99 protein-coding genes, 5 tRNA genes and 1 pseudogene (1 of these 105 cut by a window edge) are annotated in these 115,343 nt (G+C 46.7%); 35 read left to right on the top strand and 70 right to left on the bottom strand.

Features of this window, described 5'->3' with window-relative positions; genetic code table 11:
- From MJO46_RS17825 to recA, 10 genes are all read right to left on the bottom strand, one after another.
- Nucleotides 1-2, bottom strand: a tRNA-Arg gene (locus MJO46_RS17825); it reaches 75 nt to the left of the window's first position.
- Nucleotides 3-45: 43 nt separating this feature from the next.
- Nucleotides 46-122, bottom strand: a tRNA-Arg gene (locus MJO46_RS17820).
- An 86-nt stretch (nucleotides 123-208) separates the two neighbouring features.
- A tRNA-Arg gene (locus tag MJO46_RS17815) sits at nucleotides 209-285 on the bottom strand.
- Nucleotides 286-315: 30 nt separating this feature from the next.
- Nucleotides 316-392 (bottom strand) — tRNA-Arg (locus MJO46_RS17810).
- A gap of 22 nt (nucleotides 393-414) precedes the next feature.
- Nucleotides 415-506 (bottom strand) — tRNA-Ser (locus MJO46_RS17805).
- A gap of 205 nt (nucleotides 507-711) precedes the next feature.
- The gene (gene csrA / locus MJO46_RS17800; RefSeq protein ID WP_007649794.1) at nucleotides 712-909 is read right to left on the bottom strand and encodes a carbon storage regulator CsrA; all 198 of its coding nucleotides are present in this window, start codon (nucleotides 907-909) and stop codon (nucleotides 712-714) included.
- A gap of 118 nt (nucleotides 910-1,027) precedes the next feature.
- Nucleotides 1,028-2,284, bottom strand: a complete 1,257-nt coding sequence (locus MJO46_RS17795; RefSeq protein ID WP_253990472.1) for an aspartate kinase — start codon at nucleotides 2,282-2,284, stop codon at nucleotides 1,028-1,030.
- 9 nt (nucleotides 2,285-2,293) lie between these two features.
- Nucleotides 2,294-4,918, bottom strand: coding sequence for an alanine--tRNA ligase (alaS, locus tag MJO46_RS17790; protein WP_253990471.1), 2,625 nt, complete (start codon nucleotides 4,916-4,918; stop codon nucleotides 2,294-2,296).
- A 304-nt stretch (nucleotides 4,919-5,222) separates the two neighbouring features.
- Nucleotides 5,223-5,633 carry a regulatory protein RecX gene (locus MJO46_RS17785; RefSeq protein ID WP_253990487.1) on the bottom strand — a complete coding sequence of 137 codons (411 nt, stop codon included), beginning with the start codon at nucleotides 5,631-5,633 and terminating at the stop codon, nucleotides 5,223-5,225.
- A gap of 74 nt (nucleotides 5,634-5,707) precedes the next feature.
- Complete coding sequence (gene recA, locus MJO46_RS17780) at nucleotides 5,708-6,781, bottom strand: recombinase RecA (protein WP_198780686.1); 1,074 nt, start codon at nucleotides 6,779-6,781, stop codon at nucleotides 5,708-5,710.
- Nucleotides 6,782-7,159: 378 nt separating this feature from the next.
- On the opposite strand from recA, the gene mutS reads away from it, so the two are divergent.
- Entirely contained in the window at nucleotides 7,160-9,730 is a 2,571-nt protein-coding gene (gene mutS, locus MJO46_RS17775) for a DNA mismatch repair protein MutS (RefSeq protein WP_253990486.1), read from the top strand.
- A gap of 94 nt (nucleotides 9,731-9,824) precedes the next feature.
- Here the strand turns inward: mutS and rpoS are convergent, their stop codons facing one another.
- The 11 genes from rpoS to mazG form a co-directional block, all read right to left on the bottom strand.
- Nucleotides 9,825-10,805, bottom strand: coding sequence for an RNA polymerase sigma factor RpoS (rpoS, locus tag MJO46_RS17770; RefSeq protein ID WP_253990470.1), 981 nt, complete (start codon nucleotides 10,803-10,805; stop codon nucleotides 9,825-9,827).
- Between the two features lie 79 nt (nucleotides 10,806-10,884).
- Nucleotides 10,885-11,781 (bottom strand): peptidoglycan DD-metalloendopeptidase family protein, encoded by an 897-nt coding sequence (locus MJO46_RS17765; protein ID WP_253990469.1) that lies wholly within the window; start codon nucleotides 11,779-11,781, stop codon nucleotides 10,885-10,887.
- Between the two features lie 89 nt (nucleotides 11,782-11,870).
- Nucleotides 11,871-12,506, bottom strand: a complete 636-nt coding sequence (locus tag MJO46_RS17760) for a protein-L-isoaspartate(D-aspartate) O-methyltransferase (protein WP_253990468.1) — start codon at nucleotides 12,504-12,506, stop codon at nucleotides 11,871-11,873.
- A complete protein-coding gene (gene surE / locus MJO46_RS17755) occupies nucleotides 12,503-13,252 on the bottom strand; it encodes a 5'/3'-nucleotidase SurE (protein WP_253990467.1) in 750 nt (249 codons plus the stop codon). The genes MJO46_RS17760 and surE overlap by 4 nt, the downstream gene beginning before the upstream one ends.
- Nucleotides 13,249-14,331, bottom strand: a complete 1,083-nt coding sequence (gene truD / locus MJO46_RS17750; protein WP_253990466.1) for a tRNA pseudouridine(13) synthase TruD — start codon at nucleotides 14,329-14,331, stop codon at nucleotides 13,249-13,251. Before truD ends, surE begins: the two co-directional genes overlap by 4 nt.
- Before the next feature lie 21 nt (nucleotides 14,332-14,352).
- Nucleotides 14,353-14,838: a 2-C-methyl-D-erythritol 2,4-cyclodiphosphate synthase gene (gene ispF / locus MJO46_RS17745; RefSeq protein WP_253990465.1), complete on the bottom strand. Its 486-nt coding sequence runs from the start codon at nucleotides 14,836-14,838 to the stop codon at nucleotides 14,353-14,355.
- Nucleotides 14,839-14,879: 41 nt separating this feature from the next.
- A complete protein-coding gene (gene ispD / locus MJO46_RS17740) occupies nucleotides 14,880-15,587 on the bottom strand; it encodes a 2-C-methyl-D-erythritol 4-phosphate cytidylyltransferase (protein WP_253990485.1) in 708 nt (235 codons plus the stop codon).
- A 62-nt stretch (nucleotides 15,588-15,649) separates the two neighbouring features.
- Complete coding sequence (gene ftsB, locus MJO46_RS17735) at nucleotides 15,650-15,949, bottom strand: cell division protein FtsB (RefSeq protein WP_198780693.1); 300 nt, start codon at nucleotides 15,947-15,949, stop codon at nucleotides 15,650-15,652.
- Between the two features lie 98 nt (nucleotides 15,950-16,047).
- The gene (eno, locus tag MJO46_RS17730) at nucleotides 16,048-17,343 is read right to left on the bottom strand and encodes a phosphopyruvate hydratase (protein ID WP_253990464.1); all 1,296 of its coding nucleotides are present in this window, start codon (nucleotides 17,341-17,343) and stop codon (nucleotides 16,048-16,050) included.
- Between the two features lie 215 nt (nucleotides 17,344-17,558).
- Nucleotides 17,559-19,196: a CTP synthase gene (locus MJO46_RS17725; protein WP_253990463.1), complete on the bottom strand. Its 1,638-nt coding sequence runs from the start codon at nucleotides 19,194-19,196 to the stop codon at nucleotides 17,559-17,561.
- 116 nt (nucleotides 19,197-19,312) lie between these two features.
- On the bottom strand, nucleotides 19,313-20,209 hold the full coding sequence (gene mazG, locus MJO46_RS17720) for a nucleoside triphosphate pyrophosphohydrolase (protein WP_253990462.1): 897 nt from the start codon (nucleotides 20,207-20,209) through the stop codon (nucleotides 19,313-19,315).
- A 435-nt stretch (nucleotides 20,210-20,644) separates the two neighbouring features.
- On the opposite strand from mazG, the gene aguA reads away from it, so the two are divergent.
- Both aguA and MJO46_RS17710 read left to right on the top strand, forming a co-directional pair.
- Complete coding sequence (gene aguA, locus MJO46_RS17715; RefSeq protein WP_253990461.1) at nucleotides 20,645-21,757, top strand: agmatine deiminase; 1,113 nt, start codon at nucleotides 20,645-20,647, stop codon at nucleotides 21,755-21,757.
- 73 nt (nucleotides 21,758-21,830) lie between these two features.
- A complete protein-coding gene (locus MJO46_RS17710; RefSeq protein ID WP_253990460.1) occupies nucleotides 21,831-23,537 on the top strand; it encodes an amidase in 1,707 nt (568 codons plus the stop codon).
- 671 nt (nucleotides 23,538-24,208) lie between these two features.
- Here the strand turns inward: MJO46_RS17710 and MJO46_RS17705 are convergent.
- The 3 genes from MJO46_RS17705 to rlmD all read right to left on the bottom strand — a co-directional run bounded on the left by MJO46_RS17705 (nucleotide 24,209) and on the right by rlmD (nucleotide 29,081).
- The gene (locus MJO46_RS17705; RefSeq protein WP_253990459.1) at nucleotides 24,209-25,132 is read right to left on the bottom strand and encodes a transporter; all 924 of its coding nucleotides are present in this window, start codon (nucleotides 25,130-25,132) and stop codon (nucleotides 24,209-24,211) included.
- 236 nt (nucleotides 25,133-25,368) lie between these two features.
- Nucleotides 25,369-27,576, bottom strand: a complete 2,208-nt coding sequence (gene relA, locus MJO46_RS17700) for a GTP diphosphokinase (protein WP_253990458.1) — start codon at nucleotides 27,574-27,576, stop codon at nucleotides 25,369-25,371.
- A 152-nt stretch (nucleotides 27,577-27,728) separates the two neighbouring features.
- Complete coding sequence (rlmD, locus tag MJO46_RS17695) at nucleotides 27,729-29,081, bottom strand: 23S rRNA (uracil(1939)-C(5))-methyltransferase RlmD (protein WP_253990457.1); 1,353 nt, start codon at nucleotides 29,079-29,081, stop codon at nucleotides 27,729-27,731.
- Nucleotides 29,082-29,180: 99 nt separating this feature from the next.
- Here rlmD and barA point away from each other — a divergent pair, with 99 nt between their 5' ends.
- Both barA and MJO46_RS17685 read left to right on the top strand, forming a co-directional pair.
- Nucleotides 29,181-31,982, top strand: a complete 2,802-nt coding sequence (gene barA, locus MJO46_RS17690) for a two-component sensor histidine kinase BarA (RefSeq protein ID WP_253990456.1) — start codon at nucleotides 29,181-29,183, stop codon at nucleotides 31,980-31,982.
- Nucleotides 31,957-32,556 (top strand): YjaG family protein, encoded by a 600-nt coding sequence (locus tag MJO46_RS17685; RefSeq protein ID WP_253990455.1) that lies wholly within the window; start codon nucleotides 31,957-31,959, stop codon nucleotides 32,554-32,556. The genes barA and MJO46_RS17685 overlap by 26 nt, the downstream gene beginning before the upstream one ends.
- A 67-nt stretch (nucleotides 32,557-32,623) precedes the next feature.
- Here the strand turns inward: MJO46_RS17685 and lldR are convergent, their stop codons facing one another.
- The gene (gene lldR, locus MJO46_RS17680; RefSeq protein ID WP_198780703.1) at nucleotides 32,624-33,523 is read right to left on the bottom strand and encodes a LysR family transcriptional regulator LldR; all 900 of its coding nucleotides are present in this window, start codon (nucleotides 33,521-33,523) and stop codon (nucleotides 32,624-32,626) included.
- A gap of 191 nt (nucleotides 33,524-33,714) precedes the next feature.
- On the opposite strand from lldR, the gene MJO46_RS17675 reads away from it, so the two are divergent.
- From MJO46_RS17675 to MJO46_RS17665, 3 genes are all read left to right on the top strand, one after another.
- A complete protein-coding gene (locus MJO46_RS17675; RefSeq protein WP_253990454.1) occupies nucleotides 33,715-34,677 on the top strand; it encodes an AEC family transporter in 963 nt (320 codons plus the stop codon).
- Between the two features lie 128 nt (nucleotides 34,678-34,805).
- Nucleotides 34,806-36,467, top strand: a complete 1,662-nt coding sequence (recN, locus tag MJO46_RS17670; RefSeq protein ID WP_253990453.1) for a DNA repair protein RecN — start codon at nucleotides 34,806-34,808, stop codon at nucleotides 36,465-36,467.
- A 305-nt stretch (nucleotides 36,468-36,772) separates the two neighbouring features.
- Complete coding sequence (locus tag MJO46_RS17665; protein WP_253990452.1) at nucleotides 36,773-37,651, top strand: universal stress protein; 879 nt, start codon at nucleotides 36,773-36,775, stop codon at nucleotides 37,649-37,651.
- A 99-nt stretch (nucleotides 37,652-37,750) separates the two neighbouring features.
- Here MJO46_RS17665 and MJO46_RS17660 read toward each other — a convergent pair whose 3' ends face one another.
- The 9 genes from MJO46_RS17660 to glyA form a co-directional block, all read right to left on the bottom strand.
- On the bottom strand, nucleotides 37,751-38,245 hold the full coding sequence (locus tag MJO46_RS17660) for a phosphatidylglycerophosphatase A (RefSeq protein ID WP_253990451.1): 495 nt from the start codon (nucleotides 38,243-38,245) through the stop codon (nucleotides 37,751-37,753).
- Complete coding sequence (gene thiL, locus MJO46_RS17655; protein WP_253990450.1) at nucleotides 38,245-39,201, bottom strand: thiamine-phosphate kinase; 957 nt, start codon at nucleotides 39,199-39,201, stop codon at nucleotides 38,245-38,247. Before thiL ends, MJO46_RS17660 begins: the two co-directional genes overlap by 1 nt.
- 78 nt (nucleotides 39,202-39,279) lie before the next feature.
- A complete protein-coding gene (gene nusB, locus MJO46_RS17650; RefSeq protein ID WP_007646165.1) occupies nucleotides 39,280-39,684 on the bottom strand; it encodes a transcription antitermination factor NusB in 405 nt (134 codons plus the stop codon).
- Between the two features lie 14 nt (nucleotides 39,685-39,698).
- Entirely contained in the window at nucleotides 39,699-40,175 is a 477-nt protein-coding gene (gene ribE, locus MJO46_RS17645; RefSeq protein WP_198780709.1) for a 6,7-dimethyl-8-ribityllumazine synthase, read from the bottom strand.
- A 146-nt stretch (nucleotides 40,176-40,321) separates the two neighbouring features.
- Nucleotides 40,322-41,425: a bifunctional 3,4-dihydroxy-2-butanone-4-phosphate synthase/GTP cyclohydrolase II gene (gene ribBA / locus MJO46_RS17640; protein ID WP_253990449.1), complete on the bottom strand. Its 1,104-nt coding sequence runs from the start codon at nucleotides 41,423-41,425 to the stop codon at nucleotides 40,322-40,324.
- Nucleotides 41,426-41,492: 67 nt separating this feature from the next.
- On the bottom strand, nucleotides 41,493-42,149 hold the full coding sequence (locus MJO46_RS17635) for a riboflavin synthase (RefSeq protein ID WP_253990448.1): 657 nt from the start codon (nucleotides 42,147-42,149) through the stop codon (nucleotides 41,493-41,495).
- Between the two features lie 7 nt (nucleotides 42,150-42,156).
- Entirely contained in the window at nucleotides 42,157-43,314 is a 1,158-nt protein-coding gene (gene ribD, locus MJO46_RS17630; protein WP_253990447.1) for a bifunctional diaminohydroxyphosphoribosylaminopyrimidine deaminase/5-amino-6-(5-phosphoribosylamino)uracil reductase RibD, read from the bottom strand.
- A gap of 85 nt (nucleotides 43,315-43,399) precedes the next feature.
- Nucleotides 43,400-43,849 (bottom strand): transcriptional regulator NrdR, encoded by a 450-nt coding sequence (gene nrdR / locus MJO46_RS17625; RefSeq protein WP_253990446.1) that lies wholly within the window; start codon nucleotides 43,847-43,849, stop codon nucleotides 43,400-43,402.
- Between the two features lie 200 nt (nucleotides 43,850-44,049).
- Entirely contained in the window at nucleotides 44,050-45,303 is a 1,254-nt protein-coding gene (gene glyA, locus MJO46_RS17620) for a serine hydroxymethyltransferase (RefSeq protein WP_253990445.1), read from the bottom strand.
- 189 nt (nucleotides 45,304-45,492) lie between these two features.
- On the opposite strand from glyA, the gene ettA reads away from it, so the two are divergent.
- The gene (ettA, locus tag MJO46_RS17615; protein WP_253990444.1) at nucleotides 45,493-47,160 is read left to right on the top strand and encodes an energy-dependent translational throttle protein EttA; all 1,668 of its coding nucleotides are present in this window, start codon (nucleotides 45,493-45,495) and stop codon (nucleotides 47,158-47,160) included.
- Between the two features lie 131 nt (nucleotides 47,161-47,291).
- Here the strand turns inward: ettA and MJO46_RS17610 are convergent, their stop codons facing one another.
- Nucleotides 47,292-48,263 carry a LysR family transcriptional regulator gene (locus MJO46_RS17610; protein ID WP_253990443.1) on the bottom strand — a complete coding sequence of 324 codons (972 nt, stop codon included), beginning with the start codon at nucleotides 48,261-48,263 and terminating at the stop codon, nucleotides 47,292-47,294.
- Nucleotides 48,264-48,502: 239 nt separating this feature from the next.
- Here MJO46_RS17610 and MJO46_RS17605 point away from each other — a divergent pair, with 239 nt between their 5' ends.
- The 4 genes from MJO46_RS17605 to MJO46_RS17590 all read left to right on the top strand — a co-directional run bounded on the left by MJO46_RS17605 (nucleotide 48,503) and on the right by MJO46_RS17590 (nucleotide 54,895).
- A complete protein-coding gene (locus MJO46_RS17605; RefSeq protein WP_253990442.1) occupies nucleotides 48,503-49,426 on the top strand; it encodes an MBL fold metallo-hydrolase in 924 nt (307 codons plus the stop codon).
- Nucleotides 49,427-49,543: 117 nt separating this feature from the next.
- A complete protein-coding gene (locus MJO46_RS17600; protein WP_253990484.1) occupies nucleotides 49,544-50,218 on the top strand; it encodes a DsbA family protein in 675 nt (224 codons plus the stop codon).
- Nucleotides 50,219-50,642: 424 nt separating this feature from the next.
- Nucleotides 50,643-51,755, top strand: coding sequence for an efflux RND transporter periplasmic adaptor subunit (locus MJO46_RS17595; protein ID WP_253990441.1), 1,113 nt, complete (start codon nucleotides 50,643-50,645; stop codon nucleotides 51,753-51,755).
- Nucleotides 51,755-54,895 (top strand): multidrug efflux RND transporter permease subunit, encoded by a 3,141-nt coding sequence (locus MJO46_RS17590; RefSeq protein WP_253990440.1) that lies wholly within the window; start codon nucleotides 51,755-51,757, stop codon nucleotides 54,893-54,895. Before MJO46_RS17595 ends, MJO46_RS17590 begins: the two co-directional genes overlap by 1 nt.
- A 250-nt stretch (nucleotides 54,896-55,145) precedes the next feature.
- Here the strand turns inward: MJO46_RS17590 and MJO46_RS17585 are convergent, their stop codons facing one another.
- The 5 genes and pseudogenes from MJO46_RS17585 to MJO46_RS17565 all read right to left on the bottom strand — a co-directional run bounded on the left by MJO46_RS17585 (nucleotide 55,146) and on the right by MJO46_RS17565 (nucleotide 59,862).
- Nucleotides 55,146-55,793 carry a CatB-related O-acetyltransferase gene (locus MJO46_RS17585; protein WP_253990439.1) on the bottom strand — a complete coding sequence of 216 codons (648 nt, stop codon included), beginning with the start codon at nucleotides 55,791-55,793 and terminating at the stop codon, nucleotides 55,146-55,148.
- 179 nt (nucleotides 55,794-55,972) lie between these two features.
- Nucleotides 55,973-56,488 (bottom strand): RidA family protein, encoded by a 516-nt coding sequence (locus MJO46_RS17580; protein ID WP_253990438.1) that lies wholly within the window; start codon nucleotides 56,486-56,488, stop codon nucleotides 55,973-55,975.
- A gap of 70 nt (nucleotides 56,489-56,558) precedes the next feature.
- Nucleotides 56,559-57,281, bottom strand: a pseudogene (gene blaOXA / locus MJO46_RS17575) (class D beta-lactamase); the annotation flags it as partial.
- A 139-nt stretch (nucleotides 57,282-57,420) separates the two neighbouring features.
- Nucleotides 57,421-58,305 carry a class A beta-lactamase gene (gene bla, locus MJO46_RS17570; protein WP_253990437.1) on the bottom strand — a complete coding sequence of 295 codons (885 nt, stop codon included), beginning with the start codon at nucleotides 58,303-58,305 and terminating at the stop codon, nucleotides 57,421-57,423.
- Between the two features lie 393 nt (nucleotides 58,306-58,698).
- Complete coding sequence (locus MJO46_RS17565) at nucleotides 58,699-59,862, bottom strand: multidrug effflux MFS transporter (protein ID WP_253990436.1); 1,164 nt, start codon at nucleotides 59,860-59,862, stop codon at nucleotides 58,699-58,701.
- A 142-nt stretch (nucleotides 59,863-60,004) separates the two neighbouring features.
- Between MJO46_RS17565 and MJO46_RS17560 the strand changes: the two genes are divergently transcribed.
- Nucleotides 60,005-60,784, top strand: coding sequence for a helix-turn-helix domain-containing protein (locus tag MJO46_RS17560; RefSeq protein WP_253990435.1), 780 nt, complete (start codon nucleotides 60,005-60,007; stop codon nucleotides 60,782-60,784).
- A gap of 144 nt (nucleotides 60,785-60,928) precedes the next feature.
- Nucleotides 60,929-61,402, top strand: coding sequence for an NYN domain-containing protein (locus MJO46_RS17555; RefSeq protein WP_253990434.1), 474 nt, complete (start codon nucleotides 60,929-60,931; stop codon nucleotides 61,400-61,402).
- Nucleotides 61,403-61,494: 92 nt separating this feature from the next.
- Here the strand turns inward: MJO46_RS17555 and MJO46_RS17550 are convergent, their stop codons facing one another.
- Together MJO46_RS17550 and MJO46_RS17545 are read right to left on the bottom strand one after the other, a co-directional pair.
- Entirely contained in the window at nucleotides 61,495-64,686 is a 3,192-nt protein-coding gene (locus tag MJO46_RS17550; RefSeq protein ID WP_301542031.1) for an efflux RND transporter permease subunit, read from the bottom strand.
- A gap of 13 nt (nucleotides 64,687-64,699) precedes the next feature.
- A complete protein-coding gene (locus MJO46_RS17545) occupies nucleotides 64,700-65,938 on the bottom strand; it encodes an efflux RND transporter periplasmic adaptor subunit (protein WP_253990433.1) in 1,239 nt (412 codons plus the stop codon).
- A gap of 279 nt (nucleotides 65,939-66,217) precedes the next feature.
- Between MJO46_RS17545 and MJO46_RS17540 the strand changes: the two genes are divergently transcribed.
- Together MJO46_RS17540 and MJO46_RS17535 are read left to right on the top strand one after the other, a co-directional pair.
- Nucleotides 66,218-66,835, top strand: coding sequence for a TetR/AcrR family transcriptional regulator (locus MJO46_RS17540; RefSeq protein ID WP_253990432.1), 618 nt, complete (start codon nucleotides 66,218-66,220; stop codon nucleotides 66,833-66,835).
- Nucleotides 66,836-67,217: 382 nt separating this feature from the next.
- Nucleotides 67,218-68,042: an ABC transporter substrate-binding protein gene (locus tag MJO46_RS17535; protein ID WP_253990431.1), complete on the top strand. Its 825-nt coding sequence runs from the start codon at nucleotides 67,218-67,220 to the stop codon at nucleotides 68,040-68,042.
- Nucleotides 68,043-68,046: 4 nt separating this feature from the next.
- Here the strand turns inward: MJO46_RS17535 and MJO46_RS17530 are convergent, their stop codons facing one another.
- Complete coding sequence (locus MJO46_RS17530; protein WP_253990430.1) at nucleotides 68,047-68,940, bottom strand: LysR family transcriptional regulator; 894 nt, start codon at nucleotides 68,938-68,940, stop codon at nucleotides 68,047-68,049.
- 141 nt (nucleotides 68,941-69,081) lie between these two features.
- Between MJO46_RS17530 and MJO46_RS17525 the strand changes: the two genes are divergently transcribed.
- Nucleotides 69,082-70,338 (top strand): adenylosuccinate synthase, encoded by a 1,257-nt coding sequence (locus MJO46_RS17525; RefSeq protein WP_253990429.1) that lies wholly within the window; start codon nucleotides 69,082-69,084, stop codon nucleotides 70,336-70,338.
- 126 nt (nucleotides 70,339-70,464) lie between these two features.
- Nucleotides 70,465-70,890, top strand: coding sequence for a thioesterase family protein (locus MJO46_RS17520; protein WP_253990428.1), 426 nt, complete (start codon nucleotides 70,465-70,467; stop codon nucleotides 70,888-70,890).
- A gap of 14 nt (nucleotides 70,891-70,904) precedes the next feature.
- On the opposite strand, the gene MJO46_RS17515 is transcribed toward MJO46_RS17520, so the two are convergent.
- Both MJO46_RS17515 and MJO46_RS17510 read right to left on the bottom strand, forming a co-directional pair.
- A complete protein-coding gene (locus MJO46_RS17515; protein WP_253990427.1) occupies nucleotides 70,905-72,401 on the bottom strand; it encodes a bifunctional diguanylate cyclase/phosphodiesterase in 1,497 nt (498 codons plus the stop codon).
- 91 nt (nucleotides 72,402-72,492) lie between these two features.
- The gene (locus tag MJO46_RS17510; protein WP_253990426.1) at nucleotides 72,493-73,335 is read right to left on the bottom strand and encodes an HDOD domain-containing protein; all 843 of its coding nucleotides are present in this window, start codon (nucleotides 73,333-73,335) and stop codon (nucleotides 72,493-72,495) included.
- A gap of 294 nt (nucleotides 73,336-73,629) precedes the next feature.
- Here MJO46_RS17510 and yegQ point away from each other — a divergent pair, with 294 nt between their 5' ends.
- Together yegQ and MJO46_RS17500 are read left to right on the top strand one after the other, a co-directional pair.
- Nucleotides 73,630-74,997, top strand: a complete 1,368-nt coding sequence (yegQ, locus tag MJO46_RS17505; RefSeq protein ID WP_253990425.1) for a tRNA 5-hydroxyuridine modification protein YegQ — start codon at nucleotides 73,630-73,632, stop codon at nucleotides 74,995-74,997.
- A gap of 3 nt (nucleotides 74,998-75,000) precedes the next feature.
- Complete coding sequence (locus tag MJO46_RS17500; RefSeq protein WP_253990424.1) at nucleotides 75,001-75,255, top strand: YfhL family 4Fe-4S dicluster ferredoxin; 255 nt, start codon at nucleotides 75,001-75,003, stop codon at nucleotides 75,253-75,255.
- 107 nt (nucleotides 75,256-75,362) lie between these two features.
- Here MJO46_RS17500 and MJO46_RS17495 read toward each other — a convergent pair whose 3' ends face one another.
- Entirely contained in the window at nucleotides 75,363-75,899 is a 537-nt protein-coding gene (locus MJO46_RS17495; protein ID WP_198780739.1) for an SCP2 domain-containing protein, read from the bottom strand.
- Nucleotides 75,900-76,036: 137 nt separating this feature from the next.
- Here MJO46_RS17495 and MJO46_RS17490 point away from each other — a divergent pair, with 137 nt between their 5' ends.
- Entirely contained in the window at nucleotides 76,037-77,038 is a 1,002-nt protein-coding gene (locus MJO46_RS17490) for a peptidase U32 family protein (protein WP_253990423.1), read from the top strand.
- 41 nt (nucleotides 77,039-77,079) lie between these two features.
- A complete protein-coding gene (locus tag MJO46_RS17485; RefSeq protein WP_253990422.1) occupies nucleotides 77,080-77,952 on the top strand; it encodes a U32 family peptidase in 873 nt (290 codons plus the stop codon).
- Here the strand turns inward: MJO46_RS17485 and MJO46_RS17480 are convergent.
- Nucleotides 77,945-78,667, bottom strand: a complete 723-nt coding sequence (locus MJO46_RS17480; RefSeq protein ID WP_253990421.1) for a hypothetical protein — start codon at nucleotides 78,665-78,667, stop codon at nucleotides 77,945-77,947. The two genes, MJO46_RS17485 and MJO46_RS17480, sit on opposite strands and share 8 nt — an antisense overlap.
- A 526-nt stretch (nucleotides 78,668-79,193) precedes the next feature.
- On the opposite strand from MJO46_RS17480, the gene MJO46_RS17475 reads away from it, so the two are divergent.
- The 3 genes from MJO46_RS17475 to MJO46_RS17465 all read left to right on the top strand — a co-directional run bounded on the left by MJO46_RS17475 (nucleotide 79,194) and on the right by MJO46_RS17465 (nucleotide 83,135).
- Complete coding sequence (locus MJO46_RS17475; RefSeq protein WP_253990420.1) at nucleotides 79,194-80,552, top strand: YjiH family protein; 1,359 nt, start codon at nucleotides 79,194-79,196, stop codon at nucleotides 80,550-80,552.
- 610 nt (nucleotides 80,553-81,162) lie between these two features.
- Nucleotides 81,163-82,053: a site-specific integrase gene (locus MJO46_RS17470; protein WP_253990419.1), complete on the top strand. Its 891-nt coding sequence runs from the start codon at nucleotides 81,163-81,165 to the stop codon at nucleotides 82,051-82,053.
- The gene (locus MJO46_RS17465) at nucleotides 82,050-83,135 is read left to right on the top strand and encodes an IS91 family transposase (protein ID WP_069453528.1); all 1,086 of its coding nucleotides are present in this window, start codon (nucleotides 82,050-82,052) and stop codon (nucleotides 83,133-83,135) included. The genes MJO46_RS17470 and MJO46_RS17465 overlap by 4 nt, the downstream gene beginning before the upstream one ends.
- A 253-nt stretch (nucleotides 83,136-83,388) precedes the next feature.
- On the opposite strand, the gene MJO46_RS17460 is transcribed toward MJO46_RS17465, so the two are convergent.
- The 15 genes from MJO46_RS17460 to MJO46_RS17390 form a co-directional block, all read right to left on the bottom strand.
- The gene (locus tag MJO46_RS17460) at nucleotides 83,389-83,811 is read right to left on the bottom strand and encodes a hypothetical protein (protein WP_253990418.1); all 423 of its coding nucleotides are present in this window, start codon (nucleotides 83,809-83,811) and stop codon (nucleotides 83,389-83,391) included.
- 401 nt (nucleotides 83,812-84,212) lie between these two features.
- Complete coding sequence (locus MJO46_RS17455; protein WP_253990417.1) at nucleotides 84,213-84,914, bottom strand: hypothetical protein; 702 nt, start codon at nucleotides 84,912-84,914, stop codon at nucleotides 84,213-84,215.
- Nucleotides 84,915-85,001: 87 nt separating this feature from the next.
- Entirely contained in the window at nucleotides 85,002-85,733 is a 732-nt protein-coding gene (locus MJO46_RS17450; RefSeq protein WP_253990416.1) for a hypothetical protein, read from the bottom strand.
- A gap of 823 nt (nucleotides 85,734-86,556) precedes the next feature.
- Nucleotides 86,557-87,108: a hypothetical protein gene (locus tag MJO46_RS17445; RefSeq protein WP_253990415.1), complete on the bottom strand. Its 552-nt coding sequence runs from the start codon at nucleotides 87,106-87,108 to the stop codon at nucleotides 86,557-86,559.
- Nucleotides 87,109-87,382: 274 nt separating this feature from the next.
- Nucleotides 87,383-87,745: a Mor transcription activator family protein gene (locus MJO46_RS17440; RefSeq protein ID WP_253990414.1), complete on the bottom strand. Its 363-nt coding sequence runs from the start codon at nucleotides 87,743-87,745 to the stop codon at nucleotides 87,383-87,385.
- A 117-nt stretch (nucleotides 87,746-87,862) separates the two neighbouring features.
- On the bottom strand, nucleotides 87,863-88,957 hold the full coding sequence (locus MJO46_RS17435; protein WP_253990413.1) for a DUF4238 domain-containing protein: 1,095 nt from the start codon (nucleotides 88,955-88,957) through the stop codon (nucleotides 87,863-87,865).
- Nucleotides 88,958-88,995: 38 nt separating this feature from the next.
- Nucleotides 88,996-89,430 carry a hypothetical protein gene (locus MJO46_RS17430; RefSeq protein WP_253990412.1) on the bottom strand — a complete coding sequence of 145 codons (435 nt, stop codon included), beginning with the start codon at nucleotides 89,428-89,430 and terminating at the stop codon, nucleotides 88,996-88,998.
- Between the two features lie 185 nt (nucleotides 89,431-89,615).
- Nucleotides 89,616-89,858, bottom strand: coding sequence for a hypothetical protein (locus tag MJO46_RS17425; RefSeq protein ID WP_253990411.1), 243 nt, complete (start codon nucleotides 89,856-89,858; stop codon nucleotides 89,616-89,618).
- A 3-nt stretch (nucleotides 89,859-89,861) separates the two neighbouring features.
- Complete coding sequence (locus tag MJO46_RS17420) at nucleotides 89,862-90,974, bottom strand: ExeA family protein (RefSeq protein WP_253990410.1); 1,113 nt, start codon at nucleotides 90,972-90,974, stop codon at nucleotides 89,862-89,864.
- Complete coding sequence (locus tag MJO46_RS17415; RefSeq protein WP_253990409.1) at nucleotides 90,943-92,703, bottom strand: hypothetical protein; 1,761 nt, start codon at nucleotides 92,701-92,703, stop codon at nucleotides 90,943-90,945. The genes MJO46_RS17420 and MJO46_RS17415 overlap by 32 nt, the downstream gene beginning before the upstream one ends.
- Nucleotides 92,700-93,680, bottom strand: coding sequence for a hypothetical protein (locus MJO46_RS17410; protein WP_253990408.1), 981 nt, complete (start codon nucleotides 93,678-93,680; stop codon nucleotides 92,700-92,702). The genes MJO46_RS17415 and MJO46_RS17410 overlap by 4 nt, the downstream gene beginning before the upstream one ends.
- Nucleotides 93,677-94,321: a helix-turn-helix domain-containing protein gene (locus tag MJO46_RS17405; protein WP_253990407.1), complete on the bottom strand. Its 645-nt coding sequence runs from the start codon at nucleotides 94,319-94,321 to the stop codon at nucleotides 93,677-93,679. Before MJO46_RS17405 ends, MJO46_RS17410 begins: the two co-directional genes overlap by 4 nt.
- A complete protein-coding gene (locus MJO46_RS17400) occupies nucleotides 94,318-94,653 on the bottom strand; it encodes a hypothetical protein (RefSeq protein WP_253990406.1) in 336 nt (111 codons plus the stop codon). Before MJO46_RS17400 ends, MJO46_RS17405 begins: the two co-directional genes overlap by 4 nt.
- Nucleotides 94,646-95,131, bottom strand: a complete 486-nt coding sequence (locus MJO46_RS17395; RefSeq protein ID WP_253990405.1) for a hypothetical protein — start codon at nucleotides 95,129-95,131, stop codon at nucleotides 94,646-94,648. Before MJO46_RS17395 ends, MJO46_RS17400 begins: the two co-directional genes overlap by 8 nt.
- 98 nt (nucleotides 95,132-95,229) lie before the next feature.
- Complete coding sequence (locus MJO46_RS17390; RefSeq protein WP_253990404.1) at nucleotides 95,230-95,454, bottom strand: hypothetical protein; 225 nt, start codon at nucleotides 95,452-95,454, stop codon at nucleotides 95,230-95,232.
- A gap of 87 nt (nucleotides 95,455-95,541) precedes the next feature.
- On the opposite strand from MJO46_RS17390, the gene MJO46_RS17385 reads away from it, so the two are divergent.
- The 6 genes from MJO46_RS17385 (at nucleotide 95,542) to MJO46_RS17360 (ending at nucleotide 101,299) form a co-directional block, all read left to right on the top strand.
- Entirely contained in the window at nucleotides 95,542-95,970 is a 429-nt protein-coding gene (locus tag MJO46_RS17385) for a helix-turn-helix domain-containing protein (RefSeq protein ID WP_253990403.1), read from the top strand.
- 15 nt (nucleotides 95,971-95,985) lie between these two features.
- On the top strand, nucleotides 95,986-96,792 hold the full coding sequence (locus MJO46_RS17380; RefSeq protein WP_253990402.1) for a hypothetical protein: 807 nt from the start codon (nucleotides 95,986-95,988) through the stop codon (nucleotides 96,790-96,792).
- Nucleotides 96,773-97,210, top strand: coding sequence for a hypothetical protein (locus MJO46_RS17375; RefSeq protein ID WP_253990401.1), 438 nt, complete (start codon nucleotides 96,773-96,775; stop codon nucleotides 97,208-97,210). Before MJO46_RS17380 ends, MJO46_RS17375 begins: the two co-directional genes overlap by 20 nt.
- Nucleotides 97,211-97,728: 518 nt before the next feature.
- Nucleotides 97,729-98,826: a UDP-2,3-diacylglucosamine diphosphatase gene (locus MJO46_RS17370; protein WP_253990400.1), complete on the top strand. Its 1,098-nt coding sequence runs from the start codon at nucleotides 97,729-97,731 to the stop codon at nucleotides 98,824-98,826.
- A 4-nt stretch (nucleotides 98,827-98,830) separates the two neighbouring features.
- On the top strand, nucleotides 98,831-100,726 hold the full coding sequence (locus MJO46_RS17365) for a GNAT family N-acyltransferase (RefSeq protein WP_253990399.1): 1,896 nt from the start codon (nucleotides 98,831-98,833) through the stop codon (nucleotides 100,724-100,726).
- Nucleotides 100,727-100,867: 141 nt separating this feature from the next.
- The gene (locus MJO46_RS17360; protein ID WP_253990398.1) at nucleotides 100,868-101,299 is read left to right on the top strand and encodes a CBS domain-containing protein; all 432 of its coding nucleotides are present in this window, start codon (nucleotides 100,868-100,870) and stop codon (nucleotides 101,297-101,299) included.
- A gap of 45 nt (nucleotides 101,300-101,344) precedes the next feature.
- Here MJO46_RS17360 and MJO46_RS17355 read toward each other — a convergent pair whose 3' ends face one another.
- Nucleotides 101,345-102,697 carry an NCS2 family permease gene (locus MJO46_RS17355; RefSeq protein ID WP_253990397.1) on the bottom strand — a complete coding sequence of 451 codons (1,353 nt, stop codon included), beginning with the start codon at nucleotides 102,695-102,697 and terminating at the stop codon, nucleotides 101,345-101,347.
- Nucleotides 102,698-103,148: 451 nt separating this feature from the next.
- On the opposite strand from MJO46_RS17355, the gene MJO46_RS17350 reads away from it, so the two are divergent.
- Nucleotides 103,149-103,520, top strand: coding sequence for a PilZ domain-containing protein (locus MJO46_RS17350; RefSeq protein WP_253990396.1), 372 nt, complete (start codon nucleotides 103,149-103,151; stop codon nucleotides 103,518-103,520).
- A 109-nt stretch (nucleotides 103,521-103,629) separates the two neighbouring features.
- On the opposite strand, the gene radA is transcribed toward MJO46_RS17350, so the two are convergent.
- On the bottom strand, nucleotides 103,630-104,994 hold the full coding sequence (gene radA, locus MJO46_RS17345; RefSeq protein ID WP_253990395.1) for a DNA repair protein RadA: 1,365 nt from the start codon (nucleotides 104,992-104,994) through the stop codon (nucleotides 103,630-103,632).
- Between the two features lie 113 nt (nucleotides 104,995-105,107).
- Between radA and MJO46_RS17340 the strand changes: the two genes are divergently transcribed.
- The gene (locus tag MJO46_RS17340) at nucleotides 105,108-107,489 is read left to right on the top strand and encodes a PilZ domain-containing protein (RefSeq protein WP_253990394.1); all 2,382 of its coding nucleotides are present in this window, start codon (nucleotides 105,108-105,110) and stop codon (nucleotides 107,487-107,489) included.
- Between the two features lie 26 nt (nucleotides 107,490-107,515).
- On the opposite strand, the gene MJO46_RS17335 is transcribed toward MJO46_RS17340, so the two are convergent.
- Nucleotides 107,516-108,487 (bottom strand): alpha/beta fold hydrolase, encoded by a 972-nt coding sequence (locus MJO46_RS17335; RefSeq protein WP_253990393.1) that lies wholly within the window; start codon nucleotides 108,485-108,487, stop codon nucleotides 107,516-107,518.
- A gap of 115 nt (nucleotides 108,488-108,602) precedes the next feature.
- Nucleotides 108,603-109,598: a phosphoserine phosphatase SerB gene (gene serB / locus MJO46_RS17330; RefSeq protein ID WP_253990392.1), complete on the bottom strand. Its 996-nt coding sequence runs from the start codon at nucleotides 109,596-109,598 to the stop codon at nucleotides 108,603-108,605.
- A gap of 64 nt (nucleotides 109,599-109,662) precedes the next feature.
- On the opposite strand from serB, the gene MJO46_RS17325 reads away from it, so the two are divergent.
- On the top strand, nucleotides 109,663-110,643 hold the full coding sequence (locus MJO46_RS17325; RefSeq protein WP_253990391.1) for a YtjB family periplasmic protein: 981 nt from the start codon (nucleotides 109,663-109,665) through the stop codon (nucleotides 110,641-110,643).
- Nucleotides 110,644-110,740: 97 nt separating this feature from the next.
- On the opposite strand, the gene deoD is transcribed toward MJO46_RS17325, so the two are convergent.
- The 4 genes from deoD to deoC form a co-directional block, all read right to left on the bottom strand.
- Entirely contained in the window at nucleotides 110,741-111,451 is a 711-nt protein-coding gene (gene deoD, locus MJO46_RS17320; protein ID WP_198780753.1) for a purine-nucleoside phosphorylase, read from the bottom strand.
- Nucleotides 111,452-111,542: 91 nt separating this feature from the next.
- Nucleotides 111,543-112,757 (bottom strand): phosphopentomutase, encoded by a 1,215-nt coding sequence (locus tag MJO46_RS17315; RefSeq protein ID WP_253990390.1) that lies wholly within the window; start codon nucleotides 112,755-112,757, stop codon nucleotides 111,543-111,545.
- Between the two features lie 9 nt (nucleotides 112,758-112,766).
- Complete coding sequence (gene deoA / locus MJO46_RS17310) at nucleotides 112,767-114,098, bottom strand: thymidine phosphorylase (RefSeq protein WP_253990389.1); 1,332 nt, start codon at nucleotides 114,096-114,098, stop codon at nucleotides 112,767-112,769.
- A 172-nt stretch (nucleotides 114,099-114,270) separates the two neighbouring features.
- Nucleotides 114,271-115,041 carry a deoxyribose-phosphate aldolase gene (deoC, locus tag MJO46_RS17305; protein ID WP_253990388.1) on the bottom strand — a complete coding sequence of 257 codons (771 nt, stop codon included), beginning with the start codon at nucleotides 115,039-115,041 and terminating at the stop codon, nucleotides 114,271-114,273.
- Nucleotides 115,042-115,343 lie beyond the last annotated feature (302 nt).

Below are 115,343 nucleotides of genomic sequence, written 5' to 3'. Positions count from 1 at the left end.
GCATTTTTAACTTTTTATCACAACACAACAGTATTGAGATTGAATTGGTGCGCGTGGAAGGAGTCGAACCTCCGACCGCCTGGTTCGTAGCCAGGTACTCTATCCAGCTGAGCTACACGCGCATTTTTACTGCTTACTAGAAGCAACTAGCTACAAAATTTCAAACTGAAATTCAAACCTGATGAGTTAACAATAACTAATGCAGAGATGGTGCGCATGGAAGGAGTCGAACCTCCGACCGCCTGGTTCGTAGCCAGGTACTCTATCCAGCTGAGCTACATGCGCGACTTGTATCTTTTTTGCTTCAATAAAAAATGGTGCGCATGGAAGGAGTCGAACCTCCGACCGCCTGGTTCGTAGCCAGGTACTCTATCCAGCTGAGCTACATGCGCACTGTTTTCTATCGGTAAGAAATGGCGGAGAAGGAGGGATTCGAACCCTCGATGGGAGTTAAAGCCCATACTCCCTTAGCAGGGGAGCGCCTTCGGCCACTCGGCCACCTCTCCGTTTTCTTGGCGCACATATTACTGTTTGACGAAAATAAGTCAAACCCTTTTTCTGAAACAGATTCCATTTGGACTGTTTTTAATCACATTGCTGTTATATCAAGCCAATGCGTTGATTTGCGCCAATCTTTCACTCAAAAAAATAAAAAAGCCAGTTAAAAAACTGACTCTTCTGCGTCCATAATACTCACGTCGAAACGCAGTATTAAAAGTTACCACCTTCTGATGGCGAACCAGATTTTTCAGATTGAATGCGTTGATAGATTTCTTCACGGTGAACAGAAACCTCTTTCGGTGCATTCACACCAATACGCACTTGATTGCCTTTTACCCCTAGCACTGTAACTGTGACTTCATCACCAATCATCAGTGTTTCGCCAACACGACGAGTCAAAATCAGCATTCGATAGCTCCTTTATTTCCTAATTCAGCTTACACACGGCACTCATCCGGTAGATGGGCTTATTATAAGGTCAGCTTAGTACAAATTAATAGTATTCAATACTCAAACGGTTATTTAATTACACCTTATTTAGCTCGAAAGCGTGATGTAACGCCCGAACCGCCTTGTGTAAGTCCCTTTCATCGATCACGGTTGACAACTTACTCCCCGACGTCGAGAGTAACTTAGCATGGATTGTTTCATTACCCAAGACCTCTAACATCTTAGTCAATAATCCAATTTTTTCCTGTAAACCTTTGCCAACTAAAGATACTTTTGCACGTTGACGCTCAACAATCAATTGGCCTAGATCAAGGCTAGCGCTTAAAGCTTTTAGTTCCTGCAAAAGAATATCCACTTTTGCTTCCGCCAGCATAAAACTCACGCTGTCTGAGGGGCTATCCTCATTTAGCCTCAAAGGCGTTATAAACTCGACATCGATCTCAAGGCGCGATAAACAAGCTAAAAGAGCCTGATAACGTTCACTCGTAGTGAATAATCCATCTATGGTCAAAGTTGCTAAAGCTTTATTAACGGCAATACCCTGAACTAAAGAGGCTATCGCGACTTCAGATTCATCACCAAATTGAATTAATGTTCCTTGTCCAGCCTCAAAACTCGATAGCACCCGTAAAGGCACCCTAAACCGCTCTGCATATTCAACGGAATCAGGATGCAATACCTTAGCGCCAAGCTTAGCCATTTCGAGCATAACATCGAAACCAATCACATCGAGACGACGGGCGCTGCTATCGATATTAGGATCTGTGGTAAACACCCCAGCCACATCGGTGAAAATCTGGCACTCATCGGCTCGCAATGCTGCGGCTAAGGCAACCGCAGTGGTATCCGAACCACCACGCCCTAAGGTCGTTACATCCCCATGGGGATCAATACCTTGAAATCCCGCCACAATGGGCACTATGCCATCGGCGAGCAAGGACTCGAGATAAGCCGTATCGACATGCTCAATACTCGCCCGACCAAACTGACTATTAGTATGGATTTGAACCTGATCTCCCGTGAGCGACTTAGCCTTAATCCCACGGCGCTGAAGAGCTATTGCCATCAAGGCAATACTGATTTGCTCCCCCGTCGAAACAAGCATATCGAGTTCCCGCGCACTGGCACGGGGATCGATTTGCGCCGCTAGCGCAAAAAGGCGATTGGTTTCACCTGCCATGGCCGATAAAACCAGCACCTGCTGCTCACCACTGTGGGCGGACTTTGCAATCTGTTCGGCAACCACTTCGATACGTTCGATAGAACCCACCGAAGTGCCGCCAAACTTTTTCACAAAAAGCTTGCTACCACTAAGCTTTCGTTTTTCGAGCACAGCGACCTCTTAAGCTAAACGCTCAGTAATCCAAGGTAATACTTGAGACAGTGCCGCATCCAGATTTTCTGGTTGACTACCGCCCGCTTGCGCCATATCAGGGCGACCACCGCCCTTACCACCTACTTGCGCAGCAACCATAGCAACCAGCTCACCCGCCTTCACTTTGCCGACTAAGTCGTTACTCACGCCGGCGATCAGGTTAACTTTCCCATCCTGCGCCGTACCAAGTACGATAATGGCCGATTTCAATTTCTGCTTTAACTCATCTTGCAGGCCGCGAAGTGCACTGGCTTCAACGCCGTCAAGCTTCTTAATCAGCACGTTAACGCCATTAACAACAACTGCATCACCCGCTAAATCCGCACTCGCTGCCGCCGCTAACTTATCTTTTAACTGCGACATTTCTTTCTCGAGCTGCTTCATTTTATCGAGCTGTGCCTTCAGCTTAGCCACAACTGAATGGGTATCGCCCTTGAGCAATGCCGCGGCTTCTTCAAGCTCAGCCTGTTGCTGTGCCACATAGGCCATAGCTTCAGCACCGGTTACCGCTTCAATACGACGAACACCCGCAGCAATACCACCTTCGGAGGTGATCTTAAATAGACCAATGTCACCGGTACGGCCAACGTGGGTACCGCCACACAATTCGATAGAGAAATCCCCCATGGTAACCACGCGCACTTCTGCATCGTATTTTTCACCAAAGAGTGCCATAGCGCCCTTCGCTTTAGCTTCATCAATTGCCATCTCAGCGGTTTTCAGCTCGTGGTTACGGCGAATTTGGGTATTGACTAATTCTTCGACTTGCTTTAATTCCGCAGGTTTGACTGCTTCGAAATGAGAAAAGTCAAAACGTAAACGCTCAGGATCAACCAAAGAACCTTTTTGCGAGACGTGAGTGCCGAGCACTTGACGTAGTGCGGCATGCAATAAATGCGTCACAGAGTGGTTTAACTGAGTGCGGTGGCGCAGTTTCTTATCCACTTTTGCCTCAAGCACTTGACCAACACTTAAGCTGCCAGCCGTTAATGTGCCTTTATGGCCTGAGGCTTGGCCAAACTTTTGCGTATCGTTAACAACGAACTCAATGCCCTGGGCCACTAATACGCCCTTATCACCTACCTGGCCGCCCGATTCAGCATAAAAAGGCGTTACATCGAGCACCACTACGGCATCATCACCCGCATTGATCGCTGAAACAGACTCGCCGTTCAGGTATAGCGCGGTGACTTTAGCATTACCAGTAAGTTCTGAGTAACCACAGAATGCGGTTTCAGCATCGATCTTAAGTGCTGCGTTGTAATCGGCGCCGAAGTTACCCGCCGCTTGGGCGCGGCTACGTTGCTCGGCCATCGCGGCTTCGAAGCCTGCCTCATCGACAATAATATTGCGCTCACGGCATACGTCAGCGGTTAAATCCACTGGGAAGCCGTAGGTATCGTATAACTTAAAGACGGTTTCACCGTCTAAGGTATCGCCCTGTAATTCATTTAACGCAGTGTCTAGAATACCTAAACCGCGTTCTAAAGTACGGGCAAACTGTTCTTCTTCCGCTTTAAGCGCTTTTTCAACGATAACTTGTGTTTCCGCTAAGCCTTTGGCCGCATCGCCCATCACATCAATCAGCGTCGGCACTAACTTGTAGAAGAAGGCTTCGTTAGCACCTAACTTGTTACCATGACGTACAGCACGGCGAATAATACGGCGCAGTACATAACCACGACCTTCGTTCGATGGCATCACACCATCGGCAACCAAGAAGGCGCATGAACGGATATGGTCGGCAATCACGCGCAGTGACTTATTAGATAAATCGGTTACACCAATAATTTCGGCGGCTTTTACGATAAGAGCACGGAAGATATCGATTTCATAGTTTGAGTGAACGCCCTGCATAATTGCGGCAATACGTTCGATGCCCATACCTGTATCGACGGACGGTTTCGGCAGCGGCAACATTTCGCCAGAGGCTTGGCGATTGTACTGCATGAAAACGATGTTCCAGATCTCGATAAAGCGATCGCCATCTTCTTCTGGGCTACCGGGACGTCCGCCCCAAATATGATCGCCATGGTCGTAGAAAATTTCGGTACAAGGGCCACAAGGGCCTGTATCACCCATTTGCCAGAAGTTATCTGAAGCGTATGGAGCACCCTTATTATCGCCGATACGAATGATATTTTCGGCGGCGACACCAATCTTTTTATTCCAGATTTCAAAGGCTTCATCGTCTGTTTGATAAACGGTTACGCACAGACGTTCCTTCGGCAGCTTTAAGGTTTCGGTTAGAAATGACCAACCAAAACGGATCGCTTCTTCTTTGAAGTAGTCACCGAAACTGAAGTTACCCAGCATTTCGAAAAAGGTGTGATGACGGGCGGTATAACCGACGTTATCTAAATCGTTATGTTTACCACCGGCGCGCACGCAACGTTGAGCAGTGGTCGCACGTGTATAGCTACGCTTGTCCATGCCAAGAAATACGTCCTTAAACTGGTTCATACCGGCGTTGGTAAATAACAGTGTTGGATCGTTGCCGGGTACAAGAGAACTACTGTCCACAACTTGGTGACCATGGCTGCGGAAAAATTCGAGGAAAGCACTTCTAAGCTCTGCTGTCGTTTGATACATGAAATCGTCCTGAATTGGGTAAGCATGACCAGCTACACCAAAGGTAGCCGCATTTCTAATTTGCCCAGCATTATAAGCAGACTGAGGAAGGACGACCAGCCTTGATTGCGGATATACCCATCAGGAATTTAATATTTTAAGCAAGATCCCCAACGGTGGATGGGTTATCACAAATTGAAGCCTAAAATAAGGCTCCCACGCCGATGAAACAAAGCGAGCATTCGTCTAGTTGCTGTTATGACGTTGAGTGAAGTTAGCGGCTAATATTTAGGGCTATCGAGGTTCAAAACAAGATGGGATAACATCAGTTATCGAAGTCGTCACTGGGATCGTAATCGAGTGCATAGGTGACTTGTTCATAACTGAAACCTTGCCCGAGTAAAAAGCGTACCCGCTTAGCCTTTTCCTTAGTTAACAGTTCCAATGCTTTAGAGCCTTTGACTTCTGTGACCTTAGGATTGCCGTACTTTTTGATCGCTTTATCTTTGGCTAATTCAAACCAATCACAACCGCTGTTTACAATGGCGGTTTCAATGCATTCTTTGGATAAGCCTTTGAGTGCAACAGCTTGGCGTATACGAATAGCACCGTGCCCACGACTAATATGGCTACGAACAAGCAATTCAGCATAATGGCTGTCGTTGATAAATCCCGCAGACTCACAATCATTTAGCGCGGTTTCAACCTCGGCTAATTCGAAGCCTTTTTCGAGCAGTTTAGTGCAAACTTCTTGGCGGGAGTAATCGCGGCGCGCGAGTAGCGCGACCGCGACTTGACGGGCTGACTGGCTCAGAAAACTTCGCCTGTCTCTAAGTCAATATTCCCCTCAGTGTTGTCATCATCGGATGCAGATGATGCCAGTGCGCTAGGGTTACTCAACAATAGCTCACGCAATGTCTTATCGATTTCAGCGGCTACTGCTGGATTTTCAGTTAAATATTTACCCGCGTTGGCACGGCCTTGACCAATTTTATCGCCCTTGTAACTGTACCAAGCACCGGCTTTTTCAATCAGTTTATGGGCTACGCCTAAGTCAACTAACTCACCAGTACGGTTGATACCTTGACCATACAGGATTTGGAATTCTGCTTGTTTAAAGGGAGCTGCGACTTTGTTTTTCACCACTTTAACGCGGGTTTCGTTACCGATCACTTCATCGCCGTCTTTAATCGCACCTGTGCGACGAATATCTAAGCGGACAGAAGCATAGAACTTCAGCGCGTTACCACCGGTAGTGGTTTCAGGGTTACCGAACATCACACCAATCTTCATCCGGATTTGGTTGATGAAGATAAGTAAGGTGTTAGATTGCTTTAAGTTACCCGCAAGTTTACGCATGGCTTGGCTCATCATACGCGCCGCTAAGCCCATGTGAGAGTCACCAATTTCGCCTTCGATTTCAGCTTTGGGCGTTAACGCCGCCACAGAGTCAACGATGATCACATCCACCGCACCTGAACGAGTTAGCGCATCACAAATTTCTAGGGCTTGCTCGCCAGTATCAGGCTGAGAACAAAGCAGATTATCAATATCTACCCCTAATTTTTTAGCGTAGATAGGATCTAAAGCATGCTCGGCGTCAATAAAGGCACAGGTTTTACCTTCACGTTGTGCTGCGGCAATGACTTCCAGTGTTAAAGTCGTTTTACCTGAAGATTCAGGGCCGTAGATCTCAACGATACGTCCCATAGGTAAACCACCAGCCCCCAAGGCGACGTCCAGAGATAGCGAACCGGTAGAGATGGTTTCAACATCCATGGAGCGATCTTCGCCCAGCTTCATGATGGAGCCTTTACCAAATTGCTTTTCAATTTGGCTCAATACCGCAGCAAGTGCTTTCTCTTTGTTTGGATCGACCTTCATTCCTGTTCCCTCATCTAGACAGCATCTAGGCTGTCAAAAGTGATATTCAATTTAATAACGCGGGCAATTCAAAAAGCGAGGCTTTCTGTCTTAATCTGCTGACTAGTATACTGTACAATCATACAGTATCAAGACCTGTGGCTGAATTATTTTTCGGTCAACGGATTTGCCTAAATTAACCCGCTTTTAGATGACTCTAAGTCAGATAAGTCACTATATAAACGAATATCCACAGTTTAGGGCTCAATTCTCAGCAAATTATTGCTAAGATTGGCGCAACTTTTTTGCGCACGAGTGACCAAAATCCCTGATGGGTTAGCCACTACCCGCGCAATTGATATCGCCTTTAGGGCAGTCACAACGGACGATAACGATTTAATGAATGTAATTGATACCGATGATTTAGAAAAACATACTCCTATGATGCGTCAATATTTGACCATGAAAGCAGAGCATCACGATATGTTACTGTTTTATCGTATGGGTGACTTCTATGAACTCTTCTACGACGATGCCAAACGCGCTTCCGAATTATTGAGCATCTCGCTGACCGCACGCGGCAAGAGTGGCGGCGATCCTATTCCTATGGCAGGTATTCCCTACCATGCAGTTGAAGGCTATTTAGCTAAGTTAGTTCAAATTGGTCAATCGGTTGCCATTTGTGAGCAAATTGGCGATCCCGCGACCTCTAAAGGTCCGGTTGAGCGTAAAGTAGTGCGCATAGTGACTCCAGGCACCTTAACCGATGAAGCCCTCTTACAGGAGCGCCAAGACAATCTGTTAGCTGCGGTTTATCAAGGGAAAGTTGGCTTTGGCTATGCTACCCTCGATGTCTCTTCCGGTCGATTTGTGATTGCAGAGCTTGAGACTCGAGAATCCTTAGAGGCCGAATTACAACGGACCAATCCCGTTGAAATTCTCTACAGTGAAGATTTTGGCGCACTAGAATTATTACAACATTTCAAAGGCAAACGTCGCCGCCCCGAGTGGGAATTTGATTACGATACCAGCATTAAGCTGCTGCTGGCACAATTTGGTACTAAAGACCTACATGGTTTTGGTATTAGCGATGCGCGCTTATCTCTGCAAGCGGCGGGCTGCTTGATGCAGTATGTTAAAGATACCCAGCGCACCGCACTGCCCCATATTAATGCCATAACCCGTTTCAATCAGACCGATACCATAGTGCTCGATGCGGCTACTCGCCGTAATTTAGAGTTGACTCAAAATCTCAGCGGCGGACGGGATAACACCCTCGCAGCCGTGCTCGATAATACAGCCACAGCCATGGGCAGCCGTATGTTGCAACGCTGGATCCATCAACCACTAAGGGATCATGCGCAAATTTTTGCTCGCCAGACGGCTGTCAATGAATTGCTTGAAACCGCTGTACATGAGTCATTGCATGAGCAGCTTAAAGCGCTCGGAGATATCGAGCGCATCATGGCAAGACTTGCTCTACGTACCGCTCGGCCTAGGGACTTTGCCCGATTGCGTCAAGCATTGAGTTTATTGCCTGATTTACAAAAAAGTTTAAGTACACTGAGCGCACCGCACACCATTCAGTTGCGTCAACATTTAGGTGAATTCCCCGCAGAGCAAGCCTTGCTTGAGCACGCCATTGTCGATAATCCTCCCATGCTGATCCGCGACGGCGGCGTTATCCGTGAAGGCTACAATGCTGAATTAGATGAGTGGCGTGGATTGAGCGAAGGTGCCAGCGATTATCTGGTCCAACTCGAAGCGCGGGAAAAAGAACGTACAGGCATAGCGACACTGAAGGTCGGCTACAACCGAGTACATGGCTATTACATTGAGGTCAGCCGCTTACAATCAAGCCAAGTACCGCTAAATTATCAGCGCCGTCAAACCCTTAAGAATATGGAGCGCTATATCACGCCCGAACTTAAGGAATATGAAGAGAAAGTCCTCTCCAGCCAAGGTAAAGCCCTAGCCCTCGAAAAACAGCTATGGGAACAACTATTCGATCTTATTCTGCCTAAATTACATGAATTACAAGCCTTTGCTAGAGCCGCTGCCGAACTCGATGTATTGAGTAATTTTGCCGAACGTGCCGAAACCTTAGGTTATACCTGCCCAGAACTGAGCACGGAAATTGGGGTAAAAATTGATGCGGGTCGCCACCCTGTGGTTGAACGTGTTAGTCAAACGCCGTTTATCGCTAACCCGGTCACCTTGCATAATCAAAGGCGCATGTTGATTGTGACTGGCCCCAACATGGGGGGTAAATCGACCTATATGCGCCAAGTCGCCTTGATAACCCTAATGGCTCACATCGGTTGTTTTGTACCGGCAGAGCGGGCTGTCATAGGGCCTATTGATCGAATATTTACCCGTATTGGTGCATCGGACGATCTGGCTTCTGGTCGCTCAACCTTTATGGTCGAAATGACAGAAACCGCCAACATCCTCCATAATGCAACCGCTCAAAGTCTAGTGTTAATGGATGAAATCGGCCGTGGAACATCGACCTACGATGGTTTATCACTAGCTTGGTCAGCTGCGGAATATCTTGCCCAGCAAGTCGGCGCTATGACGTTGTTTGCCACCCACTATTTCGAGCTAACTCAGCTACCTGAGCTAATATCTGGCGTCTATAACGTCCATTTAGATGCGATAGAACATGAGGACACCATCGCCTTTATGCATGCAGTGCAGGAGGGTGCAGCCAGCAAGAGTTATGGTTTACAGGTTGCGGCACTCGCGGGCGTGCCAGCAAAAGTCATTAAGGCGGCGAAACACAAATTGCAGCAATTAGAAAGTCGCGATCATCAACTTGAGAGCACAAAAACGCCCATTCAAACCCTACTCGCTCTACCTGAGCCGGCTGAGAATCCCGCTCTCACTAAACTGCAGGCACTCAATCCCGATAATTTAACGCCGAAGCAAGCACTTGATTTACTGTATGAGCTAAAACGTTTAAGTTAAACGATTGAATTTTAGATAACAAAACGCCCACTTCTGTGGGCGTTTATATATAAACTACTCTCGGTAAGGCTAAAATTAAGTCTCCCCAAAGACATTAACTTCTAAACAAGGCTTCTACTGATAACCCCTGTGATCCAAGCAGATCACGTAGACGTTTTAGTGCTTCAACCTGAATTTGACGTACACGCTCACGGGTTAAACCTATCTCAGCCCCCACATCTTCTAAAGTGGATGGCTCATAACCCAATAAGCCAAATCGACGGGCTAACACTTCTCTTTGTTTGGTATTGAGTTCGTTTAACCATTTGACGACAGAGTTAGAAATATCTTCATCCTGCACTTTATAGTCAGGGCCTACATTATCATCATCGGCCAGCACATCTAACAGAGCTTTGTCATTATCGCCCCCCAAAGGCGTATCGACAGAGGTGATTTTCTCATTCAACTTCAGCATACGACTCACATCGGCACTGGAAACCTGCAGTTTTTCAGCAATTTCTTCCGCTGTGGGTTCATGGTCAAGCTTTTGTGCTAACTCCCGCGCTGTACGTAAATACACATTCAATTCTTTGACAACATGGATAGGCAGACGAATCGTACGGGTTTGATTCATAATCGCCCGTTCAATTGTTTGTCTAATCCACCACGTCGCATAGGTAGAGAAACGGAAACCTCTTTCGGGGTCGAATTTCTCTACTGCGCGGATCAATCCTAGGTTACCTTCTTCGATTAAATCTAACAGGGCAAGGCCACGATTGTTGTAACGACGGGCAATCTTCACGACGAGCCTTAAATTGCTCTCGATCATGCGGTTACGGGATTTTTCGCAGCCTTTTAAGGCCTTACGGGAAAAATAAACTTCTTCTTCTGCGCTAAGCAGTGGGGAAAACCCTATTTCACCTAAATAGAGTTGAGTGGCATCAAGATTTTTTTGCAGGTCATCTTGAACCTGTTGTTCTAGTCCAAGCTCTTGAACTAAATCGGCGACTGTATCCTCTTTTTCGAGATCAAACTCTGCGGTTTCTACGGAAAAATCTACTAGTTCTTCTGCGGCAGTGCTATTTATACGGCTCATGATCAAATCTCCCAAACCTAATTTAACTGCTTGAATTACTGCAATTCTATTTCCTCCATGCCAACAAGGCCCTAAACAATCATTGCTTAGGTAGATAGTTAAGTGGGTTTACAGATTGACCATGATAACGAATTTCAAATCGCAACATTACCTGGTTAGTGCCTGTGTTACCCATTTTCGCAACTGTCTGTCCCGCAAGGACATGTTGCTTCTCTGTGACTAAGATCTGATCTGCGTGAGCATAAGCACTAAGGTAATCGTCACTATGTTTAATGATGACTAAATTACCATATCCCCTCAGCGCACTACCTGCATATACCACCCGCCCATCTGCAGCAGCTTTGATGATATCTCCACGTCTTCCTGCGATCTTAATGCCTTTATTCCCCTGCTCATTAGCAGAGTAAGTCCCAATCAGTTTACCTCTTACTGGCCATTGCCACTGACTCACACTGCCGGGCAGTGTCGAGGTGGGGGCAACTATTGAAGGGTTAACATTTTGTTGAGCACTTGTTGCAGAATACGCAGGCTTCGCTTTCTGATCAAGTGTTTTTTTCTGAGGATCATTTGATTGATTTTTTGCGCTGGAATTATCACTAGAAGATTGTTTTGTCGAGGAATTAACCTCACTCAGCCCTTTAGCTGTCGGGTTATTTCCACCTAAAGACGTCGATTTTGATCTAGATACTGACGGGATTTCAGTGAGATATAAAATCTGTCCAGGGTAGATAGTGTACGATTTATCTAATTGATTAATTTTGGCTATTTCAGCGAAATCCTTGCCTGCCGCCCATGAAATTGAATAGAGCGTATCGCCTTTTTTAACTTTATATGAATTTGATTTAATGTGGCCTTTATTATGTTTTGAATAACTGTGGGAAAGACTTTCGACGGGTGCGGGACGACTCGCCTGGAAGCTACAGCCTACAAGCATAAACAACAAACCAAGGTTTAAAAGTAAACCCGCATTCAACAATAAAAACTCCTTTCCTAAGTTGTATCACTGTTTGCTATGGGAGAAATAATGTCTCACAACAATTTTGCCTTAGACAAGGGCTGCAAATGTTAAGCGAGTTCACCATTGACTAGAGGGACAAACTTCACCGTTTCCACGATCTCGGAACTGTATCGATCGGCATGACGGGTGATCCGCATTAATTGCTGGGTTTCTTCCCCAACGGGGATCACTAGCACACCACCATCGGCTAACTGGGATAATAAGGCCTCCGGCACAGTTGAGGCCGCAGCCGTCACCATAATACCGTTAAAGGGACTCCGATTTTGCCAACCTTGCCAGCCATCGCCATATTTAAAGGAAACATTATGTAGATCGAGTCGCTTCAATCGCTGCCGAGCTTGGATCTGCAGTCCTTTAATCCGCTCTATGGTATAAAGCTCAGGCACTAATTGCGCCAAAATCGCCGCTTGATATCCAGAGCCAGTTCCCACCTCAAGCACCTTTTGCGGCTGGTTTTGTAGTATGAGCTCTGTCATACGAGCCACGATATAGGGCTGAGAAATGGTTTGACCTTGCCCTATCGGCAAAGCGGTATTTTCATAGGCTTTGTGGGCTAATGCATTATCGAGGAACAATTCCCGCGGCGTTTGAGAAATTACCTTCAACAGGGCTTGATGACGGATCCCCGTATCATGGAGCTTTTTCGCTAAATTCACCGCCGATGTTGAGGCAATTCGAGTCATATTTTATCTACCCAATTTTGCAATGCCGATAATTGTCTATATGCAGTGAGATCTACCGTTAAAGGCGTGATGGAAACATAACCATTAGCGATAGCATGAAAATCCGTGCCCTCGGTCGCATCTTGCTCAAGGCCTGGAGGGCCTAACCAAAAGATTTCCTTTCCTGCGGGATCTTGGGTTCGCACTATCCCTTCGGCTTTATGCCTCGCACCAAGCCGTGTCACTCGGATCCCTTTAATTTCTTCTAGGGGTAAATCTGGCACATTGATATTTAAAATCTGGTCGCTTGCCAAGGGATGAACTAACAATCCTTGTACAATACGGCGAGCATAAACGGCCGCCGAATGATAATGCTTGCCCTCTCGACCATTGAGCGAAATCGCCACCGCAGGGAAGCCTAAAAACCGCCCCTCCATCGCCGCCGCAACAGTGCCCGAATATAAAGTGTCATCCCCCATATTCGCGCCCGCATTAATGCCTGAAACCACCATATCGGGCTCACCATCGCAAAGCTCACGAATGGCTAAGTGCACACAATCGGTGGGAGTGCCATGCACTGAAATATAGCCATTATCTAACCTATTAATTCTTAATGGATTAGTCAAGGTTAAAGAGTTACTTGCCCCAGAACAATTACGGTCAGGTGCGACTGTCATCACATGGGCGATTTCAGCGAGTGCTTCGGTTAGGGCGCGGATCCCAGGTGCATTGACGCCATCATCGTTACTGACAAGAATGCGGATCATGATGCGGTTTCACCACTGCCGTTAGTCGTTTGCACCTCAGGGGAGAGCGTTGCCTGCCATTGCTGCTCTTTTACATCTTGATAATTGACTAACTCTCTGAGTAAGGAAGTCGCAAAACTCCCCGCGGGCAAAATAAACTCCAACACGAGACCATCTGCCGTTTGTTCGTATTTAAGCCCTTGTGGTTCTAAAAGTAATGGCCGGCGCTCCTGCTCCAATCCCGCATGTTCTAAGCCATAACAATCGTCCGTTAATTCCGCCATTGCGGCGGTTTCCATCGCGGCGGCTTCACCTTGAGGTAACATCATGCCGCGGCCCCACAAGGGTGCAGAGAGTTGAATGTCTTTTTCAATCAGACGCTTCAACACCACCAGATCCCATTCAGGCGTGACGAAGAAGCTTTTACTCCCCGCCAACATCACACAATCCCCCGCTAATGGCTTAGTGCCATGGTTTGCTAATCGGTAGGACACAACAGTATTAAACAGATGCGAACGCACGGCAGATAAATACATGCTGCGCTTATTTCTGTCTTTGACCTTCTTGCCGGCCAACATTTGCCGTCCCAAAATTAAGTTTTTACCATCGTGGCCAAAGCGTTGCTCACCAAAATAATTGGGCACGCCAATTTGACTTACTTTTTCGATACGGCCGATAATATCTTCAACTTGGGTGACATTACGTAAGGTCAGGATAAATCTATTACCCAGCAGTGCGCCGATGCGTAATTTTTTGCTATGACGGCTGCTGGAGAGAAGCATCAATCGTTCGCTGTTAAGTTCTGCCCAAGCGGGGGTTTCTTTACCCGGAATGCGTACACCAAACCATTGTTCCGTGATGGCATTTTTATCTTTTTGTCCCGCGTAAGTCACTTCCTTTGGATGTACTTTTGCGAACTTGGCTATCATTTCAGCCACTTGAACCGTATTCAGCCCATCCTTACGGATATGCAGCAGATGATGTTCGCCTTCACCAGTCGGGCTAAAAGGCAAAATCTCTTTCACGATAAAATCGCTGTTATGAGTACGTAAATCTGCGCTGCCAAGTGGCTTGCCGTATAGGTAATGGAGTTCACTCATGGGACTTATTTATCTCGTTAATTAATCTTGTATACGTTTCATCAAGACAACTGCTTCTACCGCTATGCCTTCTTTACGCCCTGTAAAACCTAACTTTTCAGTTGTAGTGGCTTTGACATTAATATCATCAATTTCCGCGGTTAAATCGTCAGCTAATATCTGGCGCATTGCCTCTATATGGGGCGCCATTTTAGGTGCTTGGGCAATGATAGTGACATCTAAATTGCCTAGCTCGAACCCTTTCGAGATCGCTAACCCATAACAATGGCGCAGCAATACACGACTATCGGCGCCTTTATAAGCGGCATCCGTATCGGGGAAATGTTTACCTATATCCCCTAGCGCCAGTGCGCCAAGTATGGCATCGGAAATCGCATGCAAAACCACATCACCATCCGAGTGGGCAACGAGTCCAGTCTCATAGGGTACTTCCACACCACATAAAATTAATGGTCGCGCTTCGCCAAATTTATGAACATCAAAACCATGGCCGATACGGATCTTCATTTATCCACCCTAACAAATTGATTATTTTTTAATTTTATAAACTACTTAGTGGCTCGCATCAAAAAAAGCTCTGCCAAGCCTAAATCATCGGGATGAGTCACTTTTATATTGTCAGCACGGCCAGAAACGAGTCCGGGTGAGATCCCCGCCCATTCCATAGCCGAGGCTTCATCCGTTACCACAGCGCCCGCAGCAAGGGCACCCTGCAGATACAATTTCAGCAGGGATGTGGGAAATAATTGCGGTGTCAACGCATGCCATAAATGATCGCGACAGACGGTTGCGCAGATCTCCCCCCTTGCATCGGCGCGTTTCATGGTATCGCGTACTGGCATAGCCAAAATCGCCCCTTGGGGAAAGCGCGTTCTCGAGGCCAGCAACTTATCGATATCCCCTTCGGTTAAACATGGCCTTGCCGCATCATGTACTAAGGCCCAGCTGTGCTCTGGTGCAATTTGCAATGCCGCCAACACCGAATCGGCGCGTTCACCACCGCCTAACACTGTGACTAACTTCGGATGCTTAGCCTGGGGTAAGGCCACAAAAAAAGTGTCTTCTGGATGCAGGGCGACAATAACTTGGGTGATCTGCTGATGGGATAACAACCTATCTAAGGTGTGGGCCAGTATGCTTTGCCCTAATAATTCTAAATATTGCTTTGGCTTCCCCGCCCCCATCCGGGCGCCGATCCCCGCGGCTGGCACTATCGCCACAACCGAGTGAAGCAGATGGGCGGTGATATCGGCCATTTGGGTTTGGCTTTCTGAATGCTTATCCGCTTCTAATGCGATATCCATACGCATTTGCTCCATCACTGTGAAGGACTCGATACTGCACGGTCACCGCCTACCACGCGATAGAAAGTCTCTCCTTCTTTGACCATGCCAAGCTCGTTACGGGCACGTTCTTCAATCGCTTCGGTGCCACTTTTAAGGTCGATGATCTCTTCCTTAAGCACTTGATTACGCTCGTTGAGTTTAGCGTTGCCTTCCTGCTGCGCCGCAATCTGTTTTTGCAGGACAAAGTATTCGGGCAGGCTGTTATCTCCCGACCACAGCCGGTATTGCAGCAAACCGAGTAGCACTATGAGTGCAATGACAAAAAATTTCATGGAGGAATTAGCGTCAGTATCTTGGATTAAAAAATATATTGCAGATAGTACAACAAAAAAGGCCACCAAGTGGTGGCCTTTTTACATCGGACGTTAAATTACGCCTGACCTTTGATCTCTTTCAAACCACGGTACGGGGCTTTTTCACCTAATTGCTCTTCGATGCGCAGCAATTGGTTGTACTTAGCGACACGGTCAGAACGACACAGTGAACCGGTTTTGATTTGGCCAGCCGCTGTACCTACGGCTAAGTCAGCAATGGTTGAATCTTCAGTTTCACCGCTACGGTGTGAAATCACCGCTGTGTAGCCAGCTTCTTTCGCCATGCGAATGGCAGCTAAAGTCTCAGTCAATGAACCGATTTGGTTGAACTTGATCAGGATTGAGTTAGCGATGCCGTTTTCGATACCACGGGTTAAGATTTTAGTGTTGGTTACGAATAAATCGTCGCCCACTAATTGGATCTTGTCGCCCATGATCTTAGTTTGGTATGCCCAACCATCCCAATCTGACTCGTCCAGACCGTCTTCAATAGATACGATTGGATATTGCTCCGCCAATGATTTTAGGAAATCAGAGAAGCCATTTGAGTCAAACACTTTACCTTCGCCCGCTAAATCGTATTTGCCATCTTTGTAGAACTCAGAGGCGGCGCAATCGAGTGCCAGAGTCACATCAGTACCTAACTTGTAGCCCGCCAGTTCAACGGCTTCTTTAATTACCGCTAGGGCATCGGCGTTTGAGGCTAAGTTAGGCGCAAAACCACCTTCATCACCAACAGAAGTGGTTAAACCTTTGTTGTGTAGCACTTTTTTCAGCGTATGGAAAATTTCGGCACCCATGCGCAGTGCTTCACGGAAAGTTTTCGCGCCAACAGGTTGCACCATGAATTCTTGGATATCCACGTTGTTATCCGCGTGCTCGCCACCGTTTAAGATGTTCATCATAGGCACTGGCATAGCATATTGGCCTGGGGTGCCATTTAATTCGGCGATGTGCGCGTATAAAGGAATCCCTTTAGATGCAGCGGCAGCTTTAGCAGCGGCTAAAGACACAGCCAGAATCGCGTTTGCGCCTAACTTGTCTTTGTTTTCAGTGCCATCTAAGTCGATCATGATTTGATCCACTTGGGCCTGTGCAGTGGCATCTTTGCCTAATAATGCAGCGCGGATAACGCCGTTTACGTTGGCAACAGCCGTTAATACCCCTTTGCCTAAATAACGGCTCTTGTCGCCATCACGTAATTCTAACGCTTCGCGGCTACCGGTTGATGCACCAGAAGGCGCCGCAGCCATACCCACAAAACCGCCTTCTAAATGCACTTCGGCTTCAACTGTTGGGTTACCACGAGAATCCATAATCTCGCGGCCAATCACGTTAATAATCTTAGCCATATTACCCTCGATTTAAGTTTAAAAATAAAAGAAAAAACCAATACCTATGGGAATAAACAGATGTAAAGCACGACTAAAATCTTTAAATTCCGTTTACTATTTCCGTCTATACGCAAGTCGTTTATGCACATGGGTACGAGTTCTCACTCAGGTTTAAGCGGCTTGAGTGTAGCAAAAGGCCGGCCCCACTGTCGCGGGTCCGGCCTCAAATATTCTTACTTCAGATCACGTTTTTGATGTGCACTTGCCGCAGCAATAAAGCCTTCGAACAATGGGTGACCATCCCGTGGCGTTGAGGTGAACTCAGGGTGGAATTGACCCGCAACAAACCATGGGTGATCTTTTAATTCGATCATTTCCACTAGCTTACGATCGGAGGACAAACCACTGAACACCATGCCCGCTTGCTCTAAGCGTTCTCTGTATTTATTGTTCACTTCGTAACGGTGACGATGGCGTTCAATACAAGTGTTGCCTTTATAGGCCTGAGCAGCTTTAGAGCCATCCAGTAGATGACATAACTGGGCGCCTAGACGCATAGTGCCACCTAAGTCAGACGCTTCATGACGCTGCTCTAGGTTACCTTCTTCGTCAACCCATTCGGTGATCAAACCCACCACTGGGAACGGCGTTTCTTTATTGAATTCAGTTGAATGTGCATCAGACATACCTGCGACATTACGGGCAAATTCAATCAGCGCAACTTGCATACCTAAACAAATACCAAAATAAGGTAGTTTGTTTTCACGGGCAAATTTTGCCGCCAGTATCTTACCTTCGACACCACGCTCGCCGAAGCCGCCTGGTACTAAGATACCGTCTAAACCCTGTAGGACTTCATCGCCTTTGGCTTCTACGGTTTGTGAATCAATATACTTGATGGTCACTGATACGCGGTTTTTAAGGCCTGCGTGCTTTAACGCTTCGTTGACTGACTTATAGGCATCTGGCAGTTCAATGTATTTACCCACCATACCAATAACGACTTCGCCGTTTGGATTAGATTCTTGATAAATCACATTTTCCCACTCAGATAAGTCAGCTTCACGGCATTCTAAACCGAAACGCTTAACCACTAAGTCATCCAAACCCTGTGAGCGCAGCAGTGCTGGGATTTTATAAATGCTATCAACATCTTTTAATGAAATAACCGCACGTTCTTCAACGTTACAGAATAGCGAAATCTTAGCGCGCTCGTTTGCTGGTATCGCGCGATCGCCACGGCAAATCAACACATCGGGTGCAATACCAATAGAACGCAGTTCTTTCACTGAGTGTTGAGTTGGCTTAGTTTTTACTTCACCCGCAGCGCCTAAGAAAGGCACTAAGGTTAAATGCATAAACAGAGTACGGTCGCGGCCCAGTTCAACACCGAGCTGACGGATAGACTCTAGGAATGGCAAAGATTCGATATCACCCACAGTACCGCCGATTTCGACGATAGCCACATCATGGCCTTCGCCACCTGCCAACACTTTTTCTTTAATCGCGTTAGTGATATGTGGGATAACCTGAATGGTTGCGCCCAAATAATCGCCACGACGTTCTTTACGTAATACTTCTTCGTAAATACGACCGGTAGTGAAGTTGTTACGACGATTCATCTTAGTACGGATAAAACGCTCGTAGTGACCCAAGTCGAGATCTGTTTCTGCACCGTCCTCAGTCACAAATACTTCGCCATGTTGGGTTGGGCTCATGGTACCCGGATCAACGTTAATGTATGGGTCCAGTTTCATGATGGTTACATTGAGACCGCGGGCCTCTAAAATTGCGGCTAATGATGCAGCTGCAATGCCTTTACCTAGTGATGAAACCACGCCACCAGTAACGAAGATATACCTTGTAGTCATGCTGAACCTGAGAAAATGAGTTTGAAAATACGTGCTTGTAAGAAAGCACTAGGACGGGGCAGTAGTATACCAAAGGCGGCGCGATTCGACAAACACCAATCGGGATAATTTGCCGTTTATCTCGATTCCGTCGCTTTTACGCTATCCCAGTAAGCATCGAGTTCGGCTAAGGTATGTGCTTCTAAGCCCTTACCATTTTCGGCGGCTAACTGCTCGACACCGCGAAAACGGCGTTCAAATTTAAGGTTCGCTTGGCGTAGCGCTTGTTCTGGATCGACCTTAAGATGGCGAGCTAAATTCACCACGGCAAACAGCAAGTCACCCATTTCAGACTGCACTTTAGCTTGGTCTTGTTCGCTTTGATTCACTTCATGCAAGACTTCATCGATTTCTTCATGGATTTTAGCGACCACAGGCTCAAGCTCGGCCCAATCGAAGCCAACCCGTGCCACCCTTTGCTGAATTTTGATTGAACGTGACAGCGCAGGTTGTGAGCGAGGAATATTATCCAATACAGAAACCTGCACATCAGCTTGGGTTTCACCTGCCTCTTGCTGCGCTTTTTGCTCACGTTCACTCGCTTTAATCGCCTCCCAATTGGCCTTCATCGCTTGGGTGCTATCGCCAATTTGCCCATTTTGCTCACCAAACACATGGGGATGACGACGGGTTAGCTTGTCGCTGATTTTCTCTATCACGCTCGTAAAATCAAACTTGCCCTGCTCTTTACCGAGCTGACAATAGAATACGATTTGAAATAATAAATCCCCCAGTTCATCGGGTAACTCATCCCAGGCTAAACGCTCTATGGTATCGGCAACTTCATAGGCTTCCTCTAAGGTAAAGGGCACTATGGTTTGAAAAGTTTGCGCTTTATCCCACGGGCATCCTGTTTGCGGGTCGCGCAGTTTTTCCATAATCTTAAGTAGCGGCTCAACATCTGTTGTAGAAAGTTCAGTTGTTGAACGCTCAGTAGTTGGAAATGAGCTTAATGGCGCCGTGCGGGAAATCATGCTGATATCCTTTAAAAATAAATACTGAAACGAGCGAATACCGAGGAAGAGCAAAAGAATACGCCCCAGCAGTGCTTTTTAGCGAAGACCATAATAAAGCGATGATAAGCTAGCTAACATAAAAGTGCTATGCGATGGTCACCATGGCGCAAAGGGACGGCTTACCTTTACCTACAAATTCTCATCTATGCGTTGCATATCACTATTCAGCACAGGCCGCCTTAAATGATAAGATACGCAGCAATATTTCAACGACGCTAAAACTCACCTTGTGGATATGCGGTAATTGCGGCCTAACCATACATGAGTGAAAGCTGCGAGATGAATGCAGTCATTCGATTTATTCATTTGATTATGTTAGGTGTTTTCTATTCTATCGCCCTATGTTTAGGGCGAGCACCCCTATAGATTTCAGCATTAATGGAGACAAAATTCATGACAAACGTGACAGTGGATGCCACGCCGTTAACGACTAAGCCATCACAAGATGGTTTTTATATGCCAGCCGAATGGGCTGCGCAGCAAGCTGTGTGGATGATTTGGCCCTATCGTCCCGATAACTGGCGCGCTGCGGGTGCGTATGCTCAGGCGACTTTCGCTAAGGTGGCCGATGCGATTGGCGCGGCAACGCCAGTGTATATGGGTGTCCCTAAAGCGTTTTTAGCACAAGCCAAAACGGTTATGCCATCCCATGTTACCTTGGTTGAAATGGACAGTAACGATTGCTGGGCTCGTGACACTGGGCCAACTGTCGTTGTAAATGATAATGGTGAATGCCGTGGCGTTGACTGGTGCTTTAATGCTTGGGGCGGCCATAACGGTGGTTTGTACTTCCCATGGGATAAGGACGAGCAAGTCGCGCAGCAAATGCTTGCACAACATGACTTTGCCCGTTACAGCGCGCCGCTGATCCTCGAAGGTGGCTCCATCCATGTCGATGGTGAAGGCACCTGTATGACGAGTGCCGAATGTTTACTCAACGCCAACCGTAACCCTGAACTGACAAAAGAACAGATTGAAGGCTTACTGCGTGACTATTTGAATGTTAAGCAGTTTATCTGGTTACAAGACGGCGTTTATATGGATGAGACCGATGGCCATATCGACAACATGTGCTGTTTTGCCCGTCCGGGTGAAGTCATTCTGCACTGGACTGATGATGAATCGGATCCACAATATCCACGTTCAAAAGCCGCGCTCGAAGTGCTGCAAAATACCGTGGATGCCAAAGGCCGTAAGTTAAAAATTCACCTGCTGCCACAACCGGGGCCGCTGTATTGCACCGAAGAAGAATCAAAAGGCGTGACTGAAGGCACTGGCGTGCCACGCACTGCGGGTGAGCGTTTAGCGGGTTCATATGTGAACTTTTTAATCACCAATAATCGTATCGTGTTCCCACTGATTGACCCAGCAACCGATGATATCGCAGCCCAAAAGCTGCAAGAAATTTTCCCTGAGCATGAGATTGTGGGTGTGCCTGCACGGGAGATTTTATTAGGTGGCGGTAATATCCATTGTATTACTCAGCAAATCCCTGCAGGAAAGTAACCCAAGGAGAACAGCATGACGATTGATGTCACTGTTAATACACCACAATTGGCTTTCAGCGGGAGGGCATAAGATGTTTGAAGTCACTGAAGTTTCCATTGCCGAGCTGCGTGCAGCGCTCGAATCTGGCCGCACGACTGCAGTGGAGTTGGTTAAGTCGTATCTCGCGCGGGTTGAGGCCTATGACGGCCCTGCGACAAAAACTAAGCTCAATGCGTTAGTGGTACACAATCCTGAGGCGCTCAAAGAAGCCGAAGCCTCAGATGCGCGCCGTGCCAGTGGTGAAACCTTAAGCCCGCTTGATGGTATTCCTTACACCGCTAAGGATAGCTATTTGGTGAAGGGACTGACGGCGGCGTCTGGCAGCCCAGCATTTAAAGATTTAGTGGCCCAGTACGATGCCTTTGCCGTCGAGCGCCTACGCGCCGCGGGTGCCATTTGCCTTGGCAAAACCAATATGCCACCTATGGCCAATGGCGGCATGCAGCGTGGTCACTATGGCCGCGCCGAAAGCCCCTACAATGCGAACTATCTTACTGCACCTTTCGCCTCAGGTTCTTCCAACGGAGCGGGCACGGGCACAGCGGCGAGCTACTCGGCGTTCGGTCTTGCCGAAGAGACATGGTCGAGTGGTCGTGGCCCTGCGTCCAATAATGGTTTGTGTGCCTATACACCGTCTCGCGGTGTGATTTCGGTGCGCGGCAACTGGCCATTAACCCCGACCATGGATGTGGTCGTGCCCTATACCCGCACAATGGCGGATATGCTCGAAGTGCTTGATGTGATTGTGGCCGATGATCCTATCACCCGTGGCGACCTCTGGCGTCTGCAACCTTGGGTTCAAATCCCTAAAGCTTCTAGCGTTCGCCCAGAATCCTATCTGGCGCTAGCCGCTAACGCAGACACCCTTAAGGGGAAGCGTTTTGGGGTGCCGCGTATGTACATCAATAAAGATGAATTGGCAGGCACCAGCGAAAATCCGGGCATTGGCGGCCCAACGGGCCAACGGATTCATACCCGCCAATCGGTTATCGATCTGTGGGAAGCGGCGCGTAAAGCCCTAGAAGCTGTCGGCGCCGAAGTGCTTGAAGTGGACTTTCCGTTGGTTTCAAATTGTGAAGGCGACCGCCCGGGTGCGCCGACCGTGTTTAACCGTGGCATAGTCACGCCTCAGTTCCTCCACGATGAATTATGGGAACTCTCGGGTTGGGCGTTCGATGAATTCCTGCGGGCTAACAATGACCCTAAACTCAACAAGCTTGAAGATGTTAACGGCTATCTGATTTTCCCACACGATTTAGGCACTTTGCCAAACCGTGAAGGTGACTTAGCGGCAGGCATGGAAGAGTATGTCAACATGGCTAAGCGTGGCCTTAAATCCTATGACCAGATCGACAGCATTCCAGATGGTCTGCGTGGCTTAGAGAAGACGCGTAAGTTGGATCTCGAAGACTGGATGGACGGACTTAAGCTTGATGCTGTGCTGTTCCCAACCGTGGCCGATGTTGGCCCTGCCGATGCCCATGTGAATCCGGCTTCAGCCGATATTGCTTGGAGCAACGGGGTTTGGGTCGCTAATGGTAACCTAGCAATTCGCCACTTAGGGGTACCTACTGTAACTGTGCCTATGGGTGTGATGGCCGATATTGGTATGCCAGTCGGTTTAACCTTCGCAGGCCGCGCCTATGACGATAATAACCTGCTTAAATTTGCCGGTGCATTTGAGTCGACAGGCGACAGGCGCATTATTCCGCCACGCACACCAAAGCTTGGTGAATAAGCGCTAAGACAATGCATAAACCTAAGCACTAAATGTATGAGCTTAGAAATGAAAACGGGATTGGCATCTATTTGCCAATCCCGTTTTTTAACGCCAACGAAAAGTCAGAAGTAAGACTTTACCGTTTGCTGTGATAGCAATTCAGCCACTTTTATCAGTCTCGTTAAGACAACTCTAGTCAATGCCGCTTGAAGGCAAACCGTGCAACAACTCAGGCAACTGAGCGAATGAGCAAGTTGGCACAGATTCAGTGTGATAAGAATGTGTTGGTTTGTGAGAATGAGCGGTTGAAAATATCAACAACCATCACTTAGTTGTCGTGAAAATAGATAAAAAGCCAATTATAAAAAAGTGGGAACACCCATAACACTTTTATTGTAAGACATCGAATGGATGTAGGCTGCCAATCAAAAAATTAAGAAATTAAGAAATTAACGAGACGATCGCCCATGGACGGGGCAGCCTTTCATCCACGGGATAAGTTTTTTTTGTGTGACGAGGATAAACTCACTGGTCGCAGTGATGGGCATAGACGCGGCTTAATTGTCAATAAAACCAAATCCTACCCGGCCATTTTTTGTATCGCTGTGCCTATGCACTCTCAGTGAAATAGACAGGGGGAAACCACTATCATTCAATGATTACAATTGATCTTGGTTCGGTTTTAATCATTAAAAAGCATACTGCCAAAGAACGCCGAAAGTATCAAAATCGTTACCAATTCGGGTGATCACTCCTTTACTGGCATAGAGTTTAATGCTCTGACTTTGGGATAAGGAAAACGAATACGTTAACCCAAAGCGAGAATTACTCTGTTCATCCTTAGACCAAACGCCATTCTTCTTGGTTTCGCCACCGTAGAAATAGTTGCCACTTAAAGACACCCATTGTCCTTGGGCGACGGTATATATCAAGTGTGCCTGCATACTGTATTGCGGCGCCTGCTCAACATATACCTGATTAAAGTAGGCATCATTGTCACCGTATAATCGCACCGCGGCGATAAGGTTATAGTGCCAATCTCCGAGATGCTGCGACATGCCGATACTGGGCCTGAATATCCATTGATTCGCGCCCGCATTCAACAATTTAGTTTCATCATAAGTGCCAACGGGCACACTGACTTGTAAGCTTGTGCCAATCACCACTCTGGGATCATATTGAGCAAACTCAGTACGTTTTAGGGCTGGTGCACCGTAAAAATTCCACGTGAGCCGCACTTGCGGATCGGTATAGCCGCAGCGCCCACCTTCGACCATAGTGTCATTCACTTCGGCGCGGCCGTGTATACACAAACGGGCACCCACCACATCTAATTTAGAAGAACTGCCCGCTATCGCGAATGTTTGCGCATAGCCAAAAACACCTGCGTTGGAGATTAATGTCGCATTTTGGACTGGAATCGAAGGTGAAGGCGAAAAGTCGCCTTCTGAATGCACTGCGCCGAGAACTAAAAAATGCATACCCGTGGGAATATTAGCAAAACTGCGTGGCTCTAAATCTTGCGCATTTGCACTTGGCAACAATAACACACTCAACAAGCTCCCAATGGCGAGCTTTAACTTAGGCGTTAATTGTTCTGCACGATATGGCATAAGGGCTTTAATCACAATGAAGAAAATGTACTAGGTAAATGCTAGGTGAATAATGTAAAGAGGTAAAGTTAATACTTTTAGATAGCTTTGATAAATGAGGAGAAACTACAAAAAAACATGCTCGAATTTTCGGTGACTCACAGCCCCCAGATCGTTATATACCATAAACAATCAGCTAAATAAAAAGCGGCACGGCGAAATTCACCCTACCGCCCTCTTCTTGCACCGAATGACATTTACAGCCGTCTTGCCTCGATCACGCTATCTACCTGAGATAATTTAGATAACACCCGCGATAAACCATCGAGATTATAAAGCTCTAATTCCAATTCAATAGCCGCTGTCTGATTCTTAATATCCGATGAGGAGCTCATGGCGAGCACATTGGATTTTTCGGCAGCCAGCACTGAGGTTAAGTCACGCAATAAACCGCTGCGATCGTGGGCCAATACCCGCAAACGCATCCGATAACCGCCGGAGTAATTTTCGCCCCAGACCACATCGACGCCGCGCTCGGGATGAACCCGCATCAGCTCTTTAACTTGTTCGCAATCCGCGCGATGCACAGAAATACCACGGCCCTTAGTGATAAAACCTAAGATTTCATCACCGGGAACTGGCTGACAACAACGGGCGATATGGTTAAGCAAGTTACCCACACCATTGACTTCAACCTGACCACGGCCACTGGAGGTCGGTTTATGTTGGCCTTTCTTAACTAACTCTTCGACGGCGTCTTCTTCCGACACTTCGTCGAGTCGCAGACGGCTCTGAATATGGTTAACCACTTGATGCAGACGCACATCGCCGCCGCCAATCGCCGCCAGTAAGTCATCCATGCTCGCCATATTAAAGCGCTCGACCGCGATGGCGGCGTCTTTAATTTTAAGGCTCACCCGCGCGAGTTCGGATTCGAGCATTTCTTTGCCGGCGACAATATTCTTGTCTCTGTCCTGCTGCTTGAACCAATGCTGGATTTTCGAACGCGCCCGCGCCGTACGGATATACCCTAAGTTAGGGTTAAGCCAGTCGCGCTTAGGATTGGGCTGCTTCGAGGTGATGATCTCGATTCGCTCGCCCGTTTCAACCTGATAGGTGAACGGCACAATACGGCCATCGACCTTAGCGCCAATACATTTATGCCCTACTTGGGAATGAATGTAATAGGCAAAGTCGAGCACGGTTGAGCCCAGTGGCAAGTCGACAACTTCACCGCTTGGGGTGAACACATAGACTCTGTCTTCAAACACTTGGCTGCGGACTTCTTCGACCAAGTTGCCACTTTCGACCACGTCTTCCTGCCATTGCAGAATTTTACGCAGCCAGTTAATTTTTTCTTCGTAGCCGCTTTGCTTACCGGAATGATTGCCTTCTTTGTATTTCCAATGCGCGGCCACACCCAGCTCTGCATCTTCATGCATATCCTGAGTACGAATTTGAATTTCAACGGTTTTGCCCTCAGGCCCCACCACCACGGTATGGATCGATTGATAACCGTTAGGTTTAGGGTTAGCGACATAGTCGTCAAATTCCCGTGGAATATGGTGCCAAAGCGTATGCACTACACCTAAGGCGCCATAGCAATCCTGCAAACGCTCAGTCACAATACGCACGGCGCGCACGTCAAACAACTCATCAAATTTGAGGTGCTTGCCCTTCATCTTGCGCCAAATACTGTAGATGTGTTTCGGCCGGCCGTAGACCTTAGCGCGGATATGATCTTCATCTAATCTTTGCTGCAACTGGCTGACAAATTTTTCAATAAAAACTTCACGATCAAGTCGTTTGCCATCTAGCTGCTTAGCGATGTCTTTATAGGTATCTGGATGCAGGTAGCGAAACGAAATATCTTCCAGCTCCCACTTCAATTGGCCAATCCCTAAACGGTTGGCAAGCGGCGCATAAATATCGGCAATTTCGCGGGCCAGCAGCACGCGAGTTTCTTCATCGGCATTTTTTACCGCCCGCAGCAAACACACACGTTCGGCCAGTTTGATCACCACGGCGCGCACATCTTCAACCATAGCCAATAACATGCGGCGGATATTATCGATTTGTGGCTCGGTGGAGCGGCTGTTGGGATTGATTTTCAAGGCGCCGATGGCGTTCATGGTCACGACACTCGCCACTAAACGCGCCAGCGGCTCACCAAATTTTTCTTTGATGGCATCTTCGGTCAAGAGTCCGGCATCGAACACCACAAACAGAATCGCCGCCTGCAGGGTTTCGATATCCATGTTCAGCGGCGCGAGGATTTCGATCATCTCGCGGGCACGTTCGAGCAGTTCTCTTTTCGCAGCAGGACTCTTGGCGGGTAAGGCGTCAATCTGCCCTATCAAAGAGAGCAGCATCTGCGCTTCATCGGCATTGCCGACATAGCGAGCCACCCAATCTTCTAAGTGAAAATCGGGATCATTAAAGTGCGCTTCGCGAACAGAGACCATCTAATTTATTTCCTTATCCGTGCTCAGAGAGAAAGTGGGCACCACTTCAGCTCTCCTATCTTCAGCATTGGCGCGAACTTGTCAAACCCAACCGACGTAATAATCACATTTTTTACGTTATTCAAACGCTTTGCTCACTTTGCCAGCGCAACTTACTTGGTTAATTCAAACAGTGCCATAGCTTCAATATGGTGTGTTTGTGGGAACATGTCGATAAGTCCCAGTCGCTGTAATCGGTAACCGCGCTCTAACAGCACAGCGCTATCGCGGGCCAAGCTCGCAGGATTACAAGAAACATACACCACTTTGCGCGGCTTCATTTTCTTCAGCCACTGTAAACTTTCAAAGGCACCCGCACGGGCGGGATCGAGCAGTAATTTATCAATTTTACCCATCCAAGGCTCGAGGGATAAATCCGCACTCAAGTCGCCGTGGTAAAAGGTCAGTTTATCAAGGTTGTTAGCTTTAGCGTTCACCCGTGCCTGAGTCACCATCTCGGCAACCCCTTCGACGCCAATCACATCCGCGCCCATTTTCGCTAAGGGCAAACTGAAATTCCCCATGCCGCAGAACAAATCTAAAATGCGCTCGCCTGGCGCGGGCGCTAACCAATCCATCGCTTGAGCGACCATGGCCTTGTTAATCTGTCCGTTGACTTGCACAAAGTTACCTGGGGTGAAGCTTAAACTCACCGCATCCAACTGCGCATTTGCATCTAACAGCTGATAAACGGGTAACACTAACTCGGCGCCAACGCCTTGAAATTGACCTTCGTTGTCCTGCAGACAAATATGGATTTGATGCTGCTCGGCAAAGGCGGACAACTTAGCAAGATCTTTATCGTTTAACGCTTTAGTGATACGCAGCACGGCAAAGTGACCATTATCGGCGGCAATCAACTCAAGATGGCCTAAGCTGGCTTTAGCCGACAATTGATTCAGCAACTTAGCAAAGGGGACGATCAAGTCCGATAACGGCTTAGCTAACACCTGACACTGACTGATAGGCACCACATTGCTGCTACTGGCCGCGCGGAAACCTAAACTTAACTGTTTGGTATTTTTATCGAATAAAGTTGCAAGACGGGCACGGCGGCGATAATGCCAGCCTTCCCCCGTTAATGCGGGCGATAAAGCGCCGCCTTCGGTGCCAGCAAACTTCGCCATAATATCCAGCAGCGCGGCTTCTTTATGCTCACGTTGGCCCGCTAAGGACATATGCTGTAAGTCGCAGCCGCCGCAGGTGTGATAGTGTGGACACTCGGGCGTAACGCGCTCAGGGCTCGGGGTATCGACTTTAATCAACTTGGCGCGGGCATAATTTTTCTTTTGCTCCGTCAGCTGTACCTGCACGTTTTCATTAGGCAGCGCACCTGGGATAAACACGACTTTTCCCTGATGTTGTGCTATACCTGCCCCTAAGTGATCGAGCTGGTTGACCGTCAGCGACAATTTAGCCGACAACTGTTTGGAACTATTTGGTTTTGCTTTAAAAAATTGTGCCATTTCGGCCTCTAAATCAATAAAAAACTGGCAAAGACAGGCCTTTTTCTGGCAGTCTTATAAAACGATTATGTCTCTGTTTCAGGAATTACCACCGCTGCTATGAACCCTGTCAACAACATGACCAAATACAGCCTACGTTCTTGGGTTCTGGTACTGGCACTTGCGCCAACGATCTTGGTCGGTATTCTTCTGGGCAGCTACTTTACCATAAACCGTTTTTATGAGCTCGAAGATACGCTCATCGAGCAGGGCAGTAATATTATTGAGCCCCTCGCCATCGCCAGTGAAGGGGGATTAGTCAGCAACGATCGTGAGGCCACCAAACGCCTACTCGCCGCGGCGCAGCTCAATAAATCCACCTTAGTGAAATCCATCGCCATTTTTGATATTCACAACCAGCTGTTTGTCACTTCCCATTACCATAAAGACTTTGAGATCATGCGCTATAAAGAGGCGCTCGGCAATTTACAGCAGACAGAAATCGAACATGTCGGCGATAGCCTGATATTACGCACCCCCATTTTTGCCACTGCGCCCACCGCAGCTCCCGCCGATATGGACACTCACACAGAGAATGGCGAGCTGTTGGGGTATATTTCTGTCATTATCAATAAGGAGCGCGCCTTACTCGAGCAGCACAGGGCCGCCGTTGCCGCTTTTATTATTGTGTTGATCGGGGTGCAATTAAACCTGCTATTCACTTTCCGTTTAGTGAAAAACGTCACCCAGCCTATTACCGAAATGGTGCGTGTGGTCGCCAAAATACGTGAGGGCAAATTAGATGCGCGTTTAGATGGCAATCTGATTGGAGAGCTGGACCTACTCAAACGCGGTATCAATGCCATGGCAGGGTCGCTATCGGAATACCACGATGAGATGCAGCAAAATATCGACCAAGCCACGTCGGATCTGCGGGAAACCTTAGAGCAGATTGAAATCCAAAACGTCGAGCTAGACTTAGCCAAGAAACGCGCCTTAGAAGCCAGCCGAATTAAATCTGAATTCTTAGCCAATATGTCCCACGAGTTGCGCACGCCGCTCAATGGGGTCATCGGCTTTGCTCGCCAACTGGTAAAAACCCCTTTGCATTCGAGCCAAGTCGATTACATCAATACCATTGAGCGCAGTGCTACCAATCTACTGGCAATCATTAACGATATCCTCGACTTTTCCAAACTTGAAGCCGGTAAAATGGTGTTGGAAAACATGCCCTTCGGTTTGCGGGAAACGATAGGCGATACTATGACCTTGATCTCGGGCAGCGCCCAAGCAAAGGGCCTAGAACTGGTCGTCGATATCGCCCCCAATGTGCCCGACAGTGTCAATGGCGATGCCATGCGTGTATGTCAAATTATCAATAACTTGGTCGGCAATGCGATCAAGTTTACCGACTCGGGTAGTGTATTGGTCAAACTCGAATTACAGAGTCAATCGGACGAACAGGTCGTACTACGTTGTGATGTCATAGACACGGGTATTGGTATCGATGAAAGCCAGCAGGACTTTTTATTCCAAGCCTTTGGCCAAGCCGATTCATCAATATCACGCCGCTTCGGTGGCACTGGGCTCGGTCTAGTCATCACTAAACGTTTAGTCAATCAAATGGGCGGCCAAATTGGTTTTACCTCCTCCGTCGATAAGGGCTCAAATTTCTGGTTTACCCTGCCATTAGGGCTTGGCCAATTCCAGCTTGGCGACTCGCTGCCGCTTGAGAAACTCAAGCATAAAACCATACTCTTTTATGAGCCTAGGGTACTGACACACTCAGTCCTCAGCCGTCAATTGCAACTCTGGGAGACCAAAGTCACCCACCATCAGCATATTCCAAGTTTACTCATCACCCTCAGCACCACCGAGGGCAACTTCGATTATATTCTGTTGAGTTGCCACGGTTTTAGTGATGCAGGCCAACTGGTTAATACCTTAAATCTAGCCAAAACAAAAACCGATTGTTTAATTGTGCTGTACGATTGCCAAGAGCAAGATGCACTCAGTCAATTTATCCGCCCCAATGCCGATGTTGTACTTTCACTGCCTGTCAGTGAACATCAACTCGCTCGCAATATGCTTTATCCACCCATGGAATACGACATAGTCGCGCCCATTGCCATTGCAGCCCCTGCCGCCCGTCAATCCTTAACGGTGCTGGCAGTGGATGATAATTTTGCCAATTTAAAACTGATAGAAACCTTACTCAACGAGCTAGTGACGACGGTAATCGCCGTTAACAGCGGTGAAGAAGCCGTAAAACAAGCGAAGAGCCGTACCTTCGATCTGATTTTTATGGATATCCAAATGCCAGGAACCGATGGGATTAGCGCCACTAAACAAATTCGCCAGGGTTCAATGAACCGCAACACTCCGATTATTGCGGTAACGGCCCACGCGATAGCCGAAGAGCGCGAACTAATTTTAGGCAGCGGTATGGATGGCTACTTACCTAAACCCATAGATGAAGCAGCGCTTAAGGTAGTGATCAACCGCTGGATCACGCGGCCCAAGTTTACCCATTTTGATCTGCACACCTTAAATTGGGATCTGTGTTTAACCCAGGCCAATCATAAGTCGGACTTAGCCCTAGATATGCTAAGGATGCTCTTAGACTCACTCCCCAAAACCGTGGAGACAATTCAAACCTCTCTGAATCAAAATGATCAAGCCACTATGCTCAGTACCATACATAAATTACATGGCGCGAGTTGCTACTGCGGGGTGCCGACGACACAGCGTTTATGCCAAGAGATTGAATCGGCATTAAAACGTGAAACCCCAGTGGCAGATCTCGAACCGGAAATACTAGAGTTACTTGATGAGTTAACTAAGGTAGAATCGGCGGCAAAACAAGTGCTATCACAGCTATCAGCGGAAATAACAGATGACCAAAAAAACGGGCTTCTTTAAGCGTCTAAAGGCGCTAGAACTACCACAAAAACAACTCTTTGCTATTGCGCTCTGTCAACGCATGTTGCCCAACTACCAACTGTTTTCAGAAGTCTGCGAATTTGGCGATCCGGCTGTATTAAGCACTGTCCTAGAGTTGCTGTGGCAATCCCAATACGACAATAAACTCAAGTTTAATATCGATGTTCATCTGCAACGATTAGAAGATAACACACCGGATCCCGCTGACTTTGAGGCCTATGGCGTTTATCCCGCTATGGATGCCGTCGTTGCCCTATCGACATTATTAGGCGCCATTCAAGGCAAGATTGAAGAAGATATAGTGAATATCAGTAAGTTATCCTCAAGCACTGTCGCTAACTACATTGAGGCTATCAGCGACGTCGATCTCGTCGATGACGCACTGGATGATTTCATCTTCGCCCATGAAGTGATGGAAGAAGAAAAAACCTTACAAAATACTCTGCTCGAAATTATTGAAGAAAACCCCAAGATCACCGCAGAACTGGTGAAAGGTTTACGCAAAGATATTATCGAGGCAGGTGTATCTAATATCGGCATCAGCGTCGCTTAATCGATACGGTGCTTGGGGCGACTCAAGCACCCTTCATGCTCCTAAAAAATCAGCCGATTTAACCCAATCACTGCATTGAAAACAGTTCTGCCGCCTTTGACTGCATAAACTCAATAAACACCCTAACCTTGAGCGGTTGTTGGCTACGTTGATGATACAAAATAGAAATCCGCCGCTGCTCGCCTATCCACTCAGGGAGTAGCACTTGTAGTCGCCCCGCTTTAATCTGCTGTTTAACAAATAATTCCGGACCATACAAAATCCCACCGTGATCTAATGTTGCCTCAATCGCACCGTGCAAATCCGTTAAGGTCAACTTAGTCGGGCCATTAAAGTAGAATGACTCGCCATTGGGATGCTTTAAATGCCAGTTAAATAAGGGCCACACTTTTATTAGCTGATGGTCAGCTAAATCGTCAGGGTGCGTTAATTGGGGGGCATTGGCTAAATATTCCGGTGTTGCGAACAAGCAATAATCCAATTCACCTAAGGTACTCGAAACCCACGAAGAATCGGGCTGAGCGCCACCCACAATCGCCACATCAATCCCCTTATCAATCAAATCGACCAATTCATTGCTTTGGGAAATATGCAGCCGAATATCGGGATAGAGACGACCAAACTCATTCAGTGCGCGGATAAAGATGATGGAGATAATCGAAATCGGGGCGGCAATGCGTAACGTACCTTCGGGTTTATCACTTCCCACGCCACTCAGTTCATCAAATTGAGCAATAACACTCTGGTAGCGCTGAAATAATGCTAACCCTTCCTCCGTCAATCGCAATTTACGGGTGCTGCGCATAAAAAGTTGCTTATCGAGCTTTTCTTCAAGCTTAGCTAACTTGCGGCTCACAGTAGCGATGGGCATATCGAGCGCCTTCGCTGCCTGTGAAAAACTCCCCGCATTCACTAAGTGCACAAACAGGTAAATAAGCTGTAATTCACCGCCTAAATCATCACTCATCTTAGTTCCTAATGTCCCTTTGCGCAGGTTTTACAAGCAACCTTAACGCTAAGTAACTGTGTTTTAAACATTGAATTATTCATTTATACGACCATAGCGCAATAGCCTTACCAGTAAATGGTATGCTAATTTGCGGACAGTTTTACTGCGCTAGTTCGAATATTACTAAATCAAAAGGATGAGTGAGGGACATGACTATCTTAACCCCTCTGTTTGCCGTCTTCGGGATCATGTTACTGGGTACTGTAGTACAAAAACTGCGGCTTCTTCCCGTGGAAACGGACCAAGTGCTGAATCAATATGTGTACTATATTGCCTTCCCAGCGATCTTACTGATTGCCCTCGCACAGCAACCGATTGGCGAGATTTTGCAATGGGGATTTATTGCGGGCTACAGTGCAGCTATGGTTATTATTTATCTGATCTGCCTAGGTATATCCCTTATCGCACACCCCAAAAAACATGCCATAGCCGCGATTCGAGCCCTCAATGCAACCTTTGGCAATACCGCATTTATTGGGATCCCACTACTGATCATTCTCTTTCCGCAGCAACAAAGTGCCTTAGTTGCTGCGGCGATTGCGAGCCTTTTATCCGTATTGATGTTTGCCGTTGCCTTAGTCTCTTTGGAACTGGCCACCAATACGCAGCGGCAGCAGCATGCCGCCATCATAATGCTTATGGCCGTAGGTAAAAACCCCATCGTAATCGGCTGTTTGATTGGCGTTGGCATCTCGGCATCCGGCATTCAACTGCCCTCTGGGCTGGCTATGATGATCCAACAAATAGGCAATACTTCTAGTCCCTGTGCTCTCTTTGCCGTGGGCATGGTATTAGCAAAAGCGATGCGATATCAAAAGGACAGTTCCCTTTTTAGCGTGGCCAATTTTATCGAACTCAGCGTAATAAACCTCTTCAAACTCGCAGTACAACCTGCTCTCGCCTTTGTCATGTTGAAATGCTTTGGTGTCAGCGGTGACTATCTGGTGATGGGGGTTATTCTCAGTGCATTACCGACGGCGGCGAGTGTGTATTTGCTTGCCCAGCGCTATAATACTCAGGCTTCAACCAGTGCCCAGGGCATTCTATTTGGCACCTTAGTCACTTTCTTTAGTTTGCCTGTCTTAGAAAGCTTAGTAAGAACCCACGCATAATCAGCTAATTAAAAATATTGACTGCCCATAATGCCGATTATTTGCCCAAGCCACTTTACTGTATATAAAATCAGTATATACTGTTTATCAATACAGTGGTTTGGTATATTTTTCGACAGGAATTCACTATGCTTTGCCAACTCAGCATTAATAACTTCGCTATCGTACGTTTTCTTGAGCTAGATTTTCGCCCCGGCATGACCAGCATTACCGGTGAAACCGGGGCGGGCAAATCGATTGCCATCGATGCCCTTGGGCTCTGCCTGGGTAATCGTGCCGATGCCAGCAGCGTTCGCCCTGGCGCCAATAAAACCGAGGTCAGCGCCCGCTTTTCCTTGGATGATATTCCACTGGCAAAACGTTGGTTAGAAGATAACGATCTTGAACTCGATGATGAGTGCATCCTACGCCGCACTATTGGTAGCGATGGCCGTTCGCGCGCCTATATCAATGGCAATCCTGTTCCTTTGACTCAGTTAAAATTGCTGGGGCAATTGCTTGTTGGTATCCATGGCCAACACGCCCACCATGCAATGTTAAAGAGTGAACATCAACTGAGCCTGCTCGACAGTTATGCCAACCACAGATTACTTATCGATACGGTTGCCGCCAGTTTTCAACGCTGCAAGCAAATTGAGGCCGATCTAAAGCAACTCGAAGCCTCCCAGCATGAACGTATTGCCCGCAAGCAATTAGTGCAGTATCAAGTAGAAGAACTCGATGAGTTTGCTCTTAAAGTCGATGAGTTCGATGAAATTGAGCAAGAGCACAAACTTCTGGCCAATGGTACTGAGTTGATTGATACCTGTCAGGCGAGCTTAGAGTTACTCACCGAGGGTGAAGATAACAACATAGAGTCGCTGCTCAACCGAGTCGTTTCCCTCGCAGAAGATCTACAAAGCTACGATCCTGCATTAAGCAATATCAACATTATGTTGAATGATGCCTTAATCCAAGTACAAGAAAGTGCGGGTGAATTACAGCACTATTTAAGTAAGCTTGAACTCGATCCGACCCATTTCGCCTATTTAGAAGAACGGCTATCAAAAGCCATGCAACTGGCGCGTAAGCACCATGTCAGCCCGAATAAACTGGCCGAACATCATTTAGCATTAAAAGCAGAGCTGAGCACCTTAGACAGTGACGAAAGCAAGCTCGAAGAAATTCAATTGCAGGTCGATGCCAGTAGAGCCGCTTACCTTAACAATGCACAAAAACTCAGCCAAAGCCGTGCTCGCTATGCTAAAGAGCTAGATAAACTCGTAACTCAGTCTATCCACGAACTGAATATGCCTAAGGGGAAATTCACAATTGATGTCAGTTTTAACCCAGAGTTAATGTCTCCCAACGGCAGTGATCATATCGAATTTATGGTAACCACTAACCCAGGGCAGCCTTTACAACCTATTTCTAAGGTAGCATCGGGGGGAGAATTGTCGCGAATTGGCCTTGGTATACAAGTGATTACCGCTAAAAAGGTGGCAACACCCACACTAATTTTCGATGAGGTCGATGTAGGTATTTCAGGACCGACTGCCGCCGTTGTTGGCCGAATGCTGCGCAGCTTAGGTGAGTCAACCCAAGTGCTGTGTGTAACCCACTTGCCGCAGGTCGCTGGAAATGGCCATCAGCATATGTTCGTTAACAAGCATAATAAAGCGGGGAGTACAGAGACCACAATGACTGCATTAGACAAAGAGCAGCGTATTCAAGAGCTTGCTCGATTACTCGGCGGCGATATTATCACGACTAATACCTTGGCGAATGCGCGGGAGTTATTACAGGCATAGTAGTTACCTATATAAGTGCCTGAATGACAAAAATCTATTTAATACTCAGCAGTTTATTGTGGATCAAAACTTTGATCTGGGGCTGATTAAGATTGTTGAATACGAATAAATTCGTATATTAAACATAATTTTAGGTATAAAGGATAAATAACGGGTTTTCACTACTAAGTAATATTTTGAATTTAAAAGCGTTAATTTACATAGATTATTATTACCTAAATTGCAAATTTGATAGCGATATTTAATATTACTCTATTATTGGGCTTCTCCTAGACTTAATAACCCAAAGGAAGTAGGAGAAGAACATGTCCTTTCAACATATTCTCGCCGCGATTGATGATGTAGTCTCACCTGCGGCTGTACTCAAAAAAGCCGTTATTTTAGCCCAAAAAAGTCATGCCTCCTTAACCGTTCTAAAGGTCAAACGAACCCATAACTTCAACTTGAGTCTGCTGTTTCATCAAGATGACTATATTGAAAATAAAGAGAAAAAACGAAAGCCTCTACAAACCTACCCAGATAAAGAGCATCCTATTGTCATAAAGGAATGCCAGTCTCATTCTATCCACAACGCCGTCGTCAACGAATGTAAACAACTACCCTATGATCTTATTGTTGTAAGTCACAAATTCTATCCACCCTTTTTCAGTGAATTTTTAATTGCAGATGAATGGCTATTACTGCGCATGCCAGATATTCCGGTGATGTTTGTCAACCTTGATGATTGGCATGAAAATGGACATATTTTAACGGCGCTCGAACTAGACAATGAGAACGTCTCACATATGATTTTTAATGAAACTCTCATAGAAGAAAGCAAACATGTAGCGAATATTCTCGCTAATGATCTCCATTTAATTAATAGCTACTTACCCGATCCATTCTATATGAACTTTAATGCACCAGACACTAGACTACTGATGTCTGAGCGGGATAAATACCAAGAAAAACTAACCAATGTTGCTCGGTATTATAATCTCGACACCGATAATCTTCATGTGGTCGAGGGATTACCTGAGGATACTATTTCCATGGAAGCTCAAAGGCTTAATGTAAATATGCTTGTCATGGGGAGCGCTGAACACAAAGGATTGTTGAGTCTATTGAAAGGCAATGCTTCTCGAAATATTATCAATCAATTGAAAACCGATCTCTATATCGTAAAGCCGAAACTACAACATTGAGCAAGACAAAAATTGAGCGAAATAATAAAAAATGCCTTTATCAACATTATGTTATAAAGGCATTTTTTGTAGATATGATTTGTTGGCGCTCTATGTCCGCTATAAGAAGAGCATAGCTAAAATTTGTAGACCGATAAAAGCAAAAACGCCCGCCAGCACATCATCGATCATGATCCCAAAACCACCTTCGACTTTGGCATCGAGCCAGCGGATTGGCCAAGGTTTGATAATGTCAAAAAAGCGAAATAAACCAAAACCAATCAATAACCAAACCCAACCCGCAGGTGCCGCTATCATAGTGATAAGTAACCCAGCCACTTCATCCCAAACAATAGCCCCATGGTCATGCACCCCCATATCCTTCGCGGCTTTATCGCAAATATAAATACCAGCCAACACGCTAAGAAGGGTTAACCCTAGATACCAAGCCCAAGGCAACGGCGCCATCAGCAAATATAAAGGAATGGCCGCGAGTGTACCGAAAGTGCCGGGGGCCTTGGCCGCAAGTCCACTGCCAAAGCCGAGCGCTAAAAAGTGAACCGGATTTTTTAATGACAGGCGAGTCAGGGCCTGATCCGTTGAAAACCAATTCATTAAAAATGCTCAAAACCGTGGTAAGGCGGTGTAAAGGGGGCGCCATTGAGTTGCAGCTTAAGCTTAGTACCTGCGCTGATTTGTCCAACTCGAACAAATTTAGTCCCCGCATGGCTTAAAGCCGTTTCTAAAGCCCCTTTTTGTGCCTCGGGGACAGTAAACAGTAGTTCGTAATCTTCTCCCCCTGTCAGCGCATACCCTAAGGCGTGCTCTTCACTCACTGTATCTTTCATCGCACGGGACAAGGGAATATTCGCCACATCGACAATGGCACCAACCTGTGATGCCTTAAGGATATGCCCAATATCTGAGATAAAACCATCGGAAAGATCGATAGCACTCGACGCCAATGAACGCAGAGATTGCCCTGCCAATACCCTAGGCGTAGGACGATAATGGCGGTTGATCAGAAACTCTTTATGCTCTGCTCGCGCGTGTTGATCGCCTCGAATAATATCCAAACCTAAGGCAGAATCTCCAAGCGTACCAGTTACATAGATCCAATCCCCAGCCTTAGCACCGTGGCGAGTGAGTGCTTTACCCTGGGGAACTTGGCCGTGTACTGTGATATTAATGGCCCGTGGACCACGGGTGGTATCGCCGCCAATTAAGGCGATGCCATAGTAATCGGCCGCCTCAAACAAGCCTTCGCTAAAACCACTGAGCCAAGTTTCATCCACTTCCGGTAGCGTTAAGGCGAGCGTCATCCACGCAGGCTCGGCGCCCATAGCTGCCAGATCGGATAAATTTACCGCTAAGGCTTTGTAACCTAAGGCTGCGGGAGGAATATCGGGGAAGAAGTGGACATTTTCGACTAAAGTGTCACAGGAGATAGCGATCGATTTATTTTCTGCGGGTTGCACTAAGGCGCAATCGTCGCCGATACCCAGCTTCACATCACGGCGAGTAGGACCGCGATTATTAAAATAACATTCAATTAATTGGAATTCTTTCACTGTACAGTTTGGCTCGACTTACATCGGCCACCTTTGTTAGCAATGAAAAACGGTATCCTAGGATACCGTTTGTCTTTATTACTTACGTGCAACCAGTTTGTCGAGTAATCCATTAACAAACTTATGACTGTCATCCGCACCGAAAGCTTTAGCCAACTCGATTGCCTCGTTAATGGCAACCTTGAAGGGCACATCTTTACGGAAGGTCAGTTCATAGCTCGCTAGGCGAACTATGGCCTTTTCCACTGGCGACACCTCATCAATTGGGCGGTCCAGAAACGGGATAATCAGTTCATCCAGTTGGGCTTTCTTAGTTGCAACGCCTGCAAATAGCTCACGAAAATAAGCTACATCAACACCGTCGAGACTCTGCTCAGTTAAAAACTCATGCTCGACATCGGCAATATTATTCCCGCTTAGTTGCCATGAATAAATGGCTTGAACGGCTAAACGGCGGGCCTTGCGGCGCTCAGAAGGCTTCATTATTTTTCCTACTATTACAACTGTTGTTCAAGTTCTTGCAGAACATTGACCATTTCAAGCAAGCTTAGGGCAGCTTCGCCGCCTTTATTACCCGCTTTAGTACCTGAACGCTCAATCGCTTGTTCAATGGTATCGGTGGTCAATACACCGAAGGCAACAGGCAGATCAAACTCAAGGGCAACTTGGGCTAGACCTTTGTTACATTCGCCTGCAACAAAATCAAAATGGGGAGTACCACCACGGATCACCGCGCCTAAGGCGATAATACCGTCGAACTTACCACTGGCAGCCACACGACGGGCAGCTAGCGGTAACTCAACCGCACCGGGTACACGGACAACAGTGATATTGTCATCGCTGACTTGGCCAAAACGCTTCAGCGTGTCAAGTGCACCTTCTAGCAGGCTCTCAACTAAAAAGCTGTTGAAACGCGAAATTACAATCGCAACTTTGGCATTTTTCGCTTCGATATTACCTTGAACTACGTTCATTATCTTACCTAAATTTTGCTAAAGCACCCAGCTCGGGGCGAAAAGTGGCGATATGATATCACAGCCATTTGCCCAGAGCCCTATGCAAATTATCAGAAATGGTTAATTTTACCTGACGACAACTTCATCCCAACTTAACGAGTGACTCAGTCGGCCACATACTCGGTCACTTCGAGGCCAAAGCCAGAAAGTGAATGATAACGCTTAGGTGAGCTGAGCAGGCGCATTTTAGTCACGCCTAGACTGGCGAGAATTTGCGACCCTACACCGACGCGGCGCGACGTTCCCTGCCATTTTGCAGAAGCAGGCGCTTGGCCTTGATCTTCGGCTTCGAAGGCCTTCACCTTAGAAAGGATTTCACAGGGATGTTCTTGATTACCCAGTAACACCAATACGCCACCCTCTGCAGAAATACGCTCCATGGCTTTTTCCAGTGGCCAGCTACGTTGTTGATCGCGCTCAGAGTGGAGTAAATCATTGAAAGTATTTTGCAGATGCACGCGCACTAAACAATCCTCTTTCACTTCACCTTTTACCAAGGCGAAGTGCAGTTGATTGTCGATGGTGTCCCTAAAGGTCACCATATCGAACTCGCCGAAACGGGTTGGTAGTTTACATTTTGCTTCGCGCACAACCGTGGTTTCTTTGGTATTGCGGTATTCAATCAGCGCCGCGATAGTACCAATTTTAACGCCATGTAATTCAGAGAAAATCTCTAAATCGGGGCGACGGGCCATAGTGCCGTCTTCATTTAAAATCTCAACGATGACCGCCGATGGCTCAAGTCCCGCGAGGCGTGCTAAATCGCAGCCCGCTTCAGTGTGGCCCGCGCGGGTTAATACGCCGCCGTCCTGCGCCATCAAGGGGAAAATATGCCCTGGTTGCACTAAATCAGAGGCTTTAGCCTCTTTAGCTACTGCAGCTTTTACAGTAACAGCACGATCGTGGGCTGAAATCCCCGTAGTCACGCCTTCCGCCGCTTCAATCGATACCGTAAAGTTAGTCGAGAACTGGGCGTTGTTATTGGTGACCATCAAGGGCAGATTTAACTGCTGGCAACGGGCCTTGGTCATGGTTTGGCAGATTAACCCGCGGCCGTATTTCGCCATAAAGTTGATCGCTTCTGGCGTGACCATTTCGGCCGCCATAATTAAATCACCTTCGTTTTCTCTGTCTTCGTCATCCATCAAAATGACCATTTTGCCTTGACGAATATCCTCGATGATCTCTTCTATACTGTGCAGCGCCATTGTAGGACCTTTATGATTTTACTGTTGTTATGAAATTCTATACCTAAGTGGGCTAAGTGCCAGTGCCCTAACGCACAAAGCCAGCACGGGCTAACATTTCCATGGTCACCCCACCACCTTGGGTTTCTTTAGTATCAAAGCGCATTAAACGCTCTAAATAGCGGGCGATTAAATCCACTTCAATATTCACCTTATCGCCGGCTTTCAAATCCACCAGCGTGGTTTCACCTGCGGTATGGGGCACTATGGTTAATCGAAAACGGTGTCCATCGACCTCGTTTACCGTGAGGCTCACACCATCGATGGTGATGGAACCTTTGTGGGCAATATAACGCCCAAGCTCTGCGGGCGCGGCTAACCAAAATTCAATCGCTTGGCCCCGCGCTAAACGCTGCTCAACGGTGGCAATGCCATCCACATGGCCGCTGACCATATGCCCACCTAAACGTGTGGTTGGAGTAACGGCCTTTTCAAGGTTCACCTTAGTGCCCACTTTATAGTTGGCAAAACCTGTGAGGCTTACGGTTTCGGCTGAAACATCGGCCACATAACCATCGGCTAACTGTTGTACCACAGTTAAGCACACCCCATTGGTGGCAATACTGTCGCCTAAGCGCACATCGCTTAAATCCAGTTTGCCGCTCGCCACCGTTAAGCGAATATCATCGCCCTTGCGTTCAAGCTTTCGCAGTGTGCCAACGGCCTCAATAATCCCAGTAAACATGGTTAACTCACTTATTCGATAAAGATAGTTTCGGCTTAAGCCTTAATGTTAAACGGGTATCCGCACCCACTTTGCGCTCATCGGCGAGTCTCAGTGCAGGGATATCGGCCATCACCTGATAATCGGGTAGCTCAAGTAAATTACGCCCCTGAGCGCCAAGGATTTTCATCGCCTGATAAAGCACCAACTCATTAGCCAATCCCGCGCCGATAAAGGCACCCGCTAAGGTTGCTCCCGCTTCGATAAGCACCTGATTACAGCTTTTGCCTAAATAGCTTAATAGTGCGGGCAAGGAGATTCGACCTTCGATGGCCGGTAATTGGAGACAAGTCACATGGAGAGGTAACTGCGCCATAAAGTCTGGCGAATAAGGCTCTGTCGAGACTAATAAAATAGGGGATTCAATCGCAAATAGTGCAGCCCTAATAGGCATGCGGCAACGACTATCTAAAATCACCCGCAGTGGTTGTAAGACCTGCGCTTCACTCAATTGCGCAGTTAAACTGCCAAGCTCTGAATATCGCACATTCAGTGAAGGGTCGTCTGCCAGTACTGTTTCAATACCAGTGACCAGCGCGCAGGAACGTAATCGTAAGCGCTGCACATCGCGGCGAGCTTCAGGGCCAGTTATCCACTTAGACGCGCCGTTTGATAGTGCGGTTTTACCATCGAGACTCGCGGCAAGCTTTACCGTCACCCAAGGCCGGCCCGACTCCATACGCTGCATAAAACCTAGATTTAAAGCGTAAGCTTCGTCGCGGTGCAAGCCAACATCCACTTCAATGCCCGCATCGCGCAGCATTTGAATACCACGCCCGCCTACCTGCGGATTGGGATCTTCAACCGCTACCACCACACGTTTAACACCAATATTGATCAGCGCTAAGGCGCAGGGCGGCGTACGGCCATAATGGCTGCAGGGTTCTAAGGTAACATAGGCAGTCGCGCCGCGGGCAGAATCGCCTGCCATGCGCAGCGCATGCACTTCGGCGTGGGGCTCTCCGGCTTTTTGATGATAACCTTCACCGACAATTTGATTATCGTTAACGATAACGCAGCCGACGCTAGGGTTGGGTCTAGTGGTATAAAAACCTTTTCGCGCCAATTGGATAGCACGGCTCATCATTTTAATGTCGAGTACGGACCAACTTATGTTCAAGCTCATGTTCAACCCTGTTGTTAAAGGTTTTAGCCTTGAGGGAGGATGCAAGGCATGTCGCCTCTCACTTCAATTGCCCTATACAAGGTGATTATTTTTGTAATTTCGCAATCGCCTCACCAAATTCAGACACATCTTCAAAGGCGCGATACACAGAGGCGAAACGAATATAGGCAACCTTATCGAGGTTCATTAACTGTTCCATCATCAAATTACCAATCATCTCCGATGGCACTTCCCGTTCGCCCGTAGCACGCAGAGTGGATTTGATTTTGCTGAGCGCCTGTTCAATTTCATCCATAGACACGGGGCGTTTCTCAACGGCGCGCAACATGCCACTTTGGAGTTTTTCTTCATCGAAGGGTTGGCGTGAACCATCGCGCTTAATCACCCGTGGCATCACTAACTCGGCGCCTTCGAAGGTGGTAAATCTTTCATGGCATTCGGTGCATTCTCGGCGACGGCGCACTTGATGGCCTTCCGCCACTAATCGAGAATCGATCACTTTAGTATCTGTCGCGCTGCAAAATGGACAATGCATTGAGCCTCCTGCCAGTGAATGGCGTAAAGCCGTTGGCTTTACGATGTTATCTAAGGTTAACCTGTTTGGTTTAAGTCTAAGATTTTAGCAATAAAAATGGCCGCTTAATGCGGCCATGGGATTTTATCCTATTTATGGGCTGAGGTTAACCACCTGATGCTTGTTAGGCTCAGCACCACAAAAAGGAAGCTATTTACAGATTAACCGTAAACAGGGAAACGTGCGCACAGCGCCAATACTTGGCCCTTCACTCGCTCAATTACCGCTGGATTGTGGGCATCGTCAAGGATGTCACAGATCCAGCCAGTTAACTCCTTCGCTTCAGCTTCTTTAAAGCCACGGCGAGTGATCGCTGGCGTACCGATACGAACACCCGAAGTCACAAAGGGTGAACGTGGGTCATTTGGCACTGAGTTTTTGTTCACGGTAATGTTAGCGCTACCTAAGGCGGCATCGGCTTCTTTACCGGTTAAATCGCGACCGATTAAGTCCACCAGCATTAAGTGGTTGCTGGTTCCGCCAGAGACGATTTTGTAACCGCGTTCAAGGAAGACTTCAACCATAGCTTTAGCGTTATTAACCACTTGCTGTTGGTACACTTTAAATTCTGGCTCTAGGGCTTCTTTGAAGGCTACCGCTTTACCAGCGATAACATGCATCAATGGACCACCTTGACCGCCTGGGAATACCGCAGAGTTGAGCTTTTTGTATAACTCTTCATCATCGGCAGCAGACAGAATGATACCGCCACGGGGGCCGGCTAAGGTCTTGTGAGTGGTTGAGGTCACAACGTGAGCGTGTGGTACTGGGTTTGGATACACGCCAGCGGCGATAAGACCGGCCACGTGCGCCATGTCGACAAACAGGTAAGCACCGATTTTGTCTGCAATTTCACGCATTCTTGCCCAATCAACGATACCTGAATAAGCAGAGAAACCACCGATCATCATCTTAGGCTTGTGTTCTACGGCCAGACGTTCCATTTCGTCGTAGTCGATTTTGCCTGATTCATCGATGCCGTAAGGAATAATGTTGTACAGTCTACCGGAGAAGTTTACAGGTGAACCATGGGTCAAGTGACCACCATGAGCGAGGTTCATACCTAAAACGGTATCGCCTGGTTTTAACAATGCCATGTAAACGGCGCTGTTTGCCTGTGAACCTGAGTGAGGTTGTACGTTTGCGTAAGTCGCACCAAACAGTTGTTTTGCACGCTCAATCGCTAAGGTTTCAACTACGTCCACATACTCACAACCACCGTAGTAACGCTTGCCTGGATAGCCTTCGGCGTACTTATTGGTTAACTGTGAACCTTGCGCTTCCATCACGCGTGGACTGGTGTAGTTTTCAGAAGCAATCAGCTCAATATGCTCTTCTTGACGCAGAGTTTCGTTCTGAATTGCGTTGAACAGTTCCGGATCATAATCTGCGATATTCATATCTTTTTTCAGCATTGCTTACTCCAGCTGCCAATTCTTATAGGTAGGGTTGCGCGGTATTCTACTCGGAACGCGACCACAATCCCAGTATTTGAGACATGAAATTCCTAGAGGTTGTACTTGAACTTGGCTCATTGCCGAGTTGAGTTCGGCGCGTAATCGAGTAGAATTAGCCGCATCATTAGTCACTTAAGATAGAGAAAAATGGCTCAGTTTGTTTATAGCATGCTGCGGGTGGGTAAGGTTGTTCCGCCTAAGAAGCAGATCCTTAAAGACATTTCTTTAAGCTTTTTCCCCGGCGCCAAAATTGGCGTGCTAGGCCTCAACGGTTCAGGTAAATCCACCCTACTGCGCATTATGGCGGGTATCGATACTGAGATTGAGGGTGAAGCTCGCCCAATGCCGGGACTGAAGATTGGTTACCTGCCACAGGAGCCTAAGCTCGATCCGACCCAAACCGTGCGTGAAGCGATTGAAGAAGCGGTCTCTGAGGCAAAAAATGCTTTAACACGCTTAGACGAAGTTTATGCTGCCTACGCCGAGCCGGATGCCGATTTCGATGCCCTTGCCAAAGAGCAAGGTGAACTCGAAGCCATAATCCAAGCCCAAGATGCCCATAACTTAGATCATATCCTTGAGCGCGCCGCCAACGCCCTGCGTCTGCCGGATTGGGATGAGAAAATCGAAGTGTTATCGGGTGGTGAGCGTCGCCGCGTGGCGATTTGTCGCTTGCTGCTTGAAAAGCCCGAAATGCTACTGCTCGATGAACCCACCAACCACTTGGATGCGGAATCCGTGGCTTGGCTTGAGCACTTCCTACAGGAATATGCCGGTACTGTGGTCGCGATTACCCACGACCGTTACTTCCTCGACAATGCTGCTGGCTGGATTTTAGAGCTTGACCGTGGTGAGGGTATCCCATGGGAAGGTAACTATTCTTCATGGCTTGAGCAAAAAGATGCGCGCTTAAAGCAAGAATCTGCCGCCGAAAGTGCCCGCCAAAAAACCATTGCCAAGGAATTGGAATGGGTACGTCAAGGCGCCAAAGGCCGCCAGTCTAAGGGCAAGGCTCGTATGGCGCGCTTTGAAGAACTGAACACTAACGATTACCAAAAACGTAACGAAACCAACGAGCTGTTTATTCCACCAGGACCACGTTTAGGCGACAAGGTTATTGAAGTGAATAACCTGACCAAATCCTACGGTGACCGCGTACTCATCGACAACCTGTCGTTCTCTGTGCCTAAGGGCGCTATCGTCGGCATTATCGGTGCCAACGGCGCGGGTAAATCGACCCTATTCCGCATGTTATCCGGCGCAGAAACGCCAGACAGCGGCACCATTGAATTAGGTGAAACCGTACAACTGGCATCGGTTGAGCAGTTCCGCGATTCGATGAATGATAAAAACACCATCTGGCAAGAAATTTCCGGTGGCCAAGACATCATGCGCATCAACAATATGGAAATCCCAAGCCGCGCCTATGTGGGCCGCTTTAACTTCCGTGGTGCGGATCAGCAAAAAGTTATCGGCACCCTATCGGGCGGTGAGCGTAACCGAGTGCATTTAGCCAAACTGCTGCAAGCGGGCGGTAACGTGTTATTACTCGACGAACCGACCAACGACTTAGACGTTGAAACCCTGCGCGCACTGGAAGAAGCGATCCTCGAATTCCCAGGTTGCGCTATGGTGATTTCGCACGACCGTTGGTTCTTAGACCGTATCGCGACCCACATTCTGGATTATCGCGACGAAGGCCAAGTGAACTTCTACGAAGGTAACTACACCGAATATTCGGCATGGTTGAAGAACACCTATGGCGCCGATGTGGTTGAGCCACACCGCCTGAAATACAAGCGCATGACGAAATAGATCGAGAATCTAGAATCTAGAATCTAGAATCTAGTCAAGCGTCTATCTGAGGAGTTTAGCTCGAAAGGGTTAAGCTCCTTTTTATTCCATTCAATTTAGGGTGTGAATTTTATCGCTATTTCTAGCTGGCACTATTTCAAACTGGCAAAGTAGGCCACCAGCATATCCATCATTACTCTTAAGGCGGGCTGCATATGTTTGCGGGATTGATACACGCCATATACGCCCAGTGACTGCGGCTTAAATTCAGTTAATAAAGGCACTAATTGACCCGAATCTAAATAGGGTTTCGCCGCCCAAACGGGCTGCATGGCAATCCCCTCACCCGCCAGCGTGGCACTCAGCACTACCATAGAATCATTGGCGCTAAAATTCCCATTCACTGGCACATTAAACGCCTGGCCTTGGTTTGACTGACCTTGGTTTAACTGGCCTTGGTTTAACTTAGACTCGGAGTTCAGCGATTGAAGCTGTTTCGCCCCCACATCGGTTTGATAAAAGCGCCACATCACATCGCCAAAATAGGAATAGGTTAAACAGTTATGCTGGGTCAAATCCTCTGGGTGAGTAATGGCTGCGCGCGCGGCAAGATAGCTTGGTGCGGCGCACACCACAGATTCACATTCCCCCAAGCGCCTCGCGATAAGATTAGGATCGAGTTCATTGGTGATGCGAATCGCCAGATCAATCCGCTCGGCGACCAGATCGACGGTTTGGCTACTCACGTGAAAATTCACGCTCGCCTGCGGATAACTGGCTAAATATTGCCGCACCACGGGCGCTAAAATCTGATGTGCCATAAATTGTGAGCAGCTAATACGCAGCAATCCCCGCGGGATCGCCACACCAGCATGACTGACCGCCGGCACTTCGTTAGCCAGTTCGAGCAACCTGTGGCAATAATCCAGCACTTGCTCACCCGCTGGCGTTAAACTGAGGCTACGTGTCGAGCGATGCAATAGCCGAGCGCCAGACCAGTCTTCCATTTCACTCAGGTAACGGGTCACCATAGAACGTGACATATCTAAGGCATTGGCGGCGCTGATCATGCTGCCACGCTCAACAATCGCCACAAACACCTTAGCCGCTTCGAGTCTGTCCATCACTTATCTCCACTCACGTTCAATCGCTCACTTTCAAGCACTCGCTTTTAGTCACTCAAGGGCACACTGACTCAAATGCTCATTTATAGGTTCAAGCGCAAGCCGCAATTAAACCGATTTATGCAACAAACCCGGGCATTTTAACGCATTTATCTAGTGATTTTTGCAACTTATACTTTACTCACTTTTGCAACAACTGCAAATCAACGACTTAAATCTTGAATATAAGTGAGCCCCAAATGAACACATCGACCTATGCAATACGTAACATACTGAAAGCTAACTTTAAATCTTCGTCTAACATCGGCCTAGCTGCCACGTTATTTCTTGCGGGGATAAGTGCCGTCAATGCTGCGCCATTACAAGTGAGCCATTTTAATCCCGGTGAAAACAGCATCTTTGCGGTGTCATCGAGCTTTATCAGCGGCGAGCACGAGATAATGCTTGTCGATGCGCAGTTTCAAAATAACGATGCCCAAACCTTAGTCGACACCATCAAGGCCAGCGGTAAAAAACTGACTCAGGTGTATATCAGTCATAGCGATCCCGACTTTTATTTCGGCTTAGCCGTGATTAAAAAGCATTTCCCCGATGCACAAATCGTCGCGACTCAAACTACAGTCGATGCGATTAAAGCCTCAATGGAAGGCAAGCTCACCTACTGGGGGCCGATTTTAAAGGACAATGCGCCAAGGGAATTAGTGTTACCTAAGGCGATTCACAGTGACACTTTTACCATCGACGGTGAGCAAGTGATTATTAAAGGTTTTAATGATAAACACCCTAAACACACTTTTCTGTGGGTGCCCTCGGCAAAAACCATTACGGGTGGCGTAGAAGTCTTTGATAACACGCATGTTTGGATGGCAGACACTCAAACCGCCACTGAGCGTCAAGAATGGTTAGCCCATTTAGATGCAATGGAAAAACTGCGTCCGACTGCCGTAATCCCTGGGCATTACTTAGGCAAAACACAGTTTGATACTAGCGCCATCGGTTTTACCCGTGAATATGTAAAAGCCTTTGAAGTCGCGGCAAAAGCCTCGAAAAATTCAGCCGAATTAATCCAGAAGATGTTGGCGCTATACCCAAAAATGCCAGTCGATGCTGGGCTTGAGATCAGCGCCAAAGTCATCATGGGCGAAATGAGCTGGCCGATGTAAGCCCTTTGAGCTTGCCTAATCCATTGTCGATACAATCGCTTAAATCCAAAAGGTGTCACTATGTCCAATACCTCAGTTCATTCAGCTAACAGAGCAATAAACCCATCAACTCCCCAAATGCCCATACTGCATGCCATTATCGACCCTTTATGCGGTTGGTGTTATGCGGCGGCGCCACTGCTCGATGCCGCCGCAAAAGCAGGCTTTAGCATTAAGCTCCACGGCGGCGGTATGCTCACAGGCTCTAGACGCAAACAAATCGATGCTAACTGGCGCGACTATGTGATGCCCCATGATCTGCGTATTAGCGAACTAACCGGCCAACCCTTTGGGGAAAACTACTTTAATGGTCTGCTGCGCGATACCCGAGTTGTACTCGACTCGGCGCCTCCCATTAAAGCCATGCTCGCAGTCGATGCTTTGGGTGGTGACAGTTTGGCCTATCTACACTCAGTACAACTCGCCCACTACCGCGATGGCCACAGCGCCAGTGATGAAGGCAATCTCACAAGATTAGCCACAGCGCAGGGATTTAGCTCCAACGACTTCGCAGCACAATATGCGCAAGCTGAAGACAAACTCGATGAGCACATAATCGAATCACGGGCGCTACTCAACCAGATCGGTGCCCAAGGTTTTCCTTCGATGGCGATAGAGGCTGATAATGGCACAATAATCGCCATCAATATCAACCGCTTTTATGGCCAGCCCGAGCAGTGGTTAAGTTACCTTAAAGAGCTGATGCCGTTACAACCAAGCACAGGTGAGAAAATCGCAGAAGTGTACGACTGAAAGTCGCAGCCTTAATTACAAAAGCCTTAGGAACAAGGTAAATCAAAGCTAATCCCATAGGCTAGAGAGCAACTAAAGTGACGCTTAAATCAGTGTGAATACCAGATCACTCAAGCAGATAACGTCTTGGCCATGTGTGGTAACACTGGCCATGATGTTATGTAAAAAGGGGAAGTTTTCAGCGTTAAGACTATCCATCTTTAGTAATGACATCAATATATTGCATTTAATCCTAAACATCCTACTGCAAAAAATACCCCCATCGATAAAATAATTGCATTAATTGAGCAAAAAAACACAATTTCTTTCACTTTCGTGAGCTCAACTTTACAAACTTTTACCCACTAAGCGTACGTTATTCACTAGAATAGCCATCATAGTGCTATCGACCTCTTAACAGCCTTTGTGCGAGATAATCATTCCAATGAAAAAAACCATTATTGCCATTGCCTTAATTGCGGTGATTGCCACAGCCGTAAGCTTTAGTGATGTCCTTCAAGCGGCTAAACCCGAAAATGCCCCGCACCTGATGCGCACCGTTCCCGTGGTCACAGGGACTGTGGTCGAACATCCACTGACGCAATCTATTTCCTTAATTGGCAAACTCGCGGCCGAACGCGCCGTGGTAATTGCCCCGCAGGTCACGGGTAAAATCAAACAAATCGCAGTGACCTCCAACCAAGCGGTTAAAAAAGGTCAATTGCTTATTGAACTCGATGATATGAAGGCCCAGGCCGCCGTTGCCGAGGCCAATGCCTTTTTAAACGATGAAAGACGTAAACTAAAAGAGTTTGAAAAACTGATCAGCCGTAACGCTATCACCCAAACCGAAATTGACGCCCAAAAAGCCAGTGTCGATATCGCTCAGGCGCGCTTAGCTTCTGCCCAGGCGGAATTGCATTACCATTCACTCATCGCCCCCTTTGCAGGTAAGACTGGGTTAATCAATTTTAGTGAAGGTAAAATGGTCAGCATGGGGACAGAGCTAATGACCTTGGATGATTTGTCCAGTATGAGGCTGGACCTTCAAGTACCCGAGCATTATCTGTCACAACTGAGTATCGGCATGCCAGTGTCCGCCAGCAGCCGCGCTTGGCCGGGGGAGCTTTTTACCGGTAAAGTGGTCGCTATCGATCCCCGTGTAAACGAAGAAACCCTAAACCTTAAGATCCGGGTTCAGTTTGAGAATCCTAAAAACCGCTTAAAACCGGGGATGATGATGTCATCCACTATCACCTTCCCGCCGATTATTGCGCCGATTGTGCCAGTACAGGCCCTCGAATATTCAGGTACTAAACGCTATGTCTATGTGGTCAGCCCAGATCATATCGCCCAGCGTACCGAAGTGATCCTAGGCGCTCGCGTGGGTGATCAAGTGCTTATCGATCGTGGTTTAAAGATTGGCGATAAAGTCGTCGTGCAGGGATTAGTGAATATGCGCGATGGTTTAAAAATCAATGAAGTGTCCCTCGATACTAAGCAAACGGGCACAAGCTCCGCCGATGCTACTGATACGAAAACGACGGAGACCAAATAATGTGGTTATCGGATGTTTCAGTTAAACGCCCCGTCGTTGCTATCGTTCTAAGCTTATTGCTGTGCGTCTTTGGTTTAGTGTCTTTTACTAAACTCTCGGTCAGGGAAATGCCCGATGTCGAGAGCCCTGTGGTGACTGTAAGTACGAGCTATTCCGGTGCCTCGGCCGCGATTATGGAAAGCCAAATCACTAAAACCCTCGAAGATGAGCTCACGGGGATCAGTGGTATCGATGAGATCACCTCCACCACCCGTAACGGAAGCTCGCGCATCACGGTTAAATTTCTCCTCGGCTGGGACTTAACCGAAGGGGTCAGTGATGTGCGCGACGCCGTCGCCCGTGGTCAACGCCGTTTACCCGAAGATGCGGACGATCCTGTCGTTTCTAAGGATAATGGTTCGGGCGAGCCTTCGGTCTATGTCAATTTAAGCTCAACCGTGATGGACCGAACTCAACTCACAGATTATGCCCAGCGGGTATTAGAGGACAGATTTAGTCTTATCAGTGGCGTGAGTTCCATCAGTATCTCAGGCGGCCTATATAAGGTGATGTACGTCAAGCTTAGGCCAGAGCAGATGGCGGGACGTAACGTCACAGTCACGGATATCACCAATGCATTGCGTAAGGAAAACGTCGAAACCCCCGGCGGCCAAGTGCGCAACGATACGACCGTCATGTCGGTACGAACCAAACGGCTTTACTACACACCACAGGATTTTGACTACTTAGTGGTACGCACCGCCAGCGATGGCACCCCCATCTATTTAAAAGATGTGGCCGATGTGGCTGTTGGCGCACAAAACGAAAACTCTACCTTTAAGAGTGACGGCATTGTTAACTTAAGTTTAGGGGTGATCACCCAATCCGATGCCAACCCCTTAGTAGTCGCGCAGGAAGTACATAAAGAGGTCGATCGCATTCAAAACTTCCTGCCAGAAGGCACTAGCCTTGTGGTCGACTTCGATTCCACCGTGTTTATCGATCGTTCTATCGATGAGGTGTATAACACCCTCTATGTCACGGGGGCGCTCGTCGTATTAGTGCTCTATATCTTTATTGGCCAAGCTCGGGCGACGTTAATTCCCGCAGTCACAGTTCCTGTGTCTCTGATCTCGGCATTTATCGCCGCCAATATGTTTGGTTACTCAATTAACCTATTGACTTTAATGGCCTTAATCCTCTCGATAGGCCTAGTCGTTGACGATGCGATTGTGGTCGTCGAGAACATATTCCACCATATCGAAAAAGGGGAAGAACCCTTACTCGCCGCCTATAAAGGCACGCGGGAAGTGGGTTTTGCGGTAGTCGCCACCACCGCCGTATTAGTCATGGTATTCCTGCCCATTTCCTTTATGGATGGTATGGTTGGCCTGTTATTTACCGAGTTCTCCGTGATGCTAGCGGTGTCGGTACTGTTTTCATCCTTAGTTGCCCTAACGCTTACCCCTGTGCTCAGTAGTAAATTACTCAAAGCCAACGTCAAACCAAATCGCTTTAACCGTTGGGTTGATGCTGGCTTTGCGGCGATGGAAAAGGTTTATCGCACCGCGGTGACTAAGGCGATACGTTTTCGATTGATTGCCCCGATAGTTATCCTCGCCTGTGTGGGCGGCAGTGTATGGTTAATGCAACAAGTACCAGCCCAACTTGCCCCACAGGAGGATCGCGGCGTGCTCTACGCCTTTGTTAAAGGCGCGGAAGGTACGAGTTACAACCGCATGACCGCCAATATGGACATAGTCGAAGACAGGCTGATGCCTTTGTTGGGTAAAGGCGTGCTGCGCTCTTTTAGCGTGCAAGCCCCCGCCTTCGGTGGCCGTGCTGGCGATCAAACTGGCTTTGTGATCATGCAGTTAGAGGATTGGGAAAACAGAAATGTCACGGCGCAGCAGGCCCTTGGCATTATCAGCAACGCCTTAAAAGATATCCCCGATGTGATGGTTCGCCCTATGATGCCAGGCTTTAGGGGGCAATCGAGCGAACCCGTTCAATTTGTGCTTGGCGGCTCAGATTATGCCGAACTGTTTAAATGGGCGCAGATATTAAAAGAAGAAGCCAACGCCAGCCCACTCATGGAAGGTGCTGACTTAGACTATGCCGAAACTACCCCAGAGCTTATCGTCAGCGTCGATAAAGAGCGAGCTGCGGAGCTTGGCATCAGTGTCAATGAAGTCTCTGAAACCTTAGAAGTGATGCTCGGCGGGCGTAAGGAAACCACCTATGTCGATCGCGGTGAAGAATACGATGTGTATCTGCGCGGTGACGAAAACAGCTTTAACAACGTCGGCGATTTAAGCCAAATCTACATGCGCTCAGCCAAGGGGGAGTTAGTCACCCTAGACACTGTGACCCATATTGAAGAAGTCGCCTCGGCGCAAAAACTCAGCCATACCAATAAGCAAAAATCGATCACCCTTAAAGCGAACCTCAGCGAGGGCTATACCTTAGGTGAAGCTCTTAAGTTTCTGGATAATAAATCTATTGAGCTATTACCTAAGGATATTTCGATTGGTTACACCGGTGAATCTAAGGACTTTAAAGAAAACCAGAGCAGCATTTTAATAGTGTTCGGTTTAGCACTGCTGGTCGCTTACTTAGTGTTAGCGGCTCAGTTTGAGAGCTTTATCAACCCTATGGTGGTGATGTTCACTGTGCCTATGGGCGTATTCGGTGGCTTCCTCGGTTTGCTTATCACTAGCCAAGGGATCAACATCTACAGCCAAATAGGCATGATCATGTTGATTGGCATGGTAACTAAAAACGGGATCTTGATTGTCGAATTTGCCAACCAATTACGTGACCGTGGACTTGAACTCGATAAAGCTATTATCGATGCGTCATCCCGTCGTTTGCGGCCAATCCTAATGACAGCCTTCACCACCTTAGTGGGCGCTGTGCCGTTAATTTTCTCGACGGGCGCGGGGGCGGAAAGCCGTATCGCAGTGGGCACAGTGGTGTTCTTCGGCATGGCGTTTGCGACTTTCGTGACGCTATTTGTGATCCCCGCTATGTACCGCTTAATCTCAGTAGCGACCCATTCACCGGGTTATGTTGAAGCAAAACTCGAAGCGGCCATTAAGGCTCAAGAGTTAGCGGCACAAGAGTCGGCAAAGCAGCAGGAACTCGCGCCTAAAGCCTAGCGCTTCATCTCGACAGGAGCAGGTACAAGTGTCGACTCCTTAAATAAATTGACACTTATTACCTACCGCCCAAAACGCCTGATGAATCTCATCGGGCGTTTTGTATTTTAAGGCCAAATGGGTTTCCAGTGTTGTATTAACTTAAATAAGGAATGACCGTTTCTGCGTCATGCGCCTTGGATTGAAATACCAGTGAGGCGCACAGCTGATTTAGATATTTAATGTGATTACTATACGCCCGACAAACATCTTAATTTGTACCGGCTTCTTTTTGATCATAAATAACAATGGCTTGTTTGAGCTGTTCAAAATTCGAAGAGCACAAATGCCGTTTCAAAGCGTTAAACTTTTCGACTGGCCAATCATAAATTTTTAATGCCAGCAACTCAGGAATAATGTCTTGATGAAAGCGATACTTGACTCGTTTAGCGGGTGAACCTGCGACAACACTGTAAGGTTCGACGTCCTGAGTGACAACACTGTTCGCTGCAACTACGGCTCCTTCACCAATAGTGACTCCAGGCATCACCATACATCTCATCCCTAGCCAAGCGCCATCACCAATATGGGTGTCACCTTTTCCTACATATGCCTCTTCAATAAAATCCATAAAAGGGTATAAGCAAAACCAATCCGCCCTATGTGTATGATTTCCTCCCATTAAAATCACAACTTCAGCGGCGATACACACATAGTCACCAATATAGAGTTTATCAATAGGCCATTTGGGCTCCCATTGGCGGCTGATTTCATCACCATGAAGATATCTCACCGCGGATCCCTCAAACCCCATATCCCAACAATCGCTATAATAGCTGTGCTGACCTTTGATTATAATATTCGGGTTAGTAACAACCTCGTGTAACAACTGAACTTTTGACCAATGCTTATTATTCATAGAAGTGCTCTTTATAAATTAACTGTAACTGAAAAATGGTGAGATATTAAAGACTGGCTAACTCAACAAATATGTCTCTTGAGTTTTAGGGCATGATATTAAAGAACAATATAACACATAAGCAAAAAGCCTATGTACCCTAATTCTATTTAGCTTAATAAATACCCTCGTTCGCTATGCTATTTTCGAATGGCAGTGGCTTCAATTTCAACACGCCATGCTGAATTTGCTAGTCCTGCAATTTTCAAGACCGACCGAGCTGGTACATTGGGTTGTGTTTTTGTACCAAAAAATTGGATATAAGCCGCCATAAAACCATCCATATCCATTTCATTATTTAATGCAGGATCGCCAACTAAAAAAACCTGCAGTTTAATCACATCCCCTAAGCCCAGACCAATGTCTTTTAAACTTTTCTCTATTGCTTTTAATACCCCAATAGTTTGTCCTTTTGTATCCCCACCATATGCAAGTGGACTATTTTTATCTTGAGTCAAATCTTGCATAGGCGGTAGTTTCCCAGATAAATATACAATAGACATAGAGGCTGGCACTTCTACCGCCGCAGCAACAGGGAAATTTGAATTAGCAATACGATGCCGGATAACATCTTCTCCCGCATGCGCGGCGATATTCACCGTGAAAAGTAAGCCACACAAGCCGAAAAATGAAATACGGATGACAGAAGTTAACATATTGACCTCAAATATTGGATTGCCCCAATTTAAAAAGCGTGAATTTTATACTGTACAATACGAGCCCCCCTTAAATATGGGGCAATGCATCGATAGATAGTAACAACTCTCTGCCAATCGCTTCTCTCTTGTAAACATCCGCCATGCCATTCGGCGTGTCTATATTCAATGCAAAAAAGACCGGTCCTGTTGGCCATTCAGCCCAACCGACCCACCAACCAACTTGGCCACCGAGTCCTGTTTTCGCCCTGAGAATCCATTCTCGGCCAGCTTCGACTATCATAATATCTTTGGTTAATAATTGATGTTCAACTTTAAATGGGAGTTGGTTCTTATAAGGCTTCTCAAGGAAGTTTATCTGCTCTTGAGCAGATATTTCTAAACCACCTCTGACCCAATAGTCGTCCACTTTTACAGTGGGATCTTGATTCCCATAATTAATTTCCTCCAAATAATCCCTTGCCTTGTTTTCATCTAACTCCTTCGCAAATCCTCGATAAACCCATAAAGCGGAATAGCGCATCGCTGAACGTAAATTCTGATCTTGATTGTGACTAGGGATAGAGTATTTTTCACCATTCCATTTAAACGTTTGAAATTCATCCTTAACTAAGTTTGCATCGAGAGCAAATAAAGTGTGAGGAATTTTAAATGTCGATGCAGGCGTAAACCGTACCGTTGAACGTGCTTTATTGTAAATATAAGTGGCACTTGCCCCTCCACGTTCGTCTTTAATGATGATTGTTCCATTCGCTTTAAATTTATCAAAGGTGGATTTCCATTCACTCTTTTCTGCTACCGTAATCGACTCACTTGCAAAAGATTTTATTGTTGTAAAAATGAAAAGAGAGAGCGACCACAGCATTAGCTTTTTAAGTTTCATAGCAAAACCTTAATATATTTACTTTTTAGGAGTATGATCCGTAGCATGGTTAAAATAAAGTCCCGTTCGTGTACTCAGTGAAAATTACCCGTCCTATTTCGGAAATGACTTTCTCACGCTCCTCAATAGAGGTTTTCTCTTTTTTAATGTAAATACTAATTATCAATGGTTGTTGTGATTCAGACCAAACCATGGAAATAATTCCCCGAGCGCCATAGCTGTTGGCACCGGTACGGTCAGCAATTTCCCATCCCGTAGGAAGTACCAATCTCAGCATGTTATCTGCAACTTTATTCCCCATCATCCAAATTTTTAACTGTTCTTTGGATTGAGTTGATAAAATATTACCGAGAAGTAATTTGTTAAAGTTGGCTGCCATTGCATTAGCCGTCGATGTATCTCTTAAGTCTCCCTCTGGATTTGTATTGAGATCTGGTTCATAACGATCGGCTCTGGTTATATCATCTCCCATTGAACGCAGAAATGAAGTAATGCCTTCAGGACCGCCAGATTCTTTTATCGCAAAATTAGCCGCGGTATTATCACTGTAGGTCATAGTCGCTTTACAGGCATCTGCTAATGTCACTTTTTTGCCTATAAATTCTTTCATTACTGGTGAATGGCTAACAACATCTTGTTCATAAATCATCATTGCATCGTCTAGCGATACTGCATTTTTATCTACTTCAGATAGCACAATGGCACAAGCTAAAGCCTTAACAGTGCTATTTGTCGAAAACCGTTCATCACCGTTAATTGAATATACGTTATTTGAGCTGCTTTCTATAACAGACACACCAATACTCCAGCCTTGGCGCTCAAATTCATTAACGGTTTGTTTTACACTTAAGGGACTTGCATTCGAATTTGAAACACTCATCAAGCAAATGGCAATAAGCGTTGTCTTTTTGTAATCACTCAGTTTTTTTAACATGCTGCTTTTCTCTGTTCTTATTAAATATGTTCATCATAATGATTAATTGTGGCGAAATTATGGCTAAAATAAGATTTATAGTGACATTAAAAATATTGTCAACTTACCCAATTCGAATCCCAAACAAGCATTAACCTCCCCACTAACATATTAGATTAATGTTTTACTCAACTAACTTAATTAAGCGCTATGTATCAAGTTATTTCAATTGATTGCAATCTATCTAATCGTTAACTTTTAATATTAATTAATGCATTTATTAACATTACTCAATCGCTATAGTTTTATATTCGCCCCACAGTAAGCTACAAGCAAGCTCATAGCTAATCATCACTTTAGAGAATCGCATAAATCAGCCAAGGCAATCGGTGCCTTGGCTTTTTCTATTTATATTTAAGCGTTTTTTGCTTTATGGGCTAAGCCCAAATTTACACCTAATCCCACACAAAGCAGTGCACTGAATGTGACCACCATACCTAAATGGTGAATGATTCCTGCGCCGCCTAAACCTAGTCCCAACAGAATGTAATAAAACAGTCCGAAGAGTGCGCCAGCAGAACCCGCATAGGCGCGGTAGTTTGCTAGAGCCGAGCTGAGTATGTTCGGAATCGCTATCCCGTAAGCAATCACAATCAAAAGCATAGGCGCTAAAAAGTAAACATTATTCAGCCCTAAAACAGTCGATTGGAATAGCCAAATACCCAGTCCACCAACAAGTGCGATAGCACTGGCGAAGCGAACCAACTGGGCGCTAGCGTAGCCTCGACCCAACAATATTTTATTAATATAACTGCCAAGGAATGCGCCAAAGCCCAATAGCAAGCCACTCGTACCGAAGGCAAGCGTCGATAACCCTTGCGCCTCAAACATAAATGGCGCCAGTGAAAAGTAGCTAAACCACATCAGGTTAAACGCCGCCACCAACAAAGTGTTTTTAATAATCCCGCTGTCGGTAAGCATCTTGATAGCCAACTCACCTATCGCGATTTTCTGGGTGTGTGCGGGTTTGGTTTCGGGTAACAATTTTACCGATAAAAACAACAGCACTATGGCAGAAACCATCAGTGCGACAAACACACCTTGATATCCCCAATAGGCACTGAGAACACTGCCCAATAGCAATCCGATAACCGGGCTAATTCCAAGTGACATGCCCACCACAGAAAAGACTTTAGCTAATTCTTCACCACTGTAGCTGTCACGCATCATGGTTTGGGTAATCACTGAACCTACTGCCGCACCGAACGCCAACAATACTCGGGCCAGTAACAATAGGCTAAAGTCGCTCACTATTAAGGCTAAGGCTGAACCAATGGCATAACAGACTAATCCCGCGAGCATGGCTTTGCGGCGACCAATAATGTCGGCTAAACGGCCCCAGCAAAATACCCCGATGGCAAAGGCAATAAAGTACACAGATAAGGTTTGCGATGCGCCGGCAATCGACACGGCAAAGCTTTCTGCAATATTAGGCAAAGCTGGGCTATAGATGGTTTCCATTATTTGCGGAAACATCATTAGCAGCACAGCGAGCCCTAATGGTGGTTTTATATTCATGATTTCGATTCAATTTCAGTAAACCAAATGAGCTGGTTAACCGAAAGACTGCTCCATACTTGTCAAAGATGGCCCAGTATAGATAGAATCCACACCAGACAATTAGCAACACTTAGACAATAAACATCAAAAATAGGACAAAATGGCCTTTATTCGACCTGAACATCAATTTAATCCAGATCTGTTGGATAATCTGGTCATTGGTATTGCCGCAGACATGGGGGAACACGACTCGGGAGTGCATCACCACGAGAAGGCGCAGCTACTGTACGCCCCCGCAGGAGTAATGACATTTACTCTAGCCGAGACTCAAGTGGTGTTACCACCGACACGTGCGGCTTGGTTGCCAGCAGGCGTTGAGCACAGCGTCACCATGCGTAATGTGGTTGCCTATCGCTCACTCTACTTTGAGCCAGAGACGGTCAGCTCATTACCCGATAAGGTCACTATTTTCCAGGTGAACCCGCTACTCAAAGCGTTAATCGACACTATGTCATTTTGGCCTTGGGACAAACCAAGAAGCACTCAACACCATGCTTTTGCGCTGCTATTAGAAGAATTGGGCAATGCCGCGGAAGAAATTTTGGCGTTACCGCTCCCACAGGATAAACGTCTAAAAAATTGGCTTGCGCAACTGCAACAACATCAAACAATACCTAGCAACCTTAAAGATATGGCCATCGAAATCGGTGCCAGTGAGCGCACAATTAGCCGTATTTTTAGTACGCAGACAGGTATGGCTTATCAAGCTTGGCGCCAGCAATGGCGTTTACTCTCGGCCATTGAACAATTAGCGGCGGGAGCATCGGTGGCGCAGGTGGGCTTTAATTTACACTTTTCCAGCGACAGTGCCTTTATCAGCTTTTTTAAGCAATATACCGGCACCACTCCGGCGCAATATTTTAAATCCCCTAGTATTTAGCCAAATATCCAATCCCGCGAGTACAACTCAGGTGAGGCAATGTCCCCGCTCAACCGAAAGCTGTACTTTCCATTTAGCGCCCATTGGCGACTTGCTGTGTTATAGTGCGGGAAGTCTTTTCCCAGATCGCAATATACGAATCCCTTGAAAAAAATCGCTTTATTTGTGGATGTACAAAACATCTATTACACCTGCCGCGAGGCCTATGGTCGCCAATTTAATTACCGTAAATTATGGCAACACTTAGGTTACGAGGGGGACATAGTCTTGGCCGTGGCTTATGCCATCCACAAGGGTGACGATGGGCAGTTAAAATTCCAGGACGCGTTAAAGCACATAGGTTTTGAGGTGAAGTTAAAACCGTTTATTCAGCGTAGCGATGGCTCGGCCAAAGGCGACTGGGATGTGGGGATCACTATCGATATTATGGAAGCGGCGAGTGAAGTAGATACTGTGATCTTATTGTCTGGTGATGGCGATTTCGATTTATTACTGCAAAAAATCCATCAAAAATATGGCGTTGAAACCCAAGTGTATGGCGTCCCTACCCTGACGGCTAAATCCTTAAGGGATGCAGCGTCTCAATTTCATCCTATCGATAAGGCGTTACTGCTTTAAGTTAAAAACCGTAACAGTATATTCTCCAGCAGTACCACATAGGAAAGGCCTGTTTTCACAGGCCTTTAACCGGATCGCTTTATATCTGAGTTCTATCTGTTTGCATGCTGTTGACCTGTAGCAAGATTTGCCAACGGCTCGATATCGTTATTATCCATATTGCCAGCTCCCCGCTTTGCTAAGGCATAGTAGAACAGCGGCGTTAGGATAAGGCCAAACACAGTCACCCCAATCATACCGGCGAACACTGCCACGCCCATGGCTTGGCGCATCTCAGCGCCCGCGCCAGTGGAGAACACCATAGGCACCACGCCCATAATAAAGGCGATAGATGTCATCAAGATAGGACGTAAACGTAATCTTGCGGCCTCTAATATCGCCTCCATAGGTGCCATACCGTGATCTTGTTTTTCCTTTGCAAACTCGACAATCAAGATAGCGTTTTTAGTTGCCAGCCCCACCAGCACTATCAGGCCAATTTGGGTGAAGATATTGTTGTCACCACCGTAAATTAACACTCCACTGAGGGCTGAAAGTAAGGTCATTGGAATGATTAAGATAATCGCCAATGGCAAGCTTAAGCTCTCGTACTGGGCGGCTAACACCATAAACACTAAGATGATCACCAGCGGGAAAACCAAAAGACCCGTATTGCCCGCTAAGATTTGCTGATAAGTCAGCTCGGTCCACTCGTAGGTCATACCGTTTGGCAGTGTCTCGGCGAGGATTTTCTCTATCGCCGCCTGAGCTTGGCCAGTACTCACACCGGGTGCTGGACCACCGTTGATTTCAGCGGTCGTAAAGCCGTTATAGTGCATCACTCGGTCTGGGCCAGAGCTTTGACTGACGTTGATGAATGATCCTAGCGGGATCATATCACCATTCAGATTCGGCACCTTTAGCTGACTTATCTGCTGCGGACTTTGACGGAACGCCTCGTCAGCCTGCATATTCACCTGATAGGTTCGACCGAAACGATTGAAATCGTTGACATAGGTCGAGCCCATATAGGTTTGTAATGTTTGGAAGATTTGATCGAGCGACACTGCCTGCTGTTTCGCTTTGGTTCGATCAATATCCAGTTCAAGTTGTGGCACGTTCACCTGATAGCTAGAAAAAACGCCAGCTAACTGAGGATTGGCCCACGCCTTGTACATCACTTGTTGGGTCACCTGATACAAGGCCTCATAACCAAGGTTGGCTCTGTCTTGAATTTGCAGACGGAACCCTCCTATAGTGCCGAGGCCTTGCACAGGTGGCGGCGGGAAGATGGCAATAAATGCGTCTTGAATACTGGCAAATTGCTGATTCAATTGTCCTGCAATGGCATTTGCCGACAGTTCAGGACTGGTACGCGAGTCAAAATCATCAAGCGCGACAAACACGACGCCTGAGTTAGGACTGTTAGTAAAACCGTTGATACTCAGGCCAGGGAAGGCAATCGAGTGCGCCACACCCGGGTGATTAAGCGCGATCTCAGACATCTTTTTGATCACGGTATCGGTGCGTTCAAGGGACGCCGCATCGGGCAACTGAGCAAAGGCCACTAAATACTGTTTATCTTGGCCGGGTACATAACCCGTTGGAGTATTGGCAAATTGCACACCCGTTAGCGCCACCATGCCTAAATATACTAGGCCAATAATGCCACCAAAACGGATCACCTTACGAACTAAGTAACCATAACCATCGGATGCACGGCTAAATAAGCGGTTAAAAGGCATGAACAACCAAGCACCGAACAACTTGTCCATTAGACGAGTTAAACCATCCTTTGGCGCATCATGGCTTTTGAGTAATAACGCCGATAACGCCGGACTCAAAGTCAGTGAGTTAATAGCCGAGATAAAGGTCGAAATAGTAATAGTCAAGGCAAACTGTTTATAAAACTGCCCAGTTAAACCGCTCATAAAGGCCGTCGGAATAAACACCGCCGCCAGCACTAAGGTGGTAGCCACAATCGGGCCAGTCACTTCCTTCATCGCCTTTTGTGTTGCCGCAACTGGGCTTAACCCTGCGGCAATATTACGTTCGACGTTTTCCACCACCACAATCGCATCATCCACCACAATGCCGATGGCGAGCACCAGCCCAAATAGCGACAGGGCGTTTAACGAGAACCCGAGCAGATGCATAAAGGCAAAGGTACCGACCAAAGACACAGGCACGGCCACCAGCGGAATAATCGAGGCGCGCCAGGTTTGCAGGAACAGTACCACCACTAACACCACCAGCAATACGGCCTCGAGCAAGGTTTTTACCACTGCTTCAATCGAGCCACGCACGAACACGGTTGGATCGTATACGATTTCGTACTCGAGCCCTTCTGGGAAGGATTTCGATAACTCCGCCATTTTGGCGCGCACATCATCGGAAATCTGAATCGCATTCGAACCCGATGCTTGGAATACAGGAATCGCCACCGCATCTTTATTATCGAGTAAAGAACGCAGCGCATAACTGGTCGCGCCCAGTTCGACACGAGCCACATCCTTAAGGCGGATCACCTCAGCATTCTGGCCAACTTTGATGATGATATCTTCAAATTCAGACAGTTCAGTTAAGCGGCCTTTCACGTTAATCAAAAGTTGAAAGTCGGCATTACCACTGGGCTGTGCGCCTAAACTGCCCGCCGCCGCTTGCTGATTTTGCTCACGCACGGCGGCAATAATGTCCGCTGGCGATAAACCCAGCGCCGAAACTTTATTGGGGTCGAGCCAAATACGCAGGCTATATTCGCCGGCACCAAACAAGCGTACCGCGCCGACACCGTTAATCCGCGCTAACTCGTCTTTGACGTTTAGCGCCGCATAGTTAGACAGATACAACATGTCGTAACGGTTATCCGGCGATTGCAAATGCACCACCATGGTTAAGTCGGGTGAGGACTTCTCAGTCACGATCCCTAGGCGTTGTACTTCCTGCGGCAGACGTGGCATAGCGCGATCGACACGGCTCTGCACTTGGGTTTGTGCCCTGTCCACATCCGTACCAATCGCAAAGGTGATGGTTAAGGTCATGCGCCCATCGGACGTCGCCTGGGATGACATGTACAACATGTCTTCGACGCCGTTGATTTCCTGCTCCAGCGGCGAGGCCACGGTTTCGGCAATCACTTTAGGGTTAGCACCAGGGTAGTTAGCGGTCACGACCACAGTCGGCGGCACCACTTCAGGATATTCGGTAATAGGCAACTGCCAAACGGCAATCGCCCCTGTGATAAAAAACAGCAGTGACAATACGGCTGCAAATATCGGTCTTTTAATGAAAAACTGCGACAACATAATGTGTTATTCCTTAACCGCGACGCGTCGATTCGACCGCTTGCGCCGTCAAATGGTCTTGGTTTTTATCGAGCATTAATTGGGCTTGGCGCAATGCTTCTAGCTTGTCGCTATCGACCATGTCCACCATGTTTGGCTCAATTTGCATCTTAGGGCGTACGCGCTGCATACCGTTGACTACGATCTTATCTTCGGCTTCTAAACCTTGGGTCACGATTCGAAGCCCTTGGACTTTCTCACCTAAGGTCACGCCGCGATATTCGACCGTGCCATCATTGGCTAGGACTAGCACAAACTTATTATTCAGATCTGTGCCAACGGCTTTATCGTCTATCAAGATACTTTCATAGGCGCCGCTACCTGCGGTGCGAAGGCGGGCAAACAATCCTGGCAGTAAGCTATTGTCTTCATTATCAAAAGTGGCTCGAACTCTAATAGTGCCCGTCTGTTTATCCATGGCATTATCGACAAAGTCGACCATACCAACACGCTGATAATCACGCTCATTGGCTAAGGCCATATACACAGGATTATCGCCCGCGCGGGGATCATTACGTTTCTTCTGCGCGGTTAACTTTACGTATTTAAGGTAGGTTTGCTCGTCTACATCGAAATAGGCATACATGCTGGCGGTGGACACTAAGCTGGTCAGCACACTCTGCCCTGCGGTGACATAGTTACCCGCGGTGACATTGGCGTAGGAGACGCGACCATCAATCGGCGCACGCACTTGGGTATAATCCAAATCGAGTTCGGCCCGCAGCAATGCCGCTTTAACCGAAGCTACGGCCGCCGCAGTTTGACGTTTATTCGACTCTCGGGTGTCGAGTAATTCTGCTGACACCGCTTTTTGGGCAAATAACTTACGAGCGCGTTCTAGATCGTTAGTGGCCAGTTGCTCGGCAGAAAGTGCGCTAGCAAGATCTGCTTTTAACCGGGCCACTTCCGCAGCAAATACGCTGGGATCGATACGGAATAACACCTCGCCTTTTTTCACTAAGGCGCCTTCTTTAAAATTCACTGACTCTATATAACCTGAAACCCGTGGCACTAAAGTCACACTTTCGGGCGCCTGTAGACGGCCGGTAAACTCGTCCCATTCGGTGACTCGCTCGTGCAATACTTGGGCGACATCGACCTTAGGCGCACTGGGTGCGGGACCCTGTTGCGCGGTTTGCTCACCACAAGCAGAAAGGACGACAGCGGCAATGGCCGTTAACATCATTATTCGTAAAGGTTTGTGACTCATCATATTCGTGTCCTCAAAGTGGTGGTCATTCTGTGCAGTTCGAATAAAATACCGACTGGTAAAAAATATTCTGTACTGAGCGGTAATATATAGCGTAAAATGACGCTGTCAACAAATTTATGTACCACTCGGTATAAATTTAAAAGGCGGGTTTTTCATTGAAGGATTGGGAAATACAATTGATGAGTCACTCGCCCGTGCTACCACCCGTAGCAAGTGTGGCTGGACATGGACTAAACCCATGTCTATCCTAGGGGCAATTGAGAATTGAGGAGCCTATTGATGTCAACCGCCACCCAGATGCCCTGCGTAGGTCGCCCGCGAGCCTTCGACACTAATTATGCATTAGCGAAAGCCTTAGAAGTCTTCTGGCGCAAAGGTTTTGAAGGGACGTCATTAACCGATCTCACCCAAGCAATGGGCATTAATAAACCTAGCCTCTATGCCGCCTTCGGTAATAAAGAACAGTTATTTCTCAAGGCGATAGAATTATATGAACAGCGCCCCTGCGCGTTTTTCTACCCAGCACTTGAACAGAAAACCGCCTACCAAGTCGTAGAGTCCATGCTCTTAGGTGCCGCCAGTTCGCTCGCCGATGCTAGCCATCCGCAAGGCTGTTTGATTGTCCAAGGGGCTCTAACCTGTAGCGAAGCGGGTGAAGCCATTAAAGAAACCTTGATCAATCGCCGCCGAGACGGAGAGCAGGCCCTGTGTGAGCGACTACAACGCGCTAAAGACGAAGGGGATTTACCCGAGACAGCCGATCCGCTATTGCTCGCCCGTTATATCGGCACTGTCTTACAAGGCATGGCCGTACAAGCAACCAATGGGATCTGTTCGCAGGAATTGCGCCAAGTGGCTGAGCTGGTGTTAGCGAATTTTCCAAAAAGTAACCGCTAATTTAGCGACTTAATTGAATACCCCCTGTTAAGCCATGGCCTAACGGGGGGTTATTTTTTGGGGAGATTATTTGGGGCGATTTACCATCAATCGTTAATAACCCTATGGATCACGAGTGTCGGGTGTACAAGATTGTCATGAATAGGGCAACAATTGCACACAGTATCTAAAAATTCACGCTTCTGCTCCTCTGAAAGATCGGCATCAATACTGGCGTTGAGTGCAATGTGTTTAAACCGGCCGGATCATCGGAAGGTCCGCTGGAGTTTATCAATTTCATAATGCTATCAATTACATTCAAGCTCCCATAAAATCATTAGCCTAGCGACAGAGACTTATGCTATAAACGCCATATATCAAGGTAGGTATAAACGGACGCCAAATGCGTGTAGGGACTCAAGCAAACATAAAAATACCCCAACTATTTTATTTGCCTTGGTCATTTTCGCTTGGTTTCACTTTGTTATTCTTTTCGGTGGTGAGCTCCCTCGTCTTTGCCGAAGAAGGCTCCCCTCTAGCCAGCATAACTCCCCAACAGGCGATCACTTTGGCGGCGGAAGATAGCTGGCCACCCTTTGCGAATCAGTTCGGACAAGGTATTTCCCACCGCTTAATTACCGCGGCATTTAAGCAATCTAATATCGAAGTTAATAGCCTCGTCGTTCCCTATTCCCGTGCATTAATGATGGCGGAAAAAGGCGCTGTAGACGGTGTTTTTAATGTGACTCGTGAGGCGAGCACTGAGCAGCGATTTGTGTTTGGTACTACACCTTTATTTATTGCAACAGCCTCTTTTTATCATAAAAAAGAACAGGCTATAAAAGCGGCGAATAAATGGGATCTGCCTAAGGGCACTGTCGTTGGGGTGGTAAAAAGCTACGAATATGGTGATGAGTTCCCCCTATTAGTCAAACAAAGGCAGCTCAACCTAGTGCAAGTTGCCACACAACAACAGTTAATTAATTTATTGCTGATAGGACGTATAGATACCGCATTAATGTTCGACCTCGTCGCTAAAGATAATTTACAGAAGATGGGGGTGAGTGATGAGGTGATCCCTGCCTTTAATAATCACAGCAGCAATATTTACCTCGCGTTTTCTAAGGCAAATCCCAAGTCAGTACTGCTCGCTCAGGCACTGGATAAAGGATTATTACAACTTAAAAATGATGGTCAATATCAACAACTCTTCGCCACAGAACAATAGTATATTAAGACTGCTGCGAGCGGATAATCTCTTGATTTACCCAGTATAAAAGCTGTTTTATCGCCTTAGAAAGAATCTGATTTTGCCGCACTATATAGCCCAAACTCGTACTTGGAAATTGCGGCAGAGGCGTGACCTTAGTCGTCAAATTAGCCTTAGTGTAAATCGAAAACTCGGGCACAATCGCGACCCCAAATCCGGCTTCAGCCCAATCAATTTGCGCATCAACACTGCCCACCTCCATGATCCTGTAACTGGGCAGGTTTAAGGATGGGAGTGCGGGATCCAATAACTCACGGGTACGGGTATCGTGGCCGAGTAAAATCAATGTCGGTTGCTCGGCTAGTGGCGTATCCGCTGACAATTTAGCCTGCTGCCAAAGTTCAAGATTATCCCCAAGGGCACACCATTTAATTTGCTGTAATTCAGTAAAATGCAGCGGTTGGCTCTCCTTTTGTGCAATCACAAAGCCTAAATCGGCTTCGGCATTGGTCACTAACTCCGAGGCCTGCGAAGATGTGGTATTAAGCAGTGAAAAATCAATTCCCGGAAACTCCGCTTTAAAGAGTTGAAACGGTTGGATCAACAGCAACCGCGAAATAATATCACTCGCCGCTATGGTCAAGGTGCCTTGGCTAAGATCATTAATGGCATTCAGATCCGCCTGGCAAATTTGTAATTCCATCAGAGTCTTTTGGCTGCTCTCTAACAGACGAAATCCCGCCTGCGTTAATCGAAAGGGATTACGTTCAATCAACTTCACCCGAGTCGTTTGCTCTAACTGCTTAATGTGTAAGCTCACATTAGGCTGTGTCATATGCAATGCCGCCGCAGCCTTACCAAAATGCTTATATTCAGCGAGGGCAACAAAGGTTTTTAACCAATGGAGATCGAGCATAGTGCACCCCAAGACAGTAAAAATGTATTAATCACGGGATAATGATATATGAAATCCTTATCAGCACGATAACTATAATTAATTTCTCTTATTTATATTGGAGGTCTAGCATAACCGCTTAATCAATGTGGAGATGATGTTATGCCGTCTATCGTGGTTGTGGGTGCAAATTGGGGTGATGAAGGCAAAGGCCGCATCGTAGATTATTTAGCCGCAGATGCTGCTGCGAGTGTTCGCTTTCAAGGTGGTAACAACGCAGGCCATACGGTCGTTAACGACTATGGCACCTTTAAATTACACCAATTACCTAGCGGTATTTTCAACCCTAACTGTATTGCAGTTCTTGGTCCTGGTATGGTGATCAGCCCTGAAAAACTCAGTGTAGAAATTGCTGAAGTGGAAGCTGCAGGCATTGACGTTAAGCTGTGCATTTCTGACCGCGCCACCCTGTGCTTACCGATTCATGCACTGGAAGATACCTTAGAAGAACAACGTCTTGGCGATCTTGCCTACGGTTCAACCCGTCAAGGCATTGCGCCCGCCTATGGCGATCGCGTGATGAAAAAAGGCATTTTAGTCGGCTGGTTAAAGCAACCCGAAGTGCTGCAAGAGCGCATTCAATTTATGCTTGACTGGAAACTGCCACAGTTAAAAGCACTTTATCCAAGCTGTGACTTTAGCCAAACCGCCGCCGAAATGACCCAGTGGTTATTAGAAGTAACTGCGCCATGGCGTCCGTTTATTTGTAATGTGACAGAGCCATTAAAAGCATTACAAAAACAAGATGCTAACCTATTATTCGAAGCCCAATTAGGTGCGGGTCGTGACTTGATTTACGGTGAATATCCGTACACAACCTCTTCTAACGTAACCGCGGCTTTCGCTGGTTTAGGCAGTGGTTTACCTGCACTGCGCCCAGAGCGTGTGATTGCAGTGGCGAAAGCCTTTAGCTCATCAGTAGGCACAGGCACCTTAGTGACTGCAATGGAAGAGCAGGATGATTTCCGTAAAAACGCCAACGAGTTTGGTGCAACCACGGGTCGTCCACGGGATATGGGTTACTTCGATGCCGTTGCTACTCGCAATGGTGTTGAGCTGCAAGCGGCAACTGAAATCGCCCTGACCAAGATTGACTGTCTGACTGGCATGAAAGATCTCAAGATTTGTATTGCCTACGACGGTGAGCACACTGAGAACCCCATTTGGCCACAAACGGCTGCATTGAGCCCAGTGTATGAGCAAATGCCAAGTTGGAGCGAAGATATTACCACTTGCCGCACCTTCGAAAGCCTGCCAAAGGCCGCGCAGCAATATGTTGAACGTATCGAAGAGTTAATGGGTGTGCGCGTCAGCATGGTATCCGTTGGACCTGAACGCGATCAAATGATCATCCGCTAATAGCGACGTTTACCCTAAGCCATATTCACTTCGGTGAATATGGCTTTTTGCTTTTTGTAGTTTTGTTTAACGCCATAAACCGCTAGACTGCGCCCAACGATAAACTCAAAAACTTGCTTATATCCCATGCCACAATTTAGCCCAACCTATTCTTTCCCGGTACAAATTTACTACGAAGATACCGATTTTTCTGGCGTGGTTTATCACCCTAACTTTTTGAAATACTTTGAGCGCGCCCGCGAGCATGTGATTGGTGCCGAGCGTTTAAGTGCCCTGTGGCAACAAAATCAACTGGGTTTTGCCGTGTATCGTAGCGATATGTTGTGTCATGAAGGTGTGGAATTTGCCGATATTATCGATGTGCGCACTCGGTTTTATTTTGAGAGTAAATATCGCACCGTATGGCAACAGGAAATATGGCGACCACAGGGCAAAAAACCTGCGGTGACGGCCACGATTGAAATGGTGTGCATGAATCAAGCCCGCCAACTCGCCCCAATGCCAGCGGAGTTAATTGCTGCCCTCAGTAGCGGATTTGAACTGAACCAATAAGCATCCAAGTAAACCTAAAAGCGTCGCTGTAACTGAGCCCAGTTCATTTCCAGTTCTGCGGCTCTCATAGGTTTAGCGTAATGCATACCCTGCAGTGTATCTGCGCCCATTTCTACTAAAATCTCACGTATTTCAGGGGTTTCAACCCCTTCGACAGTAACATCATAGCCGAGCTTTTTCGCGATGTTGATACTCGCCTCGAGGATGTATTCCGCCGATTTATTCTGCTCAAGATCCCTTAAAAAAGCCTTATCAATTTTGACCTCATTGGCGGGCAAATGCTTTAAATACGCGAGGGATGAGTGACCAGTGCCAAAGTCATCGATAGCGAGTTTGATCCCCAGTTTGCGAATTTTCCCTAAGGTTTCCACGGCCTTATTAAGATCCGCCATCAAGGTACTTTCGGTGATTTCGATCATTAAACATTCTGGGGGCAACTGGTAATGGGTAAGACGCGCCGCCAACTCCTGGGGCAAGGTTTCACTGTCAAGATCCCGGGTCGATAGATTGACCGCCACACACAGCTTCATCCCCATGGCCCGCCATTTTACCTGCTGAGCTAACACTTGCTCCAACGCCCAACGACTCACTAAATCAATCATGCCTGCGTATTCGGCCAAGGGAATAAACTCACTAGGAGAAATAAACCCTAAGGTTTCGTGATCCCAGCGTATTAACGCTTCGACTTGAGTGCACTGTCCCGTTTTTACATCCTGCTTAGGCTGGTACACCATATACAAATGATTACGCTGTAAGCCTTTGGGTAAGCTATCAATAATCTGTAGTTCCCGCAGTTGCCTAATATCATCATTCTCACTGTAATAGGCAATGGCACTGCGTGTCACACGCGCTTTGTTAAGGGCAAGATCGAGTCTGCGTAGCATATTACTGGCATCGGCATGGTGCTGCTCTAGCTGTACGCACCCCACCTGAACCCGCACGCTGACAGGCGTGTCTTTAATCCTAAAGGGCACCTGTAGGCGGCCGCGCAGTTGCTGTAATTGCTCCTCAGATAGGCTCTGCTCATAGTACAGAAAAAACTCATCGCCATTTAAACGCGCAATCAGCCTTGGGGCGACACTGAGGTTGGTTAGTCGTTCGGCAAACTGCTGCAGTAAGATATCGCCAAACACAAAGCCGAAAAGATCATTCACGTAGCGAAACCGATAGATATCGAGCAACACCATAGTGCCTTGGGTGATCGGCATCATGGAGGCTAAGGTGCGTTTCAGCCCGAGGCGGTTGCTGAGCCCGGTCAGTTTGTCCTTACCCGTTCCTGCGGGTAAGGCGGCTAACATCTCATTTAAAGAGTGATAGAGCGGGGCAAATTCCTGCGGCACTATGGGGATATTGAGGGGCTGGCGTTCAATCTTTTGCTGGTCAAGCTGCGGACAAAGTTGCGCTAAAAATCGTTGTTGTTGTCGCAAAGAGCGGTATTTTTCTAACAAAATGTACAGCACACCTATCAAGATGATAAACAGTGCTACCCCAATAAATCCCAACATAATCATACCTAGGCCTCAATCTTACCGCGTAAGCTTATTTCCAATGGGACTCAGCGTTTGTCGCACCGAGTCACCATTTGAGTTCCATTTAGGCCGACTATTGGTAACTTTCTCTAATAGAATGGAATTTATCCATAAACTCATCGCTGGCGAGATCGCCAGCCGATACAGGCAATCCCCGTGCAACAAATACGTCTAAACGCTGCTCTAACTCTGTGCCAGCACGCAATTCACCCGAATAAAATGCCGCGGCGCGGATAAAATCTAAGTAAGTCACATGCTCGGGCAAATAAGGAAGATCCGCCCAGCGCTCAACCACTTCCATCACTTCGGGGGCAAAATCCCAACTCTTTAATACGGCCCGTCCTAACGGACCCTGCATTTTACGCACCAGCGAACGTAATTGATCAATGCTAGTAAATAACTCTGGATGCGCTTCGGCCTCGGTTAATACGGGTAAAGCCCCGATGTTATGCACTAGCCCCGCCAAGGTTAAGGTATCAAAGTTTAACCCACTGCCATGGCGACGCCTATTGTACATCTGCAACATAGCGCAAGCCGCCGCGGTAACATCGATGGAGGTCCGCCACACTTCATCCATCACTTCCCACACCATTTCATTGGTGGAAATAAATAATTGTTCCATCGCAACGGACGTGGCAATGCTTTTGATCTGAATTAATCCAATACGTGAAACGGCGCTGTTAATGCTCTCGGCGGGAATACCACGACTATATAAAGCACTGTTGGCCACTTTGATGATCCGAGCCGAAATCGCCGCATCTTGGCCAATCACTTCGGCCACTTGTTTAAGGCTGGCATCGGAACGTCCCACGACTTCCTGCACCCGCATTGCGACTTCGGGTAAGGTTGGCAATACTAAGGCATCATCTTTTAGTTTTTTTAATAAGCCGACTAACAGTAGATGTTCGGTAGACATCTTAGCTCCCATCAATCTATCAATATAAACATTGGATAGTTGGAGTATATCAGTTGGCTGTGATGAGATGAGTAGAAAAAGCGGCCAAGGTTAATAATTTGTATGATTGCGTTATCAATTTTCCCCATAGAGTGCTTTGCTGTTCCATTCCCGAGGGATTAAAACGCTTACATTCGCAAAGTGTGAAGTACAGCTAAAGTTAGGCGTCGCCATTTGCATAACCCTACTTCCATTGTGTAAAATGCCGCCCCCGCGCACTGCGCCTCTATTCTACCAACCAATTCGAGAGTCATTATGTTTAAACCAGAGCTACTATCTCCCGCAGGGACGCTGAAAAACATGCGCTATGCTTTTGCCTATGGTGCAGATGCTGTGTATGCCGGTCAGCCAAGATATAGCTTAAGGGTACGCAATAATGACTTTAAAATGGAAAACCTTGCCACAGGGATTGAAGAAGCCCATGCGCTGGGTAAAAAGCTCTATGTGGTGAGCAATATCGCGCCCCACAATGCCAAACTTAAAACCTATATCAAGGATATGGAGCCCGTAGTGGCGATGAAGCCAGATGCGCTGATCATGTCCGATCCGGGTTTAATCATGATGGTGCGTGAGGCGTTTCCCGATCAAGTCGTGCATTTATCCGTGCAGGCAAATGCCATCAACTGGGCCTCGGTCAAGTTTTGGCAAACCCAAGGTATCAAGCGCGTGATCCTGTCCCGCGAGTTGTCCTTAGATGAAATCGAAGAAATTCGTCAGCGCTGCCCCGATATTGAGCTCGAAGTGTTTGTCCATGGTGCCCTGTGTATGGCCTATTCTGGCCGTTGTTTACTCTCGGGTTATATCAATAAACGCGATCCTAACCAAGGCACTTGCACTAATGCTTGCCGCTGGAAATACGACGTGCACGAAGCGCAGCAAAACGACAGTGGCGACATCATTGCCATGCCCAATGCAGTACAAATCGAAACACCAACGACCTTAGGTGCTGGCGCGCCAACGGATCAAATCTTCCTGCTGCAGGAAGCCAATCGTCCCGGCGAATACATGCCAGCCTTTGAAGATGAGCATGGTACTTATATCATGAACTCTAAAGACTTACGGGCTATTCAGCACGTTGAGCGCCTAACAAAAATGGGCATAGACTCACTCAAAATCGAAGGCCGTACTAAATCTTTCTATTACGTGGCTCGCACCGCACAGCTCTATCGCCGCGCGATTGAAGATGCGTCATCGGGTAAAGATTTCGATCGCAGCCTAATGAATCAATTAGAAGGGCTGGCCCACCGTGGCTATACCGAAGGCTTTTTACGTCGCCATGTGCATGATGAATATCAAAATTACGACTATGGCTACTCAGTTAGCGATACCCAACAGTTTGTGGGTGAACTGACGGGTAAACGCAATCTGGCTGGCCTTGCTGAAATCGAAGTGAAGAATAAATTCTCCGTTGGCGACAGTGTCGAGCTGATGACGCCGCAGGGTAATATGAACCTGACGATTGAGCACCTCGAAAACCGCAAAGCGGAAGCGGTTGAAGCGGGCCTAGGTTCGGGGCACACTGTGTATCTACCCGTGCCTAAGGAAGTCGATTTGAGCCACGGTATTTTGCTGCGTAACCTGCCCCAAGGCCAGGATACCCGCAACCCACATGAACTAGGTTAAGGTATGTCATTACTGATCGACGATAGCTGCATCAACTGCGACATGTGTGAGCCTGAGTGTCCTAATCAGGCGATCACTATGGGCGAAGAGATCTATGAAATCGACCCTGACCGCTGCACCGAATGCGTGGGTCATTACGATAAACCGACCTGCGTGTCCGTCTGCCCTATTGATTGTATCGACCCCGATCCAAACCGTATCGAGTCCAACGATGAATTGTTAGTGAAATTTGCCCTGCTAACACAAAAGCCGTTGTAGTACTCATTCAGCGTTAAAATGATAAAAAAGCCCCGGAGAGATATCTCTGGGGCTTTTTTATATAAAGTTCAAAATACGTTTTTAGCTTTCGCATTTAACTTTCATATTTAGCTAAGGCTTGGGGTTTTACCAAGGATAACCGTTGGTTTAGCGGCAATTTGCAGACGCTCAATCATTGCGGCGAGTTTTTCAACGCTGAGGCGAATGGGGGTTGGCATACTGGCAAATTCGATGCTGAGCAGCAGGTTTTTCACTTCGAGCCCAAGTTCTGTGTCGCCTTGAATACTCAACTTACGCTGGAAGAATAACGTATCGGGATCTTCCTTTGCCGCCGCCACTAACAGGAGTTCTGCCGAGTTAGCACTAAAGGTCACCTGGGCGTCGGTCAACTTTCTCACTTGCCATTGGCCATTAAAACTCACCTCAAAGTCGAGGTCTAAGTCCTCTACCCGGATAGCCACCCATTTATCGACTAAAAATGTTAGCTCATCGTCCGCCATTTGTTGGGCTAACAGCAGCCCCAACAGTTGGCTAATGGCTTTTGCCTTCAAGCTGAAGGGAACTTTCCCAAGGGGAAAACGCATTAATTTAGGGGTAAAGGTTAACAGTTGCTTAGCAACATTTGCTGAAAAAACAGCGGACATACGCAAATTCCTACGGAAAAAAACACGATATATCTCAGTTTACCTAGATTTTATGATCTTAAACCTGTTTTAAATCAATTCACCGTCATTCAATCTTGCCTACACTCTGCGGCTATTATTTTATCGGGAGCACCATTATGGAGTTATTGTGTCCAGCGGGAAATCTGGCCTCGTTAAAGGCGGCACTACAGGCCGGAGCCGACGCGGTATACCTAGGATTAAAAGATGATACCAATGCACGTTCATTTGCAGGGTTAAACTTCACCCCGGCAAAATTACAGGAAGCGGCGGAACTTACGCACAAGCAAGGTAAAAAAATCTTTTTAACCTTAAATACCTTCCCTAAGCCAGGTGAAGAACACCGTTGGTATCAAGCTATTGATTTAGCAGCAAAGCTTGGTATGGATGCCCTAATCGTTGCCGATCTTTCTTTACTCGATTATGCCCACAGGCACTATCCCAAGCTGCCGCTGCATTTATCGGTGCAGGCCAGTGCCACTAACCTAGGGGCGCTTAATTTTTATAAGGAAACCTTCAATATCGCCCGAGTCGTACTGCCGCGGGTCTTATCCATGAAGCAAGTGCGCGACTTGGCCAAGGTCAGCCAAGTGGATTTAGAAGTGTTCGCCTTCGGCAGCCTGTGCATTATGGCCGAGGGGCGTTGCCATTTATCCTCCTATGTGACCGGCCAATCCCCCAACACCGGCGGCTCCTGCTCTCCCGCAAAGCATGTGCGCTGGGAAGAACAAGGTCAGGACAGACTCACTCGCCTCAATGAGGTGCTTATTGACAAGTCGGGGCTCGATGAGCAAATGGGCTATCCCGTGGTGTGTAAAGGCCGTTATCTCACCGAAGATCAGGACTCGCCCCAGTATTTACTCGAGTCACCGACCAGTTTGAACACCCTAAGCTTACTGCCCGAACTTGCCAAGGCGGGCATAGTGTCGCTGAAAATTGAAGGCCGCCAACGCAGCCCTGCCTATGTTGAGCAAGTCACTAAAGTTTGGCGTCAAGCCATAGATACCTACCTCAATAATCCCGAGCAATTCCAAAGCCAATCCCATTGGGAACAGGCACTGGCAAAGGTGTCCGAAGGGCAAATTACCACTCTGGGTGCCTATGAGCGCAATTGGCAATAAACGGTCAATCACAGATAACAAAAATGGATAAAGGAGGAGTGATGAATATTTCCCTAGGGCCGTTGCTATATTGCTGGCAAAAACAACAGGTCATTGATTTTTACCAACAAGTTTCTACCAGTCGCATTCCCTTAGTGTATTTAGGCGAAGCCGTTTGTAGCCGTAGACGCGAACTCAAATGGGGCGATTATCTAGCTATAGCGCAGATGCTCAAACAGGCGGGTAAAGAGGTGGTGATATCAACGCTGGCATTAATCGAAGCGCCCTCTGAATATGCGGAGCTAAAACGCCAAGTCGAAAATGGCGAATTTATCGTCGAAGCGAACGATATGGCGGCAGTGTATCTTGCCCAAGAACATAAACTGCCCTTTGTCTGCGGTGCGAGTATCAATAACTACAACCGCGCCAGTTTAGATATCCTGCAACGCATTGGTATGAAAAGGTTTGTGATGCCAGTGGAGTTATCTAAGGCCTGGCTTAGCCAAGTGATCCAAGAAAAACCCTCATTTGAAGTTGAAGTGTTAGGCCATGGCTATTTGCCCCTCGCCCATTCGGCGCGCTGCTTTACCGCAAGGCACAAACAACTCACTAAGGACAGCTGCGAAACGGTTTGCCGGCAGTACAGCAAAGGGCTGCTCGCCCAAACCCAGGAACAGCAACCTCTGCTTAGGCTTAATGGCATACAAACCCAGTCGGCCCATTGCTTAGATCTACGTGGTGAAATAGTCACTATGGCTAAGATGGGAGTCGATATTTTTAGGATATCCCCCAGCAGTATGGAATGCATAACTATGGCCGATACCTTAGTCGATACGCTCAACGCCCCTGAATTGTCGCCCCACTTTCCCATGAGTGCAGAGCAATGCAATGGCTACTGGTTTGGCGAGGCTGGTGTCGCCATTCATATTAGTTAGGCTGTTTTTCAGACACTGGCACTTTGGTAAAACTGAGCTGACTCAGTAACAGGGCGCCCACCCACCCCAATAAGCTCCCCAGCCCTAGCCACTCTAATAGGGCTGGCCACCATAAGCTTGGGCGTGGAAACTGCAGCACCATTTCCTGATAAAAAGGCCTATCCCCTTCGGTGAGCCCCAAAGATAACTGCGGGGCATAGAGGAATGTCATCATGCTGGCGAACACCATCAGCGCCAGTAATACCGTTAAACGGCCAAAAGCCGCGCGACTCACTAGGACTAAAACCAAATAAAATATTGCGCTAAGGCTGCCAAAATAGAAAAACCATTTCAGGCCTAAAATGTGTAAATGGTACACATTGACCGGAAACAGACCTACACAGGCTAAGGCTAAAAAAGTGAAGGCTAGGCAGATAAAAAAAGGATACTCCCAGAAGGACGTCACGTTTTGCAACGAGGATAAGCAATAAAAAACAATGCTTAAACTGCCAAAAAACAACCCACCATTGAGGACCACTGCATAGGCAGAATGCCCATAGGTACCGAGTTCACTTAGGGTGTAGTTTAAAAAGTTAAAGGTTTCTCGCTCGGAATAGTTAAATCCGACGATAGACACAACAATCCCTAGCAATAACCCAAAGAGACCAAGAAAGCCAAATTTAGTGGCGAGCACTGACCCCTTCTTTATCGTGATACTTGATCGTGTAACAGTCATGAGTAATTTAGCCAAATAGAGGTAGTAATACCTTACATGGAAATAAAAAGATTTAAAGCGGCGCACATCCGCTTTATCGGAAAATTTTTACTTTCCGCATCTTTATCGACTTTTTAGTCATACTCAATTGGGGTTAACAGTTGGCTAAACATGGCTAAATCCTCCTTGGCTGGTATTTTTTAGTCGAATACAAATACGAACCGCCATAAATGATAAAACTGCGCACCTTACTAAAACTGACGCAATATAAAATCATAAGCAATTGATTTAAAAACAACTAACCTTAAACCACTCCGTTAAGCACTGCAACAACCCCTTGATACTGGCGCCGAAATAACTATGCTGTTTTGTTGCTTATATCAAACTAACTAGCGAATCGTTTTACATAGAGGGGCTAAGCGAGTAATCTTCCCCCTTCTCGATTTTGAGCTGAATGAAAATGCACCTTAACTGACCCTAAAAACGGTTTTGGATGGCGGCTTATTCAAGTTTATTTTGTGCGACTCGTACTTTAAGGTGTACACCATTGGCTACTGAACATAAAAACCGCAACATAAAGACGATACTCACCTTTATCGTCCCTTCGCTGATAGGTCTGCTGCTGTTTATGACCCCGATCAGCTATAACGATGCGATCACTATTCCAATCGCAATCATCTCTAAGGCGCTGCAAAATGCGTTGAGTGGAGTTCTCACCTTAATCGTCACGACGATTGTGGTGGCTATGGCACTTGCCTCCCTGCTCACCAAAATGCTCAAGCCTAAGTTTGTTCTCAATAACCACTTTCTCAACGGCTTGCTCAATATCAGCCCCATGTGGTTAACGACTCGGGTTGTCGGCGCTCTCTTTATTATGCTGACCTATTTTGCCGTTGGCCCCGAAGCGATTCACTCCTCCAGTACGGGCGCCTTAGTCTTAAACGACTTACTGCCCGTGTTGTTCTCGGTGTTTATTTTCGCGGGCATGTTATTGCCACTGCTACTGAACTTCGGCCTACTCGAACTCTTTGGCACACTGTTAACTAAGATCATGCGCCCAGTGTTCAACTTACCGGGTCGTAGCGCTATCGACTGTATGGCCTCTTGGTTAGGCGATGGTAGTGTCGGTATTTTGCTGACCAGCAAGCAGTATGAAGCGCGTTTTTATACTCAGAGGGAAGCGGCTGTTATCGGCACGACGTTCTCTGCGGTATCGATCACTTTTAGCTTAGTGGTCATCTCGCAGGTGAAGTTAGAGCATATGTTTGTGCCCTTCTATTTGACAGTATGCCTTGCGGGCTTTGCCGCCGCTGTGATTGTGCCTAAGTTGCCCCCCTTATCACGGAAGAAAGATAACTATATCGACGATACGCCACGTTTACCCGATGATGAAATCATTCCCGCGGGACACGGCGCTTTCTCCTGGGGTTTTGATAAGGCCCTAGAAAAAGCCGCCAGCGCCGGTGGCATAAAAGCCGTATTGAATGAAGGCGTTAAGAACGTGATCGATATGGTATTTGGCATTATCCCAGTGGTGATGGCAATTGGTACCACGGCGCTGATCATTGCCGAACATACGCCTATCTTTAACTACTTAGGTATGCCGTTTATTCCATTACTCGAATTACTGCATATTCCAGAAGCCACCGAAGCCTCTAAAACTATCGTTGTGGGCTTTGCCGATATGTTTATTCCGTCGATTCTCGCCAGTTCAATTGAGTCGGATATGACCCGTTTTGTGATTGCGGCATTATCTGTGACTCAGTTGATTTATATGAGCGAAGTCGGCGCACTGCTGATTGGCAGTAAAATTCCGGTGAACTTTGTTGAGCTGTTCGTGATATTTATCCTGCGTACCTTAGTGACGCTGCCAGTGATTGCCGGCGTGGCTCACCTGCTATTCTAAGCGCAACATCGCCTTAAATATCAAGGGGAGTCAGGTTAACTGACTCCCCTTTTTGCACTAACTCATACACAAACTGACTGTTTTGATTATGTAGTGTGGCTTAAGCGTACAAAAGCCACTCGACACCACACAACTTACTTTGGGACAGAAGTGCGTTAAATATAGAAGAGCAAATACCACTAAATGGCTTATTGCTTGGTTATTAAATGCAGGTCCATATTGAAGGGCGAACCATGGTATTTGCTCGACGACACGCAGCTAGTCCATCCGTGGATGCTCGACCGCCCCGTCCATGGGGCGGACGGTCGTCTCGCTAATAACCATGGCTCACCTGTTTAACATCGGTGTAGCCTGTTTGTTTTAAAGCAGATATGTGACTCGTTTCGGGACAAAAGCATGTTAGATTCCCAACTCTAATTATTGAGTTTCGGATTAAAATTTCTATGGGTTTAACGCCTCAAGAAGAGGCGCGCTTTAGCGCGACCTTCTTGCTTGACTTGTTGAACGAAGCCGCTTTGCGGCAGGAACAAGATAAAACCATCCTTTTGCCCCTCATCCTAAATACTTGCTAGACGCGACCTGCTTCGGTCGCAAACCTAGGAGTATCATCATGGACATTCACGAACAACAACGCTTTGATTTACTTTATGAACAACATCTTACCAACTTAACCTTGCAAGGCAAGCGGCCTGCAACCATTGATGCCTATAGCCGAGCTATACGCCGTATTGCGGCATATTTTGACTGCTGCCCCGACACCTTGACCACCGATGATTTGAAGCACTATTTTGCTGATTTGATTGCCTCACATTCTTGGAGCACCGTCAAACTCGACCGCAACGGTTTGCAGTTTTTCTACTTTCACGTTCTCAACAAATCTTGGCAGTGGCTTCATATTGTTAAGCCTCCACAGGTGAAACACCTGCCCGATATCCTGACGCCCTGCGAGGTCGCGATGGTTATCAGCCTCACGCGTCAACTGCGTTATCAGGTTTGTTTCTTAACCCTGTACAGCATGGGATTGCGCCTTGGTGAAGCGATTTCATTACAGGTCGGGGATATTGATGCGGGGCTGATGCAGGTGCATATCCGTGATGCTAAAGGGGGCAAGGATAGACTGGTGCCGTTACCTCAACGCACCTTGTTAGCGTTAAGGTTCTATTGGCGCACCCACCGTCATCCTCGTTGGCTATTTCCGAGTAAAGATAATCAACCTGACTCACTCATGGACAGAGGTGGGCTCCAAAAAGCCATGAAGCAAGTCATTTCCGAGTGCAATATTCATAAAGCCATCAGTCCGCACAGTCTACGTCACAGTTATGCCACCCATTTGCTGGAGCAAGGACTCGATTTGCGCTCGGTGCAAACACTGCTCGGCCACCATAGCCTGAATACCACCGCCCGTTACACGCAGCTCACTGATATCACCCGTAAAAATACCTGTGAGGCAATTAACCAACTAACCAACGGCTTAGCCTTGAGGTGGGAGTGTGGGTTATGAGCCAGTTTATCGATATCTTACGTCAACATCTGGCGGATTTTCGGCAGCGTTATGCCCATCAAATCACCCCAGAGATAAAGGATGCTATCCATGCCATGCTCAGCTGTCGTTGCAACACGGCGAGGGTGAGTTGCTGGGATTGTCAAACCTGCGAGCAACAGCTTGAGTTTCCGCTCTCTTGTGGTCATCGCAGTTGCCCACAGTGTCAACATGGCACCACATGTGACTGGTTGAGTAAACAACAAGCTAAGTTATTACCGGTGAATTATTTTATGGTGACCTTTACCTTGCCGTTTGAATTAAGAGCCATAGCAAAATCGCAACCCGAGCCGTTCTATCACGCCATGTTTACCGTAGCAGCGGGTGTACTCAAAGACTTTGCAGCACGCTCCCCTAAGCTCAGTGGTGACATCGGCTTCACGGGGGTATTGCATACTCACAGTCGGCGTAGAGACTACCATCCACATCTGCACTTCATTATCCCCGCAGGGAGCTACCACTCTGGCAAGCGGCAATGGCGTAAGTGTAAAACCCATTACTTATTTAACGCCTTTAATCTTGCCAAGGTGTGGCGAGCACGTTTACTGGCTTATCTGAGTGACACGCTTCAGCTTAAACTGCCACATCAATCTCCCTCAAAATGGGTGGTCGATTGTCAGTTTGTCGGTAAAGGTGCGCCTGCACTGCAATATCTGTCGCGCTACCTTTATCGGGGCGTTTTACCCGACAGCAGTATTTGTCGTCATGTCGATAATCAGGTGAGTTTTACCTATCAAGACAGTCAGACTCGCTGCCAACAAGTACGCAGCTTGCCCGCCGTCGAATTTCTGTGGTTGATATTACAACATGTATTACCCAAAGGATTACGGCGAGTGCGTGACTATGGCTTACTGCGAGGTAATGCCAAAACGCTACGGCAACAAATCCAACTGATGCTGGCTGTCGCAGGAGCCGCTTTCCCCGTATTACCAGAGGTCAAACGTGCCTTAGCCGTGCGCTATTGCCCTTGTTGCTATCTCGCGATGCATTTTATGGGCGTTCATGTGCGTCATCGACCGACAGACGCTAACATCATCGCCTAAGGCGAGAAGTATAAGGATAACGGGTTAACCAAACAGAATGAGGACTCGATAACAGCTTGATGAGTAGGTAATAAAAATATTAGCCCGTTCGCTAAGGGCGGGTCATGTCTGCATAAAAGTCTCTTTTAAAATAAGACCTTCGCCAGTACACATTCTCAATCCGCTATTTGCATAATAAAGTGTCAACAACCAGCATCGGGCTTGTTCAACACTTGGGATAAGGTCGCGGCTACGCGCGGCCTATCCTTATTTGTTAAGCGGCATACAGGGTAACTATGACACCGGCAACAAAGAAAACTAAACTTATAAGCGCTGATTTCAAAAGAGACTTACTACCCTCCGACCGCAACTCACCCCGAAGTGTCTGTGCAATAGCCTCTACTTCAGACTCTTTTAGTTTGGCTAAACTTTCGTATCTATTTACATCATCCTGAAGCTTGGTAACCATCGAATGCCGCTTTTGGATTTCTTGCTCGATTTCATTTGTGAGAGAAATGGACTCTTTCAGTGCCTTCGATAATCGCTCGATACGCTCAGACGTGGTTTCACCCCGCTTTTCTTTTATTTTCCTCTCAAGTTTTACTTTTAGATATTCCATACCAATTGCAGCACCACCTGCAACCAGGAAAGTAGGAAGAATTTTCAAGAAAAGCTCTGTAGTGACAATAGAACTCATATCTGTCCTTGACGCTTAACATTTTATTAGTGTGCATGCGCGTTTACCTCGTTGGACCAGTGAAAACGCGCACGGTTAACTATCTGTATGCAAAGAACTTATCAGCTTTCTGCCAAATACACCATCTGGAAAAACGCGCATGCGCGTTTTCCAAACCTATTAACTAATTTTGGGAAAGTTTATGCGGATGATTTTTAAGGGTTTTTGATCTGTAGCGCGATAATTGCGGCAATTTTTCACGATAATTTGATTTTCGACCATTCCACAATCCTTCAGCGATATCTCGCAAAATTGGTATAATTCTTCCCATTTTTACTGAAAGAGATAGTGACATCGAATACAGGTTTTAGCTGGTTTCGCAGAATGGTAGTCAGCCACTAGCTATTGATCATATTGAATTGTTACTTGGATTTTGGAATAAGCCTTATAGGTTTGTCCAACAATGATTCTGTTTCGTGCACTTGGGCGATATCCTCCACGTTCCCGATTCTCAGCGGGTATGCTCCAGTAGAGTTTCGTTGCTTGAAAGCAATTCGCCATTCATATTGCCATGAGTACGCTGAAAACTTATCAAAAACATCCAAAGCTCCATGATGTTTTTCACGCTCTAAATATGAAACTCGCTTGGCCAGTACATTATCTTCTCTTGTGGTGTATATATTTGGATCATTTGATAATGCTAGCTTCAGACGCCGCTCAAACTCCCCGATATCTGAACCACTAATGATGATCGCTCGGTTACCAAAATTTTTGAATTTTTCAGATAAGAAAAGACCTGAGTCACCCGCCTCAAGAATGTTCTCATCACTAATTTTAGTCATGCTATAGATGTTAGTTTCATCTTCAGCGTCATAACGAATATCTAATCTTCCTTCAACGCCATCAAACACATGATCAGCAAACTCAATTATGAGTTCTTCAGCTTTGTAACTAGCAGCCAACCCTTCGTGCTGGTCACCTCGTAACGCAACATCAGTATCTTCGTAATTTCTGAAGAATTCGATATTATTCATGAAGAGCAAACCTTCTTTTATAAAAGAATCAACATATTGCTCATCCATAAATTTTATTAAGATTCTAAATACTTTTTTGGGATCATCCATGATTTCAGATTCCTTTTGGATATGGATTTCTTGAGTATGAAAATGTCAATAAATAAGTAAGACTTAACCTTTAGCTGCTTAGTACGTTTATTGTGGGGCGTAAATTTTCTTCGCTAATGAGTTAACAAACTCTTCAATCTGAAGAACTGTATCTTTTGCAATCTCCTTATCAACTATAATTAATTGGCCATCTGTTTTTTTCCCATCTCGGTGAACTATGTCATGTCTAAGGGCTGTGATCGTACATACTTGAGAAATATCAATTTTTATATCTCTGCCCAGAACTGCCTTTAAAACCTCCCTGATTTTAGGGATATTGTGATACATCAGTTTTGACAATTCCGTTACTGCAAAACCTCTTGCACCATCTGTTTGTTTAGCTATTTCACTTATCGTAAATTTGCAATCCTTTAGAGTATCTACGTTATTTATAGCATTAAAGAAATATCTATCATCAGTAATGATCAAGGATCTAATAGTGTCAGCTAGAAATGATTCCATTAATGTTACGGCGTATGCGTAGGTCATTTTGTAGAATGTATCTTCGTTATAAGTAGGAAGTGTCATTTCAAGCAGGTCTTTTAACTTGCTTATTTGCAAGTGAAATGTCTGGTGTATTTCTGAGTGAGCATGCTGTTTGTACCAATCGAAAAACTCGGTAATTGCTTCGTTGCTGGCGTGCATATTAGACCACTCTTCAGCTAGCGATTCCCAACCTGGAGTGTCTTCGTCAGCATACTCATCATCCAGTTCTTCGCAAATCCACCGTCTCATTTCCTCTAGATCATAGTCAAACAAATACTCCTTAATTGAACTCATTAATTTGATCCTTCCTAAGAAATAACCAGCAGGACGTATCGTCGCTGCTTTTGGCTTTATAAAGTAGATACAACGATGTTATGCTCTTATCTCTTTGAACGCAAACATGAAATATTGAGTGTGACCTATTTGTTATGTGAGATAATGCAGAACGCAGGTTGCAAGAACTATGTACTATTTGCTGTAGGTGTTTTCACCTTGTAATTACGAATGCAGAGAAATATCGCCACTGTCGATTAAATGGCTTGCTCCAGTATACAGCTTAAGCTGTACAGGTAGATGATGAGTTCTCGGTAGAGGGGGGCGAGGTACTGTTACCAAATCACTGCTCGGAAGCATCAAACTAGATGAACACATCCGTTGTTACAGCAGCACCTCAGCAATGGCTTGGTTAAATAACTCTTTATCGGCTGAAGTCGCAACAAACAGCGCTTCAAATAGATCGTCTATCATCCACGCCTCATCGCCTTTGGCTGCTTACGCAATCGCGTGATACTCGCGAATTGCCTCAATCGTGATGGGGGCATTCAGTATATTCAGGACACGTGTTAAGTTGGCATTTGGGGGAGTCAATAATGTTCCTTATCCCTATGGCGTGAGGCTATAGTTTTACAGCTACGCCATGTCTGCGGCTTAAGTCAGATTAGCACTGGTCGGGACTTTTACATGATCCATGGCATAGGATTAAAACCAATAATCTTGGAGGCTTTGCAGTTTAGGTAAGATGGTGGGCACTTGTTTCACACAATAACACTTAAAAAGTAACGTTTGCAGCCAATTATAGTCTCAGCTACAAACGTTACCTATCAGAACCTCTCGCGTATCAAAGCCCCATTTCTGTGAGTAATGCTGCACGTGTTGTCATTAATTCATCAGCATCAACTTGCCCATAAACTTTGTTTACTCGGCTGCCGTAATAACCGTCACCAACACCGCCTAGCATGCTGGTAATCGTCATGAGCTTTTGAATGCCAATACGCAAGCTATCAGGCAGTTCAGCAGGGAATGTCGCTAATACTTCCTCTTGCTTGAGATTCCACATCGTTTTAGAGGTCATTTCAACAGACTTTTGGAGTTGGTTTTGTTCTATGTCCCCCCAAGCCTTAATCTTAGCCTCTACGTTATCGATTAATTGAATGCAGTCGGCATACACGACTTCTGCTTGCTGGTAATTCTGTTTGGCAGTGTTGTATTCAGCATCAGTTATGGCATTGCGCATGGCCAATTTAGCGTTATCCATGCTTAAGCGGTTAACGTTAAGACGGTTACGTAGTTCAGGCAAACGCGTATTTCGTAGATCCAGAAACACTTGCTTTTTATCATTGTAAGTCGCGAGGGCTTGTTTATAGGTATTAATGGCATCTTGCATTGTCATGATCATCTCCAAGGAACAATTTAATTGGTGGTTAAAGCTAACGTTTCAACAGGGCTAATTGAGAATCGAGCGATCTATTTCTTTAGCTGGCCGTTATTCGGGGGGAATTCAAGTTCTTTTGATTTTTTACTCTGATAAATCGAAAGCAGCCGCGTCACATGCTTATTTCGATTTTGAGTCGCAGCTGTTGTGTTGCTCAGATATCGACGGTATGAAGACATCACATCCTCCTTCTATAAAATGGCTAACCAAAGCGCTGTCACTAAAAGCGTTACTAGCTTCGATTAAGTTGGCGTATTTGCGCGACGATGTTGTCTATTTGTCGCCTGCTAAACCCATGCTCCTTTGCAAGCTCATCAGCGTTACGGCCATTAAAGGCTTGATAGATGCGAAGGTTGCGGATGAAGCGCGACAGCGAACTGCCACGGGGCAAATAGATGTCACGGCCACCAAGGTAGATTGAGATGTCAGTAATGAGTTTTTCAGCTAATAGCGGCTTATCGAGCTTTTCTTTTGCTAAGCGGTTATCAATGATACTCACGAGTTCGGCCAAGTTTTTAGGCCATTTCCGCTTGAGTTGATTTAACTGTTGAGTATCAAGCGAATCGAGGTCGAGCAATTCTTCATTTAGGGACATCACAGACTCCAAATCAGGTGTTTGTTAGTCCCCATTAGATGATATCTGGAAGGATTTCGGGATATGAAAGGTTTCAGGAAAGATTGTGGTGAATCAAGAGAGTAATTAACTGCAATATCAGCGAATTTTTACTTTTTTAAACCCTTCATCAGATAAAGAAAATGCCTCAGCTTGACGTATAAAGCCTGCACTAGAGTTATTTGAATAAGCAAAACCGTTGAACCGCCAGGCAATAAAAGAAGGCCATCGACTTGGGTTGATATTCACTTTTTGACAGTGCATTAAAGACCTTTCGTGTTGTTGAGCCTCTTCTTTAGTTGCAGATCTGAAACGTGAATTTCCATTGGGTTCGAATCCATCGAATATTGCATAGTTTATCTTGTAGCTAGATTTTGGTTTATGCGCTTTTACAACATCAAATGAATCCGCAATTAGATCCGCTTGTTCAGGGTTTCGAACAAACAAATTCGCCCGACAGTTCAGCATTTGGTGCTCATTGATCGCCTTCACATCAGCCGGATTTGTTACATTAACCCAACCATGTTTATGATGGATGTTATAGATATGACCATCATACCCCAGCATCAAAATTTTATCAGTTACAGGTAAAATTAAGAGACTACCCGCGGCAGAAAAACCAAATGACATGCCTTTTGTGCGGTCATCTTGTAAGTACCATCGGTTGGTATGTACAGCCGGATCATCAGATGTAATAAAATCCAATACCGTTTTATTACAAAGAAGGCAAACTTTTAAGTCCGAAAGAATATTAGCGTATTGTGAAGCTCTGCGGACAGATGCTTGCACCGCCTCTTTCACCTCTAGCTTATACGTATAAGCTGCATCGCCAATGGCGTCATTAATTCCTTCCGTAAGCTCAATATCACGTCTTGCGGCTGCATCAGTTCTTACATACTGTAAAAGCCAAAAAAATTTTAAAAACTCTCGATGTTCATCCGACAATTTGTAGCTTGGCGATTTTATCTGCTTAACAACCGAAGAATATTGACCTTCTATTGGCTGAAAACCCTTTTCAAGAGCGAGGTCATCACCATAAAAGTAATTTTTCGAGCATTGATTTTTGATTGGAGCTCCTTGGATAAATTTTCCACTATCAATATTGAATAAATTTATTGCAGAGCCAGAATCACTTGCTGAGAACTGACGTAGGTAGCATTGAGGGACATAATGTTGATTTTTATTACTGGCCATATAACCTCGAAACTTAGCTTGACTGAATACGTAACAAGTTAACCAACTACATCATCATTATAAGCATCATCAACTACCACAGATTTACAGGTGTGACAGTGCCAAACCCCCTGCTGATAGCCTTTATTGATACAACGAATGAGTTTATTACTGGCATCAAAACACTGTTGGCAAAAGGGCCCGTCTCTTTGCTCATCTTTAATCTTCCAATAAAAAGGCTCTTCCCAGATGATGTTATCTTTTAATTCGAGTTGGGCTTGAAGGCTTCTAATTTCCGCGTCTTTAGCAGCTAATAGCTCGGTAATACTGGCAATTTCAATCCTTGCATCAGCTAAGTTACCAATCAGATCGGCTAATTTAAGCTTAAACTCGGCTTGATCGAGTTGTTTCTCGCCGTCTTTGATGAGTCTAGCAACATCCGTTGCCGTTTTGATGCTGGTTAAAGCCGCACTTACCATTGCTATGTCTACCATGAGAACTTATCCACCCTAGTTTGAAGAACTAAAAGATAAGTGCCATCGTAGCAACAGCGGCGACAACATCAAGTACAACCCCGTTTAAATCCCGTTTAAATCTTTCTTAAAGCGTTTAACTAAAAAAAGTGCGCCATGATAAGCAGTCGAGGCTAAGACTACTTAAAATGGCGCTCAGGGCGTTTTTACTGTTGGGCGGTTTGGAGGGCGCGAACTTGGGTTAAGCCAACGGATAACAGCATTTGAATGCAGTTCAGTTGTCTAACGATGTGCTTAGGTGAAATAGCGTGTAAATCCTTGGTTTCATCTATGAGTGACGACAACAACTGAAGCAATTCAATGCCTGTCTCAATATCATCCGTACCGCCACAGCCCATGAACAGTAGGTTTTGATGTTGATTAATCGCATCGAGTAACGGTTGATTCATCGGTCAGCACTCCTTAATCAATTCTGCGGTAACAACTGGTTCCCCTATTTCTTGGGCTAAGTTCATGGCTCTTGATACGAGGTTATTCACGATCTGTGGGTACACCAGACTAAAGCCAGTCTCTTTTGTTGTGAGCCGATCCTTGATAGCTGCGTAGCAATCCTCAGTCATGATCTTAGCTATTTGCCCGCCAGCCCGTTCAAACTTGTGAGTGATGTAAGCGCCAATGTCACCGTCTAAATTAGGTACATGTTCAACCATACAGCGGCGGATAAACTCCCTCAGCTGATAGTTCTTGCGCTCGTTAAGCTTGATGGCTAACTCGGTTTGACCAATGAGCACAATGCCCAGCAATTTGGAAAAGCCATCTTCTAATTCCCAAAAGCGTTTCAAATACTTTAAAACAGGGATACTGAGATCGTGTGCTTCTTCAATGATCAACACATGGCGCTGACCGCCTTTAGACGCCACACGCAGTAGTTTTTCAACTTGACGGGCCTTGGCTTCCATCGAGCGTCTTGGCTTCTCTTCACTGATATCTTCGATAATGGCATCACAGAGCATGGCCGCCGTAGCGACTGTTTTATCAATAATGCGGGGCTGAATAATCGAAACATCACCATCTTGAGCGAGATCTTCTAGCAACTGCTTACGTAGTACACTTTTACCTGCACCAGAATCACCAACTAAGGCTAAGATCCCTTGATGTCTTGCGGCATCACGCATAGCGGCGAGAAGGTAGCGACTATCTTCACTTAAAAACACATCCTTAGCTTCACGAATGTCATTTAAGAATGGGTTTTTAAACAGTTTAAAGTGCTTTAAGCTGGCATGTGTTAGCATTACGGTCTCCAGATTTAACTCGTCTTCGTGTGGTTTTGTTTGGAGTATCGTCTGGTCAGGGTTGGCAGACTCTGACCAGACACCCTCTATTGCAATGTCTTTACGCTGTAAAAAGTGGTGAACCTCATCCATAAATTGCGCTTGTTTCCTTTGGGGTAATACACCGTGCTGCAAGGCTTTATGCACTATGGGGTATTGGAATGTCATTTTCGCTGCAAGATCACTTATGGTATATCCCGCCTCATAAAGCCGCTGTTTGAGCACAAGCATCATTGCCTCCTAAGTTATTAATAAACTGCTCAACTTGCTTACGGGTAAAGCCGATAGGGTATGCTTGCTTGAGTGCCTCCTTATAAGGTTGTAACGCCGCACCTTTTAGCCCTAACGATTCAGCAAGTAATTTCCACGCTTTAATGTCAGATAACGGTGGCTCATTAATACTCTGCATATCAACGAGTAAAGGCTGGCCTTTACGCTGCATAAAGCTGGGTGGGGTTTGTTGCTTGATATCGGCCATGGCATCAATCGCACCATTAAAGGCCACCTGACGAACTCGACCTTTGCGGCTCTTTTTAATCTCAAGAGGATCACTCGTTCCCCAAGCCGTTTTATCCATCTCTTTTTTGCGGCGTTGCGGTAGGGTGTCAGCAATCGCGCGGTAATTTTCTCCATAAATGGGCGCGTTGGTATTGAAGCCTGCATCGTCTTTTTCCATCGGTTCAACGATATAGCTATGGACTTCACCATGCTCATCGATTACCTCAACATCAATTGCTGGGCAGCGATATAGGTTCACACTGACAAAGACCTTTTCACCTGCGCGAACGCCTAAGTGTTCAAGGGTATAGGTCATTGAATTATGTGTCTTGCTGGGGACGAAGGTGACACTCAGATCATTCGCCTTAACGGTGCGCTCAACTCTATCTGTCTGCACAAAACTACGCATAACCTCGGCATCCGGCGCTAGTCGCAACTGCTCAGGACGGATTGTTTGATACAGGCCATAGCGAGTTTGCCCATGTCTGGTATGTTTCGATTCACTTTGAAACCCAATAGACCAGAGTGTCGCCATCGCATTGAGTTCTTCAATACTATTAACAGCTTGGAATGCTAAGCGTGACTCAAATTTCTTTTCGATCACGTTATGCATACTCTCCACCTGACCTTTAGCCCAAGGTTTGCCTGGTGTATGAATAAGGTGATTAACAGTGAGCTTATCCAATAAGTGCCTTGTCATCGCGGCCATGTTGGCCGAACCTGCATCCCAAATAAGGATAAAGGGCACGCCGTGCATGAGTTCACTACTTGAACGTTTGCTAAAAGCTTCAATTAAAAATTGTGTAATGGCCTCCACGCTTTCACCAGGCGACAAAATATAGCTTAAGTGAAATGCGCCGCTGTAGTGGTCGGTGACAAGGTAGCGCAGCACGCGATCATTCTTCACTCGCTCTAAGTTTGCGGGTTTGTTTTTATAGAATTCTGACTCTTCCATGACCTGTAAACCCTCTTGGTTTTTGAGGTAATACAGCACACAGATTGAGACATCGAATTGCCACACATGATTAGGATGCAGGCTGCGCATACTGCGCGTAATAGGGTTAGCATTTAGCTGTTTGGGATGAACATTGAACTCGTCCATCTTCCTCAGCATTGTCGATACGGAACACTTGGTGGATAGATGACCATTGGCATAAGCGATCTCAATGGCATCCTCAACAGACATGAGTGATTTACTATTTTGGCGCTGTGATTGGCGGATTAAATTAGATACCCAAGTCGCTTCTTCCAAGGTCACCCGAGATTGGCCGCGATCTGAGCGCTTCTTACGAGCAGAAGACCAGCCAACTTGCGATAACTTTTCGTAAATAGAGCTGCGTGTTAACCCGAGGAAATTACATGCACGGTCAACAATTACGCCTTGTTGACCATGCCCAGCAGAAGCGAGCTCTTGGGCAATGCCATCCAAGTATTTAATCTGTTCAATGGGTAATGTGGACATCATAAAGTTGCCCCTTGCTGATATAACATCAACTCGTTATTGAGGGCTGTGATAATGGTTTGATCAAGGCCAACTCGGGCACTACCTTCCATCATCCGCGAGATAATATCGTGCATGCTGCCATGGTATTCGTCATCAAGATCGCAAGGATGATCAATGGCTTGAATTGCGGCAACTGCATCTTCAAAGGCAGCTAACCCCTTGAATATCTCGTATTTCGCATTAATGATGGCTTGGCTTAATACTTTGTTGCGCTCAGCTTCCAGTTGCTTAATTTGGGCCGGAGTCCCTTTACCTTTGGCTATCTCTAAGGCTTTTTCAAGTTCGTGGATCTGCTTGCCTTTCTTCTCTAAAAGCTGATCTGAAGCTTTAGCCGATAGTTCAAGGTGCTCAAGCTTTTCATTGAGCTTGCTCGATTCTGCTCGGTGTTTGGCAGCCATTTCTTCAATGATATCGAGCGCTTCTTCTTTGCTATCGACAGTCAGTTGATCACCATCAACAATGGCTTTTAGCTCGCTTTCAGGTAATTGACGCAAGCGGCGTAAGTCGCGAATACCCATGCCGATGGATTGCATTGATTCCAATGCCTCTTGCCCAAATACCTCTAAATTTTTCAAACGTTCATCAACATTGGATTTCGATTCCCCTATCAACTTACAGAACTCTTCCCAAGTCCCTTGCAAAATTTCTCCAGTCGGCAGTTTTAATCCTTTAAGATTTTTGTAATCCTTTGTTTCTTTTACATTCTTTAAAATTTGCAGACTGCCGACGTCGGCAAATTGCTTAACAGCGTTAGCCATTTGAATGCGACCTACGAGGATTGATGCACTAGCCGCTCCAGCCAGTTTGTCCCCAGAAACTAGCCCTTCAATATTCGCTTCCATTGTCTGCGTGATTTCTGCTTGGGCTTCTCCAAGACGTTGCATTTCCAACCCATGCATAATTTCGGATGGGCTTGGGGGTGATGAGGGATTACTCATAGTTCTTCTCCTGCAACAGATTGATATTTTTCTTTGATTTGATGGATCATTTGTAGCCTTTGGTTTTGGTACTGATGCGCTAAGGCCAAGAGTTTTTCAGACATGCACCAGCGCTCACTTCGTCCATTAGCATCAACGGACTTTAACCAGCCCAAACGCTCCCAGGTGCATAGCAAGCGGTAAGTTGTTGTTCTGGCATAGCCGGATTGGTATTGCAGTTCATCAAGCGTTTTACCTTTAAGGGATGCGCTCGCGACAAGCTGAAACACCCTAACGGCTTTAATGGTGACATCCTTACTCTGTTCAATTTCAATCGCATTCATTGCCATGGCTCCATCAACGCCCATCAGATCATTCTGTTGTCCGCCGAGTGCTTTACGGCGGAAATTAAATGCCAGCCTTAATAATGTCGGTGAGACCCGCCAACACACGGAGCGATCATCAAGCGACACCTGTTCTAGCCAGTTCATCGTGGTAAAGCTCGTCAGTGCGCGATGTACCGTTGTTCGAGGTTGTCCAGACTGTTTTTGCAATTGCTTAAGCGTGTTGCCCAGATCTCCTTGTTCCGCGACTAGCTGAAAAATAGCCTCAGCTTTGACTAACGTGTTGGTGTTCTTGGCTTTAAATGGTTGATAGCTCATTCAGCTTTTCTCCACTTCATAAAGTAGCGGCATAGTCCTGAGCGACTAGGAGCCCTATCTGCCCCAAACTTGGCCACAACCTCAGCTAATATGTCTGTTTGCTCTAAATAAGGCAGTGAATGAATAAAAGCCTGTACTTCAGGATCTTTGCTTATTTTGCAAAGTCTTCCTCTTCGATGAACATTGACTGACGTATCGGTTTTTAGGTTATTTGGCACATAACCCAAACATTTTTGGTCATGCTCGACTTTGGTTAACACTTGTTGAATATCTGACTGACTAAGCCCTACAAGTAATTTATTAATGACTTCAGCTAAGTATTGGTTATTCATCAAAGCCTCCATCAAGTTCAAGTTGCGGTTGGCTATGTTGCTCCACGTTCTGGTGATGCCAAGCAACACCTTCTAACAACTGCGTGAGTGATGAAAGGGTTTCGGCTTGATTGGCGCTGCCTTCATAAAACGCGAGGATCAAGCTGACACTTTGCGTAAATGAGGCTTGCAATTGATTAATATCCACCGCCTTTACTTTGCGGCCAGTGGGGATATCTATCAGCAGCTTATGAGCAGAATGACCTAAATAGCGTGTAACAAAATCGGCACCACAGGTCTGTTCTAATGGGCGGATCATTAACGCAGGTAGGCGGCCTGACTCCATCCATTTATAGATCACCCACTTATTCGCGAGTCCCATACCATCAGCGACACGATCAACGCTGAAGTTATGCTTTTGCCTAGCGACTTCTAGGCATAACTCAATTGCATGAGGGATAGAGACGGCATTACGTTTCAGCAAGCTGGTTCTAGTCATTGGAATCTCCTTTAAACAGGCATTAAACAGTGGTTCCAAAAACACCCAAGGATTGCTCCTTTTCAGTGTCGCTTGGGCTGTTATGCTCATAGTAAACCTCATGCCACTTTGGAGATTGCAGCAATGCCGGATTCATTGATCAGCTCTGCACGTAGCGCTTGCCCCTTAGGGCCATCCCATGTGCCCATAAGGCAATGGATAGCATTTTGTGGCTTGATTCCATTACTTCTGCACCATTTGGACAGTGACGAACCTTTAGCAACAAAACCACCACGTACTTGGTTATAAAGTTCACGACCTGGAATTTGATTATTGACGTTCATAGTGAAAGACCTCAGTATTGACTTCTAGCTCATGTTAATGTTGTGAAAAACAACTACAAACGTAATCATATAGACACAAAATAACCTATGTCAACTACATTTGATAATATTTCTATTGGAGGAAGGCTGAAGCAGTTACGGCAGGAAAAGTCACTGTCTCAATCGAGCTTCTCAAGCCTTCTAGGTGTATCTCTTCAGGCTTATCAAAACTACGAACGTGGTGATAGGCCTATAACGAAAGACCTGATCGTAGTGCTTATGACGGAGTTTGGTGTAGAGCCAAGTTGGTTATTGAGCGGAGAGCAAGCCCTTGAGTCTCACTCCTCCTTGCCAGAGCTTAATGAAGAGTTACTCCAACAGATTATTGAAGGGATTGAGTCTCTTTTAAGTAAAAAACGTAAAGTGTTACCGATTGATAAAAAAGCAAAAATCATTGTTATGCTCTATAAAACGGCCTCCATTCAACAGAATTTAGACCCTGAAACTATTCGGCAGTTAATAGAGATCGCAGCATAAGAAGAGAGGTGTTACTTGGCTGAAAAAATAACATACGTGGACTTTAGAGCGAAGAAAACTATTGAGGCTGAAGTATCCCCAAAAGATGCATTCAAAAGTGCATGGGATTCACTGCTAAATGCAGTTGAGGATGCGCCTGAGCAAGAACAACCAAAGCCAAAGAAGACTAGGCGAAAGACTTCTCAAAAAATAATTGGGGATGGTAATGAGCAGTCTTCAAGTGGTCAGGTAGGTAGTCAGTACATAAAAGGAAATAACAACAAACAGACGATTGTAAACTCCTCAGTTACAAACAATATCTATGAGGTTGCTGGCAAGGCTCCGAAACCAAAACTATCACCGACACCTGGAACTATCGGAGCTAATATTGCCCTGAAAAATCGTATCACTACGTTAATTAAGCAAATTGAAGAATATCGTAAAAAAAGAATGGGGAGTAAATTTAGGTACGGCGTTATACATGGTGAATTAGCAAAAGCATTTGGTTTAAAAAACGAAGATTGGCCGCAGATTTATTTGTGGGATGAACATCGAGCAGATGAGGTTTTACAGTGGTTACAGGGGCGGTTAGACAATACCCAGTTAGGCAGAGTTAAACGGGCATACAAAGGGGAAGGTTTTCAAAAATCTAGAGAGTATTTGTACGCCGATGAAAAGAATTTTGTTGAACAACTCGGTTGGTCCCAAGAAAAGAGAAAGAATGTTATGGCTCAGGTTACGGGTAAGCTTTCTCGCGTGGATATGGATGATAATGAATTCCGCAATTGGGTTATGCATTTACGTTCTAAATTAGAGAAAATGTATGGTGAAACAGAAGATTGAGTTTGGGAACAATAACATCCAGATTTCTGGAGTCCAAGGCTCTGTTATTATTGACAAAAGACGCCCACATTTTTTACCGAATGATCCCAACGTAGTTGATTGCCCATTTCATTGCGGACAGCAAACTTGGTTTAACTCAGATAAGTGTTGGAACTGCGACCGCCCAGTTGCCCAATATTTTGAATACAAAGAGCAATTGGAACGCCAACGACAGTCAAGGCGCTTTGGTATGATAGTGAGTCTTGTAATGAACATCATTGCAATGGTAGTGGGGTTATACTTCATCAATCTGAGTGAGTATGTTTTAGCAAATGCCTTTGGAAGTTTACTATCGATGCTCGGATATCCAATACTCGCTTTAGGTACAGCATTAAACTTGGGCTTAGGGATCAAATTCTGGCTTACGAAAGACGATTAAGCTATATTGAGGTCGCCCCCCCATTTACCCTGTAATTCTGGTTAAATCATCCCAAAACGAGCCAATTTAATTTTGGCCTTCTTTATCTAATCTCGGTATTTATCGTGAAATAGGCTCTGAATTATCGTGGGTTAGATCAGGTTTTATAAAATTTAAGCTGGATAAACGCGCAAACTAATGAGTGTAAAAACACTCAAAAGCATCTAAATTTAAATACGACTGTATACCCATACATTGTTAGTCGATTTCTGGTAAGGCCAAACATAGGCAAATAGATAAGAACTTGTATGGCAGCAGGTGTAGGAATTTTCGATTGAGCTAACGAGCCGAAACACGGAACGGGGGCAGAAGTGAGTTAAATCTCCCTGTCGGATCTCATTGCATCTGATGTAAATCTTGACAGCTTAAGTCCAGGCTAATCCACCTTTTGTCATCTGTATGTCATCTAAACTTCATCATTCAGTCAAAGCCCCTCACTAAGCTCATATTCGTTAACAGCCTAATGGGGTGAATACGAGATGACAGGATGTAATTTCAAGGAACTTGAAGCAACAGCGCGGGGAGAAATAAATAACCCCAACTTTCCACCTCCTATCTTTAACCGCTCGACGCAATCACCGACATCAGTTCCGACATCTGCACTAACACCCTCAAACCGATTTAATCCAGCCTCTTTTGTCCCATCCGCATCGACTTCGATTCCCACCAAGACCACCACAGTTAACGCCCTCTGGCTGTCGGATATCCATTTAGGCTGTAAAGATTGCAAGGCCGACTACCTGCTCAGTTTGCTTGAAACCGTGCGCTGCCAGCACTTGTATCTGGTTGGTGACATAGTCGATTTATGGGCGCTGAAACGTAAGCTGCACTGGCCAGATAGCCATAATAAGGTGCTACAAAAGATCATCGAACTGGCACAAAACGGCGCCCAAGTGATTTATCTGCCGGGCAACCACGACGAACTGATTAAACCCTACGCCGAGCTCAGCCTGTGGAACATTAAAATTGCTCGCCAACATATTCATCAGGGCGTTGGCGGCCATAAACTCTTGATGCTCCACGGGGATCAGTTCGATGCCGATGTCTGTGTCGGCCGCTTCTATGCCCTATTGGGCGACCATTTATATGACTTATTACTGTTCCTTAATCGCAATCTCCACAGCCTACGGGAATGCTTAGGTTATCCCTATTGGTCACTGGCAAGTTACGTCAAATCTAAAGTGGGTAAGGCTCAAACCGCAATCGGACATTATCGTCAAGCGGTGCTCAACTATGCCCAACATTTTGATGTCGATGGCGTGATCTGCGGCCATATCCACCAACCCGAACTCTCAATACACCCAATCAGTGCCCAACACAGCACGCCCGATAGGCGGCAGATCATCTACGCCAACGACGGTGATTGGGTCGAAAACTGCAGCTTAATCACAGAAACCTTAAGCGGTGAATTACAGCTTTGCCGCTGGAATGAACAGACGCTCAAGCTCGATATCCTCAGCAGCATAGCGTTAGTACAACAACCGCCTGAGACGCACAAAAACCAACAACAAACAGCGGCAAAGCAGCCAATGCCAAACACAAATACCAGCGAAACTCGCCCAAGGGATGTTGCCTAACACTATGAATCAAAAAGATAACACTATAAATCAATTAGATATTGCTATGACACACAATGAACAGATGCTAAGCAGCAACCTTAGCGATAACACCCATAACGCGCAGTCTACTGCTATTAAGGCGAATAGTATGATTTTTACCGTCGATGATGTGGTTGAACAGAATCTACCTTCTATCAACGACAAACCTTGGCTCGCTAAACCTGCAAAAGCCATGCTGCGTTACCTACTCAATGAAAAACAATGCAACGATATCGCCAATCAATATGCCTATTTACAGGGCGTGGACTTTGTCGAGCAAGTGCTGGCGAGTTTCGACTTTAGCTTTACCGTGCCCGCCAACGAGATAGAAAATATTCCCTGCGAGGGCCGAGTGGTGATATTCGCCAACCATCCCATAGGTTCACTCGATGGTTTAGCGCTCATCAAGCTTATCAGCGAAATACGCCCAGATATCAAAGTCGTCGCCAACGAACTCCTGATGGCACTGGAACCGCTGCACTCAATCCTACTGCCAGTACGCAATATGACGGGCGGCACACCAAAACAGCATTTAGAGAAAATCCACCAGCACCTGCGTAACGAAGGCGCTGTGCTGATTTTCCCCTCGGGGGAAGTCTCCCGTCTGCGTCCTAATGGCGTGCGGGATACCCAATGGCACTCGGGCTTTTTAAAGATGGCAATATCCTGTAATGCGCCACTCTTACCGATATTTTTAGATGCCAAAAATTCCGCGGCCTTCTACGGCGCCTCTATGATTTACAAGCCACTCGCCACGCTACTGTTGGTGAAGGAAATGTTCAAACAGGCCAAACGCAATATGCCAATCCGTATTGGCGAACTGATCCCGAACGAAGCCGTGCGCTCGATGGATTTCCCCCTCAAGACCAAGATTAAACTGCTTAAAAATCATTTGTATCGCATAGGTAAAGATAAAGATCCGCTGTTTATCACTCAGAACGCTATCGCCCATCCCGAGTCGCGCCGTGAACTGCAAGCGGCGCTGCAACAATGTGAACTCCTTGGGGAAACACAAGATAACAAGTTGATTTATCTATACCAACACCACGACAGTAATCCCATCATGCGGGAAATTGGTCGCCTGCGGGAAATCGCCTTTCGCGCCGTCGGCGAAGGCACAGGCAAACGCCGCGATATCGACAAATACGATTCCTACTACCAGCATTTAGTGTTGTGGGATAAAGCGCAGTTTGAAATCGTCGGCGCCTATCGATTTGTCAGTGGCGACCAAGTGTTAGCGAAATACGGCGATAATGCCCTCTACAGCCAATCCCTGTTTCAATACACAGACAGCTTTATGCCCTTTGTGAAACAAGGCTTAGAACTCGGCCGCAGTTTTGTGCAGCCCAAATATTGGGGTAAACGCAGCTTAGATTACCTCTGGTATGGTATTGGTGCCTTTCTCGCCAAACATCCTGAATACCGCTACCTCTTTGGTCCTGTGTCCATCAGCAACCAACTCCCCGGCAGCGCACGGGAAATGCTAGTGCACTTTTACTCACGGGAATTTGCCCCTGCGCAGCAGATGGCGGTTTCCATGTCACCCTTTGGGTTATCACCACAGCGTACCAAGCAGCTCAATAGTCTGTACTCGGGTGAGGATTATCAAAGTAATTTCAAACAGCTAAAACAAATGCTTGCCAGTATGGGCGCCGCAGTACCGACACTCTACAAGCAATATGGTGAACTCTGTAAAACAGATGGGGTGAAGTTTCTCGCCTTTGGTATCGACGCCGATTTTGGCGATTGTATCGATGGCTTAGTCTTGGTTGATACCCATAAATTAAAAGGAAAAAAGTACCAACGCTATATTGGCACACATTTACCCGCTGAGTGCAGACCAATAGCGCAGGAAGAAGATGACAACGAAGCGGATTAACCAAAAACCCTTCGACTCGCCCTTAAACCCGTTTAAGCTAATACTTTATGAGAATGGGTTGGCTAATTAAACATCACTCTGTTATAAGTAACTGTAATACAGCGTATTAACAGAACATGTTGCAATAACAGGGAGAGTATCATGACGATCATTATCGCCGATATTATGAGTACCCGTGTGGTCACTGTCGAAATGGACGATCGCCTCTCTGTCGCTAAAGAAATTTTCGATCAGGCGAACTTTCATCATTTACTTGTTGTGGATGAACGCAAACTGGAAGGTGTGCTATCGGAGCGAGATTTACTGCGCGCTATCAGCCCTAACCTAGGCAGCAGTGCTGAAACGGTAAAAGATCTTGAAACCCTGCAAAAACGTGTGCATCAAGTGATGACGCGTAATCCCGTCACCATAGCGTCCCATATCAATTTAGATACGGCGACCCGTATTTTGCTCGAGCATAATATTGGCTGTTTACCCGTTTTAGAGCAGGGGGAATTAGTCGGTATAGTGACTTGGAAGGATCTATTACGCGCCTACAGCGAACACCGCGCGATAGAAGACAGCGAGTGCTAACCTTAAGTTTGCACTCGCTTTTGCTTTATACCAGAAGGCTTGGAACTAGATCGCCCAGCCGCCCATATAAAACACTACTAAACCTAAGGTAATAGCCAGTACGCCAACCTTAAGTTTACGCCATTCGCCGCTGCAAATACGCCCAACGACCAGAGTCACAAAGCCGAGCATAATACCTGTGACGATATTACAACTTAAGATAATAAATACGGCGCAGGTTAGCCCCGCCATGGCATCGACTTTATCGTTAAAATCAAGTTTTGCCACATTGCTTAGCATCAATAGGCCGACATACATTAATGCTGGTGCAGTGGCATAGGCTGGCACTAAATAGCTTAGCGGCGCGAGGAACATCATCAATAAAAACAGTACGCCAACGATAGTCGCCGTTAACCCTGTTTTGCCGCCCGCCGCTGTGCCCGCCGCCGATTCGATATATACCGCCGCAGGAGCGCCGCCCACTAAACCCGCAAACATGCTGCTGACAGAGTCTGAGGTTAAGGCTTTACCGCCGCCAACAATATTGTCATCCTTATCGAGCAGATTAGCCTGACCAGCCACGGCACGGATGGTGCCGGTCGCATCGAAAATCGCCGTCATAACGAGGGCTAATACGATAGGCAATACCACGGGGTTAAAGGCGCCCATAATATCGAGTTGGCCTATGAGCGAATGCTCTGAAGTCAAATCGGGAAAGGCAAACAAACCTTGATATTTGACACTCGGATCGAACACTAAACCAAATACCGATAGCGCGATAATCACCAGCAAAATCCCACCAGGAACACCACGGCGCTCTAAGCCGATTGTCGCCGCTAAACCGATAACAGTTGCGATAACGGGTAAGCTGTTAATGTCGCCTAACTTCACTGGTAGGCCGGCATCATTCGCCACAATCAACTGCACACTGTTAGTGGCAATCAAGAGTAAAAACAAGCCGATACCTATGCCAGTACCGTGGGCAATACCCTTAGGTAAATTAGCCAGTACCCATTGACGAATACCCGTCACACTCACGAGTGTAAAGGTCACGCCCATCAGGAAGATAGCGCCCAGAGTGACAGGAATCGACATGCCTTGACCTAGCACTAAGCTAAAGGCCGTAAAAGCGGTGAGTGAAATGGCGCAGCCAATTGCCATAGGTAAGTTGGCCCACAAACCCATAAGCAAAGAACCAAAAGCGGCAATTAAACAGGTCGCGATAAATACCGCAGCGGGGTCGAATCCCGCCTGGCCTAGCATGTTAGGCACCACAATCACCGAGTAGACCATAGCGAGGAAAGTCGTTAATCCCGCAATCACTTCTTGGCGAACCGTGCTACCACGTTGTTTTATTGAAAAATACTGGTCCAGAAATGAACCTGAGGGTACGGCAGTTGAACTCAATTGCTCAGACATAATATTGTTATACCTTGTGATCTCTTAAAATAGGGTCGATACCATCCACACTAAGCAGGATGGCGACGCTGGCTGCGGCAGATTAGAGCCCCAAATCCACCGGATTTAGGTGAGAGATCCACATCATTTTCCTACTGCGGGAAAAATCCATGATCTGCAAGCAGTGATGCTTTGCCTAGTTAAACTATCTTCAACCATGCAAACGCAGCCGTTGTTGGCCGCGGATAATACTGTAAACGCCCCAAGATAGCTAAGACATCACCAACACTTTGATAAATCATTAGCCAAAAAATGCGAAATCAGTTGTTCAAAAAACGACCTAAACATTATTCAAGGGCACACAGTGCCACACAATAATTTGCCGAGCTTTTACAGACATATGAATATGACTTATGCTTACCACTACGAATGAAGCTCATGTTGGCAGACTATGAAAGAAAAAGGATCGGTTATGGACGAGAGACGCAAGTTTTCGCGGATTTTATTCGCTGCTAGCGCATCTTTGCAACAAGGTAACGAGCAGTGGCAAACAACCATCCTCGACCTCAGCCTTAATGGCGCATTAGTTGAAGAACCTGAGCATTTCACCGGCACAGATCAACCTATTACCCTGAGCTGTACTCTCCCAGGCTCCGATATTGAGCTAAAAATGGAAACTGAGTTAGTCCACCATAGGAATGGCCAATTAGGCCTAAAATGTAGCTTTATCGACGTTGACAGCATCAGCCACCTAAAACGTATGGTGGAGCTTAACTTAGGTGATGCCTCCTTGCTGAATCGCGAGCTTATGTTGTTTATCGAAAAACACAACACCGCTGATTAAGACACTCGCTCACAAACACAAACAGCGCCTAATGGCGCTGTTTTGATTTCTAGCGTTTATCCCGCTCGTGTGGATTTATTAGCGTCTAATTTTTGCTAACGCCTATAAGCTAAATCGCCTCTAACGCTTCGGATAATTTTGACACGCCAATGACTTCCATACCCAGTGGTGGCTTTTTCGGGACGTTCGCCTTAGGTACGATTGCCCGCTTAAAACCATGTTTGGCAGCTTCGACTAATCGTTCTTGGCCATTGGGCACAGGGCGAATTTCACCGGATAAACCGACTTCCCCAAAGGCGACTAAATCGCTGGGTAGAATATCGCCACGAAAACTCGACACCATCGCCAGCAATAGGGTTAAGTCGGCGCTGGTCTCAGTCACTTTTACCCCGCCCACCACGTTCACAAATACATCCTGATCCGACATCTGTAAACCGCCGTGGCGGTGCATCACGGCAAGCAACATAGCTAAACGGTTAGCATCCATCCCCACAGCTACGCGGCGCGGGTTAGACATGGCCGAGTTATCCACCAGCACTTGCAATTCGACCAGTAATGGCCGAGTGCCCTCCCACACCACCATCACCAAAGAGCCCGAAGACTCTTCTTCACCGCGGGATAAAAAAATGGCAGAGGGATTGGCGACTTCTTTAAGGCCGCGTTCGGTCATGGCGAATACACCTAACTCATTGATCGCCCCGAAACGGTTCTTATGGGAACGTAAAGTACGGTAGCGGCTATCGCTATCTCCTTCAAACATCACAGAGCAGTCGATGCAATGCTCCAGCACCTTAGGTCCGGCGAGGCTACCATCCTTAGTCACATGGCCAACCATAATCACCGCAATCCCATTTTCCTTCGCAAAACGGGTTAGATAAGAGGCGGATTCACGCACCTGTGACACACTGCCAGGGCTCGATGCGACATCACTCATATGCATCACTTGAATCGAATCGACCACTATCACTTTAGGTAATTCTTTAAGGGCCACTTCGCAGATTTGTTCAACGCTGGTTTCTGATAACATGCGCAATTTATTGGTCGGCAAACCAAGGCGATGGGCACGCATAGCCACCTGCTGCAATGACTCCTCACCCGTGACATACAGCGCAGGCATTTGCTCCGCAAGATGACATAGAGTTTGCAATAAAAGCGTACTCTTACCCGCGCCAGGGTGACCGCCAATCAGAATGGCCGACCCCGGCACAATACCGCCACCGAGCACGCGATCGAGTTCGCCAAAATGGCTCAAGATCCGCGGCAGCGCATTGAGATCAATTTGATCTAAGGTTTTGACTTCACTGCTACTGGCGCCGGCATAGCCGACGAACTTAGCACCGCGCCCAGGAGAAGCCGCACCGAGCCTTACCTCAGTTATCGTATTCCACTCCTGACAAGCACTACACTGCCCTTGCCACCGGGGAAAGTCTTGCCCACACTCATTACATACGTACGCGGTTTTATTCTTTGCCATAACTCATTAAAATCTGTATAAAATAAATTTAAGTAACTCATTTAAGTAACTGTGAATACTGCCGACATTAGACTAACAGTCCAATACAAAATAAGCATTAAAAAGAACCCTATATGAGTTTAGATAACCACAGTGCACTCATAGAACAGCTCAAGCCGCTGCTTATGGAACCTAACTTCCATGAGATTTTCCAGCAGCTAACGACTGACGAAAGCAATTCGACCCGTTTTCTACTGAAAATGGAATTGAATCGCTTAGCCTCGCCCTGCACGCGGGTTATCGATCTTAGGGATAAGTCTGAACTTCCCTGCACTGAAGTCATGCTCGGCCAACAGCGCCACTTTTTAGATGAGCCCGCAAAACGTAGCCTATTTGAGGCTATGTCCTTATACCGTAATCAGTACACTTTAGGCGTGTATGAATACGTGCTTACAGCCCATCAGCAGCGCAGACAAAAATTACGCCAAGGAACGCCACAGGCCGACAGTATCGAATCCGAACCATTTATGGTGCCGGGAGTCGTCTTCGGCAGTTATTTTAATCGCGCCGAAGAACGGATGAATTACAGCATACGTATTACGGCCTCACAAATGGGCCGAGGGGAAATCCCAGGGATCACAGTGGATCTGTCCATTGGCGGCGCCCGCATTCGACTCGCGGCTAATCATCCCTTCGACCTCGATAAACCGCTCAAAGTGAAGCTCCTTGAGCTCAGTGAAGAATATTATTACCCCGATTTACAACAGGGGGTCGACTACGAAATCGTCGATAGTCAACTCAATGGGGAATATATTTGGCTAAGACTTAAACGCATTAGTGGCACCGATGCCCTAGGTGAAATGCTTGGCAATTTAATTCGTGGCTACAAATTACGTTACAAATTAGATATCAACGATGTGTTAGTCACAGCATCGGGCCTAGGATTTGAGCGCCATTATCTGCCACATTTGCCACACTTGCCCTTATATCTAAACCAGCAGACGCAGACGGTAAGCCATATGCTGCTGAGCCGCGATAACCAGCAAATAGTCCATTATTTTCAGGATGAAAATGATGTCAGCCAGCTTCCCGCTATGCTCACTCAGGCACGTTTATCGGCGCTGCTCGCCCATCCAAACAATCCAGACCATGGACTTTTTTTTAGTTTTACCTATAACGCGCAGGGCTGTTTGTATTTTTACTCCGCCACCTTAGCCGAACTCAAAGCGAAAGGGTTAATGCCGTTATTTTTAGGTTTTGCATCCACTAAACCCAGCTGGCGCATTTTCAAACTTATCCAAGATAAAATCTATCATGAAAAGGGATACCGCCGCGCCACGTTACCGGGGGATGAAACTAAATACAGCCCACTGGTCGAGCAGCAATTGTCCCAGTTTAGTCATGTAATGCAACTGATTGATATAACAAATGAAGATGCGAGGCTAACCTATAAAGCCTGGCAGGATAACAGCAATGCAAACGCCCTGAAAGCCTTTGGTCAACAACGGCTGACGGCTCATACCATTAAACCGATTTCAATGCAGTTTAGTGAGCGCAGACAAGAGGCGCGTTTCGCCTTTAAAACCTTAGTCAATCTCTCCCAAGGCGAACTCAGGGCCAGCGGCATTACCTTAGATATTTCTAGCCGAGGGATGCAGTTAACCTTAGATAATCCAACCGCATTTTCATCCAACAAGCCTTTAATGCTCAGCTTGCCAAAGCTACAAACTATCGCAGGTAAAACGCAACTCGACCATCTGCCCTATCGTCTAGTGCGCACCCGTAAAAATGGCGTGACCTTACACTTAACCGCTGTGATGGGTCATACCCCCCATGTTGGGGTCGAGTTTTTAAATAAACTGATTGCCCATAATAAAGAAAAGTTAGAGCAATTGACTGAAAATAATAGTGAAGTCAAAGAGCTTGCCGACGGCTTAAAAAATATTTTGCTGCGTGATCTCCATTCTGTGCCCTACTTTGTCGAGAAAACCACAAAATCAGCCCAAGTTGCCTGCCTTGGCGTCGGCACTCAACGGGATGAGATCAGCGATATTTTTGCAGCAGGCACTTCTGATGCGCTGCAATACAATTTAGCACCGCTACTTAAGGATGGTTTCTTCAAACGGGAGATCCTTGAACCCATACGTCAAATGAAACCCCAGCAGGATATGGATTTTATTGAGGTATTTATTCAGCTGACCCGTCAATCCCGTGGGCAGATCCATTTGAAGTGTGTCTCCGCGAGTGAGATTGGGGATGCAAAAGCTCAAGTGGCATTTATTAGCCAGAGTAAAATGGCGGGCCGTTTTATCGCCCTGCGCATTTACCGCGGGGCAACGGAAAAACCCGATATCAGTTATCTGCGCCGCGAACTTGAATACATTAATGTCCACGCCAACCATAGAGCAAAGCAGTTAGAAGAGCAGCTTTGGCGGATCATAGGTGTCGGTGAGCTACTCGATATCACCCAAGAAGTGGAACTTAGGTATCCCGCATTACATCAAAAGCCAGCCTAGCGAGCACAAACTGAAAATCCGCAGCCCTAATCCCTGAGAACGCAAAGATCAAAGGCTAAATACCAGTCAAGGATCTGCAAAAAATGATCGCCTGCCGCATCCAAGTGGGTCAGCATATCTCCATGTCCGTAATCGTGTTTAAAGCCATTCGCCTTAGATAGCAAAGTTAACTTCACTTGCTCGAATCCACATTCGTGCACCATATCGGCGACATCTTCGGGATGCCCGAGCACTGTATCGTTTTGCCCCGCAAAAAACCAAGCCGCTGGCCAGTTAGCCGTTTTAGCCGCCTTTGCATAATCGAACCCATCATCGTGATCGCGCCACTCCCCCCGCACCCAATCTATGCTTTGGTTCAAGGACGCGCGGCTCTCGTTATCCATACCTAAGCGCAATTTATCGGCGGCGAGATACCCTTGACCTATGGCTAAACCAGGTGCGAGTCGATTCCAAAACAGATCGACCATCAACCACTTTTTAACGGATTTAACTCGAATAGTGCGCTTACTGCCGAAGGTGAGCAGTGAGCGAACACTCTGCTGCAGTTGCGGATAGCGCGCTAAGCTGCTCGCCATAAGTACGCCGCCCCAGGAATGGGCGCACCAATGCACCTTAGACGGCGCGACGGTGTTAGCTACTTGGCAAGTTTGTTGATGCAAATCCAGAATAAATTGCTGCACTAAGGGGAGCTGCTCACGAATGACCTCGCCCTGCCCTAGGGTAAAATCTCGGTTGATCTTAGGCAGGCTCAAGCCCCGGCCAGCGGTATCGAGCACATAAACAATAAACCCAGCCCGAGCGAGAAAGCAGCCAAGGCCCCGCCCGCTTTGACTATAAAACACCCGTCCGTTAGACATAGCGCCGTGGAGCATCAATATCGGCGTTTTAGAAAAATCTGGGTTAGCAGGCAGTAACTGACGCAGGTGCAAATGCCCGTCACGGTAAGGTAAGTAAAGCGAAGACTGTGAAATGGTCGAAACCGAGGCGTGCTGAGTCAAAGTAAGTCACTGGTAGTTCATCAAGTCAGACTAAACTACCAGCTCGGATTCAAAAAACAAGAGTCATTACTCTAACTCGATTTGGCCTAAGCGGTTTATCACCTTGAAAAACCGTCTAATACTGCAGTAAATAAGGCAGGACCCGTAAATCGAGTCGACGAATATTCGCATCAGCCGCGGCGGCTAACTTAGGTTTAGCATGAAAGGCAATGCCAAAGTCCGCCGCTTGAACCATAGGAATATCATTGGCACCATCGCCAATGGCCACTCTTTGTCCCGGTGGAATCTGCCAATCGGCACTGCAGGCCGCTACCACATCGGCCTTAAATTGGGCATCGACCACCTTTCCCGTGACCTCACCAACGAGGCGTCCGTCAGTAATCACTAACTCATTGGCAAAGGCCGCATCTAAGCTTAATAACTGCTTCAAATGGCCGACAAAAGGCGTGAAGCCACCCGAAGCAACCACTAAGCGCCAATGGTGCGACTTAAGCTCGGCAAGCATAGGTTCAAGACCAGACATCAAAGGCAGACGCTCACATAGGTTCTCGATAATACTGGCATCGGCCCCCTTAAGTTGAGCAACGCGTTGGCGTAAGCTCTGCTCAAAATCCAACTCCCCCAACATGGCACGCTCTGTAATCGCAGCCACCTGCTCACCAACCCCCGCCATTGCCGCTAATTCATCAATACATTCAATTTGAATCGCGGTTGAATCCATATCCATGACCAATAACCCAGGTGCACTCAGCTTAGGCAATGCCTGCCTAATCAGATGATACTCGGCTAAATCATTGGGGAAAGTCGCTAGCAGCTCGCGGCTAGGTTCAAGGGGCAAAGCGAGCTCGATACAGTGCAAAGCCACTTGGCGGCGAATGGGCGCGATATAAATAACGTCAAGCCCAAGTGTTTTAGCGAGGGAAAGCATCCAAGCCGAGAGTGCACTTTCAACCCTAATATCGTCATAAATTAGTCGCATACGAAAGAGAGAACCCGCTGGCGTACCCACTGACTCTTGATAAGTTTCAAAGGCATGCCCTTGGTATTCAAACCGTGGCGTGGGGCTAGCAGCTAACCATACAAATAAGGCATCTGGGTTCAAGCTTTCCATAGGACGGGTGTTCTCCAACTATCGGGCTCACGCATAATCAATTATGATTAGGCAAGCGTGTTAAATGTTAAGGGTCGAAGTGTTATATCTTAAAGGGCTTAAGAAAAGCCATAAAATCAGTAGACTGCTCCAAATCGCCATCGCTTTGACCTTGATGGTGGGCTTAGTGCAATTGTGGGAAACAAGCCTACTACAAGGTCAACTGCTTCTAAAGTCCCAAACGCAAAAGATGGCAAGATTACTGGTACAGCAAACCGCCTATAGTGCGGCGCCCGCGCTGCAGTTGCAAAATGATGAGCAGCTGCAATGGTTAGCCAGTGCGCTAGTCGAAGATCCTAAGGTGATCTCAGCGGCCATATTCAGTGACCAAGGCATTAGGCTCTCCTTTGCCCAAAGTATTACCAAAGAGGGAACCGATCCTGACTCCGAAGAAATGAACCTGCTACTCAGCAAATATCCGCCCTATGTTGAGCCTGTTATCCAAGAGGGTAAGAACCTAGGTTATGTTGAGGTCAGACTCGATACCAAACTGTTTTTTAATGAAATTAAAGAAGCCCACAACCTGAATATGGAGCAACAGCAAATCATGCTGCTGGTCGCGGGCTTGATTGGCATGCTGTTATCCCGGGCTCTTTCCTTTAAACGTGCCGATTTTGACCGCCGTCGTACCCGGGTTAAATTACGTCAAAATCCCAAGAAAAATAACAAGACCAAACAGACTGAAGCGGCTGAGGCAGAATTCGCCGTATTAGATGCCTCTAAAAATATAGAGGACAAAGTCGCAGAGGGTGCTAAGGCTAATACAGAGATAAACTTGACTAATCCTCAACCTAAGACTGAAGATCAACCTAAGCCAGAGGAGAAGAGTGGCGACAAAATAAAGCCAGAACAAGAGCTTAATCTTTCTAAAAACGCTATTAAGCCCACTAAATCAGAATTAAAACCCAAAGTAAAAACGATCCGCCGCGTTAAAAATCAAGCAAAAACCAGTGCAGAGAAAAGCCCTGCCCAACCCAGCGATCTCGATACGGACTCCACGGGCTAAATCCATCAAGCTTCGCAATCTCGGCGACGAGACAATGACCCATAAAAAAGGGTTCGCAATGCGAACCCTTTTTAACCCAAGCAACAATTACAATGAATTACAGGGTAATCGCCGCTTCTAATGTCATAATAATCATGTCATTGAAGGTCGTTTGACGTTCTTCAGCAGTGGTTTTTTCACCAGTGCGGATATGATCAGATACGGTCACAACGCACAGGGCGCGGGCACCAAACTCATGGGCAACACCGTATAAACCGGCGGCTTCCATTTCTACCCCTAACACACCCATTTTTTCCATCACGTCAAACATTTGTGGATCGGGAGTGTAGAATAAATCGGCAGAGAATACGTTACCCACGCGGATCTTAGTGCCTTTAACTTTGGCAGATTCAATCACGGCATTCATCAGCTCATAGTTCGCGATTGCAGCGAAATCTTGGCCTTTAAAACGTAAACGGTTCACTTGAGAATCGGTACAAGCGCCCATGCCGATGATCACATCGCGCACTTTAACGTCTGTGCTGATCGCGCCACAAGTACCTACACGGATCAGGTTCTTAACGCCGTAATCTTTAATTAATTCAGTTGCATAGATTGAGCATGAAGGAATACCCATGCCAGAACCCATTACCGAAATACGTTTGCCTTTATAAGTACCAGTAAAACCTAGCATGTTTCGAACATCAGTCACTTGCTCAACATTTTCTAAGAACGTTTCAGCAATATATTTTGCACGTAATGGATCGCCAGGAAACAGAACCGTCTCAGCGAATGCGCCCTCTACAGCATTAATGTGTGGTGTTGCCATCGAAATAACCCCTGTTTATTTTATTAAGACTTAAGTCTTTGTTTACTGGCGGCCCAATTTCAGCCGCCAAATTGATATCCAGCGCGTTTAATTAAATAAACGACTCGCCATAGGCCATTGGCTCGAGCTTAAAATGACTCGCAATTGATTGACCTATATCGGCAAAACTATTACGGCGGCCAAGCGTTCCGGCCTTTAAGCCTGCGCCATAGGCAAGTACAGGCACATACTCGCGGGTATGATCAGTGCCTTGCCACGTTGGGTCACAGCCGTGATCCGCGGTTAAAATCAGCAGATCGTCTTCACCCAGTAAGGCCAGCATTTCAGGCAAGCGGGCATCAAAATACTCCAGCCCCTTAGCATAGCCCGCCACGTCACGGCGGTGGCCATAGTGGGAATCAAAATCGACGAAGTTAGTAAACACTATAGTGTTATCGCCAGCGGATTTAACTTCGGCTAAGGTCGCATCGAATAAGGCTTCAAGGCCGTTCGCCTTCACTTTCTTAGTGATACCGCAGTAAGCGTAAATGTCAGCAATCTTACCTACACTCACCACTTCGCCACCGGCCTCCTTGAGCTTATCTAACACGGTTTTTGCTGGCGGCTCAAGGGAGTAATCCTTACGGTTGCCAGTACGGGCAAAGTCACTTGGGCCTGTACCATCAAATGGACGGGCAATCACCCGACCTATGTTGTAAGGCTCTAACTCTTCACGGGCAATTTCGCAAAGACGATAGAGGTTTTCTAAACCAAAAGTGCCTTCGTGGCAGGCGATTTGAAACACTGAGTCAGCCGAGGTATAGAAAATAGGCTTGCCAGAACGCATATGTTCTTCGCCCAATTCCTCCAGAATCGTAGTGCCAGAGGCATGACAATTCCCTAAAAAGCCATCGAGTCCCGCACGGGCTAAAATCTTATCCGTCAGTTCTTTCGGAAATGAATTTTGATGCTCGCTGAAATAGCCCCATTCGAATAACACGGGCACACCCGCCATTTCCCAGTGACCGCTCGGGGTATCTTTACCCGAACTTAATTCTTGGGCATGACCATAGGCGCCAATCAGTTGAACGTTTTCACCAAACCCAGGTGCAAAGGCACCCGTGCTTTCCATCGCCGCATGGCCTAGGCCGAGGCGAGCTAAATTAGGTAACTTAAGTGGCCCTTCACGGCCGATGTCGGCTTTGCCTTCGGCGCAAGCTTTTGCGATATGACCAAAAGTGTCAGATCCTATATCCCCAAACTTGGCGGCATCGGCGGCTGCGCCAATACCAAAGGAGTCCAACATCATAATAATTGTACGTTTCATAATACTTCCTTAAAGATCCGATGCACGAATGTAAGCATAGATCTCAGGTGTTTTTTCAGGGGCGGTTTCACCAATGTGAATCGCTTTTTTAACGGCATTTTCCGCTTCGGCAAAGGCGGCTTCAGATTGCGCATGGATCACGGCAATCGGTGTTGATGAGTCAATTTTGTCACCAAGGGCGCATACTTGAGTCAGGCCAACACTATAGTCTAGTGCATCGCCGGGTTTACGGCGGCCGCCACCTAATGTCACCACGGCTAAGCCTAGCTCGCGGGTATCCATACTGTGGGCAAAGCCTTGAGTATCGGCAAACACTGGACGAATAATTTGCGACTGCGGCAGATATTTACTGTAGTTTTCAACAAAATCGACAGGACCACCCAGGCCAGAAACCATCTTGCCAAAGATCTCGGCAGCACGGCCGTTATCTAGCGCGCGGTTCAATTTCGCACGGGCATCGGCTTCATCGGTCGCAAGACCACCTAGGAGCAACATCTCGGCACATAGACCCATAGTCACTGCGTATAGGCGAGGATTACGGTAAGCACCGGTTAAGAAATCGATGGCTTCTTTTACTTCAACCGCGTTACCCGCACAGGATGCAAGCACTTGATTCATATCGGTGAGCAAGGCCGTGGTTTTAGTGCCAGCACCATTAGCCACCGCCGCGATACTGCGGGCTAATTCTTCGGAGGCTTCATAGGTTGGCATAAAGGCGCCACTACCAACTTTTACGTCCATCGCCAGCGCATCTAAGCTACAAGCTAATTTCTTAGAAAGAATAGAGGCGGTAATAAGGGAGATGGATTCGACGGTGGCGGTATTGTCACGGATGGAATAGAAGCGCTTATCGGCGGGAACCAGATCGCCCGTTTGACCGATAATGGCCACACCGACGTCTTTAACGACTTTGCGGAATAATTCGCTTGAAGGCTCGGTCTGATAACCCGGAATAGCATCAAACTTATCTAAGGTGCCACCGGTATGACCTAGGCCGCGGCCTGAAATCATCGGCACGTAACCACCACAAGCCGCAGCCATAGGGCCGAGCATCAGGCTGATAACATCACCGACACCGCCAGTACTGTGCTTGTCGATTACTGGTCCGTTAAGGCCTAAGGATTGCCAGTTAAGCACTGTGCCCGAATCGCGCATTGCAATCGTTAACGCGATTCTTTCATCCATATTCATGTCATTAAAGTACACTGCCATCCCGAGTGCGGCGATCTGACCTTCAGACACGGCATTGGTGGTTATGCCCTTAACAAAGAACTGTATCTCTTCAGAACTTAACGCTAAACCATTACGTTTCTTACGAATAATTTCTTGAGCTAGAAACATGATACTGCCTCCAAGATAAAAGCCAAATCCAAAGTCTGGCATTTATCTTTGCAATGAAACATCAAAACTGTAGCAATATTACAAACACATGCTATCGAAGTTCTGATGTTTTCAACTAGATTTAGGTCACACTTAATTAGATTCGATATACCGTTTTTGTATTAATCTGTGATTAATAGCCTTGAGTAGGCTTAGGCGCATCGGCTAATTCTAAGGTGTGTAACAAGCTGTTGAGTAAGCTTGAAGCCCCAAATCTAAAGGTACGTGGAGACACCCAGTCAGCACCCAGAATACGTTCGGCAACCCCTAAGAACTCTGCAGCTTGGGCAGCATCACGCACGCCGCCAGCAGGCTTAAAGCCGACCTTAGGGTTCCTCTCGCTGATCACAGTCAGCATAATTTCGGCCGCTTCTAGGGTAGCGTTAACAGGTACTTTACCCGTAGAGGTTTTGATAAAATCAGCACCAGCGTCGATTGAAAGCTCAGATGCACGGCGAATAAGCGCTGGATCGGCTAATACGCCAGATTCGATAATCACTTTCAGTAAAACTTCACCACAGGCTTCTTTACAGGCTTTAACTAATTCAAAACCTATGGTTTCGTTACCTTCCATCAGCGCGCGGTATGGGAAAACCACGTCGACTTCATCGGCGCCATAGGCGACTGCGGCGCGGGTTTCGAGCACAGCAATCGCAATATCATCATTGCCGTGGGGGAAGTTAGTCACAGTAGCGATTTGAATATCTTCGGCGCCAATTTCATCTAAGGTTTTACGTGCGATAGGGATAAAACGCGGATAAATACAGATAGCGGCGGTATTACCTGCGGCGGTTTTCGCCTTATGGCACAGATCGATCACTTTCTGATCTGTGTCGTCATCATTCAATGTGGTTAAGTCCATTAACTCGATGGCGCGTTGTGCTGCTTTTTTTAAATCAGTCATAATAGCTCTCCAAAAGAAAAATTAAATAAATAGAAATCAGTCTCTTAAAAGCAAGGCTTAGAGGTGGCATTATTTTTGATTATTTTTATATGGCCGGGCCTTCAGGCGATGCCGAGTAACTTACCTAGGTAAATTACTTTGTTATTAGGTATTCAATCTTGCCTATGCATAACACATACGCATCCTGACACTTAAATTGACTATAAGTGATCACGACTTGAATCCTTGAAGACCGGAAGAGAGGATACGAGTAAGACCTTGTTCCTACTTTTCCGCGAAAAATCCGTTTTAGCGCGAGAAAA

Source organism: Shewanella sp. KJ2020 (assembly GCF_024197625.1).
Classification (GTDB): domain Bacteria; phylum Pseudomonadota; class Gammaproteobacteria; order Enterobacterales; family Shewanellaceae; genus Shewanella.
Note: the sequence above shows the minus strand (reverse complement) of the source record. Positions and strands in the feature narration are given on the sequence as shown.

Coding starts and splice junctions, on each gene's coding strand:
- glyA (WP_253990445.1), bottom strand. CDS start 45,303: ATGCTGAAAAAAGATATGAATATCGCAGATTATGATCCGGAACTGTTC.
- MJO46_RS17440 (WP_253990414.1), bottom strand. CDS start 87,745: ATGTCCCTAAATGAAGAATTGCTCGACCTCGATTCGCTTGATACTCAA.
- MJO46_RS17490 (WP_253990423.1), top strand. CDS start 76,037: ATGGAGTTATTGTGTCCAGCGGGAAATCTGGCCTCGTTAAAGGCGGCA.
- MJO46_RS17600 (WP_253990484.1), top strand. CDS start 49,544: ATGCCCATACTGCATGCCATTATCGACCCTTTATGCGGTTGGTGTTAT.
- MJO46_RS17585 (WP_253990439.1), bottom strand. CDS start 55,793: ATGAATAATAAGCATTGGTCAAAAGTTCAGTTGTTACACGAGGTTGTT.
- serB (WP_253990392.1), bottom strand. CDS start 109,598: ATGGAAAGCTTGAACCCAGATGCCTTATTTGTATGGTTAGCTGCTAGC.
- MJO46_RS17550 (WP_301542031.1), bottom strand. CDS start 64,686: ATGTTGTCGCAGTTTTTCATTAAAAGACCGATATTTGCAGCCGTATTG.
- aguA (WP_253990461.1), top strand. CDS start 20,645: ATGACAAACGTGACAGTGGATGCCACGCCGTTAACGACTAAGCCATCA.
- ispF (WP_253990465.1), bottom strand. CDS start 14,838: ATGAAGATCCGTATCGGCCATGGTTTTGATGTTCATAAATTTGGCGAA.
- ribBA (WP_253990449.1), bottom strand. CDS start 41,425: ATGGCGCTGCACAGTATAGAAGAGATCATCGAGGATATTCGTCAAGGC.
- nusB (WP_007646165.1), bottom strand. CDS start 39,684: ATGAAGCCTTCTGAGCGCCGCAAGGCCCGCCGTTTAGCCGTTCAAGCC.
- MJO46_RS17725 (WP_253990463.1), bottom strand. CDS start 19,196: ATGACTACAAGGTATATCTTCGTTACTGGTGGCGTGGTTTCATCACTA.
- MJO46_RS17495 (WP_198780739.1), bottom strand. CDS start 75,899: ATGTCCGCTGTTTTTTCAGCAAATGTTGCTAAGCAACTGTTAACCTTT.
- MJO46_RS17480 (WP_253990421.1), bottom strand. CDS start 78,667: ATGACTGTTACACGATCAAGTATCACGATAAAGAAGGGGTCAGTGCTC.
- csrA (WP_007649794.1), bottom strand. CDS start 909: ATGCTGATTTTGACTCGTCGTGTTGGCGAAACACTGATGATTGGTGAT.
- MJO46_RS17515 (WP_253990427.1), bottom strand. CDS start 72,401: ATGATTATGTTGGGATTTATTGGGGTAGCACTGTTTATCATCTTGATA.
- deoC (WP_253990388.1), bottom strand. CDS start 115,041: ATGACTGATTTAAAAAAAGCAGCACAACGCGCCATCGAGTTAATGGAC.
- MJO46_RS17450 (WP_253990416.1), bottom strand. CDS start 85,733: ATGAGTTCAATTAAGGAGTATTTGTTTGACTATGATCTAGAGGAAATG.
- MJO46_RS17675 (WP_253990454.1), top strand. CDS start 33,715: ATGACTATCTTAACCCCTCTGTTTGCCGTCTTCGGGATCATGTTACTG.
- ettA (WP_253990444.1), top strand. CDS start 45,493: ATGGCTCAGTTTGTTTATAGCATGCTGCGGGTGGGTAAGGTTGTTCCG.
- yegQ (WP_253990425.1), top strand. CDS start 73,630: ATGTTTAAACCAGAGCTACTATCTCCCGCAGGGACGCTGAAAAACATG.
- MJO46_RS17375 (WP_253990401.1), top strand. CDS start 96,773: ATGGTGAAACAGAAGATTGAGTTTGGGAACAATAACATCCAGATTTCT.
- MJO46_RS17610 (WP_253990443.1), bottom strand. CDS start 48,263: ATGGACAGACTCGAAGCGGCTAAGGTGTTTGTGGCGATTGTTGAGCGT.
- MJO46_RS17535 (WP_253990431.1), top strand. CDS start 67,218: ATGCGTGTAGGGACTCAAGCAAACATAAAAATACCCCAACTATTTTAT.
- MJO46_RS17685 (WP_253990455.1), top strand. CDS start 31,957: ATGACCAAAAAAACGGGCTTCTTTAAGCGTCTAAAGGCGCTAGAACTA.
- truD (WP_253990466.1), bottom strand. CDS start 14,331: ATGAGTGAACTCCATTACCTATACGGCAAGCCACTTGGCAGCGCAGAT.
- eno (WP_253990464.1), bottom strand. CDS start 17,343: ATGGCTAAGATTATTAACGTGATTGGCCGCGAGATTATGGATTCTCGT.
- MJO46_RS17430 (WP_253990412.1), bottom strand. CDS start 89,430: ATGGTAGACATAGCAATGGTAAGTGCGGCTTTAACCAGCATCAAAACG.
- MJO46_RS17635 (WP_253990448.1), bottom strand. CDS start 42,149: ATGTTTACTGGGATTATTGAGGCCGTTGGCACACTGCGAAAGCTTGAA.
- MJO46_RS17545 (WP_253990433.1), bottom strand. CDS start 65,938: ATGATGAGTCACAAACCTTTACGAATAATGATGTTAACGGCCATTGCC.
- relA (WP_253990458.1), bottom strand. CDS start 27,576: ATGGTCTCTGTTCGCGAAGCGCACTTTAATGATCCCGATTTTCACTTA.
- MJO46_RS17415 (WP_253990409.1), bottom strand. CDS start 92,703: ATGATGTCCACATTACCCATTGAACAGATTAAATACTTGGATGGCATT.
- recN (WP_253990453.1), top strand. CDS start 34,806: ATGCTTTGCCAACTCAGCATTAATAACTTCGCTATCGTACGTTTTCTT.
- MJO46_RS17520 (WP_253990428.1), top strand. CDS start 70,465: ATGCCACAATTTAGCCCAACCTATTCTTTCCCGGTACAAATTTACTAC.
- MJO46_RS17590 (WP_253990440.1), top strand. CDS start 51,755: ATGTGGTTATCGGATGTTTCAGTTAAACGCCCCGTCGTTGCTATCGTT.
- MJO46_RS17400 (WP_253990406.1), bottom strand. CDS start 94,653: ATGAATAACCAATACTTAGCTGAAGTCATTAATAAATTACTTGTAGGG.
- MJO46_RS17540 (WP_253990432.1), top strand. CDS start 66,218: ATGTCAACCGCCACCCAGATGCCCTGCGTAGGTCGCCCGCGAGCCTTC.
- surE (WP_253990467.1), bottom strand. CDS start 13,252: ATGATCCGCATTCTTGTCAGTAACGATGATGGCGTCAATGCACCTGGG.
- MJO46_RS17595 (WP_253990441.1), top strand. CDS start 50,643: ATGAAAAAAACCATTATTGCCATTGCCTTAATTGCGGTGATTGCCACA.
- rlmD (WP_253990457.1), bottom strand. CDS start 29,081: ATGGCACAATTTTTTAAAGCAAAACCAAATAGTTCCAAACAGTTGTCG.
- ispD (WP_253990485.1), bottom strand. CDS start 15,587: ATGGCCGATATCACCGCCCATCTGCTTCACTCGGTTGTGGCGATAGTG.
- ribE (WP_198780709.1), bottom strand. CDS start 40,175: ATGAACGTAGTTCAAGGTAATATCGAAGCGAAAAATGCCAAAGTTGCG.
- radA (WP_253990395.1), bottom strand. CDS start 104,994: ATGGCAAAGAATAAAACCGCGTACGTATGTAATGAGTGTGGGCAAGAC.
- MJO46_RS17470 (WP_253990419.1), top strand. CDS start 81,163: ATGGACATTCACGAACAACAACGCTTTGATTTACTTTATGAACAACAT.
- MJO46_RS17340 (WP_253990394.1), top strand. CDS start 105,108: ATGAGTTTAGATAACCACAGTGCACTCATAGAACAGCTCAAGCCGCTG.
- MJO46_RS17525 (WP_253990429.1), top strand. CDS start 69,082: ATGCCGTCTATCGTGGTTGTGGGTGCAAATTGGGGTGATGAAGGCAAA.
- barA (WP_253990456.1), top strand. CDS start 29,181: ATGAACCCTGTCAACAACATGACCAAATACAGCCTACGTTCTTGGGTT.
- MJO46_RS17315 (WP_253990390.1), bottom strand. CDS start 112,757: ATGAAACGTACAATTATTATGATGTTGGACTCCTTTGGTATTGGCGCA.
- MJO46_RS17385 (WP_253990403.1), top strand. CDS start 95,542: ATGTCAACTACATTTGATAATATTTCTATTGGAGGAAGGCTGAAGCAG.
- MJO46_RS17660 (WP_253990451.1), bottom strand. CDS start 38,245: ATGAATTGGTTTTCAACGGATCAGGCCCTGACTCGCCTGTCATTAAAA.
- MJO46_RS17420 (WP_253990410.1), bottom strand. CDS start 90,974: ATGATGCTTGTGCTCAAACAGCGGCTTTATGAGGCGGGATATACCATA.
- mutS (WP_253990486.1), top strand. CDS start 7,160: ATGAATGTAATTGATACCGATGATTTAGAAAAACATACTCCTATGATG.
- MJO46_RS17530 (WP_253990430.1), bottom strand. CDS start 68,940: ATGCTCGATCTCCATTGGTTAAAAACCTTTGTTGCCCTCGCTGAATAT.
- alaS (WP_253990471.1), bottom strand. CDS start 4,918: ATGTATCAAACGACAGCAGAGCTTAGAAGTGCTTTCCTCGAATTTTTC.
- MJO46_RS17510 (WP_253990426.1), bottom strand. CDS start 73,335: ATGTCTACCGAACATCTACTGTTAGTCGGCTTATTAAAAAAACTAAAA.
- MJO46_RS17360 (WP_253990398.1), top strand. CDS start 100,868: ATGACGATCATTATCGCCGATATTATGAGTACCCGTGTGGTCACTGTC.
- ribD (WP_253990447.1), bottom strand. CDS start 43,314: ATGAGCTTGAACATAAGTTGGTCCGTACTCGACATTAAAATGATGAGC.
- MJO46_RS17350 (WP_253990396.1), top strand. CDS start 103,149: ATGGACGAGAGACGCAAGTTTTCGCGGATTTTATTCGCTGCTAGCGCA.
- MJO46_RS17435 (WP_253990413.1), bottom strand. CDS start 88,957: ATGGCCAGTAATAAAAATCAACATTATGTCCCTCAATGCTACCTACGT.
- ftsB (WP_198780693.1), bottom strand. CDS start 15,949: ATGAAATTTTTTGTCATTGCACTCATAGTGCTACTCGGTTTGCTGCAA.
- MJO46_RS17705 (WP_253990459.1), bottom strand. CDS start 25,132: ATGCCATATCGTGCAGAACAATTAACGCCTAAGTTAAAGCTCGCCATT.
- nrdR (WP_253990446.1), bottom strand. CDS start 43,849: ATGCATTGTCCATTTTGCAGCGCGACAGATACTAAAGTGATCGATTCT.
- MJO46_RS17425 (WP_253990411.1), bottom strand. CDS start 89,858: ATGAATCAACCGTTACTCGATGCGATTAATCAACATCAAAACCTACTG.
- MJO46_RS17445 (WP_253990415.1), bottom strand. CDS start 87,108: ATGACAATGCAAGATGCCATTAATACCTATAAACAAGCCCTCGCGACT.
- MJO46_RS17395 (WP_253990405.1), bottom strand. CDS start 95,131: ATGACTAGAACCAGCTTGCTGAAACGTAATGCCGTCTCTATCCCTCAT.
- recA (WP_198780686.1), bottom strand. CDS start 6,781: ATGAAGGTCGATCCAAACAAAGAGAAAGCACTTGCTGCGGTATTGAGC.
- MJO46_RS17605 (WP_253990442.1), top strand. CDS start 48,503: ATGAACACATCGACCTATGCAATACGTAACATACTGAAAGCTAACTTT.
- MJO46_RS17565 (WP_253990436.1), bottom strand. CDS start 59,862: ATGAATATAAAACCACCATTAGGGCTCGCTGTGCTGCTAATGATGTTT.
- deoA (WP_253990389.1), bottom strand. CDS start 114,098: ATGTTTCTAGCTCAAGAAATTATTCGTAAGAAACGTAATGGTTTAGCG.
- MJO46_RS17465 (WP_069453528.1), top strand. CDS start 82,050: ATGAGCCAGTTTATCGATATCTTACGTCAACATCTGGCGGATTTTCGG.
- MJO46_RS17410 (WP_253990408.1), bottom strand. CDS start 93,680: ATGAGTAATCCCTCATCACCCCCAAGCCCATCCGAAATTATGCATGGG.
- bla (WP_253990437.1), bottom strand. CDS start 58,305: ATGTTAAAAAAACTGAGTGATTACAAAAAGACAACGCTTATTGCCATT.
- MJO46_RS17355 (WP_253990397.1), bottom strand. CDS start 102,697: ATGTCTGAGCAATTGAGTTCAACTGCCGTACCCTCAGGTTCATTTCTG.
- deoD (WP_198780753.1), bottom strand. CDS start 111,451: ATGGCAACACCACACATTAATGCTGTAGAGGGCGCATTCGCTGAGACG.
- MJO46_RS17710 (WP_253990460.1), top strand. CDS start 21,831: ATGTTTGAAGTCACTGAAGTTTCCATTGCCGAGCTGCGTGCAGCGCTC.
- MJO46_RS17370 (WP_253990400.1), top strand. CDS start 97,729: ATGACAGGATGTAATTTCAAGGAACTTGAAGCAACAGCGCGGGGAGAA.
- lldR (WP_198780703.1), bottom strand. CDS start 33,523: ATGAGTGATGATTTAGGCGGTGAATTACAGCTTATTTACCTGTTTGTG.
- rpoS (WP_253990470.1), bottom strand. CDS start 10,805: ATGAGCCGTATAAATAGCACTGCCGCAGAAGAACTAGTAGATTTTTCC.
- MJO46_RS17405 (WP_253990407.1), bottom strand. CDS start 94,321: ATGAGCTATCAACCATTTAAAGCCAAGAACACCAACACGTTAGTCAAA.
- MJO46_RS17500 (WP_253990424.1), top strand. CDS start 75,001: ATGTCATTACTGATCGACGATAGCTGCATCAACTGCGACATGTGTGAG.
- MJO46_RS17460 (WP_253990418.1), bottom strand. CDS start 83,811: ATGAGTTCTATTGTCACTACAGAGCTTTTCTTGAAAATTCTTCCTACT.
- mazG (WP_253990462.1), bottom strand. CDS start 20,209: ATGATTTCCCGCACGGCGCCATTAAGCTCATTTCCAACTACTGAGCGT.
- MJO46_RS17665 (WP_253990452.1), top strand. CDS start 36,773: ATGTCCTTTCAACATATTCTCGCCGCGATTGATGATGTAGTCTCACCT.
- MJO46_RS17760 (WP_253990468.1), bottom strand. CDS start 12,506: ATGACTCGAATTGCCTCAACATCGGCGGTGAATTTAGCGAAAAAGCTC.
- MJO46_RS17365 (WP_253990399.1), top strand. CDS start 98,831: ATGAATCAAAAAGATAACACTATAAATCAATTAGATATTGCTATGACA.
- MJO46_RS17325 (WP_253990391.1), top strand. CDS start 109,663: ATGTTAAGGGTCGAAGTGTTATATCTTAAAGGGCTTAAGAAAAGCCAT.
- MJO46_RS17455 (WP_253990417.1), bottom strand. CDS start 84,914: ATGGATGATCCCAAAAAAGTATTTAGAATCTTAATAAAATTTATGGAT.
- MJO46_RS17485 (WP_253990422.1), top strand. CDS start 77,080: ATGAATATTTCCCTAGGGCCGTTGCTATATTGCTGGCAAAAACAACAG.
- MJO46_RS17580 (WP_253990438.1), bottom strand. CDS start 56,488: ATGTTAACTTCTGTCATCCGTATTTCATTTTTCGGCTTGTGTGGCTTA.
- MJO46_RS17390 (WP_253990404.1), bottom strand. CDS start 95,454: ATGAACGTCAATAATCAAATTCCAGGTCGTGAACTTTATAACCAAGTA.
- MJO46_RS17560 (WP_253990435.1), top strand. CDS start 60,005: ATGGCCTTTATTCGACCTGAACATCAATTTAATCCAGATCTGTTGGAT.